The sequence below is a fragment of the Beggiatoa leptomitoformis genome, assembly GCF_001305575.3.
GTDB lineage: Bacteria > Pseudomonadota > Gammaproteobacteria > Beggiatoales > Beggiatoaceae > Beggiatoa > Beggiatoa leptomitoformis.
This window is the reverse complement of record NZ_CP012373.2, coordinates 3056591-3171933: the sequence shown is the minus strand read 5'-3', so window position 1 is coordinate 3171933 and position 115343 is coordinate 3056591. Positions and strand designations below refer to the sequence as shown.

The 115343-nt window shown below is 40.9% G+C and carries 103 protein-coding genes, 1 tRNA gene and 1 pseudogene (2 of these 105 running past the window's edge); 61 read left to right on the top strand and 44 right to left on the bottom strand.

The features are described from left to right. Positions 1-924 carry the 5' portion of a branched-chain amino acid ABC transporter substrate-binding protein gene (locus AL038_RS13335; RefSeq protein ID WP_062153585.1) on the bottom strand. 198 nt of this gene lie to the left of the window's left edge, so 924 of the gene's 1122 nt are visible here — the first part of the coding sequence; its start codon is at positions 922-924; its stop codon lies off the left edge, out of view. A gap of 460 nt (positions 925-1384) precedes the next feature. Between AL038_RS13335 and AL038_RS13330 the strand changes: the two genes are divergently transcribed. From AL038_RS13330 to AL038_RS13315, 4 genes are all read left to right on the top strand, one after another. Beyond that, positions 1385-3982, top strand: a complete 2598-nt coding sequence (locus AL038_RS13330) for a circularly permuted type 2 ATP-grasp protein (RefSeq protein WP_083991624.1) — start codon at positions 1385-1387, stop codon at positions 3980-3982. Between the two features lie 326 nt (positions 3983-4308). Continuing rightward, entirely contained in the window at positions 4309-5331 is a 1023-nt protein-coding gene (locus AL038_RS13325) for an archaeosine biosynthesis radical SAM protein RaSEA (RefSeq protein WP_062153583.1), read from the top strand. A 7-nt stretch (positions 5332-5338) separates the two neighbouring features. Next, positions 5339-6079, top strand: a complete 741-nt coding sequence (locus AL038_RS13320; RefSeq protein WP_062153581.1) for a formylglycine-generating enzyme family protein — start codon at positions 5339-5341, stop codon at positions 6077-6079. A gap of 57 nt (positions 6080-6136) precedes the next feature. Next, the gene (locus AL038_RS13315) at positions 6137-6685 is read left to right on the top strand and encodes a hypothetical protein (RefSeq protein ID WP_062153579.1); all 549 of its coding nucleotides are present in this window, start codon (positions 6137-6139) and stop codon (positions 6683-6685) included. Positions 6686-6801: 116 nt separating this feature from the next. Here AL038_RS13315 and AL038_RS13310 read toward each other — a convergent pair whose 3' ends face one another. Together AL038_RS13310 and AL038_RS13305 are read right to left on the bottom strand one after the other, a co-directional pair. Then, positions 6802-7644, bottom strand: a complete 843-nt coding sequence (locus AL038_RS13310; RefSeq protein ID WP_062153577.1) for an SDR family oxidoreductase — start codon at positions 7642-7644, stop codon at positions 6802-6804. A gap of 15 nt (positions 7645-7659) precedes the next feature. Further along, positions 7660-7986: a DUF3301 domain-containing protein gene (locus tag AL038_RS13305; protein WP_066246141.1), complete on the bottom strand. Its 327-nt coding sequence runs from the start codon at positions 7984-7986 to the stop codon at positions 7660-7662. 254 nt (positions 7987-8240) lie between these two features. On the opposite strand from AL038_RS13305, the gene AL038_RS13300 reads away from it, so the two are divergent. From AL038_RS13300 to AL038_RS13275, 6 genes are all read left to right on the top strand, one after another. After that, positions 8241-9845, top strand: coding sequence for an alpha-isopropylmalate synthase regulatory domain-containing protein (locus AL038_RS13300; RefSeq protein WP_201800091.1), 1605 nt, complete (start codon positions 8241-8243; stop codon positions 9843-9845). Positions 9846-9890: 45 nt separating this feature from the next. Beyond that, positions 9891-10805 (top strand): acetyl-CoA carboxylase, carboxyltransferase subunit beta, encoded by a 915-nt coding sequence (accD, locus tag AL038_RS13295; protein ID WP_062153574.1) that lies wholly within the window; start codon positions 9891-9893, stop codon positions 10803-10805. Positions 10806-11368: 563 nt separating this feature from the next. After that, positions 11369-11941 carry an EF-hand domain-containing protein gene (locus tag AL038_RS13290; protein ID WP_062153569.1) on the top strand — a complete coding sequence of 191 codons (573 nt, stop codon included), beginning with the start codon at positions 11369-11371 and terminating at the stop codon, positions 11939-11941. 134 nt (positions 11942-12075) lie between these two features. Then, positions 12076-13665 carry an ATP-binding protein gene (locus tag AL038_RS13285; protein ID WP_062153567.1) on the top strand — a complete coding sequence of 530 codons (1590 nt, stop codon included), beginning with the start codon at positions 12076-12078 and terminating at the stop codon, positions 13663-13665. Between the two features lie 6 nt (positions 13666-13671). Next, on the top strand, positions 13672-14361 hold the full coding sequence (locus tag AL038_RS13280) for a response regulator (protein ID WP_062153565.1): 690 nt from the start codon (positions 13672-13674) through the stop codon (positions 14359-14361). A gap of 114 nt (positions 14362-14475) precedes the next feature. Continuing rightward, positions 14476-15531: an ABC transporter ATP-binding protein gene (locus tag AL038_RS13275; protein WP_062153562.1), complete on the top strand. Its 1056-nt coding sequence runs from the start codon at positions 14476-14478 to the stop codon at positions 15529-15531. A gap of 186 nt (positions 15532-15717) precedes the next feature. Here the strand turns inward: AL038_RS13275 and AL038_RS13270 are convergent, their stop codons facing one another. From AL038_RS13270 to AL038_RS13240, 7 genes are all read right to left on the bottom strand, one after another. Then, entirely contained in the window at positions 15718-16812 is a 1095-nt protein-coding gene (locus AL038_RS13270; protein WP_062153555.1) for a glycosyltransferase, read from the bottom strand. Between the two features lie 174 nt (positions 16813-16986). Next, positions 16987-18759: an N-acetylglutaminylglutamine amidotransferase gene (locus AL038_RS13265; protein ID WP_062153553.1), complete on the bottom strand. Its 1773-nt coding sequence runs from the start codon at positions 18757-18759 to the stop codon at positions 16987-16989. 73 nt (positions 18760-18832) lie between these two features. Further along, positions 18833-19861, bottom strand: a complete 1029-nt coding sequence (locus AL038_RS13260; RefSeq protein WP_062153551.1) for an Rpn family recombination-promoting nuclease/putative transposase — start codon at positions 19859-19861, stop codon at positions 18833-18835. Between the two features lie 80 nt (positions 19862-19941). After that, a complete protein-coding gene (gene topA, locus AL038_RS13255; RefSeq protein WP_062153549.1) occupies positions 19942-22263 on the bottom strand; it encodes a type I DNA topoisomerase in 2322 nt (773 codons plus the stop codon). Between the two features lie 112 nt (positions 22264-22375). Continuing rightward, on the bottom strand, positions 22376-22861 hold the full coding sequence (locus tag AL038_RS13250) for a DUF494 family protein (protein ID WP_336603617.1): 486 nt from the start codon (positions 22859-22861) through the stop codon (positions 22376-22378). Positions 22862-22871: 10 nt separating this feature from the next. Beyond that, on the bottom strand, positions 22872-24011 hold the full coding sequence (dprA, locus tag AL038_RS13245) for a DNA-processing protein DprA (protein WP_062153547.1): 1140 nt from the start codon (positions 24009-24011) through the stop codon (positions 22872-22874). Beyond that, positions 24008-25048 (bottom strand): hypothetical protein, encoded by a 1041-nt coding sequence (locus tag AL038_RS13240; RefSeq protein ID WP_145917108.1) that lies wholly within the window; start codon positions 25046-25048, stop codon positions 24008-24010. The genes dprA and AL038_RS13240 overlap by 4 nt, the downstream gene beginning before the upstream one ends. A 303-nt stretch (positions 25049-25351) precedes the next feature. Here AL038_RS13240 and AL038_RS13235 point away from each other — a divergent pair, with 303 nt between their 5' ends. The 3 genes from AL038_RS13235 (at position 25352) to pnp (ending at position 28288) form a co-directional block, all read left to right on the top strand. Further along, the gene (locus AL038_RS13235) at positions 25352-25762 is read left to right on the top strand and encodes an acyl-CoA thioesterase (RefSeq protein WP_062153543.1); all 411 of its coding nucleotides are present in this window, start codon (positions 25352-25354) and stop codon (positions 25760-25762) included. 129 nt (positions 25763-25891) lie between these two features. After that, positions 25892-26158: a 30S ribosomal protein S15 gene (rpsO, locus tag AL038_RS13230; RefSeq protein WP_062153541.1), complete on the top strand. Its 267-nt coding sequence runs from the start codon at positions 25892-25894 to the stop codon at positions 26156-26158. 51 nt (positions 26159-26209) lie between these two features. Next, the gene (gene pnp / locus AL038_RS13225; protein WP_062153538.1) at positions 26210-28288 is read left to right on the top strand and encodes a polyribonucleotide nucleotidyltransferase; all 2079 of its coding nucleotides are present in this window, start codon (positions 26210-26212) and stop codon (positions 28286-28288) included. A 161-nt stretch (positions 28289-28449) separates the two neighbouring features. On the opposite strand, the gene AL038_RS13220 is transcribed toward pnp, so the two are convergent. Both AL038_RS13220 and lptF read right to left on the bottom strand, forming a co-directional pair. Continuing rightward, on the bottom strand, positions 28450-30303 hold the full coding sequence (locus tag AL038_RS13220) for a CHASE4 domain-containing protein (RefSeq protein ID WP_083991530.1): 1854 nt from the start codon (positions 30301-30303) through the stop codon (positions 28450-28452). Positions 30304-30333: 30 nt separating this feature from the next. Then, complete coding sequence (gene lptF / locus AL038_RS13215; RefSeq protein ID WP_062153534.1) at positions 30334-31428, bottom strand: LPS export ABC transporter permease LptF; 1095 nt, start codon at positions 31426-31428, stop codon at positions 30334-30336. A 182-nt stretch (positions 31429-31610) separates the two neighbouring features. On the opposite strand from lptF, the gene AL038_RS13210 reads away from it, so the two are divergent. The 4 genes from AL038_RS13210 (at position 31611) to AL038_RS13195 (ending at position 34821) form a co-directional block, all read left to right on the top strand. Next, positions 31611-33164, top strand: coding sequence for a leucyl aminopeptidase (locus AL038_RS13210; RefSeq protein WP_062153532.1), 1554 nt, complete (start codon positions 31611-31613; stop codon positions 33162-33164). A gap of 362 nt (positions 33165-33526) precedes the next feature. After that, a complete protein-coding gene (locus tag AL038_RS13205) occupies positions 33527-34030 on the top strand; it encodes a DNA polymerase III subunit chi (protein ID WP_062153530.1) in 504 nt (167 codons plus the stop codon). 69 nt (positions 34031-34099) lie between these two features. Further along, complete coding sequence (locus AL038_RS13200; protein WP_062153528.1) at positions 34100-34399, top strand: hypothetical protein; 300 nt, start codon at positions 34100-34102, stop codon at positions 34397-34399. Between the two features lie 167 nt (positions 34400-34566). After that, positions 34567-34821, top strand: a complete 255-nt coding sequence (locus tag AL038_RS13195; RefSeq protein WP_062153526.1) for a hypothetical protein — start codon at positions 34567-34569, stop codon at positions 34819-34821. A gap of 3 nt (positions 34822-34824) precedes the next feature. Here the strand turns inward: AL038_RS13195 and AL038_RS13190 are convergent, their stop codons facing one another. Together AL038_RS13190 and rdgB are read right to left on the bottom strand one after the other, a co-directional pair. After that, positions 34825-36084 (bottom strand): valine--pyruvate transaminase, encoded by a 1260-nt coding sequence (locus AL038_RS13190; protein WP_062153523.1) that lies wholly within the window; start codon positions 36082-36084, stop codon positions 34825-34827. Between the two features lie 36 nt (positions 36085-36120). Next, entirely contained in the window at positions 36121-36735 is a 615-nt protein-coding gene (rdgB, locus tag AL038_RS13185; RefSeq protein WP_062153521.1) for an RdgB/HAM1 family non-canonical purine NTP pyrophosphatase, read from the bottom strand. Between the two features lie 116 nt (positions 36736-36851). Here rdgB and AL038_RS13180 point away from each other — a divergent pair, with 116 nt between their 5' ends. The 5 genes from AL038_RS13180 (at position 36852) to AL038_RS13160 (ending at position 43012) form a co-directional block, all read left to right on the top strand. Beyond that, the gene (locus AL038_RS13180; protein WP_062155534.1) at positions 36852-37541 is read left to right on the top strand and encodes a lysophospholipid acyltransferase family protein; all 690 of its coding nucleotides are present in this window, start codon (positions 36852-36854) and stop codon (positions 37539-37541) included. Between the two features lie 85 nt (positions 37542-37626). After that, positions 37627-38448 (top strand): carbon-nitrogen hydrolase family protein, encoded by an 822-nt coding sequence (locus tag AL038_RS13175; protein ID WP_062153519.1) that lies wholly within the window; start codon positions 37627-37629, stop codon positions 38446-38448. Next, entirely contained in the window at positions 38433-39872 is a 1440-nt protein-coding gene (gene tldD, locus AL038_RS13170; protein WP_062153517.1) for a metalloprotease TldD, read from the top strand. The genes AL038_RS13175 and tldD overlap by 16 nt, the downstream gene beginning before the upstream one ends. Positions 39873-39957: 85 nt before the next feature. Further along, complete coding sequence (locus tag AL038_RS13165; RefSeq protein WP_062153515.1) at positions 39958-41571, top strand: formylglycine-generating enzyme family protein; 1614 nt, start codon at positions 39958-39960, stop codon at positions 41569-41571. Between the two features lie 280 nt (positions 41572-41851). Beyond that, positions 41852-43012: a GNAT family N-acetyltransferase gene (locus tag AL038_RS13160; protein WP_062153513.1), complete on the top strand. Its 1161-nt coding sequence runs from the start codon at positions 41852-41854 to the stop codon at positions 43010-43012. A gap of 137 nt (positions 43013-43149) precedes the next feature. Here the strand turns inward: AL038_RS13160 and AL038_RS13155 are convergent, their stop codons facing one another. Together AL038_RS13155 and AL038_RS13150 are read right to left on the bottom strand one after the other, a co-directional pair. Continuing rightward, complete coding sequence (locus AL038_RS13155) at positions 43150-44115, bottom strand: hypothetical protein (protein WP_062153511.1); 966 nt, start codon at positions 44113-44115, stop codon at positions 43150-43152. A 250-nt stretch (positions 44116-44365) separates the two neighbouring features. Further along, positions 44366-45535: an ABC transporter substrate binding protein gene (locus AL038_RS13150; RefSeq protein WP_066246140.1), complete on the bottom strand. Its 1170-nt coding sequence runs from the start codon at positions 45533-45535 to the stop codon at positions 44366-44368. 195 nt (positions 45536-45730) lie between these two features. Here AL038_RS13150 and AL038_RS13145 point away from each other — a divergent pair, with 195 nt between their 5' ends. The 3 genes from AL038_RS13145 to AL038_RS13135 are packed head-to-tail and all read left to right on the top strand — an operon-like array spanning position 45731 to position 49580. Then, positions 45731-45940 (top strand): hypothetical protein, encoded by a 210-nt coding sequence (locus AL038_RS13145; protein ID WP_062153507.1) that lies wholly within the window; start codon positions 45731-45733, stop codon positions 45938-45940. After that, positions 45940-48687, top strand: a complete 2748-nt coding sequence (locus AL038_RS13140) for a sensor histidine kinase (protein ID WP_062153504.1) — start codon at positions 45940-45942, stop codon at positions 48685-48687. The genes AL038_RS13145 and AL038_RS13140 overlap by 1 nt, the downstream gene beginning before the upstream one ends. 35 nt (positions 48688-48722) lie before the next feature. Further along, positions 48723-49580, top strand: a complete 858-nt coding sequence (locus tag AL038_RS13135) for a DMT family transporter (protein ID WP_062153502.1) — start codon at positions 48723-48725, stop codon at positions 49578-49580. A 103-nt stretch (positions 49581-49683) separates the two neighbouring features. Here AL038_RS13135 and AL038_RS13130 read toward each other — a convergent pair whose 3' ends face one another. The 8 genes from AL038_RS13130 to AL038_RS13095 all read right to left on the bottom strand — a co-directional run bounded on the left by AL038_RS13130 (position 49684) and on the right by AL038_RS13095 (position 61697). After that, positions 49684-49881, bottom strand: a complete 198-nt coding sequence (locus AL038_RS13130) for a hypothetical protein (RefSeq protein WP_062153500.1) — start codon at positions 49879-49881, stop codon at positions 49684-49686. A 190-nt stretch (positions 49882-50071) separates the two neighbouring features. Further along, the gene (locus AL038_RS13125; RefSeq protein WP_062153498.1) at positions 50072-51004 is read right to left on the bottom strand and encodes an electron transfer flavoprotein subunit alpha/FixB family protein; all 933 of its coding nucleotides are present in this window, start codon (positions 51002-51004) and stop codon (positions 50072-50074) included. Continuing rightward, positions 51005-51754 (bottom strand): electron transfer flavoprotein subunit beta/FixA family protein, encoded by a 750-nt coding sequence (locus AL038_RS13120; RefSeq protein ID WP_062153496.1) that lies wholly within the window; start codon positions 51752-51754, stop codon positions 51005-51007. Between the two features lie 315 nt (positions 51755-52069). Further along, on the bottom strand, positions 52070-52774 hold the full coding sequence (locus tag AL038_RS13115) for a ComF family protein (protein WP_083991527.1): 705 nt from the start codon (positions 52772-52774) through the stop codon (positions 52070-52072). An 11-nt stretch (positions 52775-52785) separates the two neighbouring features. After that, a complete protein-coding gene (locus tag AL038_RS13110; protein WP_062153492.1) occupies positions 52786-55473 on the bottom strand; it encodes a calcium-translocating P-type ATPase, PMCA-type in 2688 nt (895 codons plus the stop codon). A gap of 107 nt (positions 55474-55580) precedes the next feature. Next, positions 55581-56588, bottom strand: coding sequence for a hypothetical protein (locus AL038_RS13105; protein ID WP_062153490.1), 1008 nt, complete (start codon positions 56586-56588; stop codon positions 55581-55583). Between the two features lie 3 nt (positions 56589-56591). Further along, positions 56592-59459 (bottom strand): acetate and sugar kinases/Hsc70/actin family protein, encoded by a 2868-nt coding sequence (locus AL038_RS13100; RefSeq protein ID WP_062153488.1) that lies wholly within the window; start codon positions 59457-59459, stop codon positions 56592-56594. 12 nt (positions 59460-59471) lie between these two features. Then, entirely contained in the window at positions 59472-61697 is a 2226-nt protein-coding gene (locus tag AL038_RS13095; protein WP_062153487.1) for a P-loop NTPase family protein, read from the bottom strand. A gap of 224 nt (positions 61698-61921) precedes the next feature. Here AL038_RS13095 and AL038_RS13090 point away from each other — a divergent pair, with 224 nt between their 5' ends. The 3 genes from AL038_RS13090 to AL038_RS13080 are packed head-to-tail and all read left to right on the top strand — an operon-like array spanning position 61922 to position 64413. Beyond that, the gene (locus AL038_RS13090; protein ID WP_062153485.1) at positions 61922-62761 is read left to right on the top strand and encodes a PD-(D/E)XK nuclease family transposase; all 840 of its coding nucleotides are present in this window, start codon (positions 61922-61924) and stop codon (positions 62759-62761) included. 10 nt (positions 62762-62771) lie between these two features. Continuing rightward, entirely contained in the window at positions 62772-63587 is an 816-nt protein-coding gene (locus AL038_RS13085; RefSeq protein ID WP_062153483.1) for a PD-(D/E)XK nuclease family transposase, read from the top strand. Between the two features lie 10 nt (positions 63588-63597). Further along, on the top strand, positions 63598-64413 hold the full coding sequence (locus AL038_RS13080) for a PD-(D/E)XK nuclease family transposase (RefSeq protein ID WP_062153481.1): 816 nt from the start codon (positions 63598-63600) through the stop codon (positions 64411-64413). A gap of 85 nt (positions 64414-64498) precedes the next feature. On the opposite strand, the gene AL038_RS13075 is transcribed toward AL038_RS13080, so the two are convergent. From AL038_RS13075 to ribD, 6 genes are all read right to left on the bottom strand, one after another. After that, entirely contained in the window at positions 64499-65677 is a 1179-nt protein-coding gene (locus AL038_RS13075; RefSeq protein ID WP_062153479.1) for an acetate/propionate family kinase, read from the bottom strand. After that, positions 65674-67086 (bottom strand): bifunctional enoyl-CoA hydratase/phosphate acetyltransferase, encoded by a 1413-nt coding sequence (locus tag AL038_RS13070; protein WP_062153477.1) that lies wholly within the window; start codon positions 67084-67086, stop codon positions 65674-65676. Before AL038_RS13070 ends, AL038_RS13075 begins: the two co-directional genes overlap by 4 nt. Positions 67087-67158: 72 nt before the next feature. Beyond that, positions 67159-67932, bottom strand: a complete 774-nt coding sequence (gene fabI / locus AL038_RS13065; protein ID WP_062153476.1) for an enoyl-ACP reductase FabI — start codon at positions 67930-67932, stop codon at positions 67159-67161. A gap of 174 nt (positions 67933-68106) precedes the next feature. After that, positions 68107-68286 carry a cbb3-type cytochrome oxidase assembly protein CcoS gene (ccoS, locus tag AL038_RS13060; protein WP_062153474.1) on the bottom strand — a complete coding sequence of 60 codons (180 nt, stop codon included), beginning with the start codon at positions 68284-68286 and terminating at the stop codon, positions 68107-68109. A 71-nt stretch (positions 68287-68357) separates the two neighbouring features. Then, the gene (locus tag AL038_RS13055) at positions 68358-69290 is read right to left on the bottom strand and encodes an OmpA family protein (protein WP_062153472.1); all 933 of its coding nucleotides are present in this window, start codon (positions 69288-69290) and stop codon (positions 68358-68360) included. Positions 69291-69369: 79 nt separating this feature from the next. Next, positions 69370-70491, bottom strand: coding sequence for a bifunctional diaminohydroxyphosphoribosylaminopyrimidine deaminase/5-amino-6-(5-phosphoribosylamino)uracil reductase RibD (ribD, locus tag AL038_RS13050; protein WP_062153470.1), 1122 nt, complete (start codon positions 70489-70491; stop codon positions 69370-69372). A 564-nt stretch (positions 70492-71055) separates the two neighbouring features. Here ribD and AL038_RS13045 point away from each other — a divergent pair. The 7 genes from AL038_RS13045 (at position 71056) to AL038_RS13015 (ending at position 75832) form a co-directional block, all read left to right on the top strand. Then, a complete protein-coding gene (locus AL038_RS13045; protein ID WP_062153468.1) occupies positions 71056-71361 on the top strand; it encodes an urease subunit beta in 306 nt (101 codons plus the stop codon). Then, positions 71361-73064 (top strand): urease subunit alpha, encoded by a 1704-nt coding sequence (gene ureC / locus AL038_RS13040; protein WP_062153466.1) that lies wholly within the window; start codon positions 71361-71363, stop codon positions 73062-73064. Before AL038_RS13045 ends, ureC begins: the two co-directional genes overlap by 1 nt. Before the next feature lie 113 nt (positions 73065-73177). Next, positions 73178-73612 (top strand): 50S ribosomal protein L13, encoded by a 435-nt coding sequence (rplM, locus tag AL038_RS13035; protein WP_062153464.1) that lies wholly within the window; start codon positions 73178-73180, stop codon positions 73610-73612. A gap of 3 nt (positions 73613-73615) precedes the next feature. Beyond that, the gene (gene rpsI, locus AL038_RS13030; RefSeq protein ID WP_062153463.1) at positions 73616-74008 is read left to right on the top strand and encodes a 30S ribosomal protein S9; all 393 of its coding nucleotides are present in this window, start codon (positions 73616-73618) and stop codon (positions 74006-74008) included. 63 nt (positions 74009-74071) lie between these two features. Beyond that, a tRNA-Gln gene (locus AL038_RS13025) sits at positions 74072-74145 on the top strand. Between the two features lie 145 nt (positions 74146-74290). Next, positions 74291-74860, top strand: coding sequence for an elongation factor P (gene efp, locus AL038_RS13020; RefSeq protein WP_062153461.1), 570 nt, complete (start codon positions 74291-74293; stop codon positions 74858-74860). Between the two features lie 69 nt (positions 74861-74929). Continuing rightward, positions 74930-75832: a hypothetical protein gene (locus AL038_RS13015; protein ID WP_062153459.1), complete on the top strand. Its 903-nt coding sequence runs from the start codon at positions 74930-74932 to the stop codon at positions 75830-75832. Between the two features lie 15 nt (positions 75833-75847). On the opposite strand, the gene AL038_RS13010 is transcribed toward AL038_RS13015, so the two are convergent. Next, entirely contained in the window at positions 75848-76141 is a 294-nt protein-coding gene (locus AL038_RS13010; protein ID WP_101539237.1) for an IS630 transposase-related protein, read from the bottom strand. A 35-nt stretch (positions 76142-76176) separates the two neighbouring features. Between AL038_RS13010 and AL038_RS13005 the strand changes: the two are divergent. Further along, positions 76177-76293: pseudogene (locus AL038_RS13005) on the top strand (IS5/IS1182 family transposase); the annotation flags it as partial. 255 nt (positions 76294-76548) lie between these two features. Here the strand turns inward: AL038_RS13005 and AL038_RS13000 are convergent. After that, complete coding sequence (locus AL038_RS13000) at positions 76549-77568, bottom strand: 2Fe-2S iron-sulfur cluster-binding protein (protein WP_066246221.1); 1020 nt, start codon at positions 77566-77568, stop codon at positions 76549-76551. A gap of 549 nt (positions 77569-78117) precedes the next feature. Here AL038_RS13000 and AL038_RS12995 point away from each other — a divergent pair. After that, positions 78118-79980, top strand: coding sequence for a CHASE domain-containing protein (locus tag AL038_RS12995; RefSeq protein WP_083991526.1), 1863 nt, complete (start codon positions 78118-78120; stop codon positions 79978-79980). Positions 79981-80063: 83 nt separating this feature from the next. Here the strand turns inward: AL038_RS12995 and AL038_RS12990 are convergent, their stop codons facing one another. Next, positions 80064-80732: a class I SAM-dependent methyltransferase gene (locus AL038_RS12990; RefSeq protein WP_062153453.1), complete on the bottom strand. Its 669-nt coding sequence runs from the start codon at positions 80730-80732 to the stop codon at positions 80064-80066. Between the two features lie 22 nt (positions 80733-80754). Then, positions 80755-81201 (bottom strand): universal stress protein, encoded by a 447-nt coding sequence (locus tag AL038_RS12985; protein ID WP_062153451.1) that lies wholly within the window; start codon positions 81199-81201, stop codon positions 80755-80757. Between the two features lie 80 nt (positions 81202-81281). On the opposite strand from AL038_RS12985, the gene AL038_RS12980 reads away from it, so the two are divergent. Then, positions 81282-83807, top strand: a complete 2526-nt coding sequence (locus AL038_RS12980; RefSeq protein WP_272898024.1) for an NADP-dependent malic enzyme — start codon at positions 81282-81284, stop codon at positions 83805-83807. A 93-nt stretch (positions 83808-83900) separates the two neighbouring features. Here the strand turns inward: AL038_RS12980 and AL038_RS12975 are convergent, their stop codons facing one another. Both AL038_RS12975 and AL038_RS12970 read right to left on the bottom strand, forming a co-directional pair. Beyond that, positions 83901-84839 carry a hypothetical protein gene (locus AL038_RS12975; protein WP_062153449.1) on the bottom strand — a complete coding sequence of 313 codons (939 nt, stop codon included), beginning with the start codon at positions 84837-84839 and terminating at the stop codon, positions 83901-83903. A 336-nt stretch (positions 84840-85175) separates the two neighbouring features. After that, positions 85176-85781: a response regulator transcription factor gene (locus tag AL038_RS12970; protein ID WP_066246220.1), complete on the bottom strand. Its 606-nt coding sequence runs from the start codon at positions 85779-85781 to the stop codon at positions 85176-85178. 698 nt (positions 85782-86479) lie between these two features. Between AL038_RS12970 and rodA the strand changes: the two genes are divergently transcribed. The 6 genes from rodA (at position 86480) to AL038_RS12940 (ending at position 93090) form a co-directional block, all read left to right on the top strand. After that, positions 86480-87574, top strand: coding sequence for a rod shape-determining protein RodA (rodA, locus tag AL038_RS12965; RefSeq protein ID WP_062153445.1), 1095 nt, complete (start codon positions 86480-86482; stop codon positions 87572-87574). A 253-nt stretch (positions 87575-87827) separates the two neighbouring features. Further along, complete coding sequence (gene mltB / locus AL038_RS12960) at positions 87828-88820, top strand: lytic murein transglycosylase B (RefSeq protein WP_062153443.1); 993 nt, start codon at positions 87828-87830, stop codon at positions 88818-88820. Next, positions 88804-89289: a septal ring lytic transglycosylase RlpA family protein gene (locus tag AL038_RS12955; RefSeq protein ID WP_062153441.1), complete on the top strand. Its 486-nt coding sequence runs from the start codon at positions 88804-88806 to the stop codon at positions 89287-89289. Before mltB ends, AL038_RS12955 begins: the two co-directional genes overlap by 17 nt. Continuing rightward, the gene (locus AL038_RS12950; RefSeq protein WP_236839392.1) at positions 89289-90512 is read left to right on the top strand and encodes a D-alanyl-D-alanine carboxypeptidase family protein; all 1224 of its coding nucleotides are present in this window, start codon (positions 89289-89291) and stop codon (positions 90510-90512) included. Before AL038_RS12955 ends, AL038_RS12950 begins: the two co-directional genes overlap by 1 nt. Before the next feature lie 201 nt (positions 90513-90713). Then, positions 90714-92471 (top strand): arginine--tRNA ligase, encoded by a 1758-nt coding sequence (gene argS / locus AL038_RS12945; protein ID WP_062153439.1) that lies wholly within the window; start codon positions 90714-90716, stop codon positions 92469-92471. 1 nt (position 92472) lies between these two features. Next, positions 92473-93090, top strand: coding sequence for an SPOR domain-containing protein (locus AL038_RS12940; protein WP_062153437.1), 618 nt, complete (start codon positions 92473-92475; stop codon positions 93088-93090). Positions 93091-93395: 305 nt separating this feature from the next. Here the strand turns inward: AL038_RS12940 and ileS are convergent, their stop codons facing one another. The 3 genes from ileS to AL038_RS12925 all read right to left on the bottom strand — a co-directional run bounded on the left by ileS (position 93396) and on the right by AL038_RS12925 (position 97826). After that, complete coding sequence (gene ileS, locus AL038_RS12935) at positions 93396-96227, bottom strand: isoleucine--tRNA ligase (RefSeq protein WP_062153435.1); 2832 nt, start codon at positions 96225-96227, stop codon at positions 93396-93398. Between the two features lie 247 nt (positions 96228-96474). Next, a complete protein-coding gene (znuB, locus tag AL038_RS12930) occupies positions 96475-97272 on the bottom strand; it encodes a zinc ABC transporter permease subunit ZnuB (protein WP_201800090.1) in 798 nt (265 codons plus the stop codon). Positions 97273-97298: 26 nt separating this feature from the next. Continuing rightward, complete coding sequence (locus tag AL038_RS12925) at positions 97299-97826, bottom strand: OmpA family protein (protein ID WP_083991523.1); 528 nt, start codon at positions 97824-97826, stop codon at positions 97299-97301. 309 nt (positions 97827-98135) lie between these two features. On the opposite strand from AL038_RS12925, the gene groES reads away from it, so the two are divergent. From groES to AL038_RS12910, 3 genes are all read left to right on the top strand, one after another. After that, the gene (gene groES, locus AL038_RS12920; RefSeq protein ID WP_062153431.1) at positions 98136-98447 is read left to right on the top strand and encodes a co-chaperone GroES; all 312 of its coding nucleotides are present in this window, start codon (positions 98136-98138) and stop codon (positions 98445-98447) included. Between the two features lie 56 nt (positions 98448-98503). Next, entirely contained in the window at positions 98504-100135 is a 1632-nt protein-coding gene (groL, locus tag AL038_RS12915) for a chaperonin GroEL (RefSeq protein WP_062153429.1), read from the top strand. 86 nt (positions 100136-100221) lie between these two features. Then, positions 100222-100620 carry a hypothetical protein gene (locus tag AL038_RS12910; RefSeq protein WP_062153427.1) on the top strand — a complete coding sequence of 133 codons (399 nt, stop codon included), beginning with the start codon at positions 100222-100224 and terminating at the stop codon, positions 100618-100620. Positions 100621-100904: 284 nt separating this feature from the next. Here the strand turns inward: AL038_RS12910 and AL038_RS12905 are convergent, their stop codons facing one another. Continuing rightward, positions 100905-101594 (bottom strand): hypothetical protein, encoded by a 690-nt coding sequence (locus AL038_RS12905; protein WP_145917107.1) that lies wholly within the window; start codon positions 101592-101594, stop codon positions 100905-100907. Between AL038_RS12905 and AL038_RS18960 the strand changes: the two genes are divergently transcribed. After that, positions 101586-101777 carry a DUF2442 domain-containing protein gene (locus AL038_RS18960; RefSeq protein WP_145917106.1) on the top strand — a complete coding sequence of 64 codons (192 nt, stop codon included), beginning with the start codon at positions 101586-101588 and terminating at the stop codon, positions 101775-101777. The two genes, AL038_RS12905 and AL038_RS18960, sit on opposite strands and share 9 nt — an antisense overlap. On the opposite strand, the gene AL038_RS12895 is transcribed toward AL038_RS18960, so the two are convergent. Further along, positions 101733-102481 (bottom strand): IS5 family transposase gene (locus tag AL038_RS12895; protein ID WP_201800087.1). Its coding sequence is split into 2 segments (ribosomal slippage): positions 101733-102067 and positions 102067-102481, totalling 750 coding nucleotides; the frame shifts between segments, so codons are not numbered across the junction. The two genes, AL038_RS18960 and AL038_RS12895, sit on opposite strands and share 45 nt — an antisense overlap. Before the next feature lie 185 nt (positions 102482-102666). On the opposite strand from AL038_RS12895, the gene AL038_RS12890 reads away from it, so the two are divergent. The 8 genes from AL038_RS12890 (at position 102667) to AL038_RS12855 (ending at position 107609) form a co-directional block, all read left to right on the top strand. Further along, positions 102667-102960 (top strand): helix-turn-helix domain-containing transcriptional regulator, encoded by a 294-nt coding sequence (locus AL038_RS12890; protein ID WP_145917105.1) that lies wholly within the window; start codon positions 102667-102669, stop codon positions 102958-102960. Positions 102961-102992: 32 nt separating this feature from the next. Continuing rightward, positions 102993-103741, top strand: a protein-coding gene (locus tag AL038_RS12885) for an IS5 family transposase (protein WP_201800089.1) whose coding sequence is annotated in 2 segments (ribosomal slippage) — positions 102993-103407 and positions 103407-103741 — 750 coding nt in all. Because the reading frame shifts where the segments join, the coding sequence is not laid out codon by codon here. A 305-nt stretch (positions 103742-104046) separates the two neighbouring features. Continuing rightward, the gene (locus AL038_RS12880; protein WP_161575467.1) at positions 104047-104193 is read left to right on the top strand and encodes a hypothetical protein; all 147 of its coding nucleotides are present in this window, start codon (positions 104047-104049) and stop codon (positions 104191-104193) included. A 295-nt stretch (positions 104194-104488) separates the two neighbouring features. Further along, positions 104489-105475: an aldo/keto reductase gene (locus AL038_RS12875; protein WP_062153421.1), complete on the top strand. Its 987-nt coding sequence runs from the start codon at positions 104489-104491 to the stop codon at positions 105473-105475. Between the two features lie 233 nt (positions 105476-105708). Then, positions 105709-105966, top strand: a complete 258-nt coding sequence (locus AL038_RS12870; RefSeq protein WP_062153419.1) for a hypothetical protein — start codon at positions 105709-105711, stop codon at positions 105964-105966. A gap of 78 nt (positions 105967-106044) precedes the next feature. Then, a complete protein-coding gene (locus tag AL038_RS12865) occupies positions 106045-106704 on the top strand; it encodes a hypothetical protein (protein WP_062153418.1) in 660 nt (219 codons plus the stop codon). A 15-nt stretch (positions 106705-106719) separates the two neighbouring features. Next, entirely contained in the window at positions 106720-107283 is a 564-nt protein-coding gene (gene rsmD / locus AL038_RS12860) for a 16S rRNA (guanine(966)-N(2))-methyltransferase RsmD (protein WP_236839389.1), read from the top strand. A 23-nt stretch (positions 107284-107306) separates the two neighbouring features. Next, positions 107307-107609 (top strand): DUF2288 domain-containing protein, encoded by a 303-nt coding sequence (locus AL038_RS12855; RefSeq protein WP_201800088.1) that lies wholly within the window; start codon positions 107307-107309, stop codon positions 107607-107609. A gap of 38 nt (positions 107610-107647) precedes the next feature. On the opposite strand, the gene AL038_RS12850 is transcribed toward AL038_RS12855, so the two are convergent. Then, complete coding sequence (locus tag AL038_RS12850; protein WP_062153414.1) at positions 107648-109318, bottom strand: hypothetical protein; 1671 nt, start codon at positions 109316-109318, stop codon at positions 107648-107650. 56 nt (positions 109319-109374) lie between these two features. Continuing rightward, on the bottom strand, positions 109375-109722 hold the full coding sequence (locus AL038_RS12845) for a PilZ domain-containing protein (RefSeq protein WP_062153412.1): 348 nt from the start codon (positions 109720-109722) through the stop codon (positions 109375-109377). 366 nt (positions 109723-110088) lie between these two features. Between AL038_RS12845 and AL038_RS12840 the strand changes: the two genes are divergently transcribed. Together AL038_RS12840 and AL038_RS12835 are read left to right on the top strand one after the other, a co-directional pair. Then, complete coding sequence (locus tag AL038_RS12840; protein ID WP_062153410.1) at positions 110089-110475, top strand: hypothetical protein; 387 nt, start codon at positions 110089-110091, stop codon at positions 110473-110475. 846 nt (positions 110476-111321) lie between these two features. Further along, the gene (locus AL038_RS12835) at positions 111322-111855 is read left to right on the top strand and encodes a DNA methyltransferase (protein ID WP_062153409.1); all 534 of its coding nucleotides are present in this window, start codon (positions 111322-111324) and stop codon (positions 111853-111855) included. Between the two features lie 14 nt (positions 111856-111869). On the opposite strand, the gene AL038_RS12830 is transcribed toward AL038_RS12835, so the two are convergent. Further along, positions 111870-112618, bottom strand: a protein-coding gene (locus AL038_RS12830; RefSeq protein ID WP_201800087.1) for an IS5 family transposase whose coding sequence is annotated in 2 segments (ribosomal slippage) — positions 111870-112204 and positions 112204-112618 — 750 coding nt in all. Because the reading frame shifts where the segments join, the coding sequence is not laid out codon by codon here. Positions 112619-112792: 174 nt separating this feature from the next. Here AL038_RS12830 and AL038_RS12825 point away from each other — a divergent pair. The 3 genes from AL038_RS12825 to yaeI all read left to right on the top strand — a co-directional run. Next, positions 112793-113890, top strand: coding sequence for a DNA methyltransferase (locus tag AL038_RS12825; RefSeq protein WP_062153406.1), 1098 nt, complete (start codon positions 112793-112795; stop codon positions 113888-113890). 75 nt (positions 113891-113965) lie between these two features. Beyond that, positions 113966-115093 carry a succinyl-diaminopimelate desuccinylase gene (gene dapE, locus AL038_RS12820; RefSeq protein WP_201800086.1) on the top strand — a complete coding sequence of 376 codons (1128 nt, stop codon included), beginning with the start codon at positions 113966-113968 and terminating at the stop codon, positions 115091-115093. 12 nt (positions 115094-115105) lie between these two features. Then, on the top strand, positions 115106-115343 hold the 5' portion of the coding sequence (gene yaeI / locus AL038_RS12815; protein ID WP_062153403.1) for a phosphodiesterase YaeI. It continues 647 nt past the right edge of the window; the window shows 238 of its 885 coding nt (coding positions 1-238); its start codon is at positions 115106-115108; its stop codon lies beyond the right edge, outside the window.

Genomic DNA, 115343 nt, shown 5'->3' with positions numbered 1-115343 from the left:
GCTGTATAGGACGTAACCTTCGGGTTCAATTTTTTGGGCGCGGAATTCAGTAACAATGGGTTCGGCAATGGGGTTTTTGCGAGGATCTGGGCTGAATGTCATGAGTGTCCCTTCACCTGCTGTGCCTGTGATTGACCAGAATTCGTCAGTCATGAGTGCATCGCCAGCCGCGAGTATGGTGGACATGCCTTGGTCACGCATTTGGCGGATAATTAAGCCTGCTTCTGTGTGATAACCGCCTAAGTAAACGACATCAATTTGTTCTTTTTTCAGTTTGGAGACGATAGCAGAGTAGTCTTTTTCACCGGCAGTAATGGCTTCGTACATGACTTCTTGCTTGCCTGCTGCGTTTAGTGCCTTTTTGGTTTCATCAGCAAGACCTTTGCCATACGCGCTTTTGTCGTGGAGGATAGCAATTTTGGATTCGGCATATTTTTTCGCTAGGTATTCGCCTGCGACTGCCCCTTGTTGATCATCTCGTCCGCATACGCGGAAAACGTTAGATAATCCATCTTCAGTTAGTTTGGGGTTGGTTGAACCGGGGGAAATCATGATAACGCCTTCTTCATTATAGACTTTGGAGGCGGGAATCGATGAGCCTGAGCAGAAATGTCCTGCTACTAATGCGACTTTTTTATTGGCGAGCTGGTTGGCAATGGCTACCGCTTGTTTAGGGTCGCAAGCATCATCGCCTATTTCCAGTTTTAGTTGTTTACCCAATACACCACCTGCTTTATTTAAATCAGCAACCGCCATTTCTACCCCAGCTTTCATTTGGTGTCCAAAGGTTGCGTATTGTCCTGTAATAGGTCCAGCAACGGCGATGGTGATTTGATCAGCGGCTATTGAGGGGGTAGAAAAAGGGACGATTGCCATTGCAGCCATGAGTAGGCTGGTTTTAAAAAGTTGATTAAGTGGTTTCATCTGCATTATTTCCTTGTGTCAATGTTGGTTTGATAGAACTAACGCTACTTGAGTTGTGGGGAATATCCTCACGCAATTGTCATTGTATCGCTAAGACAATGACAGACCTATTTTATATGGGGGCTTGAATTAAAATCACCATTATTTGTAAATAATTGAAAAATCATTGTGCTGTTTATGGGTAAGTATTTTTATTAGTCAGGTAGTGTGTGTGGGTTTTCGGGTGTTACTTATAGAGTTGAGTCCTTACTCTGTAGTATGCTTATAGACCACTCATTCATGGACGAAAACCGAATACAACTGATTATACTTAACAATGGGTTCAGGTGGTTTTTAAGATGATCAGTGGTTCACCCCATTTTCTGACAATTTATTGCTGTCTTAATTAATGAGCCTACGGCTTGTTACTGATGTTAGCAAAACAGAAAATTTAGCGATTGACAAACCAAAACAGGACATTATGCAAAACGCTAATTCCAATCTGACGCCAGCACCCGTAAAAGACCCTGTAGTAGAGGATATTCTCCAAACCTATCAGATGTTGTCGGGTAGTTATGATGAAATGTGCGCGGGTACGAAACAAATCCGCCCACATTGGCAATATTTGATGAACTCACTTCATGCAATGGGACATGATGAGTTAGAACGTCGTTGGCAAGAAGGACGGCGTTTATTGCGTGATAATGGGGTGACTTATAATGTCTATGGTGATCCACAAGGACTTGATCGCCCGTGGCAACTTGACCCAATTCCGCATTTAATTTCTAGTGAGGAATGGGGACATATTGAACGGGGATTGATTCAACGTGCGGAATTGATGAGTTTGTTATTGGCTGATTTGTATGGCGCGCGCGATACCATACGTAAAGGCTTATTACCTGTGGAGCTTGTCGCTTCGCATCCCGGTTTTTTACGTGCAATTGTGGGGGTTTCTCTCCCTAAACGTCATCGACTACCGCTTTATGCCGTGGATTTAGCCCGTTCTGCTACGGGTGAAATTTGGGCAATTGCTGATCGCACGCAGGCTCCCTCAGGTGCGGGTTACGCGCTAGAAAACCGCTTGGTTATTTCGCGTATTTTGCCCAGTTTATTCCGTGATTCTCACGTCCATCGCCTCGCGCTCTTTTTCCGCACGTTGCGCCAAACATTGGCGAGCATGTCCCCACATGAAGACCCGCGCATTGTGGTTTTAACGCCCGGTCCTGCAAATGAAACGTATTTTGAACATGCGTATTTAGCCAAGTATTTGGGCTATACCCTTGTACAAGGTGCAGATTTAACGGTTCGTGATGGAAAAGTTGCACTAAAAACCTTAGATGGTTTACAACCCGTTGATGTTATTCTCCGTCGCGTTGATGACAGTGCCTGTGATCCGTTGGAGTTACGTCCTGATTCTTATCTAGGCGTTGCGGGGTTGACGCAAGCAGTGCGGATGGGCGGCGTGAGCCTTGCCAATCCATTGGGCTGTAGTGTGTTAGAAAACGCTGGGTTATATGCTTTTTTACCTAATTTAGCAAAATACTTTTTAGGGGAAGAGTTAGATATTCCTTCACCACAAACGTGGTGGTGTGGAGATAAAACAGCCTGTAATCACGTGTTAGCAAATATTGATAAATTAGTTATTAAACGCATTGCAAATACACCGGGACATGTGTCTGTCCGTGGGCGACTGCTCAGTAGTAAACAACGCGATTTACTTCGCGCTCAAATTCTTGCCCAACCAAATTGGTATGTGGGGGGAGAAGAGATTTTTCGTTCCACAACCCCTGTCTTAGTCAACGGACATGTTGAACCACGACAATTAGTATTACGTAGTTTCCTCGTGACGAATGAGAATAACTATGTGGTTATGCCCGGTGGTTTAACCCGCGTTGCAGCCAGTGCAGATAGCCCTGTTGTATCCGCGCAAAGTGGGGGATTAAGTAAAGATACATGGGTTATCGCCTCCGAGCCTGAAAGAGAATTAACGCTCATCCCTGAAACTAAAAAGAAACTGGTCATTTTTGAAGGGCATGGGCAAGGTGAACTGCCTAGTCGGGTTGCAGAAAATATGTTTTGGTTGGGGCGTTATGCAGAGCGGGCAGAAGGGGTTATTCGTTTACTGCGTGCGGTATTACTCTATTTAGCCGACCCTTATGATTTTGTCAGCACTAAAAATCATCCAGCGTTACCCAGTTTATTACGTGCTGTTACGTATTTAACCGAAACTTTACCCGGTTTTGTGGGGGAAGGTGCGGAACAACGCTTAGACAATCCACGTGAAGAATTACTTTCCGTCTTTTTAGACCGCAATCGTGCGGGGAGTTTAGCCTCCACGTTACAATTCCTGCTAAATGCCGCTCGTTCAACCCGTGACCGATTATCGCCTGATATGTGGCGTGTGTTCAGTGCGATAGAAGATGAACTCAACCGCTTGCAACAACAAGCCCCTAAAGAGATTAATGAAGCCTTACAAGTGCTAGATAACATCATCTTATGGCTTTCTGCTTTAGAAGGATTGAGTGTAGAAAGCATGACACATGGTCAAGGTTGGCGATTCTTGATTATTGGACGACGGCTAGAACGTTGTTACAACACAGGACAACTCCTTCGTGCAACCCTTTCTACGGTTAATGAAGATGAAGCCGTCTTACTAGAAAATTTATTGGTTGTGACAGATAGCTTATTGACTTATCGCCGTCGTTACCGTTCTTATTTACAAGTCAATGCGACCCTAGAATTATTGTTGCAAAATGAATTAAATCCGCGTTCAATTGGCTATCAATTGGAACAATTATCCAATTTTATAGCGACACTAAGAAATGGCGATGACACGCCCTACAGAGCAGCAGAAGAGCGCGTTATCTTAGAAGCCTTAACCCAAGTTCGTTTGGCTGATGTTGACGCACTAGCGATTTTTGTGGATGGCTTCCGTAAAGATTTAGACCAATTGCTTGTCCGTTTGTGGCATTTAATACCTGCATTATCTGATGCGATAACAAATAGCTATTTCAGCCATGCAGAACAACCACGACAATTAGTAAAATTAGAAGCAGAACATGAAGATAATGAACTGTAAAATCTGATTAATAGATAAAGAGAATAAATTCATTTTATCCACCGTAGTATCATGAAAAGACTTACTTAGTTGGTAAACTCAGTAGGTCTTTTTAATAAGTAAACCGCTTGGATAACACGAATACCGCCACGCCAAGCCTGTTTCCATTTTCTAAAATAAAAAACAGTCTAAATCAGAATTATTAGAATTAACAGTATGTTAAAAATGATAGCGTGATTTTAATAACTTCTGATTTAAACAATAAACCACAACTGTTTTAGACAAACCTATCTATACAAACCAACCACTTTGCGTTGTTATACACTGAGTAGAAATGGAGAAAATAAATGCCTGACTTAGTAGATAGCTCTTTTAACATTAAAACAACCCCACCTACTCGCCCTATTTATATGGGTAAGCGCAAATTTTTAGGACTCAAAGATTTAGTTGTGTCCTTTTACGCGCAAAAATGTCAATTTCAATGTACTTATTGCAATTTACCCGTTAAATCCCATCCCGACAGTCTATCTGCTGACAGTATCAAAGAACAAATAGACTGGGTTTTCAGTGAGTTTGCCGATAGCTTATCTAGCTTTCAACAATTTTCCGTTGGTAACGAAGGCTCTATTATCGACCAAAGTCGTTTTCCTGCGGAGGCAATGGATTATCTACTTGAACGCACTCGTGAATTAACCGCTTTAGAAGTCCTTTCCCTAGAAACCCGCCCCGAATATATTTCTGTCGATATCATTCAACATATTCGCCAACGGGTTACGACTCCTAAAATTGATGTCACCATTGGTTTTGAAACCCAAGACGACCACTTACGTGAAGTCATTCTGAAGAAAAGCATTCGGAAAAAGAACTTTGAAAGCAAAGTAAAACTATTGGGTGAATTAGGCGTGCGTTTAACCTGCTACGTTCTCCTAAAACCCAGTCCAACCATGACTGAAGAAGAAGGCATCAGTGAAGCCGTTGCCAGCATTGAATATTTAGCCAATATTTGCCAACAGCATGGCGTAGAACTGGTGATTTATCTCAACCCTGTTTACGCCGCAAAAGGGACACCTCTGGCTGAAGCCTTTAGAATACATAACTATAAACCTGTTCGTATTCAAAGTGTTGTTGAAGTTATTGCAGAAGCCCGCGAATTTAATGTCCCGATTTATACAGGTTTATGGACAGAAAGTAACGCTTTTAGTGGTGGAGACTACACGATACATCCTGATTATCGTCCCGAAATCCGCGAAGCGATTAGACAGTACAATTTAACCCAAGATTTTAATTTACTAACCCCCTATATCACACAACTTAAACCTGATTTATTAGGTGAATACGTACCTTTAATCGCTCGCCATACTGACCACTAATAACAATATGTTTAAACAATTTGACTGGGTAACGATTCCCGCAGGCGTGTTTTGGATGGGAACCGATGTGGCAACTGATACAGTTGCCGCACAATTTGCGTGGGCGCAACAGGTTGAACAACCACAACATCAAGTGTATCTACCCGACTATCGCATCAGTCGCTACCCTGTGACAAATGCACAATGGGGTGTTTTTTTAGCACAAACAGATTACACATGGGCAGACCACGATAAATTATGGCTATCGGGCATTCCTGAAGGGAAAGAACAGCATCCCGTTGTTTGGGTGACATGGCAAGATGCCATGGCATTTTGTCGTTGGGCAGGCGTTTCTTTACCAACCGATGCCGAATGGGAAAAAGCCGCACGGGGAACAGATAAACGTTTATACCCATGGGGAAATCAAGCACCCGACGCAAGCCTTGCCAATTTTGCCAATCAAGTCGGTGATACAACCGCCGTTACACATTATCCTGCGGGTAAAAGTCCTTATGGCGTGTTTGATATGGCGGGTAATACGTGGGAATGGATAAGTACCGTATGGGGAACAGATAAAGATAATCCTGAATTTACTTTACCGTATCAGGTAGATGACGGAAGAGAATCCCTAGAAGATAGCCAGATTCTGCGGATGGTACGTGCAGGCGGTTGGAAATACGATGCAACGTTAATCCGTTGTGCATATCGGGATTGGAACAAACCACAAACCCGTGGCAGTGGTTTGGGTTTTCGGGTTGTCATGCGGTAAGCACAAACCAGCTAATTCCATCAATCAACAGTGGTAATTAAGTTAGAAGGAATAATAATGCCCAGCAATACCCTTGTTTTACCCCTAACAGCCGAACTCAACGATAACTATTTGCAAACACACGGTAATATAGACCGTTTAACCGACCAATATGCAAAAACCTATCAATATATTCGCCGTTCTGCTCATCCGATTGGGTTTGTCGTGCATGAAAAGTTAGTTTTAAAACTATACCAAATGTTGCGTGAGACTGAACCACTCCCCCAACATTTACAAGAGACCTTGCACGATTTTATTTACCAAGAAATTGAACAAGGACGTGTTGCAGAAAAACAAGGCATGGGCTTTGCCATTCTGTCACAAGGCTTTTTAAGCATTAATATTTGGGGACGTGGCAATGTCTTATTTACTCAAACGTACACAGTAGAAGGCAGTTTCCCCGATTTATCGCCTAAACCATTGGAAAAAACGGGCGTAGCCTGTACATGGGAAATTAAAATCATGCAATACGAATACATGTTATGGCATGACTATTTAGAAACAACCATGAGTTTGGAAGACAAAAAAGACTATTTACAACATTTTATAACAGGCGATTTATTTTAGATTTATCATAAAGCGCGTCTGAATCAGGATTTTCAGAATTATCGGAATTTCCAGAATCGCAAAGACGGATTAAATAACTTTCTATGGACACTATTAATTCTAACTTAGACAAGCCCTTAAGCAGGTAAGCGTCGAATAATCCAATCCATCACCCGATAAGGCAATAACCGTTTTAACGTCGTTAAAAAATAAGTGGGTATCGTCACATAATAACGAATTTGCGGCTGTTTAGCTTCCAAAGCATGAATGACCCGTTTTAACACCGCTTCAGGTGGCAAGGTAAACGGAGCTGCATCCCCTTGTTTTTGTAAGCGCGCTTCTGCCTGCTGATAATGCGCTTGATGCGGGCTGTTAGTGGGATTGATATGTTTTTTATACATCGCAAAGGCATTGGCGCGAAACCGACTGCGGATAGGACCGGGTTCTATTAAAGAAACACCGATATTTGTCCCCTGCAACTCTATACGCAGTGTATCTGTAAGCCCTTCTAGCGCAAATTTAGAGGCGTTATATGCACCCCGCATGGGCATAGCAACCATTCCCAAAATAGAGCTGTTATGAATAATCCGCCCTTCTCCTTGACGACGCATCACGGGCAACACTAACGTAGTCAATTCATGCGTACCAAACAAATTAGTTTCAAACTGCTCACGTAATGCCTGACGGCTCAAGTCCTCCACCGCACCGGGTTGACCATAAGCAGCATTATTAAACAAACCATAAAGCTTTCCACCGGTTTGACTTAACAACTGCGTGACAGCGTGTTGAATGGAAACTGAATCATTTAAATCCAACAATAGCGTTTCCAAACCTTCTGCTTGTAAACGTGCAATATCTTCAGCGCGGCGAGCCGTTGCAAACACCCGATAACCCCGTGCTAAAAGCCCTTTCGCGACACAATAACCAATACCGCTAGAACAGCCCGTGACTAACACCGTGCGCTGATTAGATGGATTCATGAAATCTCCTTTGAATTAGCCGATAAAAGTGCGTTCTGTGTGATTTGATAACTCAAACATTTCAAGCCGTTCACCATTAAGAACCAATACACCCTCAGCACGATTATCGCCACCTGCAAAAAACTCAAAAAAATAAGTTCGCTTTAACTGCAACCAACCATCTGCACGACGACTCAAGCCCAGTTTACGTTGCACAACCGTATCATCAAGAAGTTGTAATTCATACTGTTGACAAAGTTTACGACAGATTGACACCGCCTTTTCATGGCTGCGCTGACTGTCAAACCAGTACCAAACAATAGCCGCAAGGAGAATAAGAAGAAATAAAGAGTTTGCCATCATGTATTTTCTATACGTCAGTCATAGCGGTTTATACTATTTGAGTGAATAGGAGAGATATGCGGTTATCTACGATGAAAACTAGCCTATCTCTTTTCTATTTTGCATAGTCCGCTACAATAAGCGGATTTACCCTTTAAAAAGTAAGTCGTGCCAATCCTAAATTTTTCATCTATCTCTTTAGCGATAGAGAAATTAAGGAAAAATATTTAGTCTGGCACTACCAAAAATTTGTCGTTGAGTGTTGAGGAATTATTGTGAATACGCAGGAAAAACGTACCGTCGAAATCATGGATACCACATTAAGAGACGGTGAGCAGATGCAAAACGTATCTTATACCCCTGAAGAAAAACTCACTATTTCGAAAATGTTACTAACAGAAGTAAAAGTTGACAGATTAGAAATTGCATCTGCTAAAGCCTCTGAAGGTGAACGTAAATCAGTGATTCAGGTCGTCAACTGGGCAAAAAGCGTTAATTTGGTCGACCGCTTAGAAATTCTCAGCTTTGTCGATGGTACTACCTCGATTGATTGGGCAAAAGCCGTTGGCATTCAACGCATTAATTTATTAACCAAAGGCTCTTACAAACACTGTAACGAACAACTCCGCAAAACCCCAGAACAACACATTGCAGATATTCGTAAAACCATAGACTATGCCCTTGAAAAAGAAGTTGCGGTGAATGTCTATTTAGAAGATTTTTCTAATGGCATTAAAACCTCACCCGCCTATGTTTATCAACTGATTGAGGCATTATTACAACTGCCTGTAAAACGAATTTTATTACCTGATACATTAGGGATTTTAAACCCCTTCGCAACTTACGAATACATTTCTGACATCACCAAACGCTACCCTAACGCCCATTTTGACTTTCACCCCCATGATGACTATGGCTTAGGCACCGCAAACGCACTCGCGGCGGTAAAAGCAGGGATTCATGGCATCCATGCGACAATTAATGGCATGGGTGAACGGGCAGGCAATGCCGCACTGGATGAAGTTGCCGTAGCACTCAGCGATTTTCTCGACGTGCGTTTAAACATTGATGAAAAAATGCTTTATAAAGCCTCGCAATACGTAGAAATGTTTTCAGGACAACGGATGGCGAATAACAAGCCAATTTACGGTAAAAACGTTTTTACCCAAACCGCGGGCATCCATGCGGATGGCGATAAAAAAGGCAATTTATACGCAAATCCACTTATTCCAGAACGGTTTAACCGCAAGCGTGATTACGCACTGGGTAAATTATCAGGGCGCGCCAATTTAGAAATGGCATTACAAGCCTTAGATATTGAACTGACCGACGACGAGAAAAAAGTTTTACTGCAAAAAATCGTTGAAATCGGCGACCGTAAAGAAGTAATTACCAAAGAAGATTTACCCTACTTAATCGGCGATATTTTTGGCACAACGGGCGAATTACCCTTTAAACTGCTACATTGCTCGGTTAATTCTACCTATGGATTTAAATCCTTAGCCGTTGTGCGCTGTGCTTATCAAGGACAAATGCAAGAAGGCTACGCTAAGGGCGATGGTGGTTATGATGCGTTTATGAATGCAATGAAAGATATTTTAACGGCTTTTGATTTACCCGTGCCACAATTGATTGATTATATTGTTACAATCCCGCCCGGCGGTAGAACAGATGCACTGGTACAAACCATCATTACTTGGCAAGTCCAACGCGGTGGAGATACCAAAATGCTGACCACTCGCGGGGTTGATTCCGACCAAATCATGGCGGCAATTGAAGCAACGGTTAAAATGGTTAACCTAATTATTCAACATTATGAACGGGGTACTAATTCTATCTTGTTGACATCCGCAAACACAACACTCAGCGCGGTTGTTTAAGAATTAACCTGTTTTTTATCTCACTTTTCAAGACAATAACGTAATATGAGCTGGTTTGAAAAACTTCTGCCTTCCCGCATCCGCACGGACGGAAAAAAAAGCACCCATACAGTCCCTGAAGGATTATGGAATAAATGCCCAATCTGTCAGACAGTTTTATATAAGTCTGAATTAGAACGTAATTTGCACGTTTGTCCTAAATGTAGTCACCACATCCGCATCAACGCACGGCAACGGCTGGATAGCTTTTTAGACAGCAGTCCGCGTGAAGAAATCGGCGCAAATTTATCGCCCGTAGATAAATTAAAATTTCGTGATAGCAAAAAATATAAAGACCGCATCACCCAAGCCCAAAAAGCCACTGGCGAAAAAGACGCACTGATTGTGATGAAAGGCGCGGTACATAGCATTCCTGTGGTTGTCTGCGCATTTGAATTTAATTTTATGGGCGGGTCTATGGGAAGCGTGGTTGGTGAACGCTTTGTTCGTGGTGCGCAAATCGCATTAGAGCAAAAAATCCCTTTTATCTGCTTTTCTGCCAGCGGTGGCGCGCGTATGCAAGAAGCCCTGTTTTCCCTAATGCAAATGGCAAAAACCAGCGCGATTTTAAACCGCTTAGGTAAACAAGGTGTACCCTTTATTTCCGTTTTGACCGACCCGACGACGGGGGGGGTATCCGCAAGTTTTGCCATGTTAGGTGATATTAACGTGGCTGAACCCAATGCGTTAATCGGTTTTGCAGGCCCTCGCGTAATTGAACAAACTGTGCGGGAAACCTTGCCTGAAGGGTTTCAACGTAGCGAGTTTTTATTAAAACATGGCGTGGTTGATATGATTGTCGACCGTCGGGAAATGCGCGATACCTTAGCAACGGTGTTAGCAATGTTAGTGCGTCAACCATCGCCAATGGTTGCCTTATTAGCGCATAAATCGGAAGAGGAAGGCGCGGAAGAAACTTAACGACTGCGGTTAATACTATTTAAAAGCCATGAAAACCCCAGTTAATTTTTAACACTGGGGTTTATTATTTTTTAGTGGCGTGTGTCTGTTAATTTTGGCGGTTTTTAATATTCAGTCAGTTCTGATTTAAACAAGTTTTATTGATTTGACAATGCCTTATTTGTTTCACGTTTATAGTCAGTGTAACTTTTTTGTTCGTTACAACTATCAACGCTAACAGTTGGATTATTTAGGCAATCTAGTTTATCTTTTTGCTGTAAACCATCGTACCATGCTTGTGTTGAACAGCCTGAAAGCAGAAATATTAATGTAATACTTGTCCTATAAATAAGGGTTTTACTGTTCATAAGAATATTTACCATGATTAATTAAATACGACTTGTTGATTATACTGCATATTCTATCCTGTTTTTACTTCCGTTTTTTTGTCTGCGAATAACTCCACAAAATCTTCACAATTTCCTCAAAAAAAAACCGCAATTGTCGCGCATCATTATCACCATCTGGAACACAAATTGTTTCAGTTTTTAATAACGACAACGACACGTACGAGGAAGTAAATCATGTTAAATAGAACAAGACGTTATACTACTTTAATGCTCGCCCTCTCTGCGACTGTCCCCGTTTTCGCTCAAGGTCCCGGTAACCCACCACCATTACCTGCTGAAATCATAGCACAATATGATACTGACCAAGATGGTGTGTTGAGCGAAACTGAAATGCAAGCCATGCGTACCGCAGAATTTAAAAGTGCTGATGTTAATGGCGATGGTAATTTAAGTCTTACTGAGTTACAAGGTTTTGAAAGTAGCAAAAAATCAGAACGTTTAAATCATGAATTTGGCAATTTAGATGCCGATAGCAACGGAGTGATTAGTGCCGCTGAATTTGTTGCAAACCAACCTGAAGAAAGCAGCGCAACATTAGCAACACTTTTTGGTTTAGCGGATACGAATGCGGATGCAGGTTTAAGTTTAACCGAGTTTGCTGCGTTGAAAGGTGAAGAAGGTCATTTGTGGCAACATTTTGCACATTTAGATAGCGATGGTAACGGTGTTATTTCACAAGATGAATTTACTGCTCTCCCCCCTGCACCACCGGGTGGCGAAGGACGCGGCGCACGTCCTGCCAGATAATAAATTATTAAAAAGGCAACTTGCTTTGCAATAACGGGTTTCTTAAGGGAAAGTGTTTGACCACTGGGGTTTATAATCTCAGTGGTCTTTTTTGTCGATTAAAATGGGTAGGATTTTCGTTGAAGGTGAAGAATATGAAATTTGGCTTGTTAGCAAAATTATTTCTCGCACTCTTATGTAGCAGTACGCTGGTTGCTATCATCATGGCGATTTCCGCTCATTGGAGTTTTCAATCAGGTTTCACCGATTATTTGCATAATGCTGAAACGGAACGTCTCACAGAATTACGTCTGGCTTTAGAAGCTGAATACACAAAAAAAGGCAGTTGGCAATTTTTGCAGAATAATCGGAATTTGTGGGAGACCTTGTTAAATAAACATTTAGGTGAAGAGTTTCAATTACCGCCGTTGCCCCAACCTCGCCCTTTTGGTGAGATATTACATTCTCTTGACCCGCCACTTCGTCCGCCAGCAGAGATAAATGAGCGTGAATCTGCTTTTCGTCCACGCCTACCTGATGGAAATGAACGTGAACCGCCTTTTCGTCCGCGTCCACCCGATGAATATAGGGGAGAACCGCCTTTTCGTCCCCCCCATCATCAAGGTGAAGGCATTGTACCCTTATCACCTTTTGCTTTGCGTCCACGTTTACGGTTGCTAACCCCAGATAAAAAAATGATTATCGGCTCGCCATTCACCATAGAAGGTAACGAAAGTTTATTACCGATTTATCATAATGATAAACCCGTCGCATGGTTGGCTATACATCAAATGCAGATTGAAACCAATTATTTAGCGGCCAGTTTTTTAAAACAACAAACGCAAACATACTACTTAACGGCGGTGTTGGGTGTACTGATTTCTGCGTTGATTTCTTTATGGTTAGCGCGACAGTTATTGATTCCTGTGCAACGGATTACTACTGCTGCGCGTCATTTAGGGGCGGGGCAGTATCAAACCCGTGTGCAAGTGAGTAGTCATGATGAATTAGGACAGCTTGCAAGTGATTTTAATCTACTCGCGCATACTTTGGAGCGGAATGAAACTGCACGACGACAATGGATTGCAGATATATCGCATGAACTGCGTACACCGTTAGCTATTTTGCGCGGAGAAATTGAGGCAATTCAAGATGGTATTCGTCAATTTAATGCCGTTGCATTAAAATCGTTACATGTTGAAGTGTTAGGGCTTGGGAAATTAGTTGATGATTTATATGAATTAGCCTTGTCTGACGTTGGCGCATTAGATTATCGGCGCGAAACATGTAACATTCTGATATTGATTGAAGAGGTGTTAGACGTGTTTCAAACCCGTTTTCGCCAACATCAATTACAACTAATCAATCAAACACAAACCCTCACGCCTATTTATTGTGCAGTAGATGTACGACGTTTTATGCAACTATTTCATAATTTACTTGAAAATACTGTGCGTTATACAGATACAGGCGGCAGTATTTTAATCACGGTAGCGCAAATGGCAAATCGGGTTATCATTTGTTTAGAAGACAGCCCGCCAAATGTTCCTGATGAAGCGTTGCCATTATTGTTTGAACGGTTATATCGTGTGGATAAATCGCGTAGCCGTGCATCGGGCGGGGCTGGGCTGGGTTTAGCCATTTGTAAGAATATTGTGGAAGCACATGGTGGCACAATCAACGCTTTTCATGCCTCATTGGGTGGGCTTGGTATCCGTATCGAACTGCCATTACAACCGAGTTAAAACACAATGGAAAACAATCAACGCCATATATTAATTGTTGAAGATGAGCCAAAACTTGCCCATTTGCTCGAAGATTATTTACACCAAGCAGGTTTTATAACCCATTGGCTAGCCGATGGAGCGGATGTATTGCCTTGGTGTGAACACAATACAACAGATTTGATTATCCTAGATTTAATGCTACCCCATAAAGATGGAATAGAAATCTGTCGCGAATTGCGGCAAACCTCACAAATACCCATTATGATGGCAACGGCGCGGGTTGAAGAAATTGACCGCTTATTGGGATTGGAATTAGGAGCCGATGATTATATTTGTAAACCCTATAGCCTGCGTGAAATTATTGCGCGTGTGCGGGCTATTTTACGTCGTGTGGCTAACGGACAAACCGAAATAGAACCACCTGTAAACTTAGGATTTATTATCGACGAAGAACGTTACACCATCAGTTTTAAGGGACATATTTTAGATTTAACCCCCGCTGAATTTCGCCTACTCAGCACGCTCTTAAATTCACACGGCAGAGTTTATTCGCGCGCCCAACTGCTAGACCGTTTATATGAAGATAATCGCATTGTTACTGACCGCACCGTTGACAGCCACATCAAAAATTTACGTAAAAAATTAGCCGAATTAGAACCTGAGACAGAAATGATTCGTTCCATTTACGGTGTAGGGTATAAACTAGAAAACTAATCTTGTCTGAAAGAAAATAGACCAGAAAAAACTTTTTTCTTCTCTACAATATTACTGAATTCAAATTACTTAAACAGTAAAATCATCTAAGACAGCAACCTAAAGTACGCCACTATGTTAAAGACAACGCCTTTATTAGAACTCGATAACATCGAATGCCGTTATGAAGAACAAACCATTTTTCATAATCTCTCCTTAAGCATTCAAGCGGGAGAACTTGCTTGCCTACTGGGTGCAAGTGGTTGTGGAAAAACAACTGCGCTACGTGCAATTGCAGGCTTTGAACCTATTTACAATGGCACAATCCGTTTAAATGGCAACAATATTTCTGAACCTAATCAAATATTATCACCAGAAAAACGTCAAATTGGCATGGTTTTTCAAGATTACGCACTATTTCCACATCAAACTGTTTTTGACAATGTCGCCTTTGGTTTACGCGCTTTAAACAAAACCGAAAAAAAACACCGCGTAGAAGAATATCTCAACATTGTCGGATTAGCGCATCTTTCTAAACGCTATCCGCATGAACTATCAGGCGGACAACAACAACGGGTTGCTCTCGCGCGCGCTTTAGCACCGCGTCCTGCATTGATTTTATTAGATGAACCGTTTTCTAATTTAGATGTAGATTTACGCGAGCGGCTGAGTTTAGAAGTGCGTGATATTCTTAAAGGACAAGGCATGACGGGTTTACTCGTAACCCATGACCAACACGAGGCTTTTGCATTGGGCGATAAAATTGGCGTAATGCGTCATGGTAAAATTTTACAATGGGATTCTGCCTACAAACTCTACCACGAACCCACAGAACGCTACATTGCGGATTTTATTGGTAAAGGTTCGTTTATCAAAGGGCAAATAATGACTAAAAATCAGATAGAAACGGAATTAGGCGTTGTTAAAAGCATTCCATCGGCACAAAGTGAAATCGGCAATACTGTCGATGTGCTGGTTCGTCCCGACGATATTTTGTTAGACCCTGATTGTCACTTATTAGCGACGGTTAAACAAAAAGCCTTTAAGGGTTCAGAAACCCTTTATACCTTAAGCTTACCCAGCGGAACACAAGTTTTTTCCCTGTTTTCTAGTCATCATGATTATCCTGTTGGCGCGCAAGTTGGCATTCGTGTGGTTGCAGAGCAATTAGTAACGTTTCCACCGACTTAAATTTTAGATAATAATCTGATTTTAACAGCTTGAAAAAAGGCGCGGAAAATATCGAGAAAGGTTTTTTCTGTGCTTCGTTTTCCTGATAGCAGCGTGTCTAAATGAAGGTTTTCAGGCACGCAGACAAGGTTGTCGTTTTTATATCTGTGTCAGTGTTGAAAATTCTGATTTGGGCAATAGTTGTGTTTATTTAATACTCGTTTTTTTATAAATAATCTTATCCATTGCTTGCAAAAACACTGTTATATCAAATTTTTTTGCCTGTTGTTCACAAGCCTTGCGTAGGTCTAATGCGTTAGCGGGGCTTAGGGTGCAAACGGCATCGCAAATCATCTCAATTGTAAAATCAGCGGGCAGTAATAACCCTGTACGCTCGGGCAAAATGCTTTCAACTAATCCGCCTTCCGCAACGCCTATGACAGGTTTACCCGCAGCCATAGATTCCACAGGTGACATGCCAAAATCTTCATCCTTCGCTAAATAAAGCGTAGCAATTGCATTACCTAGTAACGATTGTAATGCACGCTCTTCTAACCAACCTGTCAATTGAATATTGTTTGCACCGTTAGCTAAGTTGCGTAAACGTCCTAACTCTTGCCCTCCTGATGCGACTATTAAGCGTTTATCAGGCATTTTTAAAAAGGCTTGGATGATTTTATCAACCCGTTTTAATGGGTCTAGTCGTGCTAATGATAAGTAATAATCCCCCTGAGCTAACCATTTGAATTGTTTTGTATCACAGGGTGGATAGATAACGGTTGCGGGTTTACCTAAATAGTGTTGTATGCGTTTTTGTACATTATGTGAGTTGGTTAAAATCTGCGTCATGTTATTGATAGCTGTTTCATAACGTGGTTGTAGATAGCGGATAAATGCTTGTAAAGCAAAACGTAATGGGCGTGGCGTTTGGCTTAGATAAAAATCATATTGGTCGTAAATAAAACGTGGGGGGGTGTGGCAATAGAGAAAATGACGAGCATGAGGGTGTTGCACAACTGCTAAAGGGGTGTAAAAACCACTATATAACAAGGTATCGTAATCTTTTATAAACACGGTACGTTGTTGAAAGGCACGAGCAAGTTTGAATTGTCGCCATAGGGGAATATTGCTATTAGCATGAAGATTGTGTTGTCGGTTAATACCCTGTAAAAAAGGGTGGTTTTCTTTAGCAAACCCGTAGGCTATCGCGCTAGGACGATGATGTGCAAGTAAACTACATAAACGCCCGCCGCCTTCTAAGGATTCAAAATAGTCATGAAGAATCAGGAATGGTGCAGTCATCTATATTTTGTGTAACCTTTTTTGGGTGAAAAATAAAGACGGGCGTTTAGCAAATTTAGGTTTCCTTTTTAATCATAGAAGGCAGATTTATCTCAATAATGACCTACATTCCCCTGTAGAAAAGAAGGAATCTTTACTTGTTCTAACGGCTTTATCACTATCAATTTATTATGCTTAAATGTGTGTCTGTAACCAAAACTCTAATAAGGCTAAATGCCACAACTTACTCCCTTGTAATGGCGTTAGATAGGTTTCTGGACTGGCGAGTAGTTTATCAACATAAGTAAAATTAAATAGTTGACGTTGGCGACAAGTATCGGAATACAACACCGCACGCATAAATGCTAAAAATTCACCGCGTACATATTTTAGCGCGGGTACAGGAAAATAGCCTTTTGGACGGTCTATTACACTCGCAGGTAATAGTTGGCGGGCAATGGTTTTTAATGGATATTTGCCATTTTCACGCAGTTTTAATGCGGGGGGCATTCTGGCAACGGTTTCAATTAACTGTTGGTCTAAAAATGGCACACGGGCTTCTAATCCCCATGCCATTGTCATGTTATCCACGCGCTTTACGGGGTCGTCGACGATAAGCGTTGTAACATCCATGCGCAATACTTTATCAAGAAATTCACTGGCATTCTCTTGGGCGAGTAGTTGGCTGATGCTTTGCGCAGTGTAATCTGCACCATGATAGTCGGAATGAACCGTTTCTAAAAATTCGGCGTGGCTACGGTCAAAATAAAAAGGACGAAAACGGTCTAAATCGCTACCCGCTGCGGCATTCATTAAGGGATACCAAAAATAACCGCCAAAGACCTCATCTGCTCCTTGTCCGCTTTGTACAACTTTTACCGATTGAGAAACTTGTTCAGCAAGCAGGTAAAATGCAATGGCATCTTGTCCAACCATTGGTTCTGCCATATTTTTAATGGCTTCAGGTAAGCGTTGTAATACGTGAGAATTTGGAATGGTGTAGCGATGGTGACGGGTTTTATAACGGGCAACAACTTGGTCAGAATATTCAAATTCACTGCCTTTTTCTTCGGGTGCATCTTCAAAACCAACGGAGAACGTTAGCAAGTTGTGTGCATCATAATGTTCTGCTAATAATCCAACCAATAAACTGGAATCTAATCCACCAGATAGAAGGACACCCACAGGAACATCTGCTACAGAACGATGACTATTAACAGCATTTTTTAGCGCGGTATGTGTGAGTTCTAACCATTCTTGGTCGGTTTTAGCTTCATCAAGTCGAGTCGCGTTAAGCTGCCAATAATTACGTCGTTGCATATCACCGCGTGGGGTGAGGCTTAATGTTGTCGCGGGTTCTACTTTGCGTACACCTTGTAATATGGTGTAGGGCGCAGGAATAACCGCATGTAGTGTCAGGTGATGATGTAAGCCGACGGGGTCTATCTGGGTATTTACATCACCAGCGGCAAGTAAAGCGGGCATACTGGACGCAAAGCGGAAAAACGCAGCAGTTTTAACATAATAAAGTGGTTTTATACCCACTCTATCACGAGCAACAAAAAGCCGTTGTTGGGTTTTATCCCAAATGGCAAAAGCAAACATGCCTTGCAGATAATCAACGCAAGCATCACCCCATTCGGCATAGGCTTTTAGAATAACTTCTGTATCTGTTTCTGACTGGAAAGCATAGCCTTTTTCTATTAACTCATGGCGTAATTCACGATAATTGTAAATTGTGCCATTAAAAACCAGAACAAGATTTAAGGCGGTGTCGACCATTGGTTGCGTGCCACGCTCGGACAAGTCAATAACGGAAAGTCGACGATGACCGAAGGCAAGCGCACCAGATTGATAGTAGCCTTCGCTATCAGGACCACGTCGTGCAAGAACAGCAGACATACGTTTAATTTTGTCTAATTGTGGATGGGTATTATCAAAGCGTAATTCGCCACAAATGCCACACATAGAATATAGTCACCTTTAATTTTCTGATTTTTAATACTTAAATGGTCTGTTAATTTCACATAACAAGAGCATGTTAATGTGTTTCTAGCACTTGCCAAAAATCCGCTAGTGAATCAATTTTTGTTTGAAAAAGGTTAAACAACAATTGATTTAATTCATCAGGATTTAATTGATACAAACGAGCTTGTTGATTCTCTGTTAATTGACCAAAGCGTATTTCTAATAAGCGCATTAATGTTTCCGCTTTGCCCTGTACAATTCCTTGCGTAATCCCCTGCGTAATTCCTTGTCTAATTCCCTGTGTAATCCCCGCTTCAAGTCCTTCCGTCTTTCCCAGTAAAAAAGACCGTTGACGTTCTTTGTCCATTGCATGTTCTAACATGGTTCTTGCCTCCAGTTTGTCATGGTAAATGGTTTCTAATGTCTGATAATCACTTAATTCTCGTTTGTTATATACAACTAATTGTATAAACCAGTTGAGAAATAATGAAGCCGCTTCTTTATCAGTTTTATCTTCAAATAATGCCAACACTTGCGATTTGAGTAATTCCATATCATGCGGATAAGTCTCTGCTAGGAATAAAGTGGAGACTAAATTCTGAATCTGTAGCAGTCGTTCTTGTGGATATTCATTTTCAGCAATTTTGAAGTAACGAAAATTGGGAGTGTAGGCTTTTAATAAATCAGGATGTGCTAAGAGGTTTTGTAGCTCTGTTGCGGCTGTCCAGCGTTTATTCCCGCTGTAAAGAACAATTGGAAATATTGGCGGTAGTTTTTTTACAGGGGGGCGACTTTCTGCGTAATCTAGCCAGAAGCTACAGAGATAGTGTAGAACGCGCAATGCCATAAACCAAACGACGGAAGATTGAAATTCTAGGAGAACGTATATGTAGGCTTCTTGTTGTTTAAATTTTACTTTGTAAATTAAGTCGCTTTCGGTTTCTTTGTAGTGGTCGGTAATAAAGGATTTGTCTAGGCGTTCACAAGTTTCAAAGTCTATGTCTTGTACCCAAGGTTCTGGTACGAAAGATTCTAGTAGTTGGCGGAAAAAGACTTTGTTGGAAAATAGCTTCTTGTAGCCTTTGTCGTGCAGCGTCGGCATTTTTAATAAGATGTGAGGCGTTTGACCTGCTAGATTTTTAAAATTTAGCAGGTCTGCTGGATGGACATAACAGGTTGTGATTATTCCCCTGTTGTTTGTGTTTCTTCTTCTGTGGTTTCTACTTTTTCCACAAAGTCGCAGGCTTTTTCGGGGCAAACTTTTTGTGTTCCCCAGCGTTTAGTGGTTTTTAAGGTGAGGAGTGGAAAACCGCATTTTGGACAAGGTTCGGCAATGGGTTTGTGGGAAACCGCATAGTTGCAGGTAGGATAGGTGGAGCAGGCGTAAAAAAATGTTCCAAAACGCGATTTGCGTCGAACCAATGTTCCTATTTTACAAACAGGACAAGTAACGCCTGTATTATCTTCGGGCATGGGTTCGGTATGTTTGCAGGTTGGGTAGTTACTGCATCCGATGAATTTACTGCCATTACGGGATTGTTTAACGTGTAATGCAGAGCTGCATAGTGGGCAGACACGCCCTTCAACTACAACGGCTTCAATCACTGGCGTTGGTGTGCTGTTGTCACCATCTACGTTGCGGGTGTAGTCGCAGTCAGGATAGGCAGAACAGCCTATAAATGTGCCACGTTTGCCCAAGCGTTTAGTTAAGGGTTTACCACATTTGGGGCAGGCTTCGTCTAGGACTTCTTGGGTAACATCTTTGCGCTGAACAGTTTCTGTTTTTTCGTCGACTAATTTTTTAAATTTCGTCCAGAATTTTTCCATCACGGGAATCCATTCTTTTTCCCCCCGAGAAATTGCGTCGAGTTCATCTTCTAGTTGGGCAGTAAAGTTGTAATCTACGTAACGGTGAAAGTGTTCTGTAAGGAATTTATTAACAATTTTACCAACATCTGTTGGGTAAAAGCGTTTTTTGTCTAAAATGGCATATTCGCGTTGCAATAGGGTAGAAATGATGGTTGCATAGGTTGACGGACGACCGATACCAAATTCTTCTAGGGCTTTGACTATGCTGGCTTCTGAGTAGCGGGGTGGTGGTTCGGTAAAGTGTTGTTCGGCGCGAATTTCTTTCAGTTTGACGTGTTCGCCTATTTCTAGTGGCGGTAACATTTTTTCGTCATCATCGCTTTGTTTGTTGTCGTCCACGCCTTCTTGATATACCGCCATAAATCCGGGATGTATGAGGGTTGAACCATTGGCGCGGAAGTTGTTGCCCTCGCCACAAGCAAGGTCGACTGCAACGGTGTCCAGCACGGCAGGGGTCATTTGGCAGGCAATCGTCCGTTGCCAGATTAGGGTATAAAGTTTGAGCTGGTCAGGGGTTAGGACTTTTGCGAGGGTGTCAGGATAGCGGTGTGCGCTGGTGGGGCGTATGGCTTCGTGGGCTTCTTGGGCGTTTTTTGCTTTAGTTTTGTATTGTACGGGGTTTTTTGGCAGGTTGTCTTTGCCGTAGCGTTTTTCTATCACCGCACGGATGTCCGCAATGGCTTCGTCAGCTAGGTTGACGGAGTCGGTGCGCATGTAGGTAATTAAACCTACCGCACCATCACCAATATCAATTCCTTCATAAAGTTGTTGGGCAACTTGCATGGTTTTTTTGGAGGTGAAGCCTAGTTTACGGGCGGCTTCTTGTTGTACGGTTGAGGTGGTAAACGGGGCAGTTGGTTGGCGTTTACGTTGTTTTTTCTCAACTTTGGTAACAATGAGTTTGCCATCAGCGAGTTTTAGGAGTTCATCACGGACGTTGTTGGCTTGGTCGGTGTTGTTGATGCTGAATTGGGTGAGTTTTTCGCCTTTATATTGGTTGAGTTTGGCAACGAATTTTTGTTTTTCTTTTTCGTTGTGTGCTTCAATGGTCCAATATTCAGCAGGTTTAAAAACGTCGATTTCTCGTTCACGTTCGGCAATGAGGCGTAGGGCGGGGCTTTGTACGCGTCCAGCAGAGAGACCACGGCGAATTTTTTTCCAGAGCAGGGGGGAGAGATTGAAACCAACAAGGTAATCTAGGGCGCGGCGGGCTTGTTGGGCATTAATCAGTTCTAAAGAGAGCTGGCGCGGGTTGGCAATCGCATCTTGTACTGCTTGTTGGGTGATTTCGTAAAACGCAACTCGATGAACAGGCTTGCCAGTAATAAGCTTGTTTTCTTTGAGAATTTCGTATAGATGCCATGAAATCGCTTCGCCTTCACGGTCAGGGTCAGTGGCTAAGTAGAGCGTGTCTGCCTGTTTCATGGCTTTTTTGATAGTGTCAACGTGTTTGCTGTTTTTTTCTATCAGTTGGTAATTCATCGCAAACGCATTGTCGGGGTCAACCGCGCCCGTTTTGGGGAGCAGGTCGCGCACGTGTCCATACGATGCCACGACGGTGAAGTCTTTGCCCAAGTATTTTTCTATGGTCTTCGCTTTTGCGGGAGACTCAACAATAACAAGATTTTTAGCCACAACGAATATAACTCTGGTTAAATGAAAATTCAGACAGGGTTGTAGATGGATTCAACCCCGTTTTTTAAACGGTTACACGATGGTGTAGGTGCGATTGTGTGTGCATTGATAATCAGTGTATTTGTCCTGCCATTTCTTCGTAAACTAAGTCTTCAATCCATGCAAATGCGGCTTCATAACCCGGTTGGTTAAACAGTACCATGAGAATAACCCATTTGAGTTCTTCTAGGGAAAATTCGTCGGTTTCTAGTGCCATAACACGGTCTAGGACTAATTCGCGGTTTATGGGGTCTAGTACGTTGATTTGCTCTAAAAATAAGAGGAAACCACGACATTCTAAATCAAGTTTAGCCATTTCTTCTTCGGTATAAATCCGAATAGAAGCAATGTTTTGTTTTTGTGTATCTTGTGAGTCTGGACGGGTTACTAAACCATCTAACCATTTGAGGGCTTTGTAAATTTCTGTACTTAAAAAGCCTGCCTGTGTCAGTTCGACGTGTAGTGCGTCATGGTCAGTTGTGATATGGCTATCTTCATCCATATAATTTTCAAAAAGATACATCAAAACATCTAAAATATTATCTTCCACGCAATTCATCTCCGTCAGCTTATGAAAGCCGAACATAAAGTCCGCCCGCTTGTGAAGCGATAAGTCCTTGCAATTCTAAAATTAACAGCATGGAGGAAACTGCTTCTGCCGTCAATCCGCTCAGCTCGACTAGATTATCAATCGATTGCGCTTCTGTACATAAGTATTCTAGTAAGCGAATGTAATCACCGTCTAATTCATTGTGCTGGGTTAGTCTGTTGCTTGCAACGGGTAAAGGGGGGGTTAGGGGGATGGTGCGTTGTTGGTTTGGTAGGTGTAAAAAGAGTTCTTCCATGACATCGGCGGCGGTTTCTACGAGTTTTGCACCTTCTTTTATGAGGGCATGACAGCCTTTTGCTAGGGGATTGTGGATGGAACCGGGGATTGCAAATACATCGCGCCCTTGTTCAACGGCTTGGCGAGCTGTAATGAGTGAACCACTGCGTAGTGAGGCTTCAACAACCAGTGTACCGATGCTTAATCCGCTAATAATTCGATTGCGTCTGGGGAAGTGTTGATTTTTAGCGGGTGTTCCGGGGGGAAGTTCTGAGATTAATGCGCCTGTTTGGGCAATTTGATGGGCAAGTTCCCGATTTTGGGCGGGATAAACGCGGTCTAGCCCTGTGCCTGCAACGGCTATGGTTCTGCCTGTTGCGGCTAATGCCCCTTGGTGACTATAAGCATCAATACCCATGGCTAACCCACTGGTGATTGTAAAGCCTGCTTGGGAAAGATTTTTTGCGAAATCATAGGCTATTTCTTTACCCAGTGGGCTGGGGTTACGTGTGCCAACCATTGCAACTTGTTGGCTGGATAATAGGGTGTAATCACCGTGTACAAATAAAATCGGCGGGGGGTCATGAATTTCACATAAACGATGCGGATAGTGTGGGTCGTTTAGGGTAACAAGATGATTATTTTCTAAAGATAGCCAGTGTAAGTCTTTTTCTATTATCGTTTTGTCTGGGTTTTCTAGGTATTGGAGTAATTCCCCTTTCACCCCCAATGTTGCCCACTCATTTCGCCCCCCCATTAATGCGGCATGAGGTGAACCAAAGTATTTGAGAAAACGCATGAAGGTGATAGGTCCTACGCCGGGGGCGCGGGCTAATAGCAACCAAGATTCTACATCAGTAAAATTAGCAACGGGCGGTCTCAAGGAATGGTTACTTCGTCGTATAGTTGAATAGCAAGGGTTGCATTGGTAACAACAGCATAGCTAACCCTTTCAAATACTTTGAAAACCATTAATGTACCCGCAGGCTCACTGGGCATTTTTATGCTTTCACCTTTGTCTTCTTTAAATCCACCTGAATGACGTACTTGTAAAATATGACCGATTTCAATGCCATCATCTTCGCCTTTATTAATCACAACAATTTGATATTGCCCAATTTGCGAAACGCCGTCAACCAGTGAAATAATTTTTCCATCTTCTAATTCAGCAGGGGAAGATAAAACAAAATCTTGGTTGTAGCTGTTTTCAGACATGGGTAGTATTAGGTTATCATCTTGAATTTCACGTTGTGAATGGGTGATTAGTAAGGTTGCAGGGTCACCTTCTTGGACTAATTTTGCATCCCCTAAGTAAATTGCCTCGTGTGCAAGTAGTTCATCATTTTCAGGATTACGTAACTCATCCCCTAAGCGAATAATGGCATATTCATTGCCCTCCTCTGCATCCATTTCGTCTAGTCCACGGACATAAATTTTTGTGCCTGTTGAGGCTAAGAGGGTTTTATTGGCATTGCCTAAAATGTGACCCGCTTTTTCTAATTCGTCATCAGTTACAATACGTGGACGGTTTAAAAACTGTTGAATCATTTCTGTTGGCAGTACGGGGGGTTTGTTTTCTTTGATTAAAGCACGTTCTGCGGGCAATAATTTAACGTCTCGTCCTTGCTTAATTTGTAAGCCGAACAACTCTTCTTGTTTGATTAAGCTGACGATATCGCCTGTGTGTACTTGGGGTAGCTGTCCATCAGATAAATAAATAGATTGCTGCCAGAATTGCATGGCTAGGTTAGGGTTGACAACAAAGCGAGCCGCAACACTCGCTAACCCCTCGCCAGCACTGACAACATATCTATCAGGGGGACTAGGGACTAGTTGAATATTGGGGCTTAGCATTAAGATTGTTGCGTAGCTTGTTGAAGAACAGAGCAGGAGTAATGCAGAAAGTATCAGCTTTTTCATAGCTTTGATTCTAGTTTGTGGGCTGTTTTAGAAAAATACGCGCGTGTTAGTTAAGATTATCAAGGTCATCATAAAACAGCAATCTATCATTTATGTTTTATGTATTTTTTACTTGCGTGTGATTTGCGGTTCTTAGGGCTAGCGTAATGAGTTCTAAACGAGTAATGCTATGCAGAAGTGTGTAAATACAGGAATTATCTGCATCAGGATTTTCGACGTTAACAGGTATAAAGATGATAATATTAAGAATTCTGAAAATTCCAATTCAGACATTCTTTAATCAATACATGAGGCGGCAAAGACATGACAGAAATCCCCAAAAAATTGTTATATCGATACACTTTTCCTATTCGCTGGTCAGACATGGATGCACTAGGGCATGTCAACAATGCACGCTATTTTACCTTTATGGAACAAGCACGAATTGAATGGCTAGACAGTTTAGGGATGAAATTGGAAGGAGAAGAAGGGCCTGTACTGGTCAAAGCAGAATGTAACTATTTATTACCAATTGTCTATCCTGCGACAGTGACAGTGGATACTTACGTAGGTAAACCGGGACGCAGTAGTGTGCCATTTACCCATGATATTTATGATGCTCACCAACCCGAAAAAATTTATGCACACGGTCATGTCACCATGGTTTGGGTTAATTACCACATGGGAAAATCCCTACCCCTTCCAGACTTATGGCGACAACATTTTGACGCATGAGCTTACAAGACGAATCAAACAAATAACAAAATCTATATTTTTTAGATTCTTGTTTTTAGCTTAACTTACCACTATACTTGCGCGTTTAGGTAAAAATACTGTTTTATTTTCAGGAGTCATTAATCTGTCATGCTAACAGCCGAAACAAAAAGCAAAATTGTTCAAGAACACCAACGCTCACCCAATGATACAGGCTCTGCTGAAGTGCAAATCGCTTTACTGAGTGCCAATATCGACAGCCTTTCTGTGCATTTTAAAAGCAATGGTAAAGATTTCCATTCCCGCCGTGGCTTATTAAGAATGGTTAGTAAACGTCGTAGCTTGCTGGATTATCTTAAAAAAGAAGATTTCACCCGCTATCAGGCATTAATTAGCAAGCTCGGTTTGCGCCACTAATAAAAGCCTTCCCTCTTTTCAGCGGATTAGCGAGTAGGTTAAGGAGTTTCGATGGTTCCACTTAAGAAAACTTTTCAGTATGGTCAGCATAGCGTTACGCTAGAAACTGGCGAGATTGCACGTCAGGCTTCTGCCGCCGTGATGAGTAGTATGGGTGATACAGTTGTATTGGTCACGGTTGTTGGTAGTAAAAACCCTTCCAAAGAAGGTGATTTTTTCCCGCTGACAGTGGATTATCAAGAGCGTACTTATGCCGCAGGCAAAATACCGGCAAGTTTCTTTAAACGGGAAGGCAGACCTTCCGAAAAGGAAACCTTAACTTCTCGCTTAATTGACCGCCCTTTGCGTCCATTATTCCCTGAAGGGTTTACGAATGAAGTGCAGATTGTCGCAACAGTCATGTCACTTGATCCTGACATTGATCCAGATATTCCTTCCCTAATAGGCGCGTCTGCTGCCTTAGCCCTCGCAGGTTTGCCCATGCTCGCCCCCCTAGGTGCAGCACGGGTAGGATATATTGATGGTGAATATGTACTTAATCCGGGCAAACAATTACAACAATCCGCGTTAGACTTAGTCGTTGCAGGTACACGCACGGCTGTCTTAATGGTTGAATCAGAAGCCACTGAATTAAGTGAAGAAGTCATGTTAGGGGCTGTATTGTTTGGACATGAGCAACTACAAGTTGTACTAGATGCCATTCAAAGCATGGTTGCTGAAGCAAAACCAAGCCCTTGGGTTTGGCAAGCAGTAACCTTAGACCCTGCTTTAGTTGAACAAGTTAGTATTGCCGCCGATGCACGTTTACGCGAGGCTTATCTGACACGTGATAAGTTAGTTCGTCGTGACATGGTTGAATTAATTCGTAAAGAAGTTATCAGCCAATTGTGTGAAGGTGACGCAGCACTATGGTCTGAAGGACAAGTTAAATCAGCATTAGGCAAGTTAGAAGAAAAAGTAGTTCGTGGCAATATTCTAACGGGCTTGCCTCGTATTGATGGGCGTGACAATCGCACAGTGCGCCCGATTACGATACGCACTGGTGTTTTACCTCGCACACATGGTTCAGCCCTGTTTACACGCGGTGAAACACAAGCATTGGTGATTACAACGCTTGGAACAGAACGTGACGCACAAGTCGTTGATGCCTTAGAAGGTGAGCGTAAAGAAGGCTTTATGCTACATTACAATTTCCCACCCTACTGTGTTGGCGAAATTGGACGCATAGGCACGCCTAAACGGCGCGAAATTGGACACGGACGCTTAGCGCGTCGTGGTGTACAAGCCGTTATGCCTACCCAACAAGCATTTCCTTATTCCGTCCGTTTAGTGTCTGAAATCACTGAATCAAATGGTTCTAGCTCAATGGCAACCGTTTGTGGTGCGAGTTTAGCCCTGATGGATGCAGCCGTACCGATTAAAGCCCCTGTTGCAGGCATTGCAATGGGCTTAATTAAAGAAGATAGTAATTTCGTTGTGTTATCCGATATTATGGGTGATGAAGATCATCTAGGTGATATGGATTTTAAAGTAGCTGGGACAACCAACGGTGTAACCGCGCTACAAATGGACATTAAAATCGACGGTATCACCCGCGAAATTATGGAAATTGCCTTAGCACAAGCAAAAGAAGGTCGTTTACATATTCTCAATATCATGAGCCAATCGATTTCTTCTCCGCGTGAGGAAATGTCCGTACATGCACCTCGCATCACCAGTTTCCGTATTAAAACGGATAAAATTCGTGATGTTATTGGCAAAGGAGGGGCAACCATCCGCGCCATTACAGAAGAAACAGGTGCAGTCATCGATATCAGCGATGATGGCTTAGTAAAAATTGCCTCTTCCGACCAAACAGCCTCAGAAGAAGCTCGTCGGCGGATTTTACAAATCACGACTGACATTGAAGTCGGTAGTGTTTACGAAGGTAAAATTGCTAAAATAGTTGATTTTGGTGCTTTTGTAACCATCTCCCCCGGTAAAGATGGCTTAGTTCACATTTCGCAAATTTCTGAAGAACGTGTGGATAAAGTAACTGATAAGCTAAAAGAAGGCGATGTCGTCAAAGTTAAAGTATTAGAAGTTGATAAACAAGGTAAAATTCGTCTGAGTATGAAAGCGATTAATTAATCGCATTTACCAACTTTAAAGCCTGTTTTGTTGCCTCTTTATGCGTCACAAAACAGGCTTTTTTATTCGACTTATAAACCAATCTAAAATTCCAGCCGTTTTTATGCGTGGTGGCACGAGTAAAGGGGGCTTCTTTATATACGCTTGTAAAAAATCGGTTTTTAATGGCAACGTTTTAAAACAATCAAGGTTATATCATCATAAACGGGTGCATTGCCTATGTGGGCATAAACATCATCAAGAATGATTTGTTGTAACACTGTAGCGGTGGTTTGTTTATGTTGCTCTATGAGCGTACACAAACGTTCTATGCCATAAAATTCACCCTGTTCATTTTCAGCCTCAGTAATCCCATCGGTGAATAAAACAACCCCATCACCAACCGCAAGCGTTGTTCGATATTCATTTAAATATTGGCTAATATCCTCATTTAATAGACCAATGGTAAAACCAAATTCAAAGGTGTCTATTCTTTCTAATGGCTGATTCTGTCGGATAATCAGCACTTCCTCATGTTGTCCTATAAAGCATAATTTACCCGCGACATAGGTTAGCATCAGCAAACTGAGATTTTTGTCTGATTGCATTCGTTGAATATTATGCCAAATCATTTGATTAAGGGCATTCCAACCGTCATAAGACAATTGTCCATTATTCATAATACACAATGCTTTTAAAGCCGCTTGTACCATCAGCATGACTACGCCACTTTCCAATCCATGCCCAGTTACATCGCCAATACTACAAATAATTTTTTTATTTTGTTGAAATATATCGCAATAATCCCCGCCGATTTCTGTCGCAGGTTGTGCGGAAAACGTGATTTCTACGTCAGCGAATTGGGAGAGTTCGGTATTTTCGGGAAGTACCATTGCTTGAATACGGCGTGCAATTTGTAATTCCGTTGACATACGGAGGTTTTCATTCCGTAGTTGGGTATTTAACGCTTGTATTTTGGTTTGTGATTGTTCTAATGCCGTAAGAAGGGCATTGATTTGTTGCGTAAGGGTTAGAAACTCATCTATTTTTAAAAGTTTTATCCGTTTAGTCAGGTCACCTGTTGTGCTAATACCTGCTACATCGGTGATTAGACACATCAGTTGTTTTAAAACCATCCACTCAAGTAAAAAGAGTATAACTAACAGAATAATAAAGCCGATAATGAATACCAGCACTAGCATATAGTACAAACTACGTTGTTCTTGCTGATAGGTAGTACGTTGAGTTAATAGACGAATAATCAGCGCAGGTTCGCCCATGATGTCAGGCAATACTGTGTATCCTGCAAATAATTTTTCTGATATTTCAGTTGTATAAATGGGGTTATCTGTGCTTATTTCGTGGAGAGCTATTTGAAATTCATCGGGGAGGTTTGGGTCAGTGCTGTTATAAACCAATAAAGGATGTTGAATTAGGGTAGATATGTTGTACCAATAATCTGTGGTTAGGTATTTACCAACAATAAGATGTCCATTTGGATTTCCTTGTTTTTCTGTGGGAAATATAGGGTATGAAGCCAGTAATAATGCGTTTTTAGGGAGTTGAATAAGTTCTATTACAGGTTCATTTTTTTGCCAATAGCGTAATAACTTATTATTAGGATTTAATTGGCGACGTAATTTATCAGGCAGTTCGTCAAGGTTTAACACGGGTTTTTCGAAACCAATACCATAAACATATTTACCTGCTTTATTGAAAAACAACATATTATCCATACCAACGGCGGCCAACATAGACGGCGTAAGATTGGAATTTATGTAGTTAGTATTGTGGTCATTGATGAATTGATAAGTATCATCCCATACTGACCACGAGGCTACGCCTTGATAAAGTTGTTTTTGGGTATATTTGACCAAATAAAGTAAATTACGAACTTGTTCCTCTGTTGCCCGTTGTTCTATTTCTTGAATATTGCTTTTTAAAATATGAATAGAAACAAAATAAAGAATGCTAATAATGCTAATAAGCGTAAAAGTGATGGCAAGCAGTATTTTATTTCTGAGTTTCATCATCATATTGCTTTTAGGTCATTTGCTTGAAAGGCGTTAAATTGCAGTTGTGGGTCGTCTCCATCTACGTCGCCAATACTGTTGTAAACGGGGATAAGTTAATAAAAAAATGATAATAACCAGCATCAGTAAATGTACCCACCAAATACCAATAAAAGTTGGTGTATCACCACGTTCTACCCATTTTTTAGCAATAGATAACAGATTGCTGTAAATCAATACAATTAAGATGCCGAAAAAAATCTTACTATATTGTCCTTGTCGCGGGGTTGTTCGTGACAGGGGAACAGCAAGCGCGGAAAGCAAAATGATAGAAAGCGGTAACGACAATCGCCATTGTAATTCAGCTTGATATTCTGCCTTAGGTGAACGCCATAAAACTTGTGTTGGTAACGCTGTACGGCTTTCTACGGGGGGAGAATCATTTAATTTATGTGGAATACGAATACCATGTTCGGCAAAGTCAATCATGTTATAGCTTAGAGGATTTTCGTTGGGTATCTCATAACGATGTCCGTTTTGCAGGATTAAAAACAATTCTTGGTCTTTTGCTGTTTGATAGGCCTGTTTAGCCGTCATAACTATCCGTTTATCAGGGAGATTAGCCTGTGCAAAAATCACTTCTAAATTGTTGGCTTTACTATCCACGGTTTCTACATAAAGAACACCTTGTCCTTTGAGAAATTCTTTAAAACGCCCTGCTTCTATGCCCCCTATTTCCGCTGCATTTGCAGCTTGGGTGCGTAATTCTATCTCTATGGATTTTGCCCATGGGGAAATATAGAGCGATAAAGCCCCTACAAAAAATGCGAAAATTGAGGCAAAAAATAAAATTCCATTAAAAGGAACAGGAATACCACAAGCAGCTAATGCTGTGATTTCATTATCCTTATAAAGCCGTCCTAAGGCTAATAAAATAGATAAAAAAAAGCCTATCGGTAAAATGAGGGTTAAGTCACCTAAAACTCTAATTCCGAGGAGTTGAAAGATAAATCGAGCAGGTAACGCGCCTGAGGCTGCTTGTAAAAGATAGCCTATAAAGCGATTACTCACATAAATTAACAGAAGCAAGGTAATCAGCGCAAAAAGAGTATATATAATTTCCCGATACAGATAACGATTGATAATCAAAAAAATACCTCACTCTGTCTGCAATAAGTGATATTAAAAATATGATTTTACAAGTTTTGGACGAATGTGTAACATATAAGCAATAATAGTTCTATTCGGTATAGCGAGTCTAGCGTGCAAATTAGATAATCCTGCTTCATTTGCGCGTTTTTATCAATATAACCATAACAACGGAAAATAGCATGGAATTTAATATAAAAAGCGGGCATCCAGAAAAGCAACGAACAGCATGTGTTGTTGTGGGCATTTACGAGCCACGTCGCTTATCTGAAGTTGCCAAACAACTTGATGAAGTAAGTGATGGATACTTATCTTCTATTTTGCGCCGAGGGGATTTAGAAGGCAAAATTGGACAAACATTGTTATTACACAATGTTCCCGGTACTTTAGCCGACCGCGTGTTGTTGGTGGGTTGCGGGCGGGAAAGAGAATTAGGTGATACGCAGTACCGTAAGGTTATTGTCCATGCGATTCGGACACTGCACGAAACAGGCTCAATGGAAACGGTTTGTTACTTAACCGAATTAAATGTGCGCGGACGAGATACTGCATGGAAAGTTCGTCATGCGATTGAAACAGCATGTTATGCGTTATATAGCTTTGATCAGCTAAAAAGTAAGAAAAATATTACTCGTCGTCCTTTACGAAAAATTGTGTTTAGTGTTGCCTCTCGTCGGGAACTTGGGATTGCCGAACAGGCTCGTCGAGAAGCTGAGGCAATTGCGGGTGGTGTGGAATTAACCAGAAATTTGGGTAATTTACCCAGCAATGTATGTACGCCGATTTATTTGGTAGAAGAAGCAAAACGCTTAAGTAATTTACATGAACGTTTAACATGTAAAGTTTTAACCGAAAGTCATATTGAAAAAGCAGGGATGAATGCACTGTTAGCCATTGCAAAAGGCAGTGAACAACCCCCGCGTTTTATTGTTATTGAATATAAGGGTAATGATAAAAAAGATGCTCATCCAACCGTTTTAATCGGTAAAGGGGTTACTTTCGATTCTGGCGGTATTTCGCTTAAAAAAGCCGAGCGAATGGATGAAATGAAGTATGACATGAGTGGTGCGGGCAGTGTGTTAGGCACATTATCTGCCATCGCCGAGTTGCAATTACCGATTAACGTTATCGGATTAATTCCCGCTGTTGAGAACATGCCCAGCGGTAAAGCGACTAAACCCGGTGATATTGTTACAACCTTATCAGGACAAACCGTAGAAATTTTAAACACTGACGCGGAAGGGCGGTTAATTCTGTGTGATGCCTTAACCTATGCAGAACGGTTTAAACCCAGCGTCGTTATTGACATTGCAACCTTAACAGGGGCATGTATTACCGCGTTAGGCGCACATGCACATGGCGTGATGAGTAATCATAACCCATTGACAAACGACCTATTAAATGCAGGTAGAATGGCATGTGACCGCGCTTGGGAATTACCAATATGGGATGAATACCAAGAGCAACTGGACAGCCCTTTTGCAGACATGGCGAACATTGGTGGACCTGAAGCAGGGGTTATTACCGCTGCGTGTTTTTTGTCGCGTTTTGCGAAGAAATACCGTTGGGCGCATTTAGACATTGCAGGGACAGCATGGAAAGCTGCACCTAAGAAAGAAAAAAGTGCGACAGGTCGTCCCGTCCCGTTATTGACCCAATATTTAATTGATCGTAGTCAAGATGATGGCGTACTCCCACCATTACCTATTCCACCCGATTTAGGGGATGATGACTAATAACGTCCGCCAGCAAAATCCTAGCTGCTACCTTTTTTTAAGGTATGTGAAAAGTAAACGGTGGCTAGGGTTTGCCTTTTGATTATTCTAAACACAAGCCAGCGTAGGATGCAGTAGCGTAATACATCCTTAAAAGAAGGGAGCTGTGGGCTAAGCTCACTCGCTCACTTAAAAATGGGTGTATTGCAGTGTTAAAACATATACCTAATGCACACTACGCGGGCTTTTTATCGGATTATTTTGGAAGTTCGGTAAATTCTGATTTAGGCAAAAAACATAAGCCAGCGTATAATTTAATTATTTGAATAATGATATTTTTTTAATTTAAAGATACGAGTGTGCATCTCTTTGGGATATTCATTGTGACCGTACTTAATTCATCCTCTGAGCTTCCCACTTCTCCCACTCAAGTGGATTTCTACATTTTTCATGCCCATTATGTACAAGCCTTAGAGCGGTTTGTTTGTCGCTTAATTGAAAAAGCCTATCAACAAAAGCATCAAATATTTGTTCTGGCAAACACGGAGGCGCAAGCCAAGCTATTAGATAGTTTATTATGGGTGGTAAATCCTGATAGTTTTATTCCACACAGTTTATTGTTAGCAGGACAAGAAGAAACTTTTTGTTTAAATGGTGAGGGTAAAAGCCAGCATTTTCCCGTCGTGATTGGATATGGGACGATGCCACAGTCAACACGAACCTTGTTAATTAATTTAGCCGAAACTGTTCCCGATTTTTTTGCGCAATTCCAGCGAATTGCCGAGCTAGTTGCCCCAGAAGAATCGGCACGCATTGCAGGACGGCAACGGTTTCGTTTTTATAGAGAACAACAGGTTGTATTAAATTCGCATGATATTTCTAAGTAAGCCGTAGCATATAGGTGTAATACCTTATATCATTGTAACCAGCATTTCGTTAATCCCTACAGTCGTACTATGCACAAAGATAAAATTGTCGTACCTGTTTTGAAAGATATTGTTGTCGCGGGGCGTGAGGTAAAAAATGTTTTACCGCCCATGTTGAATGAAGCGCAAGTTAAGGCTTTTCAACAGCAGATGGAGGATATTATTCAAGCCCGTTTACAAACAACCTTGCAAAAAGCGGGTGGGAATGCGTTGTCAGAAATTACCTTGAAAAAAATCACTAAAGAAGCAGTTCAAGATATAAAAACGTATTTGGATAAAAAATTACCCATTTTAATTAAAGCAATTGCCCAGCCAACGGGTAAAAAATAACTATAACAGACAATTTATTGCATTGTTGATAGATAAAAGGGGTTTTAATCACCTTATTTTTGTAATGGTAGGAAATATAAGTGGTTTATTGAGTATTAACTGACTATTGCAATATATAAACGTGTTTTTGATCTCTTCATTCAAGCTTTTGAGTTGCAGGTATATTCATGTTTACCTACTTTATTTTTCTACTCATTATTTTATTGGGTTGTGTCATATTTTTTATCATGCAGTTACGTGCATTTTATGAGTTAGAAGATGATATTTCCGACAGTCAGCAGATGGAAGAACAAGATGATGTATCTTCTACACTTGACGATACATCATCCTCGTCAACTACTGAAACTACCAAAACTACCGATGAAAAAAAGAAAGATGATGATGAACAACCACCCAGTGATAAATTCCCCAGTTGGATTTAACCGTTATATTCCCGCATACGCCTCTCTCACAACCTCCGCAATAATTTGAATCCCCTGTTTTACAACAAATTCAGTTTGTGCATAGTTAATGCGGATACATTCATGACGATGTTTCCAATCTGCGTCAGCAATACCGGGAAAGAAGTAATGTCCCGCAACAACCAATACGCCCCGCTCTTTTAAACGTTCATAAAGCATTTGGCTGGTAATGGGCAGCTCTTTAAACCATAGCCATAAAAAAAATGCACCTTCAGGCTTATGTACGTAAAAACTTAATCCATCTAAGGCTTCATGCAGCCAACGCAATGCGTTTTCCATCTTACTGTAATAATAGGGTTTAATCACTTGTTGGCTTAATCGTAAAATTTGGCGATTATGTATCCATTCCTCAACGATATGCGCACCGATATGGGTAGGCGCAAGGCTCACGATGGCATTTAACGCGCTGATAGCTTGAATAACCCGCGTATTTGCAATAATTATCCCTGTCCGCACAGCAGGCAATCCTAGTTTGGAAAGGCTTAAACAGAGAATAATATTCTCGTTCCACAGGGGAGTCGCGTCACTAAAAATGATATTTGGAAAAGGAGTGCCGTATGCGCCATCAATAATAAAAGGGATATTATGTTGGCGGGCAAGTATATCTAATTGTTTAATTTCATCATCAGTTAAAACATTGCCTGTTGGATTGGTTGGGCGGGACACACAAATTGCACCAATTTCTTCAGTAATCGCTAATTCGGAAAAATTAACATGATACTTAAATAAATGTTCATCCAAAAATTCAATAGACGGTTTATTCGCAACAAACATGTCAGCTTCTAGCCCTAAATCGCTATAGCCTAAATATTCTGGAGCGAGTGGCAATAAAACTTTCTTTTTTTCACCAGTTGCATAAGTTCCTGCAAATAAATTCATGAGATAAAAGAAAGCCGTCTGACTGCCATTGGTTAGTGCAATATTATTTTCATCCACTTGCCAGCCATATTCTTGGTGTAATAAAACCGCAAGGGTTTTATTGAATGTGAGAGAGCCTTGCGGAATAGTATAATTTCCCAACATTCTTTCAAATTCATCGCCATGCTTTAAAATCTCCTCCATTCGTTCTCGCAGACGCAATTGTACTTGCGGAATTTGGCTAGGATTGCCACCGCCAAGCATTAACATTTCCCGTCCATCTGCTTGAGAAGTACCCAAATCACGCATTAATTGTAAAATCCCTGAATGCGCTGTGAATTTCTGACCAAAATTGGAAAATTGCATAGTCGTGAATGATGAAGGGTGAAGGGTGAAAGAAGGTTAGTTTTTTGGATAAGACATGGATTGTAATATGTACTGTAAGGCTTGCAAGGCTTGCGACCGATGGCTTAGTTGATTTTTAATCGCCGCAGGTAATTCGGCAGCACTACATTGATGCGTTGGAACATAGAAAACAGGGTCATAGCCAAATCCCTGCGTGCCTCTGGGGGTATATAATACGCTACCTTCCCATGTTCCTTGACAAATAATCGGCATAGGGTCTGTTGCATGGCGCATGTAAACAATCACACAGTGATAACGTGCGCTACGATGTGCTTCAGGCACGGCGGCTAAACGGGAGAGCAATAAGGCTATATTCTCCGTATCGCTCGCACCTTGTCCTGCAAAACGGGCAGAATAAATACCGGGCGCACCGTGTAGGGCATCTACCTCAATCCCTGAATCATCAGCAATAGCAGGGAATCCACCTTGTTGTGCTGCATGACGGGCTTTTAAAATGGCATTTTCCACAAAACTTAAGCCAGTCTCCTCTACGTCATTAATGGCTAAGTCTTTTTGTGGGATAATCTCTAAATCCGTGTTGATGAGTAAATGATTAAACTCCCGAATTTTTCCCTGATTGTTACTGGCTAAAATAATGGTTTTGGTCGTCATGGTGGGTACTGTTCTTGCTGGAGTGAACACACTTATGCAGGCACGTTACAAACTTGTGTAATGTTGCCGAGCAAATCATAATGATAATGCCTTTCCCATCATTGTATAAAACGCTAATGACATTAACTACAAGCTTGTTATTAATTATTGTGGTCTTCAGTGGGTGGTTTTGCCTACGTGCTTGTCGATTGGCAAATCGAACGCCTTGGGGAAACTGGTTTCTAAACTATTTAGATGGGCTTAATCGTCTATTTTGTCGTTATTATCACCGTTTAGACGCACCACTATTAGCCATTCCACCCCAAGGGGCTGTGCTAATTGTCGCCAATCATGTATCAGGTTTAGACCCCTTATTACTCTATGCGATTACTAACCGTCCCTTACGCTTTCTAATAGATGCCCATCAATATCATCGTTTTGGGTTGACATGGCTATTTCGGCTGATTGGGGGTATTCCCGTAGATTATACAGGACGACCTGAAAAAGCCTTAAAAGCGGCACTACAAGCACTAGAAGCAGGTGAAGCAGTTGCCATCTTTCCACAAGGTGGGTTTGTTCTACCCTCACAATTCCCCAGTAAACTAAAACGTGGCGTTTTTTGGCTTGCACAACATACCCAAACACCAACCCCCATTTATCCCGTTTATATCAAAGGAGTGCGTGGAATGGGATATGCCGTGCGTGGGGTATTTATCCGTAGTCGCGTACAACTATCCGCTTATCCCCCGTTATATTGCGCACAAGAAGAAGAGATAGCAAACTGTGCAGCAACAGTACAAGCCTTGATTGAAGGGCGAACAACATAACTTGATTTTTTTCAGATACGCCCCCTAATATTCAATTAAAATAACAAGCGTATTTCTCGTAATGGTTTACTCAAAGGACTGAATAATGACCCGTATCGCCGCTTTACAGATGATTTCCACTACCGATGTAAACACCAATTTACAAGAGGCAGCGCGTTTAATCGCCCAAGCGGCTGACCAAGGGGCTGAACTTGTCAGTCTGCCCGAAAATTTTGCCCTTATGGGACAACATGACACTGACAAAGTAAAAATTCGTGAATCTTTTGGTCAAGGACACATACAAGATTTCCTAGCCACACAAGCCACTAAATACGGTGTTTGGTTGATTGGCGGCACAATCCCACTCGTTGCGGATGCGCCCGACAAAGTTCGTGCAGCCTGCTTAGTATTGAATAACAGCGGTCAATGCGTCGCACGTTATGATAAAATGCACCTCTTTGATGTCATGGTAAGTCCTGAAGAAAGCTATTGCGAATCACGAACCATTGAAGCAGGACATAACACCAATGTGGTTGATACACCGTTTGGACGTATCGGATTAGCCATCTGTTATGATGTTCGTTTTCCTGAATTATTCCGTTGCCTTACTGCACAAGGGGCGACTATTATCAGTTTACCCTCAGCCTTTACAGCAATGACAGGGAAAGCACATTGGGAAATTCTCGTTCGCGCCCGTGCAATTGAAAATCTAAGCTATGTTCTTGCACCGAATCAAGGCGGTGTTCATGCTAATGGACGCGAAACGTATGGCGATAGCCTGATTGTCGACCCTTGGGGAAATATACTTTCCCGTTTAGGACAAGGGGCAGGCATCATCTACGCAGACCTTGACCCAACATATTTACAGACAATACGGCGTAATTTTCCAACCCTAGACCACAAAAGAATCGCATGTCAACAGCCCTAAGCCTTGCTACCGAACAACTACTCACCCCAACCGCTTTAAGCCTAACGGATATAAGCCAAGTGCTAACCGATTTACTGGGTTATCACATTGACTATGCCGACTTATACTTTCAGAGTAGTCATAGTGAAGCATGGGCATCAGAAGAAGGCATTGTCAAAGAAGGTAGCCACAGCATTACCCAAGGGGTTGGCATCCGCGCCATTAGTGGAGAAAAAACGGGTTTTGCATATAGCAATGATTTAACATTGTCCGCACTGAGCGAAGCGGCAAAAACCGCGCGTTGTATTGCACAACGTGGACAATCAGGACAAGCAGGCCTGTGGCGAAAAACGGTAGCAACACCCCACTATTCAGCCATCAACCCCTTAAATAGCCTCACTGCCGCAGAGAAAGTTAATTTACTTAACGCATTAAACCAAGCAGCTCACCAAGAAGACCCCCGAGTAAAACAAGTCATTCTGACATTACATGGTGCGTACAGCACTATTCTAGTTGCTGCCAGTGATGGCACACTCGCTGCCGATGTTCGTCCCCTCGTCCGTTTAAATGTAAATGTTGTGGTAGAAGAAAATGGCAGGCGTGAACAAGGTGGGGCGGGCGGCGGCGGACGTTTTGGTTACGAATACTTCAATGCAGGACACGGCCTAAACTACGTAAAAGAAGCCGTTAGACGTGCGCTTGTCAACCTAGAAGCCATAGAAGCTCCCGCAGGTACAATGCCCGTTATCCTCAGTGCAGGCTGGCCCGGTGTTCTTTTACACGAAGCCATTGGACATGGTTTAGAAGGCGATTTTAACCGCAAAGGGACTTCCGCCTTTTCAGGACGAATAGGGCAAGCCGTTGCATCCCCGTTATGCACTATCGTTGATGATGGCACACTTGTTGACCGGCGAGGCTCACTCACCATTGACGATGAAGGCACACCTAGCCAATGTACAACCCTGATTGAAAAAGGGATTTTGCAAGGCTATATGCAAGATAAACACAATGCTAAATTAATGGGTGTTGTTAGTACAGGCAATGGACGGCGTGAATCCTATACAAGCTTACCGCTGCCACGCATGACCAATACCTACATGCTCGCAGGGGAAGACGATCCTGCCGACATTATTGCCTCAGTGGACAAAGGTTTATATGCTGTACACTTTGGCGGTGGGCAAGTAGATATCACCTCAGGCAAATTTGTTTTTACCGCCAGTGAAGCCTATCTAATTGAACAAGGAAAAATTACCCGTCCTGTTAAAGGCGCGACCCTGATTGGCAATGGTGCGGATGTCTTGACACAAGTCAGTCGGGTTGGTAATGATTTAAAGCTAGACAGTGGGGTGGGTGTCTGTGGTAAGGACGGACAAAGCATCCCTGTTGGTGTAGGACAGCCTACCTTGCGCGTTGATCGCCTAACGGTAGGCGGAACAAAAACGTGACCTCTTTCTTGTTCCGCTAGCATTGGGGCATAAATCCCCAATATTTCAGATTTATCGTTCACCCTAACCTACAGAGAATCCGATTGTGTCTTCACTCGATCAAGCCAAAGCTGAAGCGCAAAAACTAATTAAGCGTTATAACAAACTACAAGCAGAAGTTAAAACGGCAGATTCCTCAGTAGAAGCTGCACGTAAGGCAAAAGAAGCGCAAAAATTAGTATCGCAAATCAGCGCGATGCAAGCCGCAATTGCTAAATTGCAAGAAAAAGACAAAGTAGCTGAAGCAACGATTAAGGCAGTCGCGCCTAATTCAGACACCGCACTCATTCCCTCAGTTTCTCCGCTATCAACGACTGACCAACTTCGTCGTGCTGAAGCCGAGAAAACCCTGTTGGAAGCCCGTATAGCACGGATTGAAACGGCGCAACAGAAAACCCGTGCGCAAATCGACCAACTTTCACGTGCCAAAGCCGAGCTTGCCAAGCTCAAAGCAGAAGCGGAGAAAAATAAAGATAAACGGAGTAATGACGAAAAGCTACAACAAGAACTCACCCGCCTGATAGAAAAGAAGGAAGAAGAACAACGCCGTCTGCAAGAAGAAGTTGATAATATTCGTCAACAATCAGTCAAAGAAGCAGAACTGCTCCGTGTACAACGAGATACAGCACGGGCGTTGATGGAAAAACAAAAAGAGATTGAAAAAGAAAAAATTCGTATCGCTTTTCGTCCTAAAAGTGGCATTATCGGAATTATGCTAGGGTTAGCCCTTGTTGTTATTTTATTTATTGCTCTTGTTGTCATTATTTTCCTAACGCCTTTACTAGACAGCGTGCCACTCGTTGCGAACCTTAAAAAAGTACAACAGCCACCCACAACCGTAGTTAGCACAACAGAAACAAGCCCAGAAAAAGAACCCGTTATCGTCAGTAAGCCCGTAATTGAGGAAGTACAACCCGTTAATTTAAGTAGTATTAGCTTCACACGGGATAAACTCAAAAATGGCTTTCAAGGTCCACCGATGGCCGTGCTTCCGGGGGGGACTTTTATGATGGGCAGTTCCGACTCCTCCATCAACCGCGAAGAACGCCCCCAACACAAGGTCGTTTTAACACCTTTTGCCATTAGCCGTTATGAAATCAGCTTTGCTGACTATGACCAATTTACCTCAGCAACCAATAGAACACCGGCTGATGATAATCAATGGGGACGCGGTAACCGCCCAGTAATTAATGTATCGTTTGAAGATGCGCTTGCTTACACCACATGGCTAACAGAACAAACAGGCTATCAATATCGTCTGCCTAGTGAACGTGAATGGGAATTTGCCGCACGGGCGAGTACAACAGGGAGTTTCTGGTGGGGTTATCAAATCACACAGGGATATGCTAACTGTGGCGGGTGTGGTAGCCAATGGGATGGCAAACAAACTGCACCTGTTGGTATCTTCAAACCCAATCCCTTTGGGATTTACGACACAGTTGGTAACGTTATGGAATGGACAATGACCTGCTTTCGTAATGACTACCAAGGTGCGCCCCAATATGGACAAAACTGGGAAGGCGGCGATTGTAGTCGGCGTATGGTACGCGGTGGTTCATTCAAACAATATGAAGCAGACCTACGTGTTGCCAGACGACAAAACTTTAATTCCCGTACAAAAATCAATACAATAGGTTTTCGTGTCGTCAGGGTTAATTAACAACACGTCTAGGCAAATAAACAAATAAATTCGCACGGATACCACCGCTAAAAACGGTGTTGTCCGTGGTTTATGTTTCTACAAGCCGTCAAACATCAAAATCTATTATCGTTCCGAATTAGCTAACAACTTAATAAAATTGTTGGCTATCTTATTCAGGGCTAATTTTTAACCCAAAAAACCGACTGTTTGATTTATCAATCCGAAAAAAATCAATCCCTCAATTGTGACACTCACATTTAACCCCATAGTGAAGACAAACCCCACGATGTCAGCCACTATGAACATACCCAATACCCTGCTTATCAACTACAGCCAATCGCTCACCGATGTTTCTGCAACGGATTGGAATCAATTGCGTGGTATGGAAAATCCCTTTGTTCGCCACGAATTTCTCCTTGCGTTAGAAGAAGAAGGTTGTTTACATCAATATGGGTGGCAACCCTTTCATGTATTAGTTTATGCAGAAGAACGACTAATCGGTGCAATGCCCTTATATATCAAAATGAATTCCTATGGCGAATTTGTTTTTGATTGGTCATGGGCAGATGCATATCAAAAAGTGACAGGAAACCCCTACTATCCCAAATTAGTCTGTGCTACCCCATACACACCTGCAACAGGGGCGCGCTTACTGGTCGCACCTGATGTTGAATGGCAGACTATCGCCGATTTACTGCTTGATGGTGCATTAGCATTAGCCAAAAAATTAAATGTATCAGGCTTACATGTGTTATTCACTGACAGCACAGATACCGACTACTTAATTAAACAACGTCATCTAATGGCACGTTTAGGTTGCCAATTTCATTGGGATAATGAAAACTATCAAGATTTTGATGATTTTCTGAGCAAACTAACATCAAAGCGGCGTAAACAAATCAAAAAAGAACGCCGTGAAGCACAACAATCAGGCGTTACGATTGAAATATTAGATGGACATCAAGCGACCGATGCACACTGGGAACAATTTCACGCATTTTATAGCTCAACGTTTGAACGTAAGTCAGGCGTGCCAACCTTATCACTCGCATTTTTTAAAACGATTAGTAAAACAATGCCCGATAATATTGTGTTAGTAATGGCACGTTTAGGGGATGAGTATGTTGCCAGCGCATTTAACCTACGCGGCTCGCATACACTTTACGGAAGACACTGGGGATGTAGCGCACACTTTCCGCACTTACATTTTGAACTATGCTACTACCAAACCATTGATTATTGTATTAAAAATAAACTAACTCGCTTTGAAGCGGGTGCGCAAGGCGAACATAAAATTAGTCGCGGTTTTCTGCCCACACCAACATGGTCAGCACACTGGCTGGCAGATGAGCGTTTTACCCATATCGTACAGCGTTTTTTAACCCAAGAAACACCAGCAATAGAAGCATATATGGCGGATTTATGGGAACATTCCCCATTTAAAGAAGATGGGGAATAACAAGCGGTCTTAAAGCCAAGAGAACGATATTAATAAAAAATAACCGTATAAACACCATAGAAAATTTCAACTGCGTTCTATAAACCATAACATAAGCGACAAAATAGGTGCGAACACACCCGCACCTACATTGCCACCTACTTATCCTTAGTCGCCTTATTGGTTTTGGTTTTTGCTTTCGTGGTGACTAACGGCTTTATCACACTGGGTTTTTTACTGCTGGGTTTCTTTGTTGTTGCTGTTGTTTTTACAGGTGCTTTCGCCTTACTTTTAACCGTTGATTGCAACTTGCTTTTCGTTGCTGTTGTTGGTTTTTTTGTTACGGCTGATTTGCTTTTAACAGATTTACTAACAACAGGCTTATTAACAGTTGTCACGCTTTTTTTACTAACCGTCGCGGGTTTTGCCCCTCTTGCGTGAGACTGCGTCTTTTTTACTGGCGCGGGCTTCGCCTTCTCTTCATCACCACTCGCCATTGCCTTATCAGTATTCTCCTCATCAGACCCTGATGCGTCTGCTACAGGTGGTTTATCTGCCGCTGTTGGGGTTAACTCCGTTTTTATGGGCGCGTCTTTTATGGGTGCGTCTGTGGTCTTTGCGTCCACTTTTGGTACATCTACGGCGGGGGGTGTCGTATCGGGAGCAACGCTGGTTTTCACTTCTGACGTAGGACTGGGTTCAGTGGCTTCGGTCGCTTTCACCACCTCTTTTTTCTCATCTTCTTTTTTCTCATCCTCTTTCGCAGGTGTTGGAGAAGTCGCTGTCTGCTCAGTTTTTAAAGGGACAACCGCCTCAGATTTAGCGGCAAGCTCCGATTTAGCTGTCTCAGTCGTTGCAGGGGCTTGAGTATTCGCTGTTGCAACGGTTTTATTGGTTTTATCCCCTTCATTTTTTACCCGTTTAACCCGTTTGCTTTCTTTATCAGGCACAATGTGCGGTTCAGGAGCCTCTTGCACACTGGGTTCTGGCATAACAGGAACGTTTGCCCCACTGGTTGCGCTGTGTAAAGTTGCTTTAGGCGCGGAGTCCTCCACCGCATAACTAGCAAAGCTAATTCCCATCAATGTTGATGTTAGATAGATAACGAATAATTTTTTCTTCATATTAACGCTCCTAGTGTTATACGCCACTTTTTCATGTTTTTTGAGAAAGCAAGATTTTGTCTTGATGCGGTCAATAGTGTAAGCCTATCCTACCGTTTTATAAACGCTCTCCAAACGGTAAAATCCAACAAGTCAAGCTAAACAGAAGTTGTAAATTCCCCAATATTTTCTGAATAACAGGGATAAAATATAATACATGTAATTCTCTACGTGCTGTCTGTCTTAATATATTGATTTAAAACAATATATTTCACTTTGGGACTTCAATATCTTGATAAATTTCATCGGCAATCCCAAAAATCACAATTGGGGGTTCAAAACCGATTAAATTAGCCGTAGCCATGTTAATAGCAATACGTATTGGGTCCTCAAAAATTTGGCTTAACTCGCGGGGTTTTGCACCGTTAAAAATCTTGGCAATGGTTGCCGCATAAAATCGTCCAACGTCCTGAAAGCCGGGGGATGCCATACTCAGTAAAACGCCTGCTTGCACTTGGCTTGAGCCTTGTTGTGCAAAACTAGCCACTTTATTATCGATTAAATTTTGCGCTATCACAGGTAACGTTTTTGCTGTAATACCACGATGAATAGTGACATAAACCGCCTCTACTTTTGGCGCGATTTCTTTATAACAACGCAACACATTATTTTCCGCCTCAGCAATTTCTACGCCCGAAAATGCGGCATAACAAGAAACAACATCAAACTTTCTTTCGTTTGCAACGGTTTGAATGATTGGAATAGCGGCAAAACTTCTGCCTTCGTCCGTATCCTCGTAAACAACCCCCAACTTTTTAAAATTAACAACATCATTAAATAAACGAATTTGTCGCTCAAAGCGCGTTACATCCACTTTTGCATGAAGATGGTCAAACCCAGAATCGGTTGCACTTTTAATAATTTTTGAAGCCAGTGCATCAGAAGTAGAGGCGACAATCGTTGCGACATGATGTTCATCATTGGCTAAATCTTGTCCTGCCCATGTACCTAATGCCAACATTAAGTCAATATCTTGTTTTTCATTAAGATATTTAATAACCGTTGCTTTTGTTACAGGGCGTTGTTTTTCATCCCAATTAGATGACCAATAAGCCTCAGCAACAAATTCGATATAATCACTTTTTACATTCTGCACCAGCCATTGCCACAAGGCTTTTGTATCTTTAGAATCCGCAAGTTTAGGAATGGTAGGTAATGATAGCCATTCCAACTCCTCCAACCCTTTAACAATGGCGATAACATTGAGCGGGTAAGTGGCTAACGTACCCCCTTCTAAATATCCAATCCGCCACTTTTTCCCCTGATGTAATGTCGGTGCTGTTGAATAAGTCCCTTTATCAGCGGCGTATCCATATCCACATAACACACTGATTAAAAACACACATCCGACCATATAAAAAAATCGTTTAATTCGTTTCATTATGTTGACTCAAGAGGATTGACTAAAAGATGTACAAAAAACGTTCAGCAGGTGTTTGTTTTACCTAATAGGTTCATTTTAGCATTTACTACCTATAAAACTGTCTGCATGATTTAATGATTTTTAAAAGTTCAGCAAAACATCAGGTAATGTCAACTCATTGTTAAGCACAACGCCAGAAAATAGGTCATTTTTATGCACACCACCGCAAGCTATCTACTCAGTCTTCTTTTATTTGGCACATTATTATTTATCTATCCCCTACTTTCTCTTTTCAGTCAAGCCATTTTAATATTTGGAATTCCGTTATTATATATATATTTATTTATAGTTTGGTTGATATTTATTGGATTTACTGCCCTTATTTTACATAAAACTGATTCAACACCTAAAGGAGAAGAATAATGTTACAACACTGGGTGATTTTATTAGTCTCGTTTAGTTATTTAGGTATCTTATTCGGCATTGCTTATTACGGCGATAAGCGCGCAGACAGTGGGCATTCTTTAATCAGCAATCCTTATGTTTACACCCTGTCTATTGCGATTTATTGTACGGCATGGAGTTTTTACGGTAGCGTCGGACGTGCAACGACCAGTGGCATGGGTTTTCTACCTATTTATCTGGGGGCAACACTAACGGCTGCTTTATTCTGGTTGATTTTACGTAAAATTATCCGTATTGCTCACCGCTATCGCATCACGTCGATAGCAGATTTTATCGGCTCACGTTATGGCAAAAGTGCTAGTTTAAGTGGTTTAGTCACAATTATCGCAGTTATTGGCATTTTGCCCTATATTGCATTACAACTAAAAGCCATTTCCAGCAGTTTAGATATTGTCAGCCAGTATCCAATCTTAATGATGCCTAAACAACTGGGATTACGTCCTATTTGGTTTGATACTGCTTTTTATATTGCATTGATTTTAGCGATATTTACGATTTTATTCGGCACGCGCCATTTAGACGCAACAGAACGACATGAGGGCATGGTTGCAGCAATAGCCTTTGAATCTATTGTTAAATTACTGGCTTTTTTAGCGGTAGGTATTTTTGTGACATGGGGATTATTTACAGGTCCAACCGACTTATTTACACAAGCCTTTGCTGTACCTGAGTTGCAAAAACGCATGACGATGGAAAGCGTTACCGGTGGCTATATCAACTGGTTTACCCTGATTATTTTATCCATGTGTTCCATTTTATTCCTGCCACGTCAATTTCAAGTCGGTGTTGTCGAAAACGTCAATGAACAACATTTAAAAACAGCCAGTTGGCTATTTCCCTTATACTTATTAATCATCAATATTTTTGTTTTTCCGATTGCGTTAGCAGGACAACTCCTATTTACCCAACAAGCCATAGACCCCGACACCTATGTATTAACCCTGCCCATGTTTGCTAAAGCAGAAGGGCTAACACTCTTGGTTTTTATCGGCGGATTATCCGCTGCGGCTAGCATGGTTATTGTTGAAACTATCGCGCTTGCAACAATGGTGAGTAATGACCTATTAATGCCTATTCTATTACGTATCAATAGATTAAATCTTAGTGCCCGCCAAGATTTAGGGCGTTTATTACTTCTTATCCGTCGTTGCACCATCGCCTGTATTTTATTACTAGGATATGGTTATTACCGACTTATTGGTGAATCCTACGCGCTGGTAACTATTGGATTAGTTTCTTTCGCGGCGGCGGCACAATTCGCCCCTGCAATCTTTCTTGGAATTTACTGGAAAGGCGCAAATCGTCAAGGTGCATTGGTTGGATTGAGCATGGGTTTTTTTATTTGGAGCTACACGCTACTGCTGCCCGCATTTGCAAAATCGGGTTGGTTATCAATGGATTTTATTGAAAAAGGCTTATTAAACATTGCACTATTAAAACCTTATCAACTTTTTGGATTAACAGGATTAGATAATATTACACATGCTGTTTTTTGGAGTTTATTTTTTAATCTACTCGGCTTAATTATTGTGTCGTTGTTCTCACACAAACGCACGCTAGAACGATTACAAGCTAGCTTATTTGTCGATGTTTTCCACACAGAACGCAACGAACAAATTTACTATCGACATGGACAAGGAAATATTGCCGATTTAAAAGCCTTAACAATACGTTTTCTTGGGGAAGAAAAGACTAATCAAGCTTTTAAAAACTATGCGCAACAAAAAAAGTTTAATCTCAATGAGCAAACACCTACAACACCACAGCTTATCACTTTTGTAGAACAGCTATTAACCGGTGCGATAGGCTCGGCTTCTGCACACATCATGGTTGCCTCTGTTATTAAAGGAGAACCATTAAGTGTGCAAGATGTTTTACAAATTTTAGAAGAAACTTCTCAAGTGAGAGCCTACAGCCGACAATTGGAGCAAAAATCGCACGAATTAGAAATGGCAACCCGTGAGCTACGGACTGTCAATGAGCGATTACAGGAGCTAGACCATTTAAAAGACGAATTTGTAGCGACTGTCAGCCATGAATTGCGCACGCCACTAACCTCGATTCGTGCATTCTCAGAAATTTTGTTAAATAATCCAACCATAGACCTCGAACAACGCCAGCAGTTTTTGGATATCATTGTTAAAGAAGCAGAACGTTTAACCCGTTTAATCAATGATGTTTTAGACTTGGCAAAAATTGAATCAGGACGGATGGAGTGGCATAAATCCACACACGATTTGCGGGAGTTGATTACAACCGCTTGTGCGGCAGTTAGCCAATTATTTCATGAGCGTCACATTCATCTTCTACCACAATTACCTGAAAATGCCTTGTTAGCAGAAGTTGACCGCGACCGTTTGATTCAAGTGCTGATTAATTTATTATCCAATGCCAGCAAATTTACTGAAGCAGAGACTGGTCAAGTCATCGTACGATTATTATCAGAAAAACAATGGTTAAACATTGAAGTAGAAGATAATGGCTCGGGTATTCCCGCAACACATTTACAGAAAGTCTTTGAAAAATTTCATCAAGTAGATGACCAACAAGCAGGAAAGCCCAAAGGAACAGGGTTAGGATTGACCATTTGCCAACGTATTGTTGAACAACATGGTGGGAAAATTTGGGCAGAAAATATTGCAGTCGGTGGAGTTAAATTTATTATTCGTTTACCAAACTATGTTTTATTACCTAACCATGGTTAAAACCCAATACTAACAACTTTAATTCAGGTAAAACAATGGATACACATGACAGACCACACAATATTTTATTATACACACTGTTAGCTTTATTCGCTTTTGCCGCTAATTCATTGTTTTGCCGTATGGCATTAGGCGGGCAATTAATCGACGGTGCAAGTTTTACCATGATTCGCTTGATTTCTGGCGCGATAACCCTTGCTAGCATTAGTTTTCTATTTAAAAAATCAACATGGCAAGCCGTGCGCATGGATTATTTTTCTGCGGGGTTATTATTTTTATACGCAATTACTTTTTCTTTTGCTTACCAATATTTAACAACAGGCACAGGCGCGTTAATTTTATTTGGTGCTGTACAGGCGACGATGATTAGTGTCGCATTGTGGCGTGGAGAAAGACCCCATTTTATTGAATGGATTGGACTTATTTTTGCGATTATCGGTTTAATTTATCTAGTATTTCCCTCATTAAACGCGCCACCATTATTGGGTTCGTTACTTATGGCAGTTGCTGGCATTGCATGGGGGGGATATTCCTTGCGCGGGCGTGGTGTGCATCATCCAATTACGGCAACAGCAAAAAACTTTATTGGTACTTTACCTTTTACCATTATTGTCAGTGCTATTCTGTGGCAAACGGCTACTTACTCAGTACAAGGCATTGTTTTAGCGATTTTATCAGGGGCTTTTGCATCGGGGATAGGTTATGCGATTTGGTACACCGCATTAACAGGACTCACGGCAACTCGGGCGGCAACCGTGCAATTGTCCGTGCCGATTATTGCGGCAATGGCGGGAATTATTTTCTTAGGTGAAGTATTGAGTTTGCATTTATTCATTTCCAGCACATTAATTTTAGGTGGAATTGGGTTAGCCGTTTTTGCAAGAAAGTTGTAAGGCGGGTTTTATTTTGCAGCTAATTGGGGCTATAGCAACAGTACTATAAAAAGATTAAATAGAATATGAGTAAAAAGAGCGCATCAATAGAACAATTTGCTCGTTACCAAGCTCTGCTTGGTAATGCCTGCTTTGCAAGCTCCGCTTGCCGAGTACAAGCGGATTTAAGCGTGGGGCGTTCAAGTACCCGCCAAGCAGAGCTTGGCGAATAGGCATTACCAAGTGAAACTTGGTAACGAGCAAGATTTTCTTCTTGTTTCACTTTTAATACTTTTTTACGGAAATCTATTGAATAGGTCATTTCTTATTCTCTTTTTAAAATACGGTTACTATATATTGCCATTGCTTGATGAACTTGTTTAAACAATTACAAAATCAAGATGATGATGGAAAATTACACACAAACAATAAAAAACCGCATAACGCATAAAACGTTACACGGTTTTTATACAAGCCAGCGTATAAATACTAAAGATACATTGACGATAAAGCTATCCTAATTCTTTTTCCAATTCAGGTAATAATGTAAATAAATCTCCAACAAGTCCATAATCAGCTACTTGGAAAATAGGGGCTTCTTCGTCTTTATTAATCGCAACAATGACTTTGCTGTCTTTCATCCCTGCTAAGTGTTGAATAGCACCTGAAATACCAACCGCAATATATAACTCTGGCGCGACAACTTTACCTGTTTGTCCCACCTGATAATCATTCGGCACAAAACCCGCGTCCACTGCCGCACGTGATGCACCAATTGCCGCATTGAGTTTATCCGCGATTTTTTCTAACAAATAGAAATTCTCACCACTTGCCATGCCACGACCACCCGAAATAACAACTCGAGCATTCGTTAATTCGGGACGTTCCGATTTACTTAAGGCTTGACTGACAAATTGAGCGCGTGAGTTATCAGCAACCGCGCTGATGCTTTCAATCGGTGCAGACGCATTACCCGTGCTTGCTGCTTCAAAATTGGTAATCCGTACCGTAATAACTTTAATAGCATCTTTAGATTGCACGGTTGCTAAAACATTACCCGCAAAAATAGGACGCACGAACGTATCAGCACTAATAACCGCACTAATTTCAGATAATTGTGCAACATCTAATAATGCAGCAACACGCGGCATAACATTTTTTCCGAACGTAGTCGCTGCTGCAAATAAATGACTGTAATTCTTGGCAATAGACAGGATTAAATCAGCAAAACTTTCAGCTAATGGATTCGCATAATACGGGGCTTCTACATGCAAAACCTTACTGACTCCTGCAACTGTTGCAACTGCTTGCGCGACAGATTGCGCATTATGCCCTGCAACCAATACGTGAATATCCCCACCGACTAAACTCGCGGCTTTAAGCGTGTTTAAAGTACTGGCTTTAAGGCTATTATTATCATGTTCAGCAATGACGAGGATACGCATTTAGATAACCTTTGCTTCGTTTTTCAGTTTATTAACAAGTTCTTTTACATCAGCGACTTTAATACCCGCCTTCCGTCCTGCAGGTTCTTGCACTTTAAGTGTTACAAGACGTGGTGTTACATCAACCCCCAATTGTTCAGGCGTTAAGACCTCTAAAGGTTTTTTCTTTGCCTTCATAATATTAGGTAATTTTACATAACGTGGCTCGTTCAAGCGCAAATCAGCCGTGACAATCGCAGGTAAATTAAGCTTAATTGTTTCTAAACCACCATCAACCTCGCGAACAACCTCTAATTTATCCGCTTGAACCGTGATTTTAGAAGCAAACGTCCCTTGTCCCCAACCCAACAATGCCGCTAACATTTGCCCTGTCTGATTCGCATCATCATCTATGGCTTGTTTGCCTAAAATAACCAATTGCGGCTGTTCTTTATCTACAACCGCTTTTAATAACTTAGCAACGGCTAAGGGCTGTAATTCTGTGGTAGTTTCCACCAAAATGGCACGGTCGCCGCCCATTGCTAATCCCGCTCTCAATGTCTCTTGACATTGTGGAACACCTAAGGATACAAGCACGACTTCTGTAGCAATACCTGCCTCTTGCAAGCGCACAGCTTCTTCAACTGCAATTTCATCAAAGGGATTTATCGACATTTTGACATTTGCAATATCAACATCAGAACCATCCGCTTTAACCCGTATTTTTACGTTGTAATCAACGACACGTTTAACCGCAACTAATACTTTCATTGATGGATAACCTTATAGGTTGACGACTTGAAACATAACTTTTAGGCGTTGAAAAAAAAGAGAATATAGGTCTTTTACTAATTTTATTATCGTTTGTAAGGTGTTAGACCATAAATTCATGCGCTAAGTTTACGTTTACGTTAAGAGCAATGCAAGCCTCTTTTATTATTTCTTTAGGACAAATTTATATTCACGTTGATAAGTCTTTCAGAATAGACGGGAATAAAAATCACCTTACTAATCATTTTAACTAATTGTTAATTATAACAACTTTTATTATGGCTGTCTTTAATTGCATTTAACTAACCTTCAGATTTAGGCTTTTGCACAACACCAGACATCAACTTGTTTTACACCTGCATTTAATAAGACTTGTGCTAATTCCTTTACCGTTGAACCTGTTGTAACCACATCATCAATTAAACTAACCCGTTGCCAACTGGGTTTACAATACAACACATCAAACGCATCTTTAATATTTTCACGACGTAATCGAGCAGATAAACGGGTTTGTGGTGGGGTATTTTTACGACGTATGCAAGCTGAATCATCATAAGGAATATGTAGTTGCCGACTGATTCGCTTGGCTAATTCCACTGATTGATTATGTCCCCGACTGCGCAAACGATGTGGATGCAATGGCACAGGAATTAATACATCGGGGCGGTTTTCTACCACTAATTGTTGAGCCATTAATTGCCCAAGCAAGTGCAACACGGCAAAATTTCGCTGAAACTTTGCCGCTTGAATCAATTTTGTCGTGGGATATGTGTAGGCGAACACCGATTGCAAATGCTGATAAGGTGGTGGTCGGCGCAGACACTGTCCACAAATATGCTCATCAAGACTTAACACCGTTCCGCAACGTGTACAAGCGTTCTTTGTCCACATCAATTCTTGCAGACATAAAGCACACACGGCATTTTCACTGTCTGCACCACATAAAAAACAACTTTGTGGCAATAACCAGTGAAAAACCGACCGCAACGGCGCAATAAAACGATTATCTTTAAGCATCATCAGATTAAATATTAAAAATCTTCCCCACGGAATGATTGAATGACAGGATTTTTACCCAATTGATTTCTTAAGAATTTACGACATAAATCTACGGGAATTAAGATGATAGAAAATAATAAAACATACAACCATTCTGTTGTGTTTAAACCCACTGTTCGCATAATCTCCCCGCCAAACTGCACCATAATAACTTGAATACCAAAAATAAAACCGATTATTGGCAGAAAAAAAGCATTATTGGAAATATTTTCAAATAAATTTAATCCTTGTGTCCGCGCGTTAAACGTATTAAAAACCTGTAGAAAAACAAAAAAAGCAAAAAATGCACTTAAAAAAACGGCTCGTGCCTCAACACTGTCTATCGCATAACCACCTGTAAATAATCCTTTTGTAATAGGACTAGTGAGAAACCAAATGCTGATAATGGTTGCAACGACTCCATTGATAACGATTGACATTGCCATATCCCCATTAATCATAGGCTCATTTTTGGGGATGGGCGGCTCAAGCATATAACGGTTTAATGCCGCTTCCCCCGCCAACGCAAGCCCTGCGAATGTGTCCATAATAATGTTTAACCAAAGGAGTTGCGTCATCGTCAGCGGTAATTCAAACCCAACAAACGGCGCGAAAAAGGCAACCAAAACCGCAGATAAGCTTACCGTCAATTGAAAAACTAAAAACTTCCGAATCGACTTAAATAATGTGCGTCCATATAAAACGGCTTTAGTAATAGAGACAAAGTTATCATCTAACACCACAATATCGCTTGATTCCTTTGTCATTTCCGTGCCGCTGCCCATCGCAAAACCAACATCAGCACTTTTTACAGCAGGCGCGTCGTTCACCCCATCCCCCGTCATACCGACCACCCAATGTAACGATTTTGCCACACGAACTAAACGACTTTTATCCGTTGGAAACGCCCGCGACACCACTCGCAAATGTGGCAACCGCTCAGCCAGTTCCACATCAGATAAGGCTTGCAACTCAGTGGACGTTAAAATTAAGGCTTGTGGGTCATCTTCTAATAACCCCACATCGCGCGCAATTGCCTGAGCCGTTTCCTTCGCATCACCTGTAATCATAACAACTTGAATACCTGCTTGTTTTGCAGTTTTTACCGCTTGATAAGAGGTATCACGCAAGGCATCACGTAAGCCAAACACGCCCAATAAAGTTAAACGGGCAGGTAACGTTTTATCCGCATGAATGGGTTCAGTTGTCACTGCTACCGCGAGCAATCGCATGGCGCGGGCGGATAGTTGGTGCATCGCATCTTGTAACAGCGTTTTATCTGTAAATGCCATCGGATTACCTTCTTTATCCAGACAATCCGTACATTGGGCTAACAAAATGTCGGGCGCACCTTTTATCAAGGTCAACGACACGATAGGGCTTTCAACTTGCACCGCCGAAAATTTACGACTGCTATTAAAAGGAATACGCGCAATCACGGTTAATTCATCTTTATGCACCAACTCCGTCAAAATAAAGCGTAATAATGCTTGTTCAGTACGGTCTGCACCAACCATTGTTGGCTGTTCAGGATGACGTGCATCAATAACCGCACTTGTATTATTCCGCAAAGCGAAACCAAACATCTTCCCCAAACGGTTGGGTATTTCAGTAAAATGCTGAAAAGTTTCCCCTTGTCCTAATAACACAGTTTCAACAACTAAACGCCCTTGTGTTAATGTCCCTGTTTTATCTGTAAATAAAACGGTTAAACTGCCTGCCGTTTCAATACCCAATAATTTCCGTACTAACACTTTAACCGCTAATAACTTTTTCATATTAATGGCTAACACGATTGCAATCATCATCGGCAACCCTTCTGGCACTGCGACAACAATGACAATAATGGCCAAAATTAATGCCGTAAAAATATTATGAAAAATAATCCCTAACGGTTGTTGAAAATAAGCAGAAAATCCATCCTGTTCTAAAAATATCTGATTTAACATAAATGCTAGAAAAATGAATCCCGCGCCAAAATAGGCAACATGGGCAATCTGTTTTCCTAAAATGCTTAGTTTTTCCTGTAACGGTGACAAACTATCTACAGCTATACCCAACTCACTCATGGTTTTACCATATAAAGTCTGATTCCCGACTGCCGTTGCACACATCACGGCTTCACCATCCACAATTAAACCTGCACGAAACACCGTTATTAATTCTTTATCGGCGTGATGTGCTTGTTTATGTATGGTTTCTGACTCCCCTGTTAAAGCAGCTTCATCAACTTCTATATGTCCTTCTACTAACACGCCATCGGTTGGAATCGTGTCGCCCGCTTGCAAAAAAATATAATCCCCAACAACCAACTCATCGATGGGCAACTGCACCAAATGTCCTTTTTGGCGAAAAACTTTCACCTGAATGCGTGAAGATTCTTCCAATAATTGCCGAAACCGCCCTTCATTACTATGTTCTGACCACGTTGCAATAAAAGTCGCTAATATCACCGCAATCGCGATACCAACCCCTTCATACCATTCGGCATAGCCCAACGTAGCCAAGAGTAGCGTAATAGCTAAAGCAATTAATAAAATAACAATAATAGGGTCTTTAAAATTACTGAATAATTTTTCCCAAAAAGTTTCACTGGCTTGTGTTGCAACTGCATTAGAGCCATAAAGATTACGCGAATCTGTTACTGCTTGTTCACTCAATCCATCAAAATTAAATGGCATAGGAAACCCCCTTAACGGTTCATATCAAAGGATTACGTTAGCATAAAAAAAGCGCGAACACTTGAAAGAAGTGAACACGCTTTTTTGGGGTAATGCACAAATAAGGATTATTTTGTTTTTACCCATGCCTTGCGAGAAGTTATTATCTCATTTGTTTCATTGCGTAAAGTGACCGCTGGACGGCAAATTTCCTGAACAACCTCACCATTCCCGATAACTTTATCTGTGTATTGCGCACACTCGCTCAGAAATTTATTTTTTAAGGGTTGATAAACAATTTCAACTGTCCATTGCGTGGGACATACTGTTTTTAGTTGTTTACTAAACCATTGCCAATGTTGCGTATCTGCTTCATAACAAGCTAAGAAGGGACACCAAAAATCCATTAGGAAAATAACAATTTGGTTAGTTGCATTAGCTTGATTTTTATCGTCTAAAATTTGTTGTAAGGTCTTTTTAACACGTTCTGTATTTGATTCGTCCCATCTAACATTACGTTTAATGTTATCGAGTAATTTCTTTTGAAAAGGGGTATCAATTTCTGTTGGATAGCCCGAACGCGTGAAGCCTAGAAACTCATGTGAGGGAATTAGTATTTTCGTTTGCTGTTTAGCCTTTCTTCTGACAAGGCTAAAGATAATAACAATTAATGAAAAACCGCCAAGGACAACACCCGCTATTTTGATGTAATCGCTATTTTCTTGTGTTGGTTCTAATTTTTCTTTTACGGTTTTATCATCTGATATTAATACTTTTTTTTGTTCCTCATGTTTTGTTTCCATCGTTTTCTGTTTCGATACATTTGGAATAGGTTTCTCACGTTCTACGATATGTTGTTCTTGTTCTACTTTTGGTTTTTTCTCTTCTAATTCTATGGTTAGTATTGGTTTTTTCCCTTCCGTAACGTGCTGTTTTTGTTCTCCTACTGTATCACGATGTAAATCTGGAGAAACGGACGGATTAGGTAGCAATTCATACCAACAAAGCGGCGGATAAAGAGGTGGATTAGGTGGTAATCCATACCAACACCTAAGATAAACCTGATTCTCTCCTCCCCAAACGGTCATCGTGATAGGTAGAAACAACACTATAATTAGTAACAGAAAATAACGCATGATTTATTCATCGGCATCTAGTGAATGAATTCTTCCCGTCATTCGAAAATCTTCAATTTGCAAATGGACTTTCAACGCACTACCTAATGCTACCTCTGTATCTTCATAAGGTTTCATGGCAATATTTTCTTTGATAATAGGATTGCTTTCACCCTCTTTTTTATACATCTCAATTTTTGAGAGTTTAATCTCAGTTGATGCAACTTGTTGAAAATAAAAAATGAGCTTCTCAAAATTCTCTTTTATTCCACCGTCGATATCTATGCGCAAAAAAGGTTGTGGCGGGTCTGGATATTCACTAAGTATCATCCCTTCTTTAATTTTTCCACCAAAGTTAATCCCTAAATAAAACCCTTTCGCGGTTGCTTTATCTAAAGTCAATAGATATTCTTTTTCTAACTCAATTGGTTGGTTGTCTGCATCGATAAGCAACTCTATTTCTGGATCAAAATGATCTTGTGGGCGTAATGATGTATTTTCAGCTAACACACCAATCGCGCGTGTTCGTCTCGTTTCATCAATGGGTTCACATTCGAGGGGACGTTTACCAAAGGCAGCTTTTGTATTCCAATAATTTAATGCCAATCCCTTACACACTAGGCTTTTTGCAGTAAATTCTTCATGTTGGTTTTCATCGTTACGTGGTTCTAGTGCATAATTCCCCACTTCGGCAAAATCAATCGCTAATGGACGTTTTTCCTCAGGAATAGCATTGATAATAGCCTCACGAAAGCCTGCTAATTGACTAGAACGCCCTGATAATAATAGACAATCTAGCGCGGGCTGATTTTCTTCTGCAAACCACAGCTTTAACTGGTTTATTAAGTGTTGATAAGTCTCACTAACCCATTTTTGTAAAGATGCCTTTTCAATGGTCGGTTGAAGTGTTTGTGAATTAAAGTCGGGTAATGATAAATTTTTAACCACATCAGCCCAATTAATGGTTGTGCTATCTGTTTGTGATAGGGCTAACTTAATAAGCTCTGATTGTTCATACAGATTAAGACAAAAACGCCAACGGTATAATTCTAAGGGTTCAGATGTATCACCCAAGAAACTATCCTTGATTTTCTCGTCAAACAAATTAGTTCGTAAATATTCATCAGAAAGCGTTTCACTATATCGGAGTAAACTTTTTAGGTGTTCTGCAATCCGACGGGTTACCTCAATCCCCCCTTTATCTATTGCAAAATGTTTATAAATTTTTGCAACAACGGGTGTATTTGACTTATCCCCTGCATCTGTAATGGAAAGCAGCACCATATCGGTTGTGCCACCACCACAATCAATAACCAGTACTTGCATTGTTTTAGGATATTGACAGGCTTTTTCTATATCAGGCTCAAAAGGACTGAATGTTCTGAGTAAATCGCTCCCTTCTAAACCTTGAAATCGTTTTAAGATTAACCCTAAAAAAGCGGCACTTGCTTCATCTAAGCAGAATAAAGGACTCATTTCATCAGACACTTGTTGTGTCTTTAAAAACTCGTGGAAAAAACTTTTATTTAATGCACTTTTGAGAAGAACTTCAAGACTTTGTCGTTGTAATTTAGTCCAAGTAACAGGATAGCTATAACACAAACTCGATAGGCGTGATTTTAATGCACCAGATAAAATGGCTTTATTGAGGGTTTCATCTAAAAACTCTTGTAAATAGACTTCAACAGGATGTTGTTGTTTATAAACCTTCTTAAATCCTTCCAACATTTCTTGGACACGAGAACTATTGGCATCTGTGCCAATAAGTCTTTTGGGGGCAAAAACAAAATTTTTGGGATTAATTTGATTAGAACTGCTTTTTTTCGTTAAAAAACTTTCTGCTTCAAAACCAATAAGACATTCATGATGCGTTGTCACTAACTCATCAAATTCATTTTGGTCGTCAACATAAATAATACCGGGTGTTGCTTCTCGCTTATCATTATCTTCTGTCGCAAGTTGGAAGCGTTTTGCACGAACATGACGAGGAACGGGTGAAAAAAGACCATCAATAGCATCATTTTCCTGACCCCATGTAAAAGAACGAGAAGAAATTTGTCCATTAGGTTTCATCTTTTCGTTTAAAAGGGGGAGTAATGTCGTATGTGTCCAAGAACATAGATGGTGTAGCGGTGTAAAGATGGGCTTGTCTTCAGCATCGATTCCTTGTTCTGGTAAACAAGCAATGGTGCTTGCCGTTGTGCCAAAATCTAAAGCCAAAAAGAAAGCCCTTGAATTGGCATCTGGTTTTACCGATTTATTTAAAACTAAAAAAGGTTTTTTTAGACGAAATTGCCAACGCTCATCAATGCCAAAAAGACCTTTAAAAACATTTAATGCACCATCATCAGGTGGCGTTTTTGGTGGTTCTTTATCATTTTCTAATGGAAAAAAGGCAATACGCGGGATAGCTAAAACAGCATATTGTTTGCCACATAAATCTTGTTTTACGGGTTGTTCGATCTGATTGATGTTATTGACCAGATATAGCCCATGAACTTTACTGGTAACCCCTTTTGGATTCCAACTGAGGTATAAACCACATTCGTTTCCAGTTGTGGAAAGATTAAAGGCGATATCTAAATGTGTTGTAACATTATCTTTGTTAGAGGTAGGTAGGTTTTGCACATACCCTTTATTATCTATCTGGATAATTTGAAAGCTGTTTTCCCACAATGAATTGTTTAAGCGATAGCCAAAGCCTTCATCTATAGGGCTAATTGCGATAGATTTCCATTCTTTAACGTTTTCTTGTTGCCAATAGATAAAAACTTGATTACAAGTTAATACTTTCTCTATTAATTGTTCTACCTTATCACCTTTTATCTTATCAAGTGGCACAAATAAGCGACGCGGCATATTTGTATCTAGTTGTATGTAAGGGGTTGTCATAACATATTATCTCTATTCATAAGAAGATTTAAAATTAGCCTGCTTAATTTCCGCAAGCAATGAATCTGTTGCAGTCGCTACCCGTTCAAATTGTTCTTTATCTGCTGTCTGTTTATGTCCAGCACCTGCATTTAAAACAGTAGAAATGAGGATATTAGTATATTTATCCTCACCATAGCAAAATTTGGCGACTTGTTCTAAGGCGTTTTTATCTGCATCAACCAAATATGCCATTACTCTCACAAGACGTTCCAAACAAATGCTTTGCAAGCGTTTCAGTCGCTCTACTTTGGTTTTGATGATGTATTCATTATGTTTCTTAAACATAACTAACGCATAATCTTCAATCAGACATTCTTTTAGAGCGCGTTTTAACTTATCTTTTACATCCGCAGTTGTAGAAGTAATCGCCTTTAGCTGATCAACAGCATCATCAACGACATCTTGAATAATATCGTTATATTCAAAAGAGGGCTGTGTGGAAAGTGGATTTTTAATCGTTTCTTCAACACTAGCAATTCGAGAACGACACACATTACCTAAGCGAAATGGTTGTATCCCGAGTAACCCATCTTTTACAACCCATATACTTTTTAAGAATTCTTTAACTGTGTTGAGTTCATTAATTGCATTAATACGATTTTGCGGTTGATTAATTTCACTCAAAAAATCATCAAATTGACGACATAAATCATCTGCGTGTCGCTTTCTTTCACTACAATGATTGTTTGCAATCGGACCGACGGTTGCATAATTTGTAATTGTTTTGGTAAACAACTTAAAACCACGATTGTTTGGATCAAGCAAAGCAACAAGTACGTGAATTAACCATTTTTGAATACATCGCCGTTCTGATGGGTCAATGACATTACAATCAGACCAGTCCTTTACCAGTCTCAACACACAGCGTTCACCCCATGGCAATGTACTATCTTCATGAGCAGCATCACCATACTCTTCTAGTCGTTGACATAGCTGACTGCTTACTTGTTCTGCACAATCAGCTTGAATATCAAATTGTTCCAAGTCCTCCTCATGTCGTTCAAAAAAGAATATGGGAGGCCATGTTGCTAAATCAGTAGAGATAAGGGGTTGTTCATCCCTCTCCGCACTCATCAACGGTGAAATGACATTCTTAAAAATAGTGCTATAAAAATTTGTTTCCGCATAGTTTTTTACATATTCTTTGGACTGATTGGGATTTTTTGCAATTTCCCTTTCAGTATCCTCTTTTTTAAGCGTGTTACTTATTTTTTTAAACAAGACCGCTGCATGAGTAAAGCTCAATAACAAGCGTCCATTTCCTTGTCCTTGACATCGTTTTTGCCAAGGTGACCATACGGTGTCTTGAAATTGCCCACCAATTGCCATAGCGGCAGGGTCGGAGGAACAAACAATGAGTAATACGTCAATTTCATGTGTAGCACTGGTAAAAACGGCAGTGTTTTTAGTTTTTTTCCACTCAGAATAATTGCCAACAAGATTCATCGAATCCGCACCGGGGGCATCAATAATGTCCAAAGTATCTATGGTTTGTTCGGCAATACTCAACTTTTGAGCAGGTAGAGCAACAGGAATCGTGACTTGCTTGATATGCCATTGTATGTCAGATAATTGAATGTTACCTGTTTCGCTTATTTTATAGGAAAGATGATTATGTTCTTCCAAATAAAAATCATCATCTTCAGGCAAGACAGGGAAACGACAAACATGAAAAGGTTTATCTATCCGTATGGGTTCATCCACTGTGCGCAACAAACGAATGGTTTTTTTTTGCAAGCGAAGTGTAGGTCTTTGAATTGTCGGTTCAAAGTCGGTAGGAAATAATTCCACATGGAGATAATGTGTAGAAGGCTCATCGGGAAACGAACTTCCCTTTGTTAAACGAACTAAACAAGCTGTTGTGTCAGAATCACCAACAGGTAAGTAAGACATTTCTTGAATACCACCGATTGCATTTCCTAACCAACTTTGTAACAAACTCGTCTTACCTTGATTTTGTTTACCCATAACACAAAGGCTGGGGCGAATAGCGGTTAATCTTTGTAGTTGCTCTGCTTTATCACGTAATTTTTTTAATCTAGGTTTCCACGTCTGACTGTAAACCTCTTGACAAGCAGGTTCTTTAAGCTTTGCCTTTTCAAAATTACTTTCAATCTCGTCTAATCGATTTTGTATGTACTTAACAAGTGATTGTAAAGATACTGTAAATTCCCTTTGTTTATCTTGAATACTCATGGCTTATCCTAAATATATTTGCTCAAAAATTTAAACAAGGTCAAAATCTTACCGTTTTTTTTCAAACTTGTCACGACAAATGAGATAGCAAAGTGGTGGGTTTACATATCATCGTTTCTCCTAATAAAAATAGCCACAATGTAATGTACTTAACGCTACTGAAAATAATGTATTGGTTATACTAGAATCGTTTTGTCCACAAAATATAAGATAGAGACTCCAAAATGATAGAAGTTGTCCCCCTAAAATACGGCGCGATATTTAAGCAAGCCTTTGGTCAACCTGAAACCTTTACCCAATTTGTTAATGATGTATTAGACATTAATATTCATATTGATAAAGTTCATACCGAATATGAATATCCTAATCCAGTCGGATTTGTGCGTAGCAAATATGATTTATTCGCTGAGGACATAGAACAACGAATTGTCGTTGAAATTCAACATATCAAAGAAGAAGACTTTTTTGACCGTTTTTTATACTACCATCTGGTAAGTTTGGTCGAACAGATAGGCAGTTTTCAAGAATATAATTTTGAACGAACCGTTTACACCATCGTTGTTTTAACCAGTGTTCCACGTGATGGCAGTGTCGACTTTAGTTGTGCCGTTAGTGATATGAACCCAATTGATGAACGTGGACGTAAATTATCTATTTATCCACATCGTTTAGTCTTTCTTTGTCCGCGCTTGGTGAATGATAAAACGCCGCCAAAAATCAAACGATGGTTAGAGTTAATAGAAGATTCATTAGATGGCAAATTAGAAGAAAATAATTATTCAGAAAAGATGTTTCAAGCAATTTTAGACATTATTCGTAAACTGAATATTGATAGAGACATACTGGCGCAAATTAAGGATGAAGCTGCATGGGAAAAGGCAAAACAGCGGTTTAAGGAGGAGGGTATGGAAGAGGGCTTACAAATAGGAAAAGAAGAGGGTGATAAACAAGCTCGCTTAGAAACCGCACGAAAACTACGCGAAAAAGGCTTCAGTCTGGAAGAAACCGCAGAATTAACAGGATTAGCCGTGGCTGATTTATCCGCTTTGTTCAAAATACCATAGGAGTTTCCTTGTGATAGAAGTTGTCCCCCTAAAATACGGCGCGATATTTAAGCAAGCCTTTGGTCAACCTGAAACCTTTACCCAATTTGTTAATGATGTATTAGATATTAATATTCATATTGATAAAGTTCATACCGAATATGAATATCCTAATCCTGTCGGGTTTGTGCGTAGCAAATATGATTTATTCGCTGAGGACATAGAACAACGAATAGTCGTTGAAATTCAACATATCAAAGAAGAAGACTTTTTTGACCGTTTTTTATACTACCATCTGGTGAGTTTGGTCGAACAGATAGGTAGTTTTCAAGAATATAATTTTGAACGAACCGTTTACACCATCGTTGTTTTAACCAGTGTTCCACGTGATGGCAGTGTCGACTTTAGTTGTGCCGTTAGTGATATGAACCCAATTGATGAACGTGGACGTAAATTATCTATTTATCCACATCGTTTAGTCTTTCTTTGTCCGCGCTTGGTGAATGATAAAACCCCACCAAAAATCAAACGGTGGTTAGAGTTAATAGAAGATTCATTAGATGGCAAACTAGAAGAAAATAATTATTCAGAAAAGATGTTTCAAGCAATTTTAGACATTATTCGTAAACTGAATATTGATAGAGACATACTTGCGCAAATTAAGGATGAAGCTGCATGGGAAAAGGCAAAACAGCGGTTTAAGGAAGAAGGTATGGAAGAAGGTGATAAACGAGCTCGTTTGGAAACTGCACGAAAACTACGCGAAAAAGGCTTCAGTCTGGAAGAAACCGCAGAATTAACAGGATTAGCCGTGGCTGATTTATCCGCTTTGTTCAAAATACCATAGGAGTTTCCTTGTGATAGAAGTTGTCCCCCTAAAATACGGCGCGATATTTAAGCAAGCTTTTGGTCAACCTGAAACCTTTACCCAATTTGTTAATGATGTATTAGATATTAATATTCATATTGATAAAGTTCATACCGAATATGAATATCCTAATCCCGTCGGGTTTGTGCGTAGCAAATATGATTTATTCGCTGAGGACATAGAACAACGAATAGTCGTTGAAATTCAACATATCAAAGAAGAAGACTTTTTTGACCGTTTTTTATACTACCATCTGGTGAGTTTGGTCGAACAGATAGGCAGTTTTCAAGAATATAATTTTGAACGAACCGTTTACACCATCGTTGTTTTAACCAGTGTTCCACGTGATGGCAGTGTCGACTTTAGTTGTGCCGTCAGTGATATGAACCCAACGGATGAACGTGGGTGCAAATTATCTATTTATCCACATCGTTTAGTCTTTCTTTGTCCTCGCTTGGTGAATGATAAAACGCCGCCAAAAATCAAACGGTGGTTAGAGTTAATAGAAGATTCATTAGATGGCAAATTAGAAGAAAATAATTATTCAGAAAAGATGTTTCAAGCAATTTTAGACATTATTCGTAAACTGAATATTGATAGAGACACGCTGGCGCAAATTAAGGATGAAGCCGCATGGGAAAAGGCAAAACAGCGGTTTAAAGAGGAAGGAAAACAAGAAGGTGATAAACAAGCTCGTTTGGAAACTGCACGAGTTATGTTGGCTGATGGAATGTCTATTGAAACCGTGCTGAAATATACGGGGTTAATTATTACAGATTTATCCGCTTTTTCTAAGGTAAAATGAAACGTATAACGAGAGAATAGTATGTGTTTGACACAGCACTAATCGCTCTGTGTCAAACTGAATAACTGACTATATGATTACAAACCTATCCCTTTAGTATTCGCAAGGTGTGTTGTGCAATCATTTTTTCTTCGTTGGTAGGAATTACCCAGACTGAAACACGGCTGTCAGGGGTGCTAATACATGACGCATGTTTAGCATTCGCTTCGGGATTAAGTTTTATACCTAACCATTCTGCTTTTTCGCACACGCCCGCACGGATAAGACTGGCATATTCGCCAATGCCTGCGGTAAAGACTAGAGCATCTATTCCATTGATAGTAGAAGTCATTGAACCTAGTTCACAACCAATGCGATAGATGAAGTAGTCTATGGCTTCTTTCGCATGGGGGGAATCGCTGGCTAAGAGGGTTTCCATGTCGTTGCTGATGCCCGACACGCCTAATAAGCCTGAGCGGTTGTAAAGGAGTTTGGTTAGCTCTTTTACGTCCATGCCTTGATTTAAGAAATGGAGGATGACACCCGCGTCAATCGCACCTGTACGTGTTCCCATCGGTAGTCCGTCTAGCGCGGTAAAACCCATAGTGGAGGCAACGCTTTTGCCGTTGCGTATTGCGCACATGCTAGAACCATTGCCTAAATGAGCAACCACGACTTTTTCTGGTAATTTACCAACCACTGAAGGCATTTTTTGTGCAATGTATTCATAGGATAGTCCATGAAATCCATAGCGTTTTATACCTTGTTCGGTGTATTCACGAGGAATGCCAAAGCGTTGTGCTGTTAATGTTTGCGTGGTATGGAACGCGGTATCAAAGCAGGCAACTTGTGGTAAATGTCCCTTCAGTTTGTCTAACACTTGAATCGGTGCAAGGTTATGCGGTTGGTGCAGGGGCGCGAGTGAACCCAGTGCTTCTAGCTGTTGGAAAATTTCGGGTGTGACTTCTACGGGTTTGGTAAAGGTCACTCCGCCGTGTACAACGCGATGTCCAACTGCATAAAGTGTTAAACCATCGTCACGTTCTTCCATCCAACTCAGTAAACGGGTAAACGCAGCTTCGTGGGTGGCTGTCCCTAAATCTTCTTCAAGTAGTTTTAAGCCTATCGCATTTTTGGCTACAAAATGGGCATGTGTCCCTAAACCAGACATGTTGCCACGATAGATAAGTTCTAGTGCTTGTTCTTCGCCTTCATTGATGGCGAATAAGGAAAATTTAATGCTGGAAGAGCCTGCATTAATCACGAGGATGGCGTTTTGACTCATGGAATTACTTTTGCCTTGTTTCGAACGAGGAGAAGGGCTAAGGCACAAGATGCCATGCGACTTAGGACGGAATCGGCACGGCTGGTGAGGGCGATAGGAACACGCGCCCCTAAAACAATGCCTGAAGACTGGGCTTCTGCCATGTATTCGAGTTGTTTGGCAACCATGTTACCCGCTTCTAAATCTGGTGCAACAAGGATATCAGCTTGTCCTGCAACGGGGGAAATAATTCCTTTGATTCTTGCTGCTTCCATAGAAACTGCGTTATCAAAGGCTAAAGGTCCATCAATAACACCGCCAACAATTTGTTTGCGGTCGGCCATTTTGCAAATCGCAGCCGCTTCTAAAGTGGAGCGCATTTTGGGGTTAATGGTTTCTACGGCTGATAGTAAGGCAATTTTGGGCTGAGGAACGCCTAATGCATGGGCGAGTTCGATGGCATTCTGCACGATGTCACGTTTATCTTCTAACGTTGGGTCTATGTTGATGGCCGCATCAGTAACAAAGAGTGGACGAGGATAGGAGGGAACATCAAGCACAAATACATGGCTCATACGCCGTGCAGTGGCGATGCCTGTGCCACGTTGGACGGCTGCACCCATCAGTTCATCGGTGTGTAAACTGCCTTTCATAATGGCATCAACTTCGCCTGAACGTGCCATTGCAACCGCAACGGTAGCCGCTTCATGGCTGTGTTCGGTATCCACAAAGTTGTAGCCTGTAATATCTACCCCATCTTCTTGGGCAACCGCTATGATTTTGGCTTTAGGCCCAACGAGGTAAGGAATAATCAGGTTAGCTTTAGCGGCTTCAATTGCACCAAATAGGGAGTTACGGTCAACAGGATGCACAACAGCCATACGAATGGGTTCGTATTTGTGGGTCATTGCAACCAAACGTTGTAATTGCGCGCCGGGATTGTTGATTTGCAATTCGGGTAAGGCAATGGCAGTGCGGATAATTTTTTCAGTGGGTGCAATGACTTCTGCAACCCCTGTGCAAACGGTTTCCCCGCGTTGGTTGGTGCTTAAACAATCAAAAATAATGCTGTGGTCTTGATGGTTTTTGCTTTTAACTGTGATGGTTAAGGTGACGGTATCGCCTAGGGTTAGGTAGTTGTGAAAAACTAAGTTCTGCCCTTTGTAAATTGTTCCAGGTCCGGGCAGTTGTGTGCCTAGTAGTCCAGAAATCAGCGCACCATTCCACATGCTGTGTCCAGTGACTTTGTTATTTTCATGTTGTTGATGAACATAGTCAAAGTCTAAGTGGGTGGGGTTTAAATCCCCTGATGCCATTGCAAAAACGTTAATATCTTCATAGGTTAGTGTACGGGAGACATTGGCAGATTCACCGATTTGAATTTCGTCAAAGGTCTTGTTGCTAATGTCTTGTTGTGTCGCTTCATGCATAGTTTTTTATTCTCACGTTATGTGCTTGAGTAACGATTGTTTTTCTGCAACAATCGTTACAATAACAATTAATTAGCCGACAATATGGTAACCCGCATCAACATAAACACGGTTGCCTGTAATGGCTTTTGCCATGTCACTGACTAGGTAGGCGCAAATGCCACCCACGTCTTCAATAGTCACTAATTGATGTTGTGGTGCACGCTCGGTGGCTTTTTCAATTAATTCATCAAAGTGGGCAATGCCAGAAGCAGCGCGGGTTTTTAAAGGGCCGGGGGAAATGGCATGAACACGAATGCCTTTCGCGCCAAGTTCAGCGGCTAAATAACGGCTGGTACTTTCTAAAGCGGCTTTAACAGGTCCCATGAGGTTGTAATTTTCTACGACACGTTCTGCACCGAAGTAGCTCATGGTTAAAAGGCAACCGCCATCTTTCATCAGGGGTTCGGAGAGCTTTGCCATGCGAATAAATGAGTGGCAAGAAATATCCATTGCAACTAAAAAACCATCGCGTGAGCAATCTACAACGCGCCCGTGTAAGTCATCACGAGGGGCGAAGGCAATGGAGTGCAGAAGAAAATCTAATTTACCCCATTTTTGTTCAATTGCAGCAAAAACGGATTCTAATTCACCTTCTTGGCTGACATCACAAGGTAAAAAGAGCGGAGCTTCTAACTCTTTAGCCAGTGATTCAACATGTGGTTTTGCTTTTTCATTCAAGTAGGTAATGGCGACTTCAGCCCCCCAATCCCGAAATGCACGGGCGCAACCATAAGCAATACTTTGCGCATTGGCAATACCGACTACTAAGCCTTTTTTACCCGCTAGAAAATTTGAAGGGTTCATGCAAATAACTCCATTTAATATAAGAAAACATACATGTAGATTGGATAATTTAAAATCATTCTAAACGTTATATTGCAGAGCAACAATAGAGAGTTTTATACGTTATTATTTTAAAATACAAGAAATGAATGACACGGATATTGCATCAGGGGTAGATTTGTTTTTTCTAGCTATCTATTGTTTATCTATCGCTGTGGTTTTGGGCGGGATGATATCGTCTTTATCCATCAAAATTTCATGGGCAGGCCCTTCTAAATCATCAAATTGACCTGAGTGTATTGCCCAGAGAAATGTACCGATAATGAGCGAAATAAGGACGAGTGATAAAGGGATAAGTAGATAAAGGATGTCCATACTGTAGTATTAACCTAAAGGTAGCGGCGATTATACAATTGTGTGTTAAATAACATTTCTCAAGTAGGGGATTATTCTGCACGCAATCGCTGGGCGGCGTGTTCTACTAATTCGGGTGGGGGGGATGCCATTAAAAATCGTAAGTCAATCCGTCGGTTTTGTCGTCTGCCTTCTTCACTGTCTTGGTCGGCAACAGGGCGACGGGCTTCGTAAACACTCACACTTAAAAGTGCTTGCGCTTGTCCGTTTTGCAGGGTATCAAGCAGAGGGGCGTGATTTATCAGGGCTTGGTAGGTGTTGATTGCGCGGGCGTTAGCCAATGCCCAGTTATCTTTAAATTGTGGGGTATTAATCGGCTGATTATCCGTATGTCCTTCAATAAAAACAGCTTCTAAACGAGACTCACTACGTTGGTTACATTGGGGTTGTATAACCGTAGCGGTTTGGCTATAACAAGGTAAAATTTCAGCTAAAACAAAGGAAAGTTGTTTAATTGCTTGTTCACCACTGGGACGAAAATTAGCTTGTGCAGAAGCAAATAATAGTTCTTCAGGCAAACGTAAAATACCATTTTTTTCATCAATGAACACCCGCACCCCGCGATTTTGTAAATCCCGTTCAATATCCCTTAACAAAGTACGACGGACGGCATTATTATCTGTTAAGCGGACAATAATCGTTTCTAAGCGTTGTTTTTCTTCAACTAGCTGTGTGGTTTGTTGGCTAAGGCTTTGCTGTTCTTTGCGAAGTTTTTCAGTTTCTTGAACTAATTGCACCCGTTTTTGCTGTTGTATTTGGGTTTCTGCAATTAACCTTTGTTTTTCAGCTTGTTGTTTAATTGTCTCTGCGTTAGAAGTGCTTTCTGCTTGACGATAGTTTAAGGCAAATGCCATTAAGATAATGATAAAAATAAAGAGTAAACCAACCATCAAATCACTAAGGGAAGCGAGATAACTGTCTTCTGTGTCAGCGTGGGGTGGGGCAGGCGGTGTAATGCGTGACATTTATACTTCAATATGATGCTGCATATTTTACGATTAGATAATTGACCTTCCAGAGTGTAACAATCCAGAAGGTCTGATTTTAAAAGGCAGGTTGTGCCGTAATCCGCCAATCACAACCAATTGCACGAATATCAGTAATGTTTAACGATAAGCGTTGTTTCATCAATTCAATTTCAGGCAAGTTGAACAAACCACGCGCTTTATTGCCCATTAACACGGGTGCCATATAGATAATAATTTCATCAATTAAGCCCGCTTTTAACATTGAACCACTTAAGGTTGCACCTGTTTCTAATAATAATTCATTCACATGAAAATCGGTTGCTAGACGGTAGCACATTTCTTGTAAATCAATATCGCCTTTTGTGCCACGAGGTAAAGAAAAAACATGTGCGCCCGCTGTTTCTAACATAGTTTTAATTGTTTCATTGCTTGACGCGGTAAAAATGACTACTTGCCCCGGTTTTTCAAAAATACGGGCGGAAGGGGTGCAACTTAAATGTGCATCGACAATGGCGCGAATGGGTTGGCGAATAATTTTCGGTTTATATAAATGTTGTGGTAATTCCGTTTCTCTCACTGTCATGCGAGGATTATCCGCGAGAATTGTACCTGCTCCCGTCATCACTGCCGAACTGCGCGCCCGTAATCCCTGCACATCACGACGCGCATCTTGCGAAGTAATCCATTGACTTTCGCCTGATGCCATCGCAGTTCTACCATCTAAACTCATGGCTAATTTACAACGAATATAGGGACGATTGCGTCGCATCCGCATAAAAAAACCGGGATTTAATTGTTCAGCTTGAGAACCTAACACCCCAACATTAACCACAATACCTGCTTTATTTAATTGTTCTATTCCCTTACTTGCAACAATCGGATTGGGGTCGGTAGAGGCTGCAACCACGCGGGTAATCCCTGCTTTAATCAATGCATCGGTACAGGGTGGTGTGCGTCCATGATGACAACAAGGCTCTAGGGTAACGTAGCAAGTTGCCCCTTGTGCTTTTTCTTTAGCCATTTGTAAGGCATGAACTTCTGCATGGGGTTCGCCCGCGACTTCATGCCAACCTTCACCCACGATTTCTCCATCACGCACAATCACACAACCCACGCGCGGGTTTGGATCGGTTGACCATAAACCCTGCTCGGCAAGTTGTAGGGCGCGTGCCATATAATATTGATCTAGCTGATTCATGCGATTATCTTTTTATTGTCATTGATAGAGGTAATGAATAGATAAAAAACGGCAAATAGCAATTTTATCCGTTATGCCAATAATAGCATTACCACTGCATATTTTAGTAACCCTCCATAAAATCAAACATTATTGAATAAAAATCTGGTGTATAAATACATGGTTTATCTCCCTGACAATTTTTATACCTGCAAAATACCTACTACGTTGGTATGTAAAAATTGTATTTTATAAGACTTTAAATTAAGCCAATCAATAAATTATGTTAAAAACAAATAATTAACTGCAAATAATCATCATGCTAAGAGTTTCTTAAGTAAGGTTATTTGGTTTCTACCCTGATTCTTTTGGCTTGAACTTTTAACCCCCTCTATTTGATGACACATTCTAATATTACGCGCTAAAAAAAGACCTTCTCAATGATACGTTGAGAGGGTCTTTTTATTTAGATTTGGTTTTTAGACCACAATTAAACTATGCTTTTAAAGCCTAAGCCCTAGATATACCCATAGAAACCGCCTAACTGGATAACTCACAACAAAATAAACCAAGGAGAATATAACAATGATTCCGGGCGAAATAATTGTACAAAGTGGTGAAATTGAATTAAACACAAAACGGGAAACCCGTTGTATCACGGTTGCAAATACAGGCGACCGTCCAATTCAAGTTGGCTCACATTATCATTTTTATGAAACAAATACGGCTTTGCACTTTGACCGCGAGACAACACGCGGTTTTCGTCTGAATATTCCCGCAGGAACAGCAATTCGTTTTGAACCGGGGCAAACGCGAGAAGTCGCTTTAGTTGCCTTTGCAGGAAAACGGCAGGTTTATGGCTTTAACGCGAAAATCATGGGGGCATTATAGTGGCTACCATTTCACGGCGTGCTTATGCAGAAATGTATGGTGCAACTGTTGGCGATAGAATTCGTTTAGCCGATACAGAATTATGGATTCAAGTCGAGGCTGACCGCACGATTTATGGGGAAGAAGTTAAATTTGGTGGCGGTAAAGTTATTCGTGACGGCATGGGACAAGGACAAGCGAGCAGTGCTGATGTTGTTGACACAGTGATTACTAATGCCCTGATTATTGACTACTGGGGCATTATTAAAGCCGATATTGGGTTAAAAAATGGGCGGATTTATGCGATTGGTAAAGCGGGTAATCCTGATATACAGCCATCCGTTGATATTATTTTAGGCGCGGGAACAGAAGTAATTGCAGGTGAAGGATTAATTGTAACGGCTGGTGGAATTGACTCCCATATTCATTTTATTTGTCCACAACAGATTGATGATGCGATTATGTCAGGCATCACGACAATGATAGGCGGTGGCACAGGTCCTGCGGCGGGAACAAATGCAACCACGTGTACATCAGGTGTATGGCATATTCACCGCATGTTGCAAGCGTCTGATGCGTTACCAATGAATATTGGCTTTTTAGGTAAAGGTAACGCCAGTTTACCCGACCCGTTGCGCGAACAGGTTGAAGCGGGTGCAATGGGTCTAAAACTGCATGAAGACTGGGGAACAACACCCGCAGCCATTGATAACTGCCTAGACGTGGCAGAAGAATATGATATTCAAGTAGCAATTCATACGGATACCTTGAACGAATCGGGCTTTGTGGAAGATACCATTGCGGCGTTTAAACATCGGGTGATTCATGCCTACCATACCGAAGGTGCAGGTGGCGGACATGCACCTGATATTATTAAACTTTGTGGACAAAAAAACGTTTTACCCTCCTCAACCAATCCAACCCGTCCTTATACTATCAACACAATAGACGAGCATTTAGATATGCTCATGGTTTGCCACCATTTAGACCCTGCAATTCCCGAAGATGTTGCATTTGCAGAATCACGCATTCGGCGTGAAACCATCGCTGCGGAAGATATTTTGCACGATTTAGGCGCGTTTTCGATGATTTCCTCCGATTCACAAGCAATGGGTCGCGTCGGTGAAGTGATTACCCGTACATGGCAAACGGCACATAAAATGAAGGTACAACGCGGTAATTTAGCAGAAGATAATAGCTTACATGATAATTTCCGCGTTAAACGCTATATAGCCAAATACACAATAAATCCTGCGATAGCACAAGGTATTGCTCACGAAGTTGGCTCAATAGAAGTGGGAAAGCTAGCCGATTTAGTTTTATGGAAACCCGCATTTTTTGGGGTTAAACCTGCTATGATACTCAAAGGCGGTGCTATTGTTGCCGCACACATGGGCGACCCCAATGCTTCCATCCCTACCCCACAACCTGTGCATTATCGCTACATGTTTGGTGCGTTAGGTGGAGCGCGACATGCAACCTCCGTAACCTTTGTTTCCCAAGCAGCATTACAACAAGACATTGGTCGACACATAGGCTTAAACAAACGTTTAGTTGCGGTAGAAAATTGTCGCACCATTAGCAAAGCCAATATGATTCATAACCATTATCAACCGCTGATTGAAGTCAATGCACAAACTTACCAAGTCCGTGCCGATGGGGAATTGCTAACCTGCAAACCCGCTGAAGTCTTGCCATTGGCACAACGGTACTTTTTATTTTAACGTAAATTCAAGATAAAAGCTGATTTACGATTGACAGTCAGATAGATAAATTCTAAAATTCAGGTTTTTTTTAAAAGCAACAGATTTCATCTTTCCCGTTGGAGGGATTACCAGTGAGAACATTTAGTGCCAGACCTGAGACCGTCAAGCGGGACTGGTATGTCATCGATGCAGATAATATGGTGTTAGGTAGATTAGCTACTGAGGTTGCCAAACGTTTGCGTGGTAAACATAAGCCAGAATACACACCGCATGTTGATACAGGTGATTATATCGTCATTATTAATGCCGAGAAAATTCAAGTCACAGGTAACAAAGCAACGTCGAAAATGTATTACCACCATAGTGGGTACACCGGCGGTATTAAAGGTATTCGTTTTGACAAGCTCAAAGAAAAAGCCCCAGAACGTTTAATTGAAATCGCCGTTAAAGGAATGTTACCGAAAGGTCCTTTAGGGCGTGATATGTTTCGTAAATTAAAAGTGTTTGCGGGAACTGAGCATAACCACACCGCGCAACAACCTATCGCATTAAATTTAAAAGGTTAATGTATGGCAATAACCCAATATTATGGTACAGGACGGCGCAAAAGCTCCACTGCACGGGTTTACTTAAGAGCTGGTGAAGGCAAGATTATTGTCAACGACCGTCCCTTAGATGAATATTTTGGTCGTGAAACCGCTCGTATGGTTGTCCGTCAACCATTAGATATTACTGAACTAAAAGATAAATTTGATATTTTAGTATCAGTGGAAGGTGGCGGAAACACAGGACAAGCTGGCGCGATTCGTCACGGTTTAACGCGCGCGTTAATTGAGTATGACGAAACCTTACGCTCTCCCTTACGTAAAGCAGGTTTTGTAACCCGCGATTCTCGTGAAGTGGAACGGAAAAAGGTTGGCTTGCGTAAAGCACGTAAGCGTCCACAGTACTCAAAACGTTAATATTTATCAGTCAACAGTTATTTACTGCGATTCATGCGCAATACAAATAACTGTTTGCTGTATTGGGGGATCGTCTAGTGGCAGGACTATGGACTCTGACTCCATCAACCTAGGTTCGAATCCTAGTCCCCCAGCCAAGTTTTACAGAGTGCGCTATAGAAACCCATTTTTCTATAGCGCATTTTTATTGTGACCCGATTTTACCATCCGCGTAAATTGATTGCGTCACACCGATTTATTAAAGCAAATAATTATAAACATCTCACTGTTTAGGGAGTTTTTATGGCTGTTTTCAGTACGAGTGAATTTAAGTCTGGACTTAAAGTCATGTTCGAAAATGACCCTTGTGCCATTGTAGAAAACGAATTTGTAAAACCCGGTAAAGGTCAAGCCTTTAACCGTGTTAGATTGCGAAATTTAAGAACAGGACGTATTTTAGAACGGACATTTAAATCAGGTGATACCCTAGAAGGGGCTGATGTCGTTGAAACACAAATGCAATATGTGTACAACGACGGCGAGTTTTACCATTTTATGGTGCCTGAAACCTTTGAACAATTTGCCGCTGATGCCTCTATTGTCGTTGATGCCATTAAATGGTTAAAAGGACAAGAAGAATGTACCGTTATGTTATGGAATGGCGCGCCCATTGGTGTTAGCCCGCCCAATTTCGTTGTCTTAGCGATTAGCGATACAGAACCAGGTATTCGTGGTGATACCTCAGGTGGTGGTAGCAAAACCGCAACCTTAGAAACAGGTGCAACGGTGCGCGTTCCCTTATTCTTAAACGTAGGCGATTTAATCCGTGTGGATACCCGCACCAACGAGTATTTAGCACGTGTAAATAAATAAAGTGCTTTTTATGGGGGTTGGTCAAATAACCAACCTACCTTTATCTATCTACCCAAGCGTTGTTGCACAATGTGGAAAAACCCATTCCTCACCGTTTTATTATTGCTCACAGCAATACTTGGCGGTGGGAAAGCCTATATAGACCATTGGTTAAATAACAGTATTGCCAACACCTTAAACACAAATTTCCCTCAAGCTAATATCCGCTATCAACAAGCCCACCTAAGCATTACAGGGGCTATTCAGCTAGAAAACCTCACGATAGACACCCCCACGCTACAAGACATTCACATTACGCAAGTCACACTTTATCGAGTTTATCAATGGTATAACCCGCAACAATTACCTGAAAATGCACAAATCCACCTTTCAGGGCTACAAATTCCCCTCAATGACGCAGCCCCCCCCATACCTGTCTGGTTAAACTTATTTGGTTACGCGCCTTACTATGTAACACCGACAGAATTACGCCGCTTAGGCTATTTATCTTTCAACGCTGACGTGGATATCCAAGCAATTCGACAAACAGAACAACAAATCCGTTTACAAGCCCTAATAGACGGGGGTTCATGGGGTAAATTACAACTACAAACCACCCTAGAGAATGTTCCCCCACCCGCACAACTCCAACGCTCGGCACAACAAATAGCCCTAGCAGAATTAACCCTGAGTTTTTCCGAACAAGGCTTGCTCAAACAACTATGGGGTTTATGGGCGCAACGTAATGATACAACTATTGATTTGCTCCAAGAAAAACTCATTCAAACCATACAAACAGGACTCGCCCAAACCAAACTCCCATTTGATGCCAGCCTTATGCAGAGTTTACGGCGGTTTATTCAAAATCCGACGCATTTACGGCTGTCACTCAAACCGATGCAAGCCTTAAGCTTAAATAAAATGCTACAAATACCGTTAACCGATTTAGTACAATCTTTAAGACTGATGATGGATAACAACACGTTTGAATAAAATAACTTGCGTAATCTATAGCAACCATACTATAAAAAGATTAAGAGGTTTTTTTTTACGGCTAATCCCTAGACGTTTTAATGCATGGCGAATTCCTCCCTCAGTTATTCCAAACCGTACTGCGCGTTCATGATGGTAAGCATCAGGATATAACGCAACATCTTGTTTTAGGGCTTCCATGTCTATTTTAGTTGGTCTGTTACGTGTCCCTTTGGCTTCCAATACTTTGCTCCACCTGACGACGCTTGCGATGGCTATTTGAAAGCATTTCGCTACCGCTGCTATGGTGAGATTTTCTTCTTGTTTCACTTTTAATACTTTATTTACGGAAATCTGTTGAAATCGAGCATTTCTTTGGTAAATTAAAGCAATATCGTGCAATAGCTACACGATATGATAAACGCGCTAGGAATTTCTTAAGTGGGGTTTATTTGGTTTCTACCTTGATTCTTTTGGCTTGAACCTTTAACCCTTCTTATCACGGCTTCTTTAGCACCACCGAAAAGAGAATTGATTTTTGGTTTAGCATGATTAGTATTAAAAAATGCCGTATGAGAAAACCTTTCTTATACGGCATTAGCCCGCTTTTTGGTATAGTCAAACCTACTAGCTTATTTTCCATAGAAACTAAGCTTTGTGCCCGTTTTGTTAGCCAAAGCAACAACAAGCTCTGTCAAAATTCTCAACACCGACTCTGATATAAAAATAACTTGCCCCTATTTCTTATCCTTCGCAAATTCAAATGGGTCAGAATAAAACTGCTCTGCGGGCAAGCCCTGTGCTAAAAACTGTTGATGGGCAGCCGCAACCATTACGGGCGGGCCACTGGCGTACACCACATAATCCACTAAGTGTGGAATATCCTGTGATACAACTTCATGGACTAACCCTGTTTTACCCTGCCAATTGTCTTCGGGTAATGGGTCTGATAGTACGGGAATATAACGAATAAACGAATATGTTTTTGTCCATGCCACTATTTCTGCGTGCATATACAAATCCTGTTTACTACGCACCCCCCAATAAAATACCATTTCGCGCTGTCTATTTTCCATAATTGCTTGTTGAATCATGGCTTTTACAGGTGCGAAACCTGTTCCACCCGCAACGAACAAAATGGGTAGTAAGGTATCATGACGTAGGAAAAACATACCTAACGGCAACTCTATTCGTAAAATATCCTTTACTTTCATTGTATCAAAAACAGTTTGCGTAAAAGACCCGTCATTTACACGACGGATATGCAACTCTAACAAGGGAAGTTCTGTTGCGGTGGACGCAATTGAAAAACTCCGTCGCCGTCCGTCTTTCAACACCACGTCTAAATATTGTCCCGCTTGAAAGTAAAGGGATTCATGCTCAGGAATTTTAAGCCACAGTTGCATAACATCATTAGACAATTTATGCAGCCTTTCTACTCGACAAGGCATTCTTTTTATATCTGAAATTTCACATACTCTGGAAATGAGAGTGCTGTTAATTTCAAGGTCAGTGTTTGCAATGGCTTGACATAATAAAATATCACCTTGTGCAGAATTAATTTTATCCCCGCATGTTGGTTGCTCAAGATAACTAATTTGTCCACTCAGTAAGGTTGCTTTACACGCGCCACAACTGCCACCACGACAATTGTAAGGCAGTAACAAATTATGTTTTAGTGCCGCAGTTAATAACGTTTCCTGTGGTGCGACAGTAAAATGCTGATTGCTTGGGCGAAGATAGACAGTATAAGTCATTGTTATAATAAATTTTAAGTGAAAAAGAAATTGAGCAATCTGCTCAACGCTCAATAAATATAAGGCTAGTGCTAAAAAATGCAGGATAAAAAAGATTCCCGTCTTTGAAAAAGAGGGAATTTAGCGTATTTTCAAGATAAATCCCCTCAAATCTTCTTTTTCTAAAGGGGAAGGTGTTGCCCTCATTATTGACCACTACCCAGTAAAACAGAGGATGCAAATAAGTCAAAACACAAGACCACTCGCCTTAGACTAAAAAAACACTCTATATTTTAATAAGGTGAGATTACTAAAATGTAAATACTCTTTTTATATAGTGTTTTATGATGCTTATCTCCTTGTCTATAAAGAAACTTCATTTCATTGACAGTTTGTCAGCATTTTGGTCATGAGGAAATAGAATAAAAATAAATTGTAGCAGTCTGTTCGCTTATTCTCGTAGTAAAATAAGATAAACTACCCACAAACCGTGTACTAAAAGTAATATCCGTTTAATATATCAATGTTTGGTATAAATTTTGCCAACATGAGAATAGCGGCTAAAAAACGATGAGACAACATGAACTGGTTTGGAGCATACTCATGGAATTACAAAAGAAGATAGTTAATACAAGTATTTTAATATGGCAACGTTACATGCCCGTTATCCTCACGCTTACTATAGGCGTTGCGTTATCTATTGTTATGTATTATATAACGTTAGCGTGGGAACAGCGGAAAATTCAGAATGATTTTACCAAACCTGCAGAAGACCGCGCTTTAGCCATTGAACGTGCATTTGCGTTAAATTGGAAAATTTTAGAAACTTTTCAAAGCCTTTTTCGCGCAAATGCAAATAATATCGATCAGGCGACATTCAGCCGTTTTTCACAAAATTTACTCACACAACATCCTGCTTTAAAAGTAGTCACGTGGGTACCACGGGTTGCCGCAGAGGGTAAAACGGATTTTGAACAACAAGCTCGTCAAAAACAAGCAAATTATCAAATTGAACAATATGATAGCGTAGAAGTGACTGAAAAAAGTCGCATGATTCCCGCAACAGCACGAGATGAATATTACCCTTTCTTATATGTTGAGCCTGCACGACGTAATTTAAATGGGTTAGGATTTGATATAGGCAGTTATCCTGCGGTTGCTAAAGTATTACAAGCGGTAAGAGACTCAGGCGAGATTCAAGCTATTCCCGATACAATGTTTGTAGATGATTCTAATTTATATGGATTGGCTATTTTTCTACCTATTTATCGTCAAAATGTTGTCATAGACAGTATTGAAAAACGTCGTGAAGCCTTACAAGGATTTGTTGTTGGGATTTATCAGTTAGGCGATATTTTAGATATTGAAATGGCAAGTTATCTTGAACCAAGACCCATTGACATTCGGGTTTTTCAAGTTAATGAAACTGCAACCTCACAATTTCTTTACTATTATCCCGGTGAAATTGAGGATGATATTCTTAGTCGTTTAACAGAAGAAGAATTATTTAGCGAAGCCCCACCCGCGTTTCAAACCATCAATCGGTTCAACAGTGCAGGATATTCGTGGGAAGTCGTATGTACCCCCTCTCCCGGTTATTATTTGGTAACAGGTGAAGGCTGGCAGGCCTTGGGAATGTTGTTCTTGGGTTTATTGATTACCAGTTTATTTGCAGGCTATTTTTACGCCTCTATCCATCGCGCCTATCGTCTTGCAGAATTGGCAGAGGAAGCAAATCAATCGCAGTCTAACTTTTTGGCAAATATGAGCCATCAGTTACGAACCCCACTTAATGCGATTATTGGTTATAGTGAATTACTTACTGAAGAATCCAGCGATTTAGAAAGTCAAACCATATCGCAAGATATTAGTAAGATTCATACTTCTGCAAAATACCTGCTTTCACTCAGTGAGGGTATTTTAGATTTATCCAAAATTAAGTCGGGTAAAATTGAACTGCGTTTGGGTATGTATGATGTTGCAGAAATAATGCGTGAGGTTGCCAATATCGCAACACCGTTAGTGAAGAAGAATCATAACAACTTACAAATCGGTTGCCCTGCTGATATTGGTCAAATTCAAACGGATTCCACACGCTTACATCAAATCTTAATTAATCTCTTAAATCACATGTCAGATTTAAGTGACGGCAGCAAAATACTGTTTGAAGTAAAACGCAAGCAACTTAATGAAAATCAAATGGGTATTCACTTTTCAATTAAGTCCCATTTAAAAAATATGATGACAGCAGAACAACGCGATCGCTTTTTAGAACGGCTCAGTCGGGCAGAAACGGCCACATCAGAGAAGGGCATTCGCATGGGGTTGTTGATTAGTGCGCACTTATGGCGATTGATGAACGGTAGTATTTCTATTGATATAGACAATGCCGAACAAGAAGGTACTGCGTTTAACTTATACCTGCCAACTTAAGTGCTAATGTTTATCCTAAAAAGTAGGTGTAAATTTATTTGCACCTACGATTTATAGTCGTATTAAAATCTATCGTTTTTGTCTTATCCCTGAAACCGTCCCATCACAACAAAATGACGGTCACTCACTTCATGTAATTTCAAATAATCCAAATCTGCTTGTTTTAACTGTTCATTCACTTCATCAATACGATACGCTGCAAGTAATGAATTATAAAAATCACGACGTAAAACAGATGGTTCTGAACCTGCGTAATGTTGCACCATAATTTCTGCTTGACGAAAACTTTCTGGACGCATGAAATCCATAATAAAAATAAAGCCATCGGCTTTCGCTTTTGCCTTAATTGTTTCCCACAACACCATAGGTTGCACAAGATGATGCAGCAAAGAATTAGAGATAATCACGTCATACTGTGCTTCAGGCAATTGCGCACCGGGTAAATACCCTTCCAACAATTGAATCCGCTTCTCCAAGTCATAATGCACCAACATTTCGCGCCCATACTTCAACATAGCACTTGAACCATCCACTCCATGTATTTGACAATGTGGATAACGTTGTGCAAAACGACGACTAATATCACCCGCCCCACACCCTAAATCTAAAACATATCCCACAATTTGTGCATCAAGAAAAACATCGGCAAATCGTTGTACAAATAGCGAATGTGGGTCCTCAAAATCGGCTCTAGCGTAAGCACGGGCTTGTTCATCATCAAGCATTAATTCTGGTTCGGGAACACGGTGCATAGAAATTAGCTAACCTTTTAAGTTATTTCACAGAAATACAAGTACATCGTGCAAGATGACTAACTTTATTAGACACACTACCTTGTATAAACCCTTTAAATGTTCCTAATCCTCGACTCCCCATGATGATAGTATCAATAGCGTTATTTTCGGCAAACTCGAGAATTTTATGCGCAGGATTCCCTTCTAAAATAATAGTTTTCAAATCAGAAACCCCTTTTTCTAATGCAAGTTTCTTTGCTTTAGATGTCACATTTTCACTGATAACTTTATAATGTAGCGTATAAGCATCTGTTGACAAATGTTCAACCTCTGCAAAATGCCGCAGTTCGGGTGGAATTTCAAAATTTTCGATAACATAAATAGCCGTTATTTGCGCTGCATATTTAACCGCAAAATCACAAGCTAAATCAAATGCTTTTAGCGCATGTTCCGAACCATCTATGGCAACTAGAATATTGGTTATCATTTTCTCCCTCGTCATCAATTGTTTTATTTTAGTAGTAGAAGTATATCGTTAAAAATGATGTGTTGAGCATACCCGCTATTATGTTAGACACCAGTCTTAAAATGCAATGTGCGTATTTAATTCATCCTATCCACTTGAAGTTTTATAGACAAACATCAATCAGTCTCAACACCATCACCCTATCCCATTGGATTGGCAATAATGGTTTAGCATTTAAATTCCGCTTGTTATATGCGAACGATGCGATAAACCATAATGACATAGAACTAAAAAAATCTGGAGATTCTTCCATGCCGAATGACTTACGTGAAACAGCGTTAAATTATCACCGTTTACCAAAACCCGGTAAATTAACCATTACCCCAACCAAACCACTAGCAACCCAGCGGGATTTAGCCCTTGCGTACTCACCGGGTGTTGCTTTTGCCTGTGAAGAAATTGTTAAAGACCCAAATAATGCCGCCCTCTACACCAGCAGAGCAAACCTTGTTGGTGTTATCACCAATGGTACAGCCGTGTTGGGATTAGGTGCAATTGGTAGTTTGGCTTCTAAACCCGTGATGGAAGGTAAAGCTGTTTTATTCAAAAAGTTTGCCGATATTGACGTATTCGATATAGAAATTGATGAACGCGACCCACAAGCCCTGATTGATACAGTCGCACGTTTAGAACCAACCTTTGGTGGAATTAATTTAGAAGATATTAAGGCCCCTGAATGCTTCATCATCGAAAAAGCCCTACGGGAACGAATGAAAATTCCTGTGTTTCATGATGACCAACATGGCACAGCCATTGTCGTTGCCGCAGCCGTGATTAGTGGCTTAAAAGTGGTTAAAAAAGACATTAAAGAAATAAAACTCGTTACCGCAGGCGCAGGCTCTGCCGCATTAGCTTGTTTAAATCTACTTGTTACACTAGGGATGCCTGTAGAAAATATCTATGTAACTGATTTAGCTGGTGTAGTCTATGAAGGTCGGAGTAGCGAGATGGACCCCTACAAAGCCCGTTATGCACAAAAAACCGATGCCCGCACACTAGACGACATTATTACAGGTGCAGATATTTTCTTAGGATTATCCGCAGGTGGCGTATTAAAAGCCGAAATGGTTAAAAAAATGGCATACAGTCCATTAATTTTAGCCCTTGCTAATCCAACGCCCGAAATCATGCCTGAAGAAGTGAAGGCCGTACGTCCCGATGCGATTATTGCCACTGGTCGTTCCGATTATCCTAATCAAGTCAACAACGTCCTATGTTTCCCCTTCATGTTTCGTGGTGCGTTAGATGTAGGCGCGACAGAAATTAATGAAGAAATGAAGCGCGCATGTGTGAACGCAATTGCCGAATTAGCAATGGCAGAACCCTCAGACATTGTGCGCTCCGCATACGGCGACCAAATTTTAGATTTTGGCGCAGAATACCTCATTCCTAAACCATTTGACCCCCGTCTTATCGTCAAAATTGCCCCAGCCGTTGCCAAAGCGGCGATGGATAGCGGTGTTGCAACCCGTCCCATTACCGACTTTGAAGCCTACAAAGACAAACTGAATCAATTCGTCTTCCGTTCAGGGTTAATCATGAAACCCGTGTTCGAACGGGCGCGTAAGGCCTCACAGCGCGTTGTTTATGCAGAAGGGGAAGAAGAACGTGTTTTACAAGCCGTACAAGAAGTAATCCATGAAGGGCTTGCCCGTCCCGTCTTACTCGGTCGCCCAGAAGTTGTTGAAATGCGACTGAAAAAACTAGGATTACGGATGCGTCCTGAACGTGATTTTGATTTAGTTAATATTCACAGTGATGCACGCTTTAACCAATACTGGAAAACCTACCATAGTATTACTGAACGCTTGGGTGTGTCCCCGAGTGAAGCCCGCACAGTCTTACGCACTGACAGTACAGCCATTGCCGCCATGATGCTGAAATTGGGTGATGTGGACTCTATGATTTGTGGTACAGTTGGACGTTTTCATCAACATTTACAACATATTAAAGAAATAATTGGCAAAGCCCCCGGCATTCAAGACTTATCCACAATGAATATTCTCATCATGCCTGCGGGAACATTCTTTATTTCTGACACCCAAGTTTCTTTCGACCCCAGTGCAGAAACCATTGCAGAAACCACCATCTTATGCGCAGATGAAGTACGTCGTTTTGGGATTGTGCCAAAAATCGCCCTCCTATCACATTCTAATTTTGGAACACGCCGTGATACGCCAACCGCAACCAAAATGCGCGAAGCACTGCAACTATTAGCAGAACGTGCGCCAAGCCTAGAAGTAGAAGGTGAAATGCACGCAGATGCCGCATTATCAGAAGAAATTCGGCTAGAACGTTTCCCCAACTCACGCCTCACAGGACAAGCTAATTTATTAATTATGCCCAACTTAGATGCGGCAAATATCACCTTTAACATGTTTAAAATATTAGGGGGCGGCGTTTCCATTGGCCCTATCCTAATTGGTGCCGATTTACCGGCGCATGTTGTTACCCCCTCAATCACCGTTCGCGGTTTAATCAACATGACAGCGGTTGCTGTCGCCCGTGCAAAACCCCGTATTGAAGTACCTGAACAACTGGTTGTATCATCAAATATGCCTAGCTAATTATTTGATTACAGTTAAAAACTAAGCATATTATCAAATAATGAATAAAGTCGGGTGGGCATCACCCACCCTGCATTAATTACTATTTGAAAATTAAAAGGATAAGACAAACCAATGTGGCGTTTTCACCTTTCGTATAGCCTTTTGAAACGGTTTGTCTTGTTGTAAAAATTGCGGTGCATCCTCTGTTAGTTGAAAACAAAAACGACGCGGTAATGTTGTATATAAAGAACGAGGGGGTTCACAATTCTTTAACTGACTACCCGTCATATAGTCATGATAAAAAATAGTTTTAATGCCCAATTCTTCCCGAATGTAGGTAATAGCTGCCATTAAAACGGCTTCATCCCACAGTTGAATATACGGTTTTAAAACGGTTTTCATGTAAGTTTGTAAGGCTTCCGTACTACCTTTTATATTCGTGGGACGAATCCGTCCTGCTTTTTCCTCACTCCACAAAATATGGTCTAAGGTATCTTGTGCGCGTTTAATCCAATCACATTGAATTTCTTCTATTAAAGCTTCATTTGTTGCAAAATCAAAGTCAATCCGTGCCCATGCAAGGGTTTCACGGAAAAAACCATTTTTTGCCGTGTGCATACTTGGATGTGAATAGTAATTAAAAGCAACGTTACGGGTTGGTTTTACTAAATGCTGATAGAGGACAGCATGTTGATTGGAAAAATTGAGTTGTAAGACAAGGTTATAACCATTGCGGGATGTTTGTTGCCAACGACGATTATCGCCGCCCCATGACGCAAGAGTTAGTAGAAAAGTGTAAGGGGTTTCAAGATAAGCCAAGGCGAGCAAATCGGCAGATAATATGCCATCGCCTGCTTGTGCTAAAAGTGGTTTAACCAGCGGTTTGTCGAGTAAACGAGCGTAAGGTGTTTGTTTAATATCGGCAATTTTCTTGCCTTTTCCAGCAACATAACTCAATAGGCGGATAGCATAGCCATCTTTAAAGTAATCGAAACGGGTTTTTTCTTGTTCCAAGCACTCAACAACCTCATCCAATGTCTTTTTGTCCATAATAATTCTCGTAAGTTCTGCGATATTCGATAACGCATCCAGTTGGGATAAAACTTAAGTGATGTATTGACAAGGCAATGATTTGGTGGGGGGATTAGCATTGTGCATCTCATGATAATGACTCCTGAAGTTAATGGGGTTAAAAAAAGGTCTAACGAAATCAAGCGTAGTAGAAAATGGTGAAATTGCAAAATTAAAATGCGTTATTTCAGTTTACTTTTAGAAAGACAGTAAACTGAAATATTGGCTGTTTTTTGACAGGGCGGACAATGCTTAGGATTGTAGGGGTCAAAACAGTGATAATAACAATACTAAAAAATGAGAGTACGAAAGTATTTACTTAACTATTTCCACTAATTTAACTAGCTCAATCACTGATTTAACTTGTAGTTTGTGCATGAGTATCATGCGATGATGTTCTGCGGTTCTACTGCTGATATTTAACAAATTACCGATTTCTTTGCTTGTGCAACCTTCACATAAATAGTTCATCACTTCCTGCTCGCGAGAAGTTAATTTTTTTAGTAATAGAGTGGTATTATGCCGTTGTATATCTAAGGAAAAATGTGATAAACAATATTCTAAACACTCTTTTACACAACTCACTAACTTTTCTGTATTAAACGGTTTTTCTACAAAGTCTAACGCACCTGCTTTAAGTGCAGATACCGCCATTGGTATATTGCCATGTGCGGTCATCATGACAACAGGGATTTCAATTTCTTGCTTTTTAAGTATTTTTTGAAATTCCAATCCATTCATATCAGGCATGTTTACATCCAAAAATAAACACCCCATTTTCTCAGCAATGTAATGATTTAAAAATTCATCTGTAGAAGCAAACAATTCAGTATTAAAGCCCTCTTTGGTCAGCACATACTCGACTGCTTTTAGGATAGGTTTATCATCGTCAACAACATATACGACAAAATCAGAATTCATGATGAAAATCTCATTAAGCGTGTTTTGCGCGCTTATCGTCATAACATTTTTGCTAATAGAAAAAACTTATAGAAATAAAATAATCTGATTTATCAGCAACTCAATTTATATATCATTAGTCAATGAATTAGTATTTTATAATCTGAACTCCCTATTCTATGATTTTAACTATCATCTCATATTTGTCTGAATTAAGCTGTGGTGATTCTTGATAATTCAATGGTTACATGGTTATTTTCCAGTCATTTTCCAGTTCTTAAAAACCTTCTGTTTTACTCAGCAAAAGGGCGTAAAAAATTTAAATTACCCATAAATAATATTTTTTTAAAAATAAGTTTAATTTATAACAAATTAGTAAGAGACAAATGCGTTTATTTGCTATTTCGTCAAATTCATAAATAGGGGTTTTTACATTTAGTAATATTATTACTTTTATATAGATTGCGTATTGAATGAGACTCGGTATAAAAGATGCCTGTGAATGATTTATTTCAGATGAAAATTTTTCCACCTTAATGTTGTGAGGATGAGAAAATTCGCTATGTCCAAATATTAATGGGCAATTCCCTGTCTTTACTTACGTTATCAATCGCCTTATTTAGTACCACCTTCTGTAACGCTTCGTCCGCTCATCCAGACAAAGCACATTTATCAACTGTACAATGGACATTTTCCCATTGTTATTTTCACCTTGAATTATGCAAACTAATCTGAATACAACCCATTTTATGCACTTAGATAAGCAGATGTTATTTGGCTTAATTATTCTTGCATCTATTGGGTTAGTTGTTGTTTATAGCGCGGATGGACAGGACTTAGACCTTGTGTTTAAACAAGCCTTGCGGATTTTTTTAGGATTTATTGTCATGTTTGCCATTGCCCAAATACATCCACAACAGCTTATGCGTTGGGTTCCGTGGATTTATTTAGTAGGGGTTACTATGTTAGTTGCCGTGTTTATTGTTGGTGATATCAGTAAGGGGGCGCAACGGTGGCTAGATTTTGGTATCGTCCGTTTTCAACCCTCTGAATTAATGAAATTAGCAGTACCGTTAATGATAGTCTGGTTTATTGCTGACCGCCCGTTACCACCTACCTATTTTCGCTTGAGTATTGCAACCTTATTAATTGCTATTCCCATGTTATTAATTGCGAAACAGCCTGATTTGGGGACAGCATTATTGGTCGGTGCGGCAGGCACATTTGTGTTGTTATTGGGGGGGATTCCTTGGCGGTTAATTTTTGGTTTACTTGCGCTTGCACCAGTTGCGGGTTATGCCTTATGGAATGTGATGCATGATTATCAACGACAACGCGTATTTACCTTGCTTAACCCAGAAGCAGACCCGTTAGGAACGGGTTATCATATTATTCAATCGCAAATTGCTATTGGTTCAGGTGGTATTTATGGGAAAGGTTGGTTAAACGGAACACAGTCCCATTTAGAATTTTTGCCAGAACGTTCCACAGATTTTATTTTTGCCGTGTATTCAGAGGAGTTTGGACTGTTAGGTATTTTATTGTTATTGAGTATTTATATTTTTATCCTCACACGTGGCATGATTATCGCCTCTCAAGCACAAGGCAGTTTTTCACGCTTACTAGCGGGTAGCCTTATCCTTACTTTTTTTGTGTATATATTTGTTAATATGGGAATGGTAACTGGTATATTTCCAGTTGTCGGTGTACCGTTACCAATGATTAGTTATGGCGGAACATCGGTTGTTACTTTAATGGCAGGATTTGGTTTAGTCATGGGAGTACATACGCATAAACGTTTATTATCTTCCTAAAAATCCTTATTTCTTTATCCGTAACAACGCATTTTGGTTGTGCTAAACAAGAAGGATAAATTGCAATCATTCTCTAGTCAGGATTTCTAACATTGACCGCTATAAAAATGACTGTATTGATATTCTGTTAATCCTGAAAATTTTGATTCGGATAATCTCTTATCAGAAAAGCAATTTATCCTTACTTCTTTAGCACTTCCTATGTTTATTTTTATAATTATCTGCCATTTACCCACTAGCCACAGTGATTAACATGCGTTTTATAACAAACTTCTTATTACCTTATGGATTATTATTTGCGCTTTGTGTACAAAGTATTGCAACGTTTGCAAGCTCGCAAACAGAGTTTATTACGGAAATGGTGAACCGTCACGGGTTTGACTATAACTATCTCAGTAAATTACTAGCCCAAACAGAAGTTAAGCAAAGCATTTTAAAAGCGATTACACCACCTAAATCGGGAAAAGCGCGCCCTTGGTATGTGTATCGCAAAATCTTTATTAATGATGATCGTATTAATGGAGGCGTTGCATTTTGGCGAGAAAATGCGGTTGCTTTGCGTTATGCCGAGCAAACGTATGGCGTACCTGCGGAGTTTTTGGTTGCTATCATTGGGGTAGAAACCAATTATGGACAAAACATGGGCAGCTATCGCATTTTAGATGCACTGACAACGCTGGCATTTAATTATCCGCGCCGCGCCGATTATTTTCGGGGTGAATTAGAAGATTATTTGCTTTTTACCCGTGAAGAACATATAGACCCCTTATCGCTTAAAGGCTCGTATGCTGGCGCAATGGGGTTGGGACAATTTATGCCCAGCAGTTTTCGTGAATTTGCCGTTGATTTTGACAATGATGGACACCGTAATATTTGGTCAAATCCAACAGATGCGGTTGGCAGTGTTGCAAATTATTTTAAACAACATGGTTGGCAAAGCAAACAACCCGTCATGATTGCAACACAAGTGCGTCCTGACGCAGTAAAAAACTTAGTCGCGTTAGATTTTAAACCCAATTATTCACTCGGTTGGTTAAAGCAAAATGGATTGCTTTTTTATGGGAACTTACCTGACCAGACGCAAGGTTTAGTAATAGACCTAGAAACAGAACAGGGAATGGCATATTGGTTTGGATTAAATAACTTTTATGTCATTACTCGCTACAATCACAGCAGCCGCTACGCGATGGCGGTTTACCAACTCGCTACCGAAATTGCAACCTTGTATTATGGACAAATCCAATAACTTATGTAGTTTGCTTATCATTCTAACGCTTAGCGTGAGCAGTTGCGCAAGTACAACGCCTACGCCCGCTGTCATTCCCACTAAGCGCGCATCAACCCCGACTCCAAGTAAACAAACCGTTGCTCCGCTACCATCCACCATTACGCCAACCCCAAGCATTGCTTATGCAGACGCTTATCACATGCGTGGCAATGCCACTTGGTACGACTTAAGCGCGCATGGAATGCAAACAGCGAGTGGTGAAATCTATGATTTATATAAGATGACGGCTGCCCATGCGACACTTCCTTTAAACAGTCGTGTACAAGTTACCTACTTACAGACAGGGCGCAGTGTTATCGTCACTATTAATGACAGATTAACAGATAATCGCACACTGATTCGCCTTGCACATGATGCTGCCAAACGTTTAGGACTGGTTGGTCAGACAAATCGTCTTGTTGAAGTCCGTTTACTCAACAATCCCTAATGACACAACACAGCATTAATCCCGCAAAGACAAATAAATACTCTTTTTATCCTAACTATCAAGCGACCATTACCATGATTTTGCAAAGATTTTATAATGTCCTATTATTGGGATTACTCTATTCCCCCTTAATAAGCCATGCTGAATCCATTGCTAACCAAGTACCTACACCGCCGACACTATCTGCACGCAACTTTATCCTGCTTGATTTTCACAGTGACACTATCCTGATGGAAAAAGGGACAAATGAGCGCATTGACCCTGCAAGCCTCACAAAGCTAATGACAGCTTATATTGTTTTCGAAGCCCTTAAAGCAGGACGTGTCAAATTAACGGATGAAGTTCCCATCAGCGAAAAAGCATGGAAAATGGCGGGGTCTCGCATGTATGTTGAGGTAAATAGCCGTGTTCCGCTGGAATTGCTCATTAAGGGCATGATTATTCAATCGGGCAATGATGCCAGTGTTGCACTTGCCGAATATGTCAGCAGTTCTGAAGAAACCTTTGTCGATTTGATGAATCGTAAAGCCCAAGCGTTAGCACTGACAAATACCCATTATGCCAATACCACAGGCTTACCAACAGAAAACCACTACAGCACCACCCGTGACCTTGCCTACATGGCAAAATATTTAATCCGTGATTTTCCTGAATATTATAAATACTACTCAGAAAAAGAATTTGCCTACAACAACATCACCCAAACTAACCGCAATTTATTGTTATGGCGTGACCCAACCGTCGATGGCGTTAAAACAGGTTATACCGAAACTGCAGGTTACTGTTTAATTGCCTCGGCTAAACGCGGCGACATGCGCTTAATTGGCGTAGTTATGGGAACAGCGGGCAGAACCGAACGCGCTGATGAAAACCAAAAAATGCTTGAATATGGCTTTCGATTTTTTGAAACCTACCAACTTTACAAAGCACAACAAACCCTACGTAATGAAAGAGTATGGCAAGGCGAAGCTAGCCAAATTGCTTTAGGACTCGCTAACCCTTTATATATTACTATTCCTAAAGGACAATACGCCCAATTAGGCGCGGCAATCCAACTCAACAGCAAGATTGTTGCCCCCGTAACAGCAGGCACTACTTATGGCCGTTTAACCGTTCGTTTAGCCAATCAAGTTATCACAGAACGTCCAATTATCGCCTTAACAACCGTTGCTACAGGCAATTGGTTTCAACAATCCGTCGACTATTTATGGTCATTATGGTAATAAAATCCCAAAGAATTATCTAAATCAGCAGACCGACAACGCCGCTACAAATGGGGTTATTCGCACTACGACCACAACATAACTATTCTATGTAAGCAGAATAAAAAACGTTGGATTTATGGCAAACTATAGAATAATTAACCCCTGTCATTTTAATCATAACGGGGCAAGTTTTATGCTAAAAAATAAATGAGGAACACCTTGAAAGTTCAGTTACAACAATTAATTAATGAAGCCTTGCAAACCCTACAAGCCACTGGGGTTATTCCTGCTGATACTACTTTACCCACCCCCCAAATTGAGCGTACCCGCGACCCACTACATGGGGATTTTGCATCCAATATCGCCCTGATGTTGGCAAAACCGCTAAAAAGTCGCCCGCGAGACATCGCCACCCAACTACTGGCTGTATTACCACATGTAGAATGGATTGAAAAAATTGAAATTGCAGGGGCAGGATTTATTAACGTATTCTTAGCCAAGAATGCCTATCTTAATGTTGTTAAAACAATTCTTACAACAAAGTCTCAATATGGCTATTCCCAATTAGGCGCGGGAAAATCAGTCATGGTTGAGTTTGTCTCCGCGAACCCAACAGGTCCTCTACATGTAGGACACGGACGCGGTGCAGCCTATGGCGCAGCACTCTCAACCCTATTAACAACTGCAGGTTACAACGTCACCCGTGAATATTACGTCAATGACGCAGGGCGACAAATGGATATTCTTGGCACAAGCGTTTGGTTACGTTACTTAGAATTGTGTGGTGAAGCATTCACCTTCCCATCCAATGGCTATAAAGGCAAATATATATATGATATTGCAAATGAATTATACAGATATCATCAAAATGCCTACCATCGCCCCGCTGCCGCCGTTTTCGCTGATATTCCCGCTGATGAACCCCAAGGGGGAGACAAAGAAATCCACATTGATGCACTGGTTGAACGTGCAAAAACACTACTTGGCGCGACAGATTACCGCGTGGTTTTTAAACGGGGTTTAGAGACCATTTTGGCTGATATTCGTGCCGACCTTGAAGAATTTGGGGTTAATTATGACCACTGGTTTTCAGAATATAGCCTTGTTGAAGATGGAACTGTTCAACGCGGCATTGAAAAACTGATTGCTAATGGCTACACCTATGAAAAAGAAGGCGCATTATGGTTTCGCTCCAGTGATTTTGGCGACGAAAAAGACCGCGTTTTAGTGCGTGATAATGGACAAGCCACCTACTTTGCTTCAGATGTTGCCTACCATTTCAATAAAGTAGAACGTGGTTTTCAACAAATTATCAACGTTTGGGGCGCAGACCATCACGGCTATATTCCACGGGTAAAAGCCGCAATGTCTGCATTAGGCTTAAACCCCGATTGTTTAACCGTTTTACTAGTCCAATTTGCAACCCTTTATCGGGGAACTGAACGGGTGCAAATGTCAACACGCAGTGGTGAGTTTGTCACCTTACGTGAATTACGTGAAGAAGTTGGCAAAGATGCTGCCAGATTCTTTTATATTCAACGTAAATCCGAACAACACCTAGATTTCGACCTAGAATTAGCTAAATCTAACTCTAATGAAAATCCTGTCTATTATATACAATACGCTCATGCAAGAATTTGTAGCGTTTTTAGACAGCTACAAGAAAAAAATCTTACATGGTCTTTAGAACAAGCCGATTTAAACTGTTTAGATACCAGCCATGAACAGACCTTATTAACAACCCTATCACGTTATCCTGAAATGGTAGAAAGTGCCGCACGTAATTATGAACCGCACCAAATTACCTACTACTTGCGTGAAGTGGCACAAGACTTTCATGCTTACTACAATACGTATATTTTCATTGTGGATGATGAAGCCTTACGTAATGCCCGTTTAAGTCTAATCAAAGCGGTGCAACAAGTGTTACAAAATGGTTTAGCTATCATTGGAGTATCCGCTCCCGAGGTAATGTAACGTGGCAGGAAATCAACGCCGCTTACGCCGTGAAGATGTCCAATCATGCCCACCTTGGGCATGGTTTTTAGGGGGAATTCTACTCGGCATATTTTTATCGTTTCTTGTCTATTTACGAGAAATTGCGCCCTATTTGACACACGCGCCAACTACTGAAACACCCCCATCAGATTCATCAAAGGCAACAGACAAACCTGAAAAATCCCCAACATCTGTTGCAGCAACACCGCCAGCAACCGTGGTTGCCGCAGAAAAACGCCCCGTACCACCCACACATTTTGAGTTTTATGATGTGTTAAAACAGCCGTCTGTATTACAGACTACAACGCAAGCCAATGATAATAATTCGCTTGCAGAAGAGGCAACACCGCCAACGGTACAAACACCGGGGACTTATCTATTACAAGCAGGGTCATTTAGGGATAAACGTGAGGCGGAAGGGTTAAAAGTACATTTAGCATCATTAGGCTTGATTGCAAACATTGAAGAAGCTGCGCTAGACAATACAGGTGTTTGGTATCGAGTACGTTTAGGCCCTTTTGACGATTTAACGATACTTAATCAAGTTCGTAATCAACTGACGGCGAGTAATATTACTTCAGTTGTCCTACGGTTTTAACCATGCTCTTTAATTATAGCTAACGCAACTTAAAAAGCAGCTTAATGTAGGGTGGAATAGCGTAGCGTATTCCACCATAAAACGCCAAAAATAGCTGAGTTTATGCAGAAAGCTTGCACTGTTGTGGAATACGGCTTGCGCCTATTCCACCCTACAAATAATCATTTTAAAGTGCGTTAGCTATAGCATAGTAGTTAAAAGATGTGTTTAAAATAAGGCTTATTAATAGCAACCTTTTTTACTGCTTTCTAGTCAAAATTAAGGGACAGATACGATTCTCTGTCCCATTTTTATATCCCACTCAACTACGCATAAACCCGCTTTTCTCCAGCACCTGCCACATTCTCTACGCACCGACCGCATAAATCGGGGTGTTCTGCATGACTACCAATATCATCACAATAATGCCAACAACGGACGCATTTTTTATGACTCGTTGGACGGGCAACGATAGCAAAGCCTTCTCCATCTACTGCCTCCACAGGTTTCGCACTGCGCGGATAAACCGTTGCACAAGAGGTAATAAACGCAAAGCGTAATTCGTTTTCGACAGCGGTTAGTTGCGTGTATAACTCACCATCACAGTAAATATCGACTTCCGCTTCTAACGAAGCCCCTATTTTGCCCGCAATCCGCAATTTTTCCAGTTCCTTACCCACAAAATCACGCACCGCAAAAATGTGTTCCCATGCTTGCGCATTAACCTTAGCATCAACAGCTAACGGAAATAACCCTGTGTACCATGTTTCTAACTGCACAGATACACCGTGTTTACCGGGAATGTGTTGCCAAATTTCATCAGTGGTAAAACTTAAAATCGGTGCAAGCCAACGGGTTAGTGCTTCAACAATATGATAAAGCGCGGTTTGTGCCGAGCGTCTGCCTATACTGTTGGTTTGCATTGTGTATTGACGGTCTTTAATAATGTCTAAATAAATCCCGCCCATCTCCATTGCGCAAAAATGGTGAACCGTTTGATAAATAATATTAAAGTTATACTCTTCATAGGCTTTAATAACGGTTTGTTGCACTTGATAGGCACGGTCAACCGCCCAACGGTCTAACGCCAACATATTTTCAGGGCTAACCATATCAATCTCAGGGTTAAAGCCATCCAAATTAGCCAGTAAAAACCGTGCAGTATTGCGTAAGCGGCGGTAGGCATCCGCAATGCGTTTTAAAATTTCGTCAGAAACCGTAATTTCTCCACGATAATCTGTTGCCGCCACCCAAAGCCGTAAAATGTCCGCCCCTAAACTCTTCATAATTTCTTGCGGTGCAATGACATTGCCCAACGACTTGGACATTTTCCGCCCTTGTGCATCCACAGTAAAACCATGCGTCAACACGCCTTTATAGGGGGGCGCGCCATCACGCATCGCAACAGAAGATAAAATTGAAGAATGAAACCAACCGCGATGTTGGTCTGAGCCTTCTAAATACAAATCTGCAGGCATGGTTAATTCAGAACGGGTTTCTAATACTGAATAATGGGTTGTGCCTGAATCGAACCAGACATCCAGCGTGTCCGTAACTTTATCGTAGAGTGCGACATCCGCACCTAAAAAATCGGTGAGTTCTAAATCAAACCACGCATCTATGCCCGATTTTTCCACCAATTGAGCAACTTTTTCCAATAATGCTTGGGTTTGTGGGTGTAAATCGCCTGTTTTTTTGTGGATGAAAAGCGTAATCGGTACGCCCCATGTGCGTTGACGCGAAATACACCAATCAGGGCGATTCGTTATCATCCCTTCAATCCGTTGTTGCCCCCAATCGGGCGTAAACTGTACGGTTTTAATAGCACTAAGCGTTTGCTCACGTAACGATTTCTTATCCATGCTAATAAACCATTGCGGGGTTGCACGGAAAATAATCGGGGTTTTATGTCGCCAACAGTGAGGATAACTATGTGTAATCCGTTGTTCATGCAACAATTTCCCTTGTGCTTTTAACACTTCAATCACATGAGGGTCGGCTGAATAAACGGATTCACCCGCAAAAATTGGCGTATCAGGTAAAAATTTGCCTGAACCATCAACAGGATTATCAATAGGTAAATGATATTTTTGCCCGACAACATAATCTTCTTGACCATGACCGGGTGCGGTATGTACTGAGCCTGTACCTGCTTCGGCTGTAACGTGTGTACCTAAAATAATCGGTACTTGGCGGTCATAGAACGGATGTTGTAATAAAATCCCTTCTAAGTCAGCACCTTTACAATAAGCAACAACATGATATTGTTCAATGTTATAACGCATCATAGTCGCGCTTAACAATTTTTCAGCAATAATCAGGCGTTCCTTGCCATATTGTCCTTCGCATTGCACCAATGCGTATTCAAATTCTGGATTAAGCGTTACGGCTTGATTGGCGGGCAATGTCCATGGGGTGGTTGTCCAAATCACGACGGAAATTGTGCCACTGCCGTTATGCTCAGGTACATGATGACAGCGAGACAGCAATGCAGGCTCATCTAAAACAGTAAAGCGCACATCAATCGCAAGAGAGGTTTTATTTTCATGTTCCACTTCTGCTTCAGCAAGGGCAGAAGCGCAATCGACGCACCAATGCACAGGTTTAAAGCCTTTATAGACATGTCCTGCATCAATAATTTTACCCAGTGCGCGAATAATGTTCGCTTCGGTTTGGTAATCCATCGTCAAATAAGGATGTTCCCAATCGCCGATAATGCCTAAGCGTTTAAAGTCTTTGCGTTGATTATTGATTTGTTGTGTCGCGTAATCGCGGCACTTACCGCGAAAAGCCCGCGCTTCGACTTTGTGTCCTGCTTTGCCGAATTTTTTTTCTACTTGTAATTCAATGGGCAATCCGTGACAGTCCCAACCCGGAATATAAGGCGCGTCATAGCCCGCCAGTGTCCGTGCTTTGACTATAATATCTTTTAAAATTTTGTTGACAGCGTGACCAATGTGAATATCACCGTTAGCATAAGGAGGGCCATCATGAAGTATAAACTTAGGACGACCTGCACTTGCATCACGAACCAGTTGATATAAATTAATATTTTCCCACTGTGCCAACATCTCAGGCTCACGCTGTGGCAGATTTGCTTTCATGGAAAAATTGGTTTTTGGTAAATTCAACGTATCTTTATAGTCTTTCACTGTCATTTCGTCACAACCAGTAGGGTGTTTATAGAAAAGTTTTTATTGTATTGGATTTTGTCAATAACTTATACCGTCGATTTTTGTCGTTTACCATTCAAGGTGACGCGGATGCGTTATAAACATTGATGAAAAAGTGATAATTTCTACGCAATTTTACAACTTCTTAGAAAAGATGGAGTTTTACGCACTAAATAGCCAAGTTACTATTTTAAATAGCTTATGTTTAGCACTATTTAATCCATGACCCGCTTTAAACAATTCGCCCTTTTGGTAAAAACAATGTCAACATAAACATTGCGGTTGCCGTTACAACAACTGAGGGGCCTGTCGGTGTATCCCATTGTAAAGACATAAAAACCCCACCTAAAACGGCCAAGCAACCCAATACGCTGGCAATAATCGCCATTTGTTCAGGTGTACGGGCAAACCAGCGTGCGGTTGCGGGGGGAATAATTAATAAAGACGTAATTAATAAAATACCAACCACTTTCATGGCCACTGCAATGACTAACGCTATCATTAACATCAAAAATAACCGCACCCACACCACAGGCACGCCTTCCACTTCTGCCAGCTCTTCATGAATCGTGATAGATAACAAAGACTGCCACAGCCAAACCGTTCCCAACAAAACCAAACTTCCCCCACCATAAATCCAATACAAATCGCTTTGCGTCACAGCTAACAAATCACCAAATAAATAACTATATAAATCAATCCGTACACCGTCCATAAACGCAACAACAACCAGCCCAAGCGATAACATGCTATGCGATAAAATCCCCAATAATGTATCGGTTGTTAATCGCTTTTGTTGCTGTAATAAACTGAGTAATAAGGCAATTAATAAACAAATACTCATCACCCCAAGATTTAAATTAACCTTAAACAAAATTCCCAAGGCAATCCCTAACAAGGCAGAATGTGACAAAGTATCGCCAAAATACGCCATGCGTCGCCAGACCACAAAACAACCCAAAGGGCCAGCAATCAAAGCAACGCCAATACCACCAATAAGTGCACGCCATACAAAAGTTTCTATTATCATGATTTATTTCACATAAACTTTAAAAGTTATTTCTTTTTTTGATAAGGAATATCTATAACGTTAAGAATAATAATTTCTACCCGCCGATTTTTCTGTCGTCCTTCAAGCGTTGCATTACTCGCAATGGGGCTGGCTTGTCCAAAGCCTTCGGTCACGATTTTATTCGCGTCAATACCACGCGCAACCAACGCCAATTTTACCTGTTCAGCTCTCTGCTTAGATAACCACAAATTGTAACCTACCCCTCCACTACTATCTGTATAACCATCAATCGCAATATTACCGTCAGAATTTTTTTTAATTGTCTCCGTTAAGGCATCTAAAATACCACTTGCTTCAGGCGTTAACGCCGTTCCATCTGCCGTAAAATAAACCGACTCTAACACCAACAATAATCCCTTATCTGTCTGATGAGGATGTAAAGTTTGAAACTGCGATTGAATCCACTGCCAATTCAACTGACTGCATCCTTGAATCAAACCAAATAATACAATTAACCCAACGAGATAACTCAATCGCCGTTCAATATCCTGATAGATGAACCTGTTTTTCATAACAATAAAACTCGCTGAAATAATGTTGCATCAAGTAAGAGAAGATAAAAATTTAATTTGCATAACATAATGTTTAATAAAGCTATTCTTACTAATCCCACCAACCCACTCTATAAATAACATACTGATTCTACACCATTTACACTATCAGCCGTCAATGTATTCTATACAAATTTGTCATACTTTATTCCCTTGAAATTCGAATTTATTCCCCTATTATTAGCACTCGTTACAGGTGAGTGCTAAACTCATCACATCCGTTTTAATTTTTACTAACAATTGTCATTTCGTATTGAGGAGATATTGACTATGCAAATCCGTCCTTTACAAGACCGTGTTGTTATCAAACGAGTAGAAGAAGAACGTAAAACCGCTGGTGGCATCGTCATTCCTGACAGCGCGACAGAAAAACCTATTCGAGGCAAAGTCTTGGCGGTTGGTAACGGTCAAATCTTAGAAGATGGCAAAGTCCGTCCGTTAGATGTCAAAGTTGGCGACATCGTCCTGTTTGGCAAATACTCAGGCACCGAAGTCAAAATTGGTGATGAAGAAGTCGTCATTATGCGTGAATCCGACATCATGGCAGTTTTAGACGAAAAGAAACACGCCAAAGCCGCGTAATCTACTTATAAACTTCAATTACACCAACTATATACCGTATTCATTAAGGAAACATCATGGCAGCAAAACAAGTTTATTTCTCCGACGAAGCCCGTCAATCCATGCTCAGAGGCGTAAACGTCCTCGCTAACGCCGTTAAAGTCACCTTAGGGCCTAAAGGGCGCAACGTCGTACTAGACAAATCTTTTGGCGCACCCACCATCACCAAAGATGGTGTTTCCGTTGCTAAAGAAGTTGAATTAGAAGATAAATTTGAAAACATGGGCGCGCAAATGGTTAAAGAAGTCGCCTCCAAGACTTCCGACATCGCAGGCGACGGCACCACCACAGCCACCGTGTTAGCCCAAGCCATTCTTATCGAAGGCATCAAAGCTGTGACAGCGGGCATGAACCCGATGGATTTAAAACGCGGTATCGACAAAGCCGTGATTGCCTGCGTTGCAGAATTAAAGAAACTCTCCAAACCCTGCACCGACAACAAAGCCATTGCCCAAGTTGCCACCATATCCGCCAATGCCGATGAAGCTGTTGGACAAATCATCGCCAAAGCCATGGACAAAGTTGGTAAAGATGGCGTAATCACCGTCGAAGAAGGTTCAGGCTTAGATAACGAATTAGACGTTGTTGAAGGGATGCAATTTGACCGTGGTTATTTATCCCCCTACTTCGTCAATAACCAACAATCCATGAGTGCCGAATTAGAAAACCCCTTAATTCTCATTCATGACAAAAAAATCTCCAACATTCGTGAAATGTTGCCCATTTTAGAAGGCGTTGCTAAACAAGGTCGTTCTTTACTCATTGTTGCTGAAGACGTAGAAGGCGAAGCCTTAGCCACCTTAGTCGTCAACACCATACGCGGTATTGTCAAAGTTGCCGCTGTTAAAGCCCCCGGATTTGGCGACCGTCGCAAAGCCATGTTACAAGACATCGCCATTCTCACAGGCGGTACCGTCATTGCCGAAGAAATTGGCTTAAGCTTAGAAAAAGCCACCTTAAACGACTTAGGCACAGCCAAACGCATCCAAATCACCAAAGACAACACCACCATCATCGACGGTGCTGGTCAAGCCAAAGAAATCAAAGCCCGCGTTGAGCAAATTCGCCAACAAATCGCCGAAACTTCTTCCGATTATGACCGCGAAAAATTGCAAGAGCGCGTTGCTAAATTAGCGGGTGGGGTTGCTGTGATTAAAGTCGGTGCAGCCACTGAAATTGAAATGAAAGAGAAAAAAGCTCGCGTTGAAGATGCCTTACACGCAACCCGCGCAGCCGTTGAAGAAGGTGTTGTCCCCGGTGGTGGTGTTGCCTTAATCCGCGCTCAAAAAGCCATTAAAGACCTGAAAGGCTCAAACAGCGACCAAGACATGGGTATCAACATTGCCCGCCGTGCGATGGAAGAACCTTTACGTCAAATCGTTGCGAATGCAGGCGGCGAACCCGCTGTTGTATTAAACAAAATTGCTGATAGCAAAGATAACAACTACGGTTACAATGCATCAAATGACGAATTTGGCGACATGATTGACATGGGTATTCTTGACCCAACCAAAGTCACCCGTTCCGCTTTACAACACGCGGCCTCTATCGCAGGTTTAATGATTACGACTGAAGCGATGATTACTGAGTTACCGAAGAAAGAATCCGCGATGCCTATGCCCCACGGCGGAATGGATGGGATGATGTAATCTCGAGGTTTTTGGGGTTAGATTGAAATTTAAAGGGGCGAGAAATCGCTCCTTTTATTATCACTTTTACTAGAGGATGTGTATATATGTATAGTAATAGTATATGTAGTGACAAATTTGAGTTTCTTATCAAGAATGACAAAAAAACACATTATTGCTTATTTTTAAAATCAAATAGCTATTATGCTCATTTTTGTTTTGTGCATTGCTTTAGCAAATGTTCTCTTGAGGGCTTTGAGTTTAATTTTAAAGGAAAACATATGTGGATTGTTCAGCAGATACTGATAAGTAAAGAACTTTTCTACAATGTGGATACTAATACTCTATTCGATCGTTCTGATATAAAAGAATGGCATGAGCAGATTACTCCTTCTATGCGTAATTTGTTGGCAGAGCAACCAATAAATGAGCAAGATAAGCAACATACTGAAATGGATAACAGAATAAAAGAATATATAGAAAAAGAGTATCCTGAAACGAAATAAATAGGATAGGTCTTTCAGGGCAGCGTCATGCACTAGTTTGATCCTCTCCATTTTGCTCGTTACCAAGCTCTGCTTGGTAATGCCTGCCTTGCAAGCTCCGCTTGCCGAATACAAGCATACTTAGAGATTGAAGCGTTCAAGTACCAGCCAAGCAGAGCTTGGCGAGTAGGCATTACCAAGTGAAACTTGGTAACGAGTAACCTTGGAAGATTTATTAAGTTTGGAAAGTGCGTTGCCTTAAGTTTTTGCTGTGGGATGTGGCGGAGTGCTGCATTCTATCAGACTTACAAAATCGGTGGCTCCCACCATAAACTTGCGAAAGCAATACCAACGCTACAGGCATTTGCGAATAACAACCAAAAGAATGTTTTTCTATTAAAAGATTGTTTGAAAACATGTTTTAAGATATAGCCTTCTAATGCGACATTGACTAGACACGCCAGCACAAAACTCGCTCCCCATCCCACAGGGTTAAACGTGCCCCAATGAAAAATATAATTAATAATCATCCCTGGAAATATCTCCCACACTATACCCGATAAGGGAATTAAGATAATTCCTAATATGCTCGAAGCGGCATTCGCGACAATGTCAGCCAACAAAGCCAGTGGCAGCGAAAATTTAAACACGCCACAGATAACAATGAGTTCAACAAGCAATCCTAAGCCGATAAATTCCAACGACATTAACCGTTCTTCAAGATAAAGCGCAGGCCACACCACATCCGCAGACACTGAAAGAGGCATTAAACACAGCAGCAGTAGGGCGGAGTAGAAGAACCTGTTAGAAAATGTTTTCATTTTTGCCGTCGTTGGGTTAGCCTCAACATATTGCTCGTTACCAAGCTCTGCTTGCCGAATACAAGCAGACTTAAGATTGAAGCGTTCAAGTGCAAGCCAAGCAGAGCTTGGCGAGTAGGCATTACCCAGTGAAACTTGGTAACGAGCAAATAGAGGTTTTATAAAATGCTCCAAATTATTGATGTAGATTATATAGAAGATTTTAGACTAGCCTTAGCGTTTAGCGATGGTTTTGAAGGAATTGTCGATTTAAAAGATATTTTTTCTAGTCATCCCTTTAGAGCCTGTCATCAAATAAGAAGGGTTAAAGGTTCAAGCCAAAAGAATCAAGGTAGAAGCCAAATAAACCCCACTTAAGAAATTCCTAGCGCGTTTATCATATCGTGTAGCTATGGCGCGGTATTGCTTTAATTTACCGAAGAAATGCTCGATTAAATAACGTGCCTTATAAAGGACTTTATCATAGTCAGGTGGATTTAAACGATTTTTCCTGAACGGAATCACAGGTTCTATGCTTTTCTGTTTTAAAACATCTCTAACCCGTTCATCAGCATCATAAGCCTTATCAGCCAATAAAGCGTTTGCCTTTATCTGAGGAATAAGAGCATCAGCCCCTTCAAGGTCGCTTGCCTGTCCCGCAGTCAAAAAAAAAGGGTCGGATTGCCCAGTGCGTCAACAACGGAGTTAATCTTGGTACTTAAACCCCCTGCGCTACGTCCAATGGCTTCATCTGCACCACCACCACTACTATGTTGATGCGCTCTAACTATTGTGCTGTCTATCATGGCATATTCATTATCGGCATCGGCACTTAGTATCTTGAAAACACGTTCCCAGACACCTTTTTTAGACCAACGACTGAAGCGGGTATGGACGACACGGAAATCACCAAAGCGTTCGGGGAGGTCGCGCCAAGGAATGCCACTGCGATAACGGAATAGAACAGCATCAATAAACAAGCGGTTATCTTTAGCCGTCATCCCGACATGTCCTTTACGCCCAGGGAGTAGCGGTTCTAGTTTTGACCATTGTTCATCGGTTAAGGCATAGCGACGACTCATTGTTTTATCCTTGGCGATATCTGGGTATATATTTATAATATAACACTTTTTACTATTTGATGACACGCTCTAATACGTTTGTAAATCAGTTTTTAAATTTTTCTTTGACAAATGGCACATTATGCTGGGGTCATGATACTTATATAAATCCTAACTATTTAAAAGAAATAGCTATTTCTCATATTATGAATAAAATTTATATTAATCCACATGACCCATTAGCAATTATTACAGCCGCTTTTCAAGATTCTTTAATAGAAGATGACCCCAGTATTTTACAAGCGGCTTTAAAAAGTTATGCAGACCAGATAGGAATGTCTTCATTAATTAAAGAGTCAGGAATTAAAAGCCGTTCTAGTGCTTATAAATCGCTGGCTTCTTCAGGTTCTCCTAAATGGGAAACTATTGTAAAAATCGCGCATAGCATTATACAAATCGCTAGGGCGTGTCATCAAATAGTAAAAAATGTTATATTATAATCATATACCCAGATATCGCCAAGGATAAAACAATGAGTCGTCGCTATGCCTTAACCGATGAACAATGGTCAAAACTAGAACCGCTACTCCCTGGGCGTAAAGGACATGTCGGGATGACGGCTAAAGATAACCGCTTGTTTATTGATGCTGTTCTATTCCGTTATCGCAGTGGCATTCCTTGGCGCGACCTCCCCGAACGCTTTGGTGATTTCCGTGTCGTCCATACCCGCTTCAGTCGTTGGTCTAAGAAAGGTGTCTGGGAACGTGTTTTCAAGATACTAAGTGCCGATGCCGATAATGAATATGCCATGATAGACAGCACAATAGTTAGAGCGCATCAACATAGTAGTGGTGGTGGCGCAGATGAAGCCATTGGACGTAGCGCAGGGGGTTTAAGTACCAAGATTAACTCCGTTGTTGACGCACTGGGCAATCCGACCCTTTTTTTTTGACTGCGGGACAGGCAAGCGACCTTGAAGGGGCTGATGCTCTTATTCCTCAGATAAAGGCAAACGCTTTATTGGCTGATAAGGCTTATGATGCAGATGAACGGGTTAGAGATGTTTTAAAACAGCAAGGCATAGAACCTGTGATTCCGTTCAGGAAAAATCGTTTAAATCCACCTGATTATGATAAAGCTCTTTATAAGGCACGTTATTTAATCGAGCATTTCTTTGGTAAATTAAAGCAATATCGTGCAATAGCTACACGATATGATAAACGCGCTAGGAATTTCTTAAGTGGGGTTTATTTGGCTTCTACCTTGATTCTTTTAGCTTGAACCTTTAACCCTTCTTATTTGATGACAGGCTCTAATATGTCAAATCAGCCTCCAACTTTATCAACGGGTCAACAAATGTTAGGAGGCAACCCTCCAAAAATGTTTGGTCCTTTGGGATTGAAATAACACAATAAAAAATGTGCAAAAAACATTTTTTTGATACAGAATAGAGACTTCATTCAAGTTATTTCAACAAAGTTAAACCGCTTTCAATGCCTTGCGTCCATTCAGTAATTAACTAACGGGTTGTTATAGCAAATTGATAGCATCTAACCAACTATTCCGAAGAATTAGAAGGATAAAGGATGATGGACATAACGGGTGGCATTGTTCTCTTTATTATTGGATTTGGAATGATTGGGTGGAGTGCGTACTTCGTTTTCAAGTCTAAGGAGGCGTTAAAATGGCTGACGACAGAGGGTACAATGAATTCCTGCGAGATTAAGAAATGAGTTACTACTTATCATCATGATTTTTTAAGAATATCAATGACGATTTTGAGTACGCTAGATTATTGCAAAACCAACTCTGCTGACCGCTTTATGCCGTTTACTGGGGAGAACTTTCTGATAGGACAATTTAATTCTCTCGGAGATTCTTCTATTTCTTCAAGTTTTCTTATTTTAATTTTACAATTCCTTTAGTACCACCAAAATAAATAGTAGATTGTAACAAGAATTCATCTTGATTCTTTTCATAAAGCGTATAAACTACACCGTATAGTTTACTTTTATTAAGGATAGTATCATGGAACAAAGAAAACTAGGTAATCAAGGGCTTGTTGTTAGCGCAATGGGTTTAGGATGTATGGGGATGAGTGAGTTTTATGGCGACACAGATGATAATGAATCGCTAAAAGTTATTCAGAGCGCGTTAGACAACGGCATTACCCTGTTAGACACGGCAGATATGTATGGCGGTGGACATAATGAAGAATTAGTCGGTAAAGCGATTAAAAACTGCCGCGACAAGGTTATCATTGCGACTAAATTTGGTATCGTGCGTGAAAAAAACAGCACCTCACGGTCAATTTGTGGCACACCTGATTATGTAAAACAAGCCTGCGACGCAAGTTTGAAACGCTTAGGGGTAGAAACCATTGATTTATATTATCAACACCGTGTGGACTTGACTGTTCCTATAGAAGACACGGTCGGTGCGATGGCGGAATTAGTCCATGCAGGAAAAGTGCGCTATATCGGCTTGTCAGAAGCAAAAGCAGAAACCATCCGCCGCGCTCATCAAGTTCATCCACTAACCGCATTGCAAACAGAATATTCTTTGTGGACACGTGATATAGAACAAGAAATATTGCCCACGCTGCGCGAATTAGGCATTTCACTTGTTGCTTACAGTCCATTAGGGAGAGGCTTTTTAACGGGAGCAATTAATTCCATTGATGCGTTGGCGCAAAATGATTTTCGTCGTTTTAATCCACGTTTTGAAGGCGATAACTTCGGCAAAAATAAAAAACTGCTGGATGATGTAACCCAAATCGCCACTAAACTGGGTTGCACAACCGCACAACTCGCTCTCGCATGGGTACTGGCAAAAGGTGAAGATATTGTGCCAATTCCCGGAACAAAACGATTAAAGTATTTACTGGATAATATTAATAGCTTAAAAGTAACACTGACGGATGAGCTGATTAATGCCTTAGAATCCATCATCCGTCCTGAAAAAGTGCAAGGCACGCGCTATCCCGCAGAAAGAATGAAGATGTTGAATAATTAAAAACAACCTGTTTTGTTAAACCGCTGTATATATTGCCTTTAATAAATTTAAGCCATTAACACGGATAGCATCGTTTTGAACGGTGTTATCCGTTTTATTTTTGTAAAAAGATACCTTGCTGATTTTTACCCTTAACATGACAAAATGACTGGTATAATCGCACCAGATGCCTAATGGTTAGGTATTCGTCTGCTAATCATGTGGATGCAGAATGCAACATTGGATAAAACAATATGTTGACCGATAAGCAAAAATTACAATTACGTGCTTTTTTAAAAAGTCTTAGTGCAAAAGATGCCGCCGAATTACAAGGTAAAGTCTATGCTGACGTGCAGTTAGGGCAGTTTGAAGAGTTTCTAGTAAAATTAACGGGCAGACCCAAACCCGATGCGATTCTATACGTACAAAAGCTAGGCAAAGATTTTCCTGTAAAAGGCAGTACTGACCACGCTATCGAAAATATTGTGAATCGTCTAAACGACTATTACTAAATACCTTATAATGACCTGTTATCTGCTTACGCTAACAGGTCTGTTTCTGATGATTCTTTTTGCCATTCATTGCCCATTATGCACACCAATTTCCTGATTTTTTATAATGATGATGGACGACGTTTTTCCGTTAAAATTCTTCGTAAGTCAGAAAATTATGGAGATGATGACGCATTAACCTATTATGAAGATGAACCCAGTTTAGAATTCTTTGACGCAACGGGGTTTGAAGCCTTTTCTGATGAACCTATTCTTGGTTATTTCACAGGTATTCGCTGTTTAATCAGTGAATTATTCATTGATGCACAAAACCGCCCCACACAGTTGACAGAAAGCTTTGCCGTCTGGAACATTTCCGAGGCAAATTTAACAACCGTGCATCATTGGCTACTAAAACATCTGACAGAACAAGAAAGAAATTTTGTTCCGTATGCAGAAAGAGAGGCAACGGATATTGTCCCCCCTGCCATAAAACTATCTTCTTTTGACAGGGTTATGGATGAAATCAGTCCTGATGCAAGCGTGTGTGTCCCTTCAATCCCCAGTCCAATGATTGGCAATAAAACTAATAGTAATAATATGATACAGCAACAGTTAGCGACTGCTTTACATGCCCTAGATATTGCTGAAACCACCGAAACATCATGGAACACAGGTACAATTCAAGCACGTTTGCACATTATGGCGGCAAAAAAACATATTTTACAAACTATTGCATTATTAATCACTAAAAAATAAATGGCAAAATTAACCATGACTGCCCACAAACAACCGACAGGCAAAATTCGCATTATCGCGGGGGAATGGCGTGGACGTAAATTATCCGTATTAGATAAACCTGACTTACGCCCCACCGCAGATAGGGTACGAGAAACGTTATTTAATTGGTTAGCCTTGCGTCTGCCTGCTAGTCGCTGTTTAGATTTATTTGCAGGAACAGGTGCATTAGGGTTTGAAGCGGCTTCACGTGGTGCGCAATCAGTGGTTTTGGTGGAGCGTGAACGCGATATTGTTCATCATTTGCAACAGCAGGCAAGCGTATTTAATGCTAAACAAGTAGAAGTTATTCAAGCAGATGCGTTGCGTTATTTAGCCAATCAACCGACACCATTTAACATTGTTTTTCTTGACCCCCCATTTAGCAGTGATGTACTAACCTCTTGTTTACAGACTTTAACAAATGGCTGGCTTGCACCAAACGCTTTGTTATATATAGAACAGTCGCGTGAAACAGTCATGCCCGATTTACCACAAGGTAGTACGCTGATTAAACAGTTAATGACTAAACAAGTTTGTGCGTCATTGATTCAATTCTAAAACTTAATATAAACCTTAATAATATGATGATGGAACAAGATAACTCGCTTATTCAGGCAAAAGTCAATTTAGAAACCTCACGGATTGCATGGCAAGAATTACAACGTTTTTTTGCCAGTGGCGTATTGATTTTTGTCAGTAGTGACTTGGATTTAGTACAGGTTGCTTTAGAAATGTCTAAGGATAATAAAGCCCTGTTAGCTGACTGGATGCAGGCGGAAAAAGTTGGCAAAGTGCGTGACGAGCAAGCAAAAGAATGGTATGAAAATAACACACAATTATGGGCGGTCGTGGTTAAACCTTGGGTGTTAGTACAAAATAAATAATTGTATAGGGACGATTTTATTCGTCCCCAGTTGCCGAACTAACGCAATGGCAATGGTAATGGCAACAGAAAAACGCCAATTTTTTCAAAATAATCTTTGTTATAGGGTAATTGTATGAATTTTTCTGTACCGTAATACTTCTCTAACTTCTGAATTTCCGTTTGTGCGAATAACAGGATATAAGCAGATTTATCCGTATAATGATTCAACTGATTAATAGTGTAATCATTAATCTCGATAGGAAAGAGTTTTACCGCTGGGTAAATGGCCGATAACCGAATGAAACGCGGTCGTTCGACAAAGAATAAAGGAGAATCTACGCTTTGCTTGGAAATTTGCTGTAAAAGTTTGTAATGTGAATTTATTTCAAGGGGTAATGTTCCATTGAAAAAATAGTCTTTCTCTGTTACATCCGTTGGATAAAGCATCAATGGCTGCGTATTCCAATGAACAATCGCATTTTTATAATATATTCCCCCCTGAAATATCATACTTATCATCAAGAAACTGACTAACCCCGTTGTTATCATACCAATCACCCTATTCTGTGCTTGGCAAGCATACGCTAGGCTAAAGAGTAAAATAATGACGAATAGCGGCGTTAATAAGCCTATATAACGCAATTCGTAAGTAGGAAGACTTTTGACAAGTCCCATATAAATAAATCCACCAATATAAGACACAATCCCCAGAAAACTAATAAAAATAAGCTTTTTTCCATAATAGGCGACCGCTTCATTATTTATTAACGAGACCGTACTGAATCGCCATGTTAAAAAGGCACTCATGCCAGCAAGACAAAAGAGTAACACAAGAAAAATAATAGACGTATTAACGGGTAATAACGCTAAAAGTGCATTCTGCATTTCTATCACCCTATCCAAAAAACTGGTTGTGGAAATAGGGCGTATTGCAATTCGCAGGGGTTCATTGTATTCGCTGTTAAATTCCCCGCCTGATATATCTCCTACCAGTAAATAATTGCGCCACAACAAATAACCAACAAATCCTGCATAAACGACACTCGCTACAAAATAAGCTGTAAACCACTTACCTTTATTAGGTAAGACTAACCATGTCGCAGGGATTAACACCCCTAACCACAATCCCGCATAACGGGTGTAAAACAAGCCGAGTACGCACAAGGTTAACAAACACAAATATCCCAAATGTGCTAAAACCGCCTCTTTTTGCGCCGCCTCTATGCAATAAACCAAACTCCAACAAGCCAAAATCAATAAAGCCGTGAATAAAGTTTCACTCCATGCGTAGGTAAAAATTAAAACCGTTGAACTAGCGGTTAAAAATACAGTCGCTCCAATGATGGCTAATGGATACCCCGCAACTTTTTTAATTAAAAAGAAAAAACTCAATACACTGATTAACAAAAGAAGTAATGACAATTGAGCAACACTGTAAAAAGGAAGCGTATTATCGGCAAGAAAAGCGGCAATAACCATCGGATATAAAGGCGGCCACGTTGTAAAAGGCACAGCTTCCCCTTCTTGACCCATTGCATAACTATCTAATATTACCCCCTTACCCTGTTTAAAATTTTCGGCAGCTTCGATATAAGTAAAAGAATCCGTTGTAGAAGCTGCACCAAAAGGGGTAAGTTTAAGAACAGCTATTACTACGATAAAACTAATCAATATAACAGTATAAAAAACTTTTCTATCCAAAAAAATAGACTGATTGACAGTGGACATAAGAATAAAGATACCTGCATAAAAGTGGTTTTTATAAATTGAATTAACTATAAATTCTAACCATTTTGCGCTAAAGAATGGGCTAAGATTTCCAATAATGGTACATCTTCAGGTGCGACATGTAAAAAACGAAAACCAACACGTCGTAAATGTGGATTAAACGCATTCTCACGAATCCAACGGACTTCTGCTTTAACAGTCACCCATTGCTTATGAAAGGAGGCTTGCTGAGGCATACGTAATGCTAACTCATGAACATCATGTAAATTAACGGCTTGCTCCGTCAATATCATCATCCCTTCTTTCGACACATCACCCAAATAGCCCATAATTTGTGCAGAAATAGGGTCTATCACATCTAAATAACTGGTTAATTGGCTACGTGGTTTATGACGATCTTGCATTGTAGAGAGCCTCTTGATTGGATAGTAATAGGTTTCTATTGTGAATACAACCACTAGAGTGTAACGACTATACGTTATAAATCCAGTAACATATCTCTACTTCCTATTCGTTATTCAACGATTAAGGCATGATTTTTTGCATACACTCATTTTTGAATTGGTTCTGTTTTGGGTATTAAGCCTGTTTATCGTGCTGGCAATGAGGAAATAAGTGTGTGTGCGTACAAGCTAAATAGCACATAAAAATGACCGTTTTACACCACAGCAACCAGTGCAGGCAATCGCAAGACAGCGAAAAGGAAGCATTGTTGAAGAAGTGACTTTAATTTATAGTGCCGAGATAACGCGCGATATGGATTAATTTGAGTGCATAAAAAAAGTGAAGAAGGTAGAAAGTGGGTAAATCCAGATACAGGTGAAGAGTATGACATATCTCACCTTAAAGGGTTTCAAACCAGTTTTGAGGTAAAACTAGACAATGAAATAAAAAATATAGACGTAAGGGTCGAGTTTTCATATCACTGTTATACAAAAAAACAAGAAGACGGTGGAAAAGAGCCTGTATTTCGTATAGAAACAAGAAAGGATGGTACAAAGGAAGAGCGTGTCTTTTGCCCTAAACGTTGGGAGTTTTCAAAATCTCTTCCTGATATTATAAGAGGATTGAATTACAAGGGGTGTTTACAAGGAAATTCCCATGAAATTATCTATAGACAGGAACAATCCAGTAATCAGGGTGGGCATGATGGTTAGTATATTTGTATGAAACTGGATTATAAATCTAATAGAAATCCTTCCCTAGAATTGTGGGTACGTAGTGCTCATTTTCGTACAAACCGTCCCAATGATGTTAGAGGTAGTTCCACTAAGTTTTGTATATTGCTATCAAAATATTTAAAATAAAAACTATACAAAGCAAAAACCCCCTAAATTAGGGGGTTCGTCCAGCTCCAAACAATTCTAATTTTGCTGTCGGGCATCTTGATTATAACCACACTTTGGTGGAAACCACTTTTAAAGTGGTGTCGTGAGAGCTACCCAATTAAGGGACACCGACTATCGCGTCTCATAGTCTCATTATATATGCACAAATATCATTTTGACAGCGTCAAAAAATAAAAGGTTTATCGAAAAAAACAGCAGATGAGTAGAAGGACACTAAAAAATATTATCGATTTTGTAATGAGTGGTTAGGGCTGTGTGAACAGCCCTTTTTAGCTTTTTACGGAAGTAGCGCGTTATCTTCTTCTATATCTGCTACTACAAGTAATTGTTATGAACTAGCCGATTGTAATATATCAATTTTTAATATTGAGAAATTTGTCCCAATCGCGAAAAGCTTGCGAGAAATCGAAACCTCTCGCAGAACGAAAAAAAGCCCCTCAGATTAACCCGAAGATTAAGGTTTACTACTCTTTTCCAATCAAACGATGTTGGGTTCAATAAATCAGCTTGCGTAAATTTTGGCATAACCATGTCCTTTGCGTGAAAATAACATTGTTAAATGTGCGTTATTTAACACTAAAAACAAGTATGTTTTATAAAAAGATTCGCCCACCGTGTTAAAATCCCACGCTTTCACTCACGAAAGCTCACCCAATGAACAGACTTATCCTAGGCGACAATTTAGAAATTCTGAAAAGCCTTGAATCCGAATCCGTCGATTTAATCTATTTAGACCCCCCGTTTTTCTCTAATCGTAACTATGAAGTTATCTGGGGCGACAAGGGCGAAGTCCGCAGCTTTGAAGACCGCTGGTCTGGCGGTGTTGACCATTACATTGCTTGGTTAAAAGAACGTGTTGAAGAAATGCACCGCATTCTAAAGCCCACAGGGTCTATTTTCTTGCATTGCGATGACCACGCAAATGCTTACATTCGAGTGCTGATACTTGACAAGGTTTTCAACGATAGTAACTTTCGCAGTGAACTTATATGGAAAAGAACTTCTAGCCATAATTCGGCAAAACGATTTCCACAGATTCATGACACAATATATTTTTATTCTAAAACATCCAATTATAACTTTAACTCAATTAAAGTTGGATATTCAGATAAATATGCAGCAGTGTTTAAGTATGAAGATGAGTTCGGAAAATATAAACGTGCTGACTTAGAGCCTGTCATCAAATAAGAAGGGTTAAAGGTTCAAGCCAAAAGAATCAAGGTAGAAGCCAAATAAACCCCACTTAAGAAATTCCTAGCGCGTTTATCATATCGTGTAGCTATGGCGCGGTATTGCTTTAATTTACCGAAGAAATGCTCGATTAAATAACGTGCCTTATAAAGGACTTTATCATAGTCAGGTGGATTTAAACGATTTTTCCTGAACGGAATCACAGGTTCTATGCTTTTCTGTTTTAAAACATCTCTAACCCGTTCATCAGCATCATAAGCCTTATCAGCCAATAAAGCGTTTGCCTTTATCTGAGGAATAAGAGCATCAGCCCCTTCAAGGTCGCTTGCCTGTCCCGCAGTCAAAAAAAAAGGGTCGGATTGCCCAGTGCGTCAACAACGGAGTTAATCTTGGTACTTAAACCCCCTGCGCTACGTCCAATGGCTTCATCTGCACCACCACCACTACTATGTTGATGCGCTCTAACTATTGTGCTGTCTATCATGGCATATTCATTATCGGCATCGGCACTTAGTATCTTGAAAACACGTTCCCAGACACCTTTTTTAGACCAACGACTGAAGCGGGTATGGACGACACGGAAATCACCAAAGCGTTCGGGGAGGTCGCGCCAAGGAATGCCACTGCGATAACGGAATAGAACAGCATCAATAAACAAGCGGTTATCTTTAGCCGTCATCCCGACATGTCCTTTACGCCCAGGGAGTAGCGGTTCTAGTTTTGACCATTGTTCATCGGTTAAGGCATAGCGACGACTCATTGTTTTATCCTTGGCGATATCTGGGTATATATTTATAATATAACACTTTTTACTATTTGATGACACGCTCTAACAGGCGCGGGTGTTCGTAATGGTTTTTCTGGTGAAATTTGGAAAGACTATAACCCGACAGAAAAGGGTCGACATTGGGCTATTCCTAATAATTTAAAAAGTATGCTAAACGTTTCATCAGAACTAAACTTACTGGAAATATTAGATTTTCTTGATGAAAAAGGAGTTATTATTCATGCTAAGAACAAAGGTAGCCTGCCCTCATATAAAAACTATTCAAGTTTGAGTGAAGGGAAAATTCAGCAATCAATCATTGACGATATTCCCCCCATAAAAGGGAATGAGGCTATAGGCTATCCAACACAAAAACCTGAAGCATTGCTTGAAAGGATCGTATTGTGTGCAAGCAATGAAGGCGACGTGATTCTTGACCCATTTTTAGGTGGTGGCACAACGGTAGCGGTGGCAGATAAACATAAACGCCAATGGATTGGGATTGACCAATCTGTACAAGCCGTTAAAGTCTCAGAAATGCGCTTGCAGAAACAGAAAGACTTATTTTCTGCACCATTCTCACTGCATTTGCACAAATACGATTACGACACCCTGCGCTATTCAGATGCTTTCGAGTTTGAAACTTGGATAGTGAAACAATACGGCGGCACGCCAAACACCAAACAGCGCGGTGATTCTGGTACAGATGGCAAGACTAAAGAAGGCGTTCCCATTCAAGTCAAACGCTCTGACAATGTGGGGCGTAATGTTGTGGATAATTTTAAATCCGCCTGTGAACGCTTTGATAAAAATCTATTTGACAGACTCAAGGCAGAACAAAAGCCCGTCGGTGTGCTGATAGCCTTCAGTTTTGGTAAAGGCGCAATTCAAGAAGTAGCACGCCTGAAAAATCAAGAAGGTTTAATTATTCAACTGGTCACGGTTGAGGAATTTGTCCCCATCGCGAAAAAGCCAAAACTAACGCTAGTCTTCAATGATTTGGGTTTAGATGCGAAAAACTTACGAGAAATCGAATTCATTGCCACGGGAGAATCCGAAGCAGGCATTGAGTTTTATGCTTGGGATTTTTCTTACGAAGCAGAAGCAGGCTTTAAAGCAGATGAGATGATTGATAAAGAAGGCAAGCAAACCCACAAGTTTAATGCTGGGAATCACTGCATCGCTGTGAAAGTTGTGGATAATGAAGGCTTGGAAAGTTTAGAAACGCTTTCTTTAACGGTGAATGGCGTGGTTAAGGTGGGGTAAAACCGTTACGCCTAATGGTTGTGCTACATTACCCGTTTAGCACCTCCAAAATTTTTAAATAAGGAATTAATGAACATGTCTGACACGCTAGACCTTGCAATAGACTTAATCAGCCGCCCCTCTGTTACACCAACGGATGCGGGTTGCCAAGCATTAATGATGGCGCGATTGCAAGCCCTCGGTTTTGAAATAGAACCACTCCGTTTTGGGGATGTTGATAATTTTTGGGCAAGACGTGGTACAGCACAACCCCTTTTGGTTTTTGCAGGACATACGGATGTTGTGCCGACAGGTTCATTAGAGGCGTGGCGTTTCCCGCCTTTTACACCCACCTTGCACGATGGCATGTTATACGGACGAGGCGCGGCAGACATGAAAGGGGGATTAGCCGCAATGCTCACCGCGTGTGAACGGTTTATCCAGAAAAATCCAGCGCATAAAGGGTCTATCGGGTTTCTTATCACCAGTGATGAAGAAGGCCCTTCGGTTGATGGCACTGTGAAAGTAGTAGAACATCTCAAGCAACGCCAAACGCAAATAGACTGGTGCATTATTGGTGAGCCTTCTAGCATTAAGCAAGTGGGCGATATGGTAAAAAATGGGCGACGGGGTTCACTCAACGGCAAATTAATCATTAAAGGCATACAAGGACATGTTGCCTATCCGCATCTTGCTGACAATCCTATTCATCGTTTTTCTCAAGCCTTACACACACTTTGCACGACGCAGTGGGATAATGGCAACGCTTTTTTTCCCCCAACTACGTTTCAAATCTCTAACCTACACGCGGGTACAGGCGCGGAAAATGTGATTCCTGCAACGTTAGAGGTGATGTTTAACTTTCGTTATAGTACCGAAGTAACCCATCTTGATTTACAAAAACAAGTAGAAACCTTGTTAAATCAACAGGGTTTAATTTACGAACTGACATGGCGATTATCGGGTTTACCTTTCTTAACAACACCCGCTGAATTAGTTAGCGCGACACAAGCCGCGATTGAAGAAATCTGTGAGTATCCGACCGAACTTTCTACGGCAGGTGGCACGTCTGACGGACGTTTTATTGCGACAATGGGAACGCAAGTTGTTGAATTAGGCGTTATTAATCAAACTATTCATAAAATTGATGAATGTGTGAGTATTGTAGAATTAGACAAATTATCTGCCATTTATGAGCGGATTTTAGAAAAGTTATTAGGATAATAGAGTCGCTAAATGTTATCGCGCCGCCAATTATTACGCATGGGGTTTTATGGTTCGCTAATCAGTGGATTAGGCTACAGTTATTTTATTGAACCGCGTTGGCTAAAAGTCAGCCTACAGACTATCCCTTGTGATATGCCTGCAATGCAACCGATAACGGTTTTACATCTCTCTGATTTTCATGCGTCTAACGCCGCTTCCCTAGACTTGATTGAAAAAGCCTGCGCGCTAGCGGTACAAATTCCAGCCG

Coding starts and splice junctions, on each gene's coding strand:
- AL038_RS12990 (WP_062153453.1), bottom strand. CDS start 80,732: ATGCACCGTGTTCCCGAACCAGAATTAATGCTTGATGATGAACAAGCC.
- rpsO (WP_062153541.1), top strand. CDS start 25,892: ATGCTAACAGCCGAAACAAAAAGCAAAATTGTTCAAGAACACCAACGC.
- AL038_RS13115 (WP_083991527.1), bottom strand. CDS start 52,774: ATGATGCTTAAAGATAATCGTTTTATTGCGCCGTTGCGGTCGGTTTTT.
- rpsI (WP_062153463.1), top strand. CDS start 73,616: ATGGCAATAACCCAATATTATGGTACAGGACGGCGCAAAAGCTCCACT.
- AL038_RS13110 (WP_062153492.1), bottom strand. CDS start 55,473: ATGCCATTTAATTTTGATGGATTGAGTGAACAAGCAGTAACAGATTCG.
- AL038_RS13125 (WP_062153498.1), bottom strand. CDS start 51,004: ATGCGTATCCTCGTCATTGCTGAACATGATAATAATAGCCTTAAAGCC.
- AL038_RS13155 (WP_062153511.1), bottom strand. CDS start 44,115: ATGAAGAAAAAATTATTCGTTATCTATCTAACATCAACATTGATGGGA.
- AL038_RS13315 (WP_062153579.1), top strand. CDS start 6,137: ATGCCCAGCAATACCCTTGTTTTACCCCTAACAGCCGAACTCAACGAT.
- AL038_RS13140 (WP_062153504.1), top strand. CDS start 45,940: ATGTTACAACACTGGGTGATTTTATTAGTCTCGTTTAGTTATTTAGGT.
- AL038_RS12865 (WP_062153418.1), top strand. CDS start 106,045: ATGCACACCAATTTCCTGATTTTTTATAATGATGATGGACGACGTTTT.
- AL038_RS13250 (WP_336603617.1), bottom strand. CDS start 22,861: ATGAATTGCGTGGAAGATAATATTTTAGATGTTTTGATGTATCTTTTT.
- AL038_RS13135 (WP_062153502.1), top strand. CDS start 48,723: ATGGATACACATGACAGACCACACAATATTTTATTATACACACTGTTA.
- AL038_RS13220 (WP_083991530.1), bottom strand. CDS start 30,303: ATGATGATGAAACTCAGAAATAAAATACTGCTTGCCATCACTTTTACG.
- AL038_RS13075 (WP_062153479.1), bottom strand. CDS start 65,677: ATGAGTCAAAACGCCATCCTCGTGATTAATGCAGGCTCTTCCAGCATT.
- AL038_RS13045 (WP_062153468.1), top strand. CDS start 71,056: ATGATTCCGGGCGAAATAATTGTACAAAGTGGTGAAATTGAATTAAAC.
- AL038_RS13070 (WP_062153477.1), bottom strand. CDS start 67,086: ATGCATGAAGCGACACAACAAGACATTAGCAACAAGACCTTTGACGAA.
- AL038_RS13330 (WP_083991624.1), top strand. CDS start 1,385: ATGCAAAACGCTAATTCCAATCTGACGCCAGCACCCGTAAAAGACCCT.
- AL038_RS13150 (WP_066246140.1), bottom strand. CDS start 45,535: ATGAAACGAATTAAACGATTTTTTTATATGGTCGGATGTGTGTTTTTA.
- AL038_RS13000 (WP_066246221.1), bottom strand. CDS start 77,568: ATGACTTATACTGTCTATCTTCGCCCAAGCAATCAGCATTTTACTGTC.
- AL038_RS18960 (WP_145917106.1), top strand. CDS start 101,586: ATGCTCCAAATTATTGATGTAGATTATATAGAAGATTTTAGACTAGCC.
- tldD (WP_062153517.1), top strand. CDS start 38,433: ATGTCAACAGCCCTAAGCCTTGCTACCGAACAACTACTCACCCCAACC.
- AL038_RS12970 (WP_066246220.1), bottom strand. CDS start 85,781: ATGAATTCTGATTTTGTCGTATATGTTGTTGACGATGATAAACCTATC.
- AL038_RS13200 (WP_062153528.1), top strand. CDS start 34,100: ATGCACAAAGATAAAATTGTCGTACCTGTTTTGAAAGATATTGTTGTC.
- AL038_RS12950 (WP_236839392.1), top strand. CDS start 89,289: ATGACACAACACAGCATTAATCCCGCAAAGACAAATAAATACTCTTTT.
- AL038_RS13195 (WP_062153526.1), top strand. CDS start 34,567: ATGTTTACCTACTTTATTTTTCTACTCATTATTTTATTGGGTTGTGTC.
- AL038_RS12835 (WP_062153409.1), top strand. CDS start 111,322: ATGAACAGACTTATCCTAGGCGACAATTTAGAAATTCTGAAAAGCCTT.
- AL038_RS12870 (WP_062153419.1), top strand. CDS start 105,709: ATGTTGACCGATAAGCAAAAATTACAATTACGTGCTTTTTTAAAAAGT.
- AL038_RS12980 (WP_272898024.1), top strand. CDS start 81,282: ATGTTAGACACCAGTCTTAAAATGCAATGTGCGTATTTAATTCATCCT.
- AL038_RS13305 (WP_066246141.1), bottom strand. CDS start 7,986: ATGATGGCAAACTCTTTATTTCTTCTTATTCTCCTTGCGGCTATTGTT.
- AL038_RS13055 (WP_062153472.1), bottom strand. CDS start 69,290: ATGTCACGCATTACACCGCCTGCCCCACCCCACGCTGACACAGAAGAC.
- AL038_RS12995 (WP_083991526.1), top strand. CDS start 78,118: ATGAGACAACATGAACTGGTTTGGAGCATACTCATGGAATTACAAAAG.
- ileS (WP_062153435.1), bottom strand. CDS start 96,227: ATGACAGTGAAAGACTATAAAGATACGTTGAATTTACCAAAAACCAAT.
- AL038_RS12890 (WP_145917105.1), top strand. CDS start 102,667: ATGAATAAAATTTATATTAATCCACATGACCCATTAGCAATTATTACA.
- AL038_RS12875 (WP_062153421.1), top strand. CDS start 104,489: ATGGAACAAAGAAAACTAGGTAATCAAGGGCTTGTTGTTAGCGCAATG.
- AL038_RS13235 (WP_062153543.1), top strand. CDS start 25,352: ATGACAGAAATCCCCAAAAAATTGTTATATCGATACACTTTTCCTATT.
- AL038_RS13310 (WP_062153577.1), bottom strand. CDS start 7,644: ATGAATCCATCTAATCAGCGCACGGTGTTAGTCACGGGCTGTTCTAGC.
- AL038_RS12850 (WP_062153414.1), bottom strand. CDS start 109,318: ATGTCCACTGTCAATCAGTCTATTTTTTTGGATAGAAAAGTTTTTTAT.
- pnp (WP_062153538.1), top strand. CDS start 26,210: ATGGTTCCACTTAAGAAAACTTTTCAGTATGGTCAGCATAGCGTTACG.
- AL038_RS13105 (WP_062153490.1), bottom strand. CDS start 56,588: ATGCGTTATTTTCTGTTACTAATTATAGTGTTGTTTCTACCTATCACG.
- fabI (WP_062153476.1), bottom strand. CDS start 67,932: ATGAACCCTTCAAATTTTCTAGCGGGTAAAAAAGGCTTAGTAGTCGGT.
- AL038_RS13175 (WP_062153519.1), top strand. CDS start 37,627: ATGACCCGTATCGCCGCTTTACAGATGATTTCCACTACCGATGTAAAC.
- AL038_RS13095 (WP_062153487.1), bottom strand. CDS start 61,697: ATGAGTATTCAAGATAAACAAAGGGAATTTACAGTATCTTTACAATCA.
- ccoS (WP_062153474.1), bottom strand. CDS start 68,286: ATGGACATCCTTTATCTACTTATCCCTTTATCACTCGTCCTTATTTCG.
- AL038_RS13240 (WP_145917108.1), bottom strand. CDS start 25,048: ATGAAAAAGCTGATACTTTCTGCATTACTCCTGCTCTGTTCTTCAACA.
- AL038_RS13320 (WP_062153581.1), top strand. CDS start 5,339: ATGTTTAAACAATTTGACTGGGTAACGATTCCCGCAGGCGTGTTTTGG.
- ribD (WP_062153470.1), bottom strand. CDS start 70,491: ATGAATCAGCTAGATCAATATTATATGGCACGCGCCCTACAACTTGCC.
- AL038_RS13260 (WP_062153551.1), bottom strand. CDS start 19,861: ATGCCGACGCTGCACGACAAAGGCTACAAGAAGCTATTTTCCAACAAA.
- AL038_RS12910 (WP_062153427.1), top strand. CDS start 100,222: ATGTATAGTAATAGTATATGTAGTGACAAATTTGAGTTTCTTATCAAG.
- AL038_RS13120 (WP_062153496.1), bottom strand. CDS start 51,754: ATGAAAGTATTAGTTGCGGTTAAACGTGTCGTTGATTACAACGTAAAA.
- AL038_RS13210 (WP_062153532.1), top strand. CDS start 31,611: ATGGAATTTAATATAAAAAGCGGGCATCCAGAAAAGCAACGAACAGCA.
- AL038_RS13275 (WP_062153562.1), top strand. CDS start 14,476: ATGTTAAAGACAACGCCTTTATTAGAACTCGATAACATCGAATGCCGT.
- AL038_RS13130 (WP_062153500.1), bottom strand. CDS start 49,881: ATGACCTATTCAATAGATTTCCGTAAAAAAGTATTAAAAGTGAAACAA.
- AL038_RS12975 (WP_062153449.1), bottom strand. CDS start 84,839: ATGGACAAAAAGACATTGGATGAGGTTGTTGAGTGCTTGGAACAAGAA.
- AL038_RS12925 (WP_083991523.1), bottom strand. CDS start 97,826: ATGAAAAACAGGTTCATCTATCAGGATATTGAACGGCGATTGAGTTAT.
- AL038_RS12825 (WP_062153406.1), top strand. CDS start 112,793: ATGCTAAACGTTTCATCAGAACTAAACTTACTGGAAATATTAGATTTT.
- AL038_RS12845 (WP_062153412.1), bottom strand. CDS start 109,722: ATGCAAGATCGTCATAAACCACGTAGCCAATTAACCAGTTATTTAGAT.
- AL038_RS12880 (WP_161575467.1), top strand. CDS start 104,047: ATGATGGACATAACGGGTGGCATTGTTCTCTTTATTATTGGATTTGGA.
- dapE (WP_201800086.1), top strand. CDS start 113,966: ATGTCTGACACGCTAGACCTTGCAATAGACTTAATCAGCCGCCCCTCT.
- AL038_RS13270 (WP_062153555.1), bottom strand. CDS start 16,812: ATGACTGCACCATTCCTGATTCTTCATGACTATTTTGAATCCTTAGAA.
- accD (WP_062153574.1), top strand. CDS start 9,891: ATGAGCTGGTTTGAAAAACTTCTGCCTTCCCGCATCCGCACGGACGGA.
- AL038_RS13100 (WP_062153488.1), bottom strand. CDS start 59,459: ATGACAACCCCTTACATACAACTAGATACAAATATGCCGCGTCGCTTA.
- groL (WP_062153429.1), top strand. CDS start 98,504: ATGGCAGCAAAACAAGTTTATTTCTCCGACGAAGCCCGTCAATCCATG.
- AL038_RS13015 (WP_062153459.1), top strand. CDS start 74,930: ATGTGGAAAAACCCATTCCTCACCGTTTTATTATTGCTCACAGCAATA.
- AL038_RS13180 (WP_062155534.1), top strand. CDS start 36,852: ATGACATTAACTACAAGCTTGTTATTAATTATTGTGGTCTTCAGTGGG.
- rdgB (WP_062153521.1), bottom strand. CDS start 36,735: ATGACGACCAAAACCATTATTTTAGCCAGTAACAATCAGGGAAAAATT.
- mltB (WP_062153443.1), top strand. CDS start 87,828: ATGCGTTTTATAACAAACTTCTTATTACCTTATGGATTATTATTTGCG.
- AL038_RS13290 (WP_062153569.1), top strand. CDS start 11,369: ATGTTAAATAGAACAAGACGTTATACTACTTTAATGCTCGCCCTCTCT.
- efp (WP_062153461.1), top strand. CDS start 74,291: ATGGCTGTTTTCAGTACGAGTGAATTTAAGTCTGGACTTAAAGTCATG.
- AL038_RS13280 (WP_062153565.1), top strand. CDS start 13,672: ATGGAAAACAATCAACGCCATATATTAATTGTTGAAGATGAGCCAAAA.
- AL038_RS13265 (WP_062153553.1), bottom strand. CDS start 18,759: ATGTGTGGCATTTGTGGCGAATTACGCTTTGATAATACCCATCCACAA.
- AL038_RS13190 (WP_062153523.1), bottom strand. CDS start 36,084: ATGCAATTTTCCAATTTTGGTCAGAAATTCACAGCGCATTCAGGGATT.
- AL038_RS13325 (WP_062153583.1), top strand. CDS start 4,309: ATGCCTGACTTAGTAGATAGCTCTTTTAACATTAAAACAACCCCACCT.
- AL038_RS12855 (WP_201800088.1), top strand. CDS start 107,307: ATGATGATGGAACAAGATAACTCGCTTATTCAGGCAAAAGTCAATTTA.
- AL038_RS13160 (WP_062153513.1), top strand. CDS start 41,852: ATGAACATACCCAATACCCTGCTTATCAACTACAGCCAATCGCTCACC.
- groES (WP_062153431.1), top strand. CDS start 98,136: ATGCAAATCCGTCCTTTACAAGACCGTGTTGTTATCAAACGAGTAGAA.
- AL038_RS12955 (WP_062153441.1), top strand. CDS start 88,804: ATGGACAAATCCAATAACTTATGTAGTTTGCTTATCATTCTAACGCTT.
- AL038_RS13145 (WP_062153507.1), top strand. CDS start 45,731: ATGCACACCACCGCAAGCTATCTACTCAGTCTTCTTTTATTTGGCACA.
- znuB (WP_201800090.1), bottom strand. CDS start 97,272: ATGATAATAGAAACTTTTGTATGGCGTGCACTTATTGGTGGTATTGGC.
- AL038_RS12985 (WP_062153451.1), bottom strand. CDS start 81,201: ATGATAACCAATATTCTAGTTGCCATAGATGGTTCGGAACATGCGCTA.
- rodA (WP_062153445.1), top strand. CDS start 86,480: ATGCAAACTAATCTGAATACAACCCATTTTATGCACTTAGATAAGCAG.
- AL038_RS13285 (WP_062153567.1), top strand. CDS start 12,076: ATGAAATTTGGCTTGTTAGCAAAATTATTTCTCGCACTCTTATGTAGC.
- AL038_RS13090 (WP_062153485.1), top strand. CDS start 61,922: ATGATAGAAGTTGTCCCCCTAAAATACGGCGCGATATTTAAGCAAGCC.
- rsmD (WP_236839389.1), top strand. CDS start 106,720: ATGACTGCCCACAAACAACCGACAGGCAAAATTCGCATTATCGCGGGG.